The sequence below is a fragment of the Arthrobacter sp. CAN_A2 genome, from assembly GCF_015752045.1.
Classification (GTDB): domain Bacteria; phylum Actinomycetota; class Actinomycetes; order Actinomycetales; family Micrococcaceae; genus Arthrobacter_D.
Map to the genome: position 1 here is coordinate 56099 of NZ_JADOUS010000002.1, position 112865 is coordinate 168963.

The window sequence follows — 112865 nt, forward strand, 5'->3', positions numbered from 1 at the left end:
CGGACGATGCTTCCTTCTGTCCACGCTCGACCTCGCTGAGGTAGCCGAGGGAGACCCTCGCACTGTGCGATACCTCGCGCAGGGTGCGGCCTTGGCGCTGGCGGACGTCGCGCAGGACGTCGCCGATCTCATGGCGGAGAACCACCAGTTTGCGCTCCTTGGGCCTGCGTTGTGCATCATCCGCCAACCCCACATCACGCCAACGGACCACGCCGTTTACGGATACGGGCTGCTTTACCATCTGGATCGCCTTGCTCCCTCATAATGCGGCGGCGTCCGATGGACGTCCGCCCCGTGATGATGACCTGCCCGTTCTGCTTGAGCTTGAGTCGCCAACCCTATCAACGGCTGACAGTGTTTATAACTACCTCCGCGGACTGTTTGTTCCCCCGAGGAGAGCCTCGCGGAGCTCGACGAGCACCGCGTCACGGGAAGCGGCCCTGATCGCCGCGCGGTCCCCGGAGAAGTGATGCTCGCACGTCGTCGTACCCGACGAGGTCGAGATCGCCGTGAACACGGTCCCTACGGGCTTGCCCTCATGGGCGGAAGGGCCGGCGACACCGGTCGTGGCCACGCCGATGTCCGCGGAGAACGCGTTCCTGGCGCCATCGGCCATCGCGGCCGCGACCCGCGGATCGACGGCCCCCGCGCTCGAAAGAAGTTCCGCATCGACGTTCAGCAGGTTGTGCTTGACAGAAATCTGGTAGGCGACTATTCCGCCCTGAAGGACGGCCGAGGCGCCCGGGACGTCCGCGAGCGTGGCCGCGACCATGCCGGCCGTCAGGGACTCGGCCGTGGCCACCGTGAGGCCCCGCCGGACGGCCAGGCCGATGACGTCGGCGGCTGCTCCCGCGCCGGTCACGAGCGGGCGGCGGCCCGGAGCCGGATGGCCTGGACCACGTAGTCCACGCCGGTCACCACCGTGATGACGACGGCGGCCGCCATGACCGCGGCGGCCGGCCACCAGGCCCACGGCCCGGCGATGGCCTGCAGCGGGATGAGGAAGAGCAGGATGGCCACGGTCTGCACGACCGTCTTCAGCTTGCCCCCGCGCGAGGCCGGCATCACCCCGTACCGGATCACCGCGAACCGCAGGATCGTGATCCCGATCTCGCGAACGAGGATGACGATGGTGACCCACCACCAGAGTTCTCCCAGGACGGACAGCATCACGAGGGCGGAACCGATGAGCAGCTTGTCGGCGATCGGGTCCGCGATCTTGCCGAAGTCCGTGATGAGGCCCCTGCTGCGGGCCAGGTCGCCGTCGAGCTTGTCGGTGTAGATCGCCACCACGAACACGAGGACGGCGAGCCAGCGGAACAGCCCGTCGCGGCCGTCGTCGAGCAGGAGGAACCAGACGAAGAACGGCACCATCAGGATGCGCACGACCGTGAGGACGTTCGCGATGTTCAGGACCGGCACGGCCGGGCTCGGGGAGCTGCTCACTGTCTCAGGCTACCTGCCGGTGAGGTTCCAGGCGTCGGTATTCCCGTCGTCGTCGCCCCCGTCCGGGCTCCCGGACGCGTCGTCGCCGTCGTAGTAGTCGACCGCCTGTGCCCGGGAGGCGAGATCGTCGGCGACGAGGTCGATCGGCGCGTGGGGCTGGGCCTGGGCCGGCCGGGGAGCGGGCGGCTCGTCCCCGCGCATGGCGGCGAGCACGGGGGCGAGGTCGTCGGGCTTGACCAGCACGTCGCGCGCCTTGGACCCCTCGGACGGGCCGACCACGCCTCGCGACTCGAGGAGGTCCATGAGGCGCCCGGCCTTCGCGAACCCGACGCGGAGCTTGCGCTGCAGCATCGACGTCGACCCGAACTGGGTCGTGACCACGAGCTCGGTGGCCTGGAGCAGGACCTCGAGGTCGTCCCCGATGTCGTCGTCGATCTGCTTCTTCGGCGCTTCGACCGCGACGTCCTCGCGGTAGACGGCCTGCAGCTGCCCCTTCACGTGCTCCACGACGCGGTGGATCTCCGACTCGGTGACCCAGGCGCCCTGCACGCGCATGGGCTTGGACGCGCCCATGGGCAGGAACAGCGCATCACCCTGGCCGATCAGCTTCTCGGCGCCCGGCTGGTCCAGCACCACGCGCGAGTCGGTGACCGAGGACGTGGCGAACGCCATGCGGGAGGGGACGTTCGCCTTGATCAGGCCGGTGACGACGTCGACCGACGGCCGCTGCGTGGCCAGGACGAGGTGGATGCCGGCGGCACGCGCGAGCTGGGTGATGCGGACGATCGAATCCTCGACGTCGCGCGGGGCGACCATCATCAGGTCGGCGAGCTCGTCCACGATGACCAGCAGGTACGGGTAGGGGCGCACGACGCGCTTGGACCCCTCGGGCGGGATGATCTTCCCGTTCCGGACGGCCTTGTTGAAATCGTCGATGTGCTTGTAGCCGTAGTTCGCCAGGTCGTCGTAGCGCGTGTCCATCTCGCGGACCACCCACTGCAGCGCCTCGGCGGCCTTCTTGGGACTCGTGATGATGGGCGTGATCAGGTGGGGCACGCCCTCGTACGCCGTGAGCTCCACGCGCTTCGGGTCGACCATGACCATGCGCACCTCGTCCGGCGTCGAGCGCATGAGGATCGAGGTGATCATGGAGTTCACGAACGAGGACTTGCCTGCACCCGTGGCGCCGGCGACGAGCAGGTGGGGCATCTTCGCGAGGTTGGCGACGACGAACCCGCCCTCCACGTCCTTGCCCACCCCCATCACCATGGGGTGGTCCGTCTTGCGGGCGTTCCCGGAACGCAGGACGTCCCCGAGGGAGACCGTCTCGCGGTCCGTGTTCGGGATCTCGATGCCGATGGCCGACTTGCCGGGGATGGGCGAGAGGATGCGCACGTCCGAGCTGGCGACGGCGTAGGAGATGTTCTTCGACAGCGCGGTGACGCGTTCCACCTTGGTGCCCGGCGCCAGTTCGATCTCGTAGCGCGTGACGGTCGGACCGCGCGAGAATCCGGTCACCTTCGCGTCCACGTTGAACTGGTCCATCGTGTGCGTCAGGGCGGCGACGACGGCGTCGTTGGCTTCCGAGCGCTCCTTGGGCGGGGTGCCGGCGGGCAGGTAGTCCGACGGCGGCAGGGTGTACGCGACGTCGCCGGCGAGCTGCAGCTGCTCGGTGCGCTGCGGGATGGGCGTGGGCGGGACCTGCGGCGGCACCGGTGTCGACGGGACGATCAGTGCCTTCGCGGCGGGGACGACGTCGATGGCCTCCGTCGCGCCCTCGGGGGCACGCTCGGGGGCACGGTCCGGGGTGCCGATGCCCTGCGACCGCTTGAGTTCCTCGGCGGCCAGTTCCTGCCGCGTGGGGCGCCGGACCCCGGGACGGACGGCGGCCTCGGCCTCGCGGGCACGCCGCTCCTCGTCCTCGATGACGGCGCGCTCGAACGCCTCGTCGCCGACGTACCCCTCCTCGTCGGTGTCGTGCTGGTCGTGGTCGTTCCCGGATGCCCCGGGCTTGTCCTTGCCGAACAGGCGCCGGCGGCCCTTCGGCTCGGGCTTGGCGGTGGAGCCGTGTGTCTCGTAGAGGTAGCTCTGGTCGTGGCCGTCGTCGCGCCGGGCGTCGGCGTCGTTCAGGTCCTGGCCCATCAGGTGCTCGTACAGGGTGCGCAGGCGGGCCGGGATGTGGCGGAAGGGCGTGGCCGTGACGATCAGCAGGCCGAGGAAGACCGCCGCCGCGAGCAGGACGCCCACGGGCCAGACCGTGAGGACGCTGCTGAGCGGCCCGGCGACGAGGAACCCCGCGACGCCTCCCGCGCGCCAGAGCGCGTCGAGCCCGTCGGAGAGGCCGGGCCGGCCGCCGACGAGGTGGGCGATGCCGGAACCGGCGAAGAGGATGACGAGCTGGCCGATGGCGATGCGGTTGTTGGCGCGATGCTGCTCCGGGTAGCGGAACAGGCGGACGGCGCCGATGCCGAGCATGAACGGGACGAGCAGGGCCATCCAGCCGAAGGTGCCGCCGGCGCCCGCGTGCACGATGTCGGCGGCAGTGCCGCCGAGGGCCCACCACTCGACGGCGGCGACCGCGAGGGCCAGCAGGAGGAGGAAGAAGCCGGACCCGTCGCGGCGGAGCTCGCGGTCCGGGTCGACGTCGTGGCCGAAGGTGCGGACGCCGGAACCGACGACGCGCGCGGTGCCCATCCATACGGCCCTGACGGCGCGCAGGGGAAGGGCGAGCTGGTCCTCGTGCCGGGGTTCGGGGGTCACCGGGGCCTGCCGGGTCCTGGCCGGAGCGCGGCCGGCCCCCTTGGCCGGAGCCTTGGTCGGCGCCTTGGCCGGCGCCTTGCTCCGGGAGGATCCCGCGACGGCGGACGCTCCCTTGCTGCGGGTCTGGTGCTGGCCCCGCGGGGCAGGGGATGTTCGAGTGGCCATGCTCCTCACGGTACCGGACCCCGCCCCCGATGCGTCGGATTCCCGCGGGCCGACGGCCCCCGGGCTGCCCGGTGTCAGGCCTCCAGGACCACCGGGATGATCATCGGGCGCCGTCGGTAGCCCCGGTTGACCCAGGTGCCGACGATGCGCCGGACGACCTGCTGCAACTGGTACGTGGTGTGGTCCGGGGTGTTCGCCACGGCCTCTTCGAGGGCCCGTGCGATCCTGGGCTTGATCTCGTCGAACACGGCGTCGTCCTCGGCGAACCCCCGTGCGTGGATGTCCGGTCCCGAGACGATCGTCCCGGTGCTGCGGTTCACCACCGTGATGATCGAGATGAAGCCTTCCTCCCCGAGCGTCCGCCGGTCCTTGAGGTCGGCGTCGGTGATCTCCCCCACGCTGGAGCCGTCCACGTACACGTAGCCGCACTCGACGGCTCCCACCACGCGCGCCCTGCCGTCCACGAGGTCGACGACCGAGCCGTCCTCGGTGATCAGGACGTTCGACGCCGGGACGCCCGTCTGCTGCGCCAGCTTCCCGTTGGCGATGAGGTGCCGGATCTCGCCGTGCACGGGCATGACGTTCCGTGGCCGCAGGATGTTGTAGCAGTAGAGGAGCTCGCCGGCCGCGGCGTGGCCGGACACGTGCACCTTCGCGTTGCCCTTGTGGATGACGTCGGCGCCGAGCTTCATGAGCCCGTTGATGACGCGGTACACGGCGTTCTCGTTGCCGGGGATGAGCGAGGAGGCCAGGATCACGGTGTCGCCCTTGCCGACCGTGATGCGGTGGTCGCCGTTGGCCATGCGGGACAGCGCAGCCATGGGTTCGCCCTGCGAGCCGGTGGACATGAGGACCACGCGGTCGTCCGGCAGGTCGTCGACGTTCTTGATGTCCACCAGGATGCCGTCCGGCACCTTCAGGTAGCCGAGTTTCGCGGCGATCGCCATGTTGCGCACCATGGACCGCCCGGCGAAGCACACGAAGCGGCCGTGGGCGTGGGCGGCGTCGAGGACCTGCTGGACGCGGTGTACGTGGGAGGAGAAGGAGGCGACGATGATGCGCTTCCGGACCTGCCCGAAGAGGTTCTCGAGGACGGGACCGATCTCCCGTTCCGCCGTCGTGAAACCCGGGACGTCGGCGTTCGTGGAGTCGACCATGAACAGGTCGACGCCCTCTTCACCGAGGCGTGCGAAGGCCCGCAGGTCGGTGATCCGCCCGTCGAGCGGTAGCTGGTCCATCTTGAAGTCGCCCGTGTGCAGGACGTTGCCGGCCTCGGTCCGGATGAACACCGCGAGGGCGTCCGGGATGGAGTGGTTGACGGCGACGAACTCGCACTCGAACGGCCCGAGCTGCTCGATCTGCCCCTCGGACACGGTGAGGGTGGACGGGTGGATCCGGTGTTCCTGGAGCTTCGCCTCGATGAGGGCGAGGGTCAGCTGCGAGCCGATGAGGGGGATGTCGGCCCTCAGGCGGAGGAGGTACGGCACCGCTCCGATGTGGTCCTCGTGGCCGTGCGTGAGCACCAGGCCGACGACGTCGTCGAGCCGGTCCTCGAGATAGGAGAAGTCGGGCAGGATCAGGTCCACGCCGGGTTGGGTCTCCTCGGGGAACAGCACGCCGCAGTCGACGATCAGCAGCTTGCCGCCGATCTCGAACACCGCCATGTTCCGGCCGATCTCGCCCAGCCCGCCGAGCGGGACGATCCGCAGCGTGCCCGGCTCCAGCGTCGGCGGCAGGGCCCTCAGGGCAGGACCGACGCCGGCCGCGTCACTCATGGCCGGGCGATCCGGCGTGTCTCCGGGGACCCGATGTCCCATCCTGCCTCGGCCAGGTCGGCGAGGACCGGCTCCAGCTCGCTCTCGTCCGGTTCGACGAGGGGCAGGCGCACCACGGCGTTCGCGAGCACTCCCTGCAGGCGCAGGATCTGCTTGGCCGAGACCGCACCCGGGATGTGGGTCATCACGGCGCGCACCACGGGGTCGAGCTCGAAGTGGACCCGGCGGGCCTCCTCGAAGTCGCCTGCCGCGGCGGCGTCGACCAGCGCACGGAAGGCGATCGTGGCGACCTGGGCGCTGACGCTCACGACCCCGACGGCACCTGCGGCCATCCATGGCAGGGTGAGGCCGTCGTCGCCCGAGTAGACGTCCAGATCGGTGGAGGCGAGTACCCGCGTGACGGCGGCGAAGTCCGCCTTCGCGTCCTTCAGCGCTCCGATCCGGGGGTTGTCGGCCAGGCGGAGCATCGTCTCGGTGGTGATGGGGATGGAGGACCGGCCGGGGATGTCGTAGACCATGATCGGCAGGTCGCTCGCCTCGGAGACGGCCGTGAAGTGGGCCAGCACACCGGACTGCGTGGGCTTGTTGTAGTAGGGCGTCACGACGAGCTGCGCGTGGGCTCCGGCTCGCTCGGCGCGGCGTGCCATCTCCACCGAGTGCGAGGTGTGGTTCGTGCCCGTACCGGCGATCACGCGGGCGCGGTCCCCCACGGTCTCGACGACGACGCGGTAGAGGTCCTCCTTCTCGGAGTCCTCGAGCGTCGAGGTCTCCCCCGTCGTGCCGGAGACGACCAGGCCGTCACAGCCGTCGTCGACGAGCTTCGCGGCGAGGGCGGCGGTGGCATCGAAGTCGACGCTGCCGTCGGCGGTGAAGGGCGTGACCATGGCGGCCACGAGCGAACCGAACGGGAGGATGCGGGAGGGGGTTTCAGCCATGGGTAAAACGTTACCCGCTCGGGCGGGAGCCGGTGGGACCGGGCGCAGACTCCGCCGCCGCCCGGTCCCGCCGGGGAGGCGAAGGTGCCTGTGGGACCATGGCTGGATGCACACGAAGTCCGCGCCCCGCCGCCTGACCGGGATCGATGCGGCGCGCGGCGTGGCCCTCTTCGGCATGATGAGCACCCACATCCTGCCCCTCTACGCCCCGGGTACCACGGAGGCCACCTGGACCGCGCTGGTGTTCTCGGGCCGCGCGTCCGGCCTGTTCGCCGTCGTCGCGGGCATCGGCCTGGCCCTGCTGACGGGAGGACGCTTCCCCCACCGGGACCGGACGCTCTCCGCCGACCGCACGGGCATCGCGGTCCGCGCCGTCGTGATCGCCCTGATCGGGCTCGTCCTCGGCGGTGTCGAGACGAACATCGCGATCATCCTGGTCCACTACGGCGTGCTGTTCCTCCTGGCGCTGCCCTTCGTGGGGCTGCGGCTGCGGGCGCTCGCGGCGTGGACGGCCGGCTGGCTGCTGGTCGCTCCGGTGGCCGCCTATCTCCTGCGACCCTTGGTGGCCGCGGCCGTGGACCCGCCCTCTGTCGGGGGCAACCCCGTCTTCGAGCACATCCTCGAGCCGGGCACGCTCGCCGCGGACCTCTTCCTGACCGGGTACTACCCGGTGCTGCAGTGGCTCGGCTTCATCCTCGTGGGGCTCGTGATCGGGCGGCTGGACCTGTCCCGGCTCGGCGTGCAGCTGGGGCTCCTCGGCGCGGGCGTGCTCGCCGCGGTCGGGGCCAGGCTGCTCAGCGCGGAACTCCTCGGGCAGGGCGGCGGCCTCACCGCCCTCCTGGCGACCCCGGACGGTCGCCGCTACCCGCTGGAGGCGATGCTCGACGTCGGCCTTGCGGGCGTGGACCAGTCGGGCTCGTGGTGGTGGCTCGCGGTCAGCGCGCCCCACTCGGGGACGACACCCGACCTCGTGCACGTGGCGGGTTCCGCGGCCGCGGTCGTCGCGGCCTGCCTCCTGCTCACGCGCCGGTTCCCGCAGGCGCTCCTGCCGCTGTCGGCGCCGGGGGCCATGACGCTGACCCTGTACACCCTCCACATCTGCGTCATGAGCTGGGCGGACACGCTGGTCCCCCTGGCGGATCCGCTGCTGCTCCTCTGGCTGCAGGTCGTCGCCGCGATCGCCATCGGCATCCTGTTCCAGCGCGTGCGCTCCCGGGGGCCCCTGGAGCTGCTCGCCTCCGGTGCGGCGAACGCGGCGCGGGACGGGCGTGCCGAGGCCCGGCACTGACGGGGGCCGTGTCGGCGTCCGGCGTCAGTCCTGCCGGCGCGCGGTGCCCGCTCCGTGCCGGCGGTACAGTTTCGCGGCGTCGCGCATCGCCCGCCGGGCCCGCTTCCGATCGCCGGCGGCGTCGTAGGCGCAGGAGAGCCTGAACCAGCTCCGCCAGTTCTCCGGGTCGGCCTCCGCCTCGGCCTGGAAAGCGGGGAAGGCGGCGTCGGCCGCGGACCGCACGATCCGCCCGGCGGGAGTCCTCGGCAGGTCGTCGACGGGCAGGCCGCCCTCGGCGTCGAGCCGGCGGGCCATCTGCTCGGTCCGTGCGCCGAAGAGCAGTTCCCGGATCAGGGCCCACGCTCCGATGCACGGGAGCAGCAGGTACCCGACGCCCAGGGCCTTGGCCACGGGCTCGGGGTCGCCGAGGAGCAGGAAGCTGCGCTGGAAGGCGACCACCAGCCAGAAGACGAGGAGCGCCGTGACGAGCAGGACGCCGACCTTGGCCTTGTGCTGCCGGTAGAACCCGAGCACCGGATGCGTCGGCGGGGTCATGAACCGGTTCCGCCGATCTGCAGGTCCAGATAGCCGTCGAGTCCGACGGTCAGGCCGGGGTGCCGGGCCACCGAGCGGATCCCGAGCAGGACGCCGGGCATGAACGAGGCACGGTCGAAGGAATCGTGGCGGATGGTCAGCTGCTCGCCCGTGCTCCCGAACAGGACCTCCTGATGGGCCGTCAGACCGCGGAGCCGCACGGAGTGCACGGGGACGCCGTCCACGCTCGCACCGCGCGCCCCCTCGAGCTGGTCCCGCGTCGCGTCCGGCGCGTCCGGCACACCCGCGGCGGCCCGCGCCGCGGCCACGAGCTGGGCGGTCCGCACGGCGGTGCCGGAGGGGGCGTCCACCTTGTCCGGGTGGTGGAGCTCGACGATCTCGACGGAGTCGAAGTAGCGGGCCGCGGCGGCGGCGAAGGCCGTGGCGAGGACGGACCCGAGCGCGAAGTTCGGCGCGATCAGCACACCCGTGGCGGGCGTCTCCTCCAGCAGGACCTCCAGGCGGGCCAGGCGATCGGCGGTCCAGCCCGTCGTCCCGACGACGGCGTGCATGCCGTGCTCGACGGCGAAGCCGACGTTCCCGACCGTGGCGTCCGGGACGGTCAGGTCGACGACGACGCGCGCACCGGCGGAGACGAGCGATTCCAGGGGATCGCCGCTGCCGAGGGCGGCGACGAGCTCGAGGTCGTCCGCCGCCTGGACCGCACGGACGGCCTCGGCCCCCATGCGTCCCCTGGCACCCAGCACGGCCACGGGCAGTAGTTCAGTCATGCCCTCAAGCCTACTGTTCCGCTCCTGCCCCGACCCATTCCACGCTGCCGTCCGTGAAGAACTGCTCCTTCCAGATGGGGACGCGCTCCTTCACGAGGTCGACGAGGTCCGAGCAGGCCCGGAACGCCTCTCCGCGGTGTGCGGCCCCGACCGCGGCGACGAGCGCCTGGTCCCCGATAGCGAGGGGTCCCACGCGGTGCGCCACCCAGATCCGGATGCCTTCGTGGCGGGCGGCGATCTCCTCCGCGACCTCGCGGATCACGCGTTCGGCGCTCGGGTGCGCCGAATAGCTCAGCGAGCTGACGTCGCGGCCGCCGTCGTGGTCCCTCACGACGCCGCTGAAGCCGACCACGGCCCCGCAGTACGGGGAGTCGACGCCGGCGTGCGCCTCCTCGGGGGTGATCGGGGTGTCGGCGACGGCGGCGTGCACTACTTCACCGGTGGTCATTGTGGCCTTCCAGCTGGGAGCAGATGTGGTCGATGAGGGGCGCGAGGACCGCGAGGCCGTCACGGACGCCCCCGGGCGATCCGGGCAGGTTGATGACGAACGTCGAGCCCGCGGTCCCCGCCAGTCCGCGGCTGAGGGCGGCCGTCGGGACGGTGTCGGCTCCGGCGCGGCGGATGGCCTCCATGATGCCCGGCAGGCTGCGCGTCAGGTACGGCGCCGTCTGTTCGGGTGTGGCGTCGTCGGGGCTGAGCCCCGTCCCCCCGCTGGTGATGAGCACCGCCGGGCGGGCCTCCAGGGCGGCGCCGATCGCGGTGCCGACGGCGTCTCCGTCGGGGACCACGACGGCGTCAGCGACGGCGTAGCCGTGGTCGTAGAGCCAGTGGGCGATGGCCGGGCCGCACTCGTCCTCGTAGGTGCCGGCGGCGGCCCGGGTGGAGGCGATGACGACGGCGGCGGTGCGCAGCGGTGTCATACGGCCCAGTCCCCGCTCTTGCCGCCGGACTTCGAGAGCACGCGCGTGCCGGTGATGACCGCGTGCTTGTCCACGGCCTTGATCATGTCGTAGAGGGTCAGCGCGGCGACGGATGCGGCCGTCAGGGCCTCCATCTCGACGCCGGTGAGCGAGGTCGTCTTCACGAGCACGACGACCCGCACGCGGCCGCCGTCGGGCTCGAAGTCGACGGTCACCCTGGACAGCGGCAGCGGATGGCACAGCGGGATCAGGGTGGAGGTCTGCTTGGCCGCCATGATGCCGGCCACGCGGGCGACGGCGAGGGCGTCACCCTTCGGCAGGCTGCCGTCGGCGATGAGCGCGACGACGTCGGGCGTGGTCTCGAGGGTCGCCTCGGCGACGGCCTGGCGGACGGTCGCCTGCTTGCCGGAGACATCGACCATGTGGGCGGTGCCGTCGGATCGGACGTGGGACAGTCCCTCGGTGGGGGGTGGAGTACTCATGATGGAGTCCTTTCTGCGGAGTCCATTCCACCAGATCCGGCCCGGTCCGCGCGGACCGGGTCCTCGGTTGCCAGGAGATCCGACGGTATGGGCCCGATGAGCGTGACCTCGACCCGGTCACCGGCGGCGAGCGAGGCAACGCCCTCGGGCAGGTGGACGAGGCAGTTGGCGGCGGCCAGGGCGTGCAGCAGATGGGACCCGGGCCCGCCCACGAGCGCCACCCTGCCGTCGCGGTAGACGCCGCGGCGTACCTGGTGCTTGGCGGGAGGGCTGTCGACGCCCTCGGCGAGAACCGCCTCCAGCACGGGGCGGGGCGCCGGGACGCCGGTCATCCCATGGAGGGCGGGCCGCAGGAACATCTCGAAAGAGACCATCGCGCTCACCGGGTTGCCGGGGAACCCGAGGAACGGGACACCGGAGATGGTGCCGTGCGCCTGGGGTCCGCCCGGCTGCAGGGCCACCGAGGAGAACTCCACGCGGCTCGCCGCGAGCGCCTGCTTCACCACCTCGTAGGCGCCCTGGCTGATGCCCCCGGTACTGAGGACGAGGTCGGCGCTGTCCGCGGTGATGGCGGCGAACGCCTCCCGGAGCACCGCCGGATCGTCCCCGAGCAGACGGTGACAGGTGACGTCCACGCCCGCCTCCCGCAGCGCCGCCTCGAGGAGGGTCGTGTTGGCGTCGTAGATCCTTCCCGGGGCGAGGGCGGAGCCGGGCTCGGCCACCTCGTCGCCGGTCGACAGGAGCAGCACGCGGAAGCGCGGGACCACGCGGACCTCACCCACCCCGCAGGCGGCGAGGAGCCCGAGCTGGGCGGCGCCGAGCAGCGTGCCGGCCCGGAGTGCGATCCCACCCTCGGCGATGTCGCTGCCGGTCCGCCGCACGTACGATCCGGCGTCGATGCCGCCGGGGAGGCGCACGGTGGGGTTCCCCTCTGCCCGCTCCGCTGCGGAGTAGAACCGGGCGGGCTGTGCCCGCTCGATGGGCACGACGGCGGCCGCGCCGGCCGGCAACATGGCGCCGGTCATGATCGGGGCTGCCGTCCCCGGATCGAGAGGAGACGGCACGGAGCCTGCCGGGATGGGGTCGGCCACGACCAGCGGGGCCGTCCCCGCGAGGTCGGCGGCGTGGACCGCATACCCGTCCATCTGGGAGTTGTCGAAGGGCGGGAGGCTGACCGGCGCGTGCACGTCCTCCAGCAGCGCCCGGCCGAGGGCCTCGCGCAGCGGGAGGACGTCCGCTGCCGCGCGCCGGTACCCGGCGGCCGAGTGCAGGAGTCCGGCCACGGCGGCCTGGTGTTCGGCGACGGTTCGTCTCATGGGTTGCCTTCCGCGCGCTGGTGTCGGCGAGCCGGACCGCCCGGATGGCGTGGCCTAGGTCACCGTGAACGTTACCGTGTGCAGCCCTTCGGCGCCGTCCGGTGCCGGGGCGGCGGGGTCCGCGGACTGCACCCCGCCCTCACGGTCCAGCGCCCGCGCCTGGAGGGTGTGCGACCCGGCCGGCAGCCGCAGCGTGGCGGTGTACTGGCACCAGGTGTCGGCGGAGATCGGTCTTGCGAGCGTGGCACGCTGCCAGGCCCCGCCGTCGGCCCTCACCTCGACGGCCTCGACCCCCCTGTGCTGCGCCCAGGCCACACCGCCGACGACGACGTCGCCGGCGGGGACGCTCGCGTTCGCGCGGGGCACGTCGATCCTGGAGGACGTCTTGACCGGGCCGCGCTCGGACCAGCCGCGGGTGGACCAGTACGCCGTGTCGTCGGCGAAGCGGGTGACCTTCAGCTCGGTCACCCACTTCGTCGCGGACACGAAGCCGTACAGCCCCGGGACCACGAGCCGGACCGGGAAGCCGTGCTCCACGGGCAGCGGCTCGCCGTTCATGCCGACGGCGAGCAGCGAGTCCCTCGCGTCGGTCAGTGCCTCCAGGGGCGTGCCGGCGGTGAAGCCGTCGACGCTCCGTGAGAGCACCATGTCGGCCTCAGGCCGCACCCCGGCCCGGGCGAGGAGCTCGCGCACGGGCCACCCGAGCCAGCGGGCGTTGCCGGTCAGGTCTCCGCCGACGGTGTTCGACACGCAGGCCAGGGTCACGTGGCGCTCGATCAGGGGTAGCGCGAGCAGTTCCGCGAACGTGATCCTGATCTCCCGGTCCACGAGTCCCGTCACGGTGAGGGACCACTCCGCGGCGTCGAGGACCGGCACCACGAGCGCGGTGTCGATCCGGTAGAAGTCCGCCACCGGCGTCACGAGTTCGCTGATGCCCTCGATGCCGAGGTCCGCCCCCTCGGGGACGAAGGACCCCTCCGGAGGTGGGGCCGCCCCGGCGGGTGCGGGCAGCGTGATCGACGAGCGCTGCTGCGTCACGGCGGACTGGGAGGACCGCACCCCGGTGGCTGCCGCCCCGGTGGCGACGGCGACGGCGGCTGTGCCTCCGGCCGCCTGGAGGAACCGGCGGCGTGCCGGGAGCGGGCCTTCCGCGCCGTCGTCGCCCGCCCCGGCCCACGCCCTCAACGCCCGGATGAGTGCGGCCAGGACGAGGATCGCGACGAGCGTGGCGACCGCCGGCGCCACGAAGGAGACGGCGGAGGATTGCGGCCGCGAGCTGACGGCGAGCGCGCCGAGTACCCCGAAGCCGACGACGACCGCCCGGCCGGCGAAGGCCCGCCGGTATTCGAGCACTCCGGCGGCGAGGGCGATCCCGGTGATGACGGCGGCGATCGTCGCCAGGAGGACGGCCTTGTCCGCGGTCCCGAACCAGGCGATCGCCCAGTCCTTGACCGCCGGCGGCACGACGTCGATGACGGAGGAGCCCACCGCGGTGACCGGGGTGACGGAGGGGCTGAGCGCGGCTGCCGCGAGCTCGCCGGCGATGACCCCCAGCCCCACCGACAGGGCTCCGGAGACGGCGGCCCACGCCTGGGGTCTCATGCTCACTGGGGGGATCCCTGCCTCTCGTCACGTCCCGGCCGCTCTGCCGTCCGGCAGGGCAGGTCCGCCCGTTACACGACCGCGGGTGGGCGGAGGTTCCCCCGCGTTCTACAGGGCCGCGGCGCCGGGCGGAAGACCCGCCCTCGGCGACCCCGGGTAGGGCGGGGGCCCGCCGAGGGCGTAATCTCGTTCTTATGGGAATCCAACTGGGAATGCCGAGTGCTGCCCGCGGGGGCGCGACCACAGGCCTTCTGGACACCCACGGAAGGCAGGCCACGGACATGCGCCTGTCACTCACGGACAAGTGCAATCTGCGGTGCACGTACTGCATGCCGGCGGAGGGCCTGAACTGGCTCCAGAAGGACCAGGTCCTGTCCCGCCAGGAGATCGTCCGCCTCGTGCGCATCGGCGTCGACCGGCTCGGGATCCGGGAGCTGCGTCTGACGGGCGGGGAACCCCTGGTGCGGGCCGACCTGCTCGACATCATCCGGGACATCCGCGCCAACCACGCCGACCTGCCGATCTCCATGACGACCAACGCCCTCGGCCTCGACCGCCGTGCCGTGCAGCTGAAGGATGCCGGGCTCACGCGCATCAATGTCTCCATGGACTCGCTCCACCCCGAGACCTTCGCCCAGCTGACCCGCAGGCCGTTCCTGGATCGCGTGCTCCGGGGCATCGAGGCGGCCGCGGACGCCGGGCTGGGCCTCGTGAAGATCAACGCCGTGCTGATGCGCGGCATCAACGACCACGAGGCGCCCGACCTCGTGGAATGGGCCGTCGCCCGCGGCTTCGAACTGCGCTTCATCGAGCAGATGCCCCTCGACGCCGACCACGGCTGGACGAAGGAGGGCATGGTGACCGCCGCGGAGATGCGCGCGCTGGTCGAGACCCGCTTCGTCCTCACCCCGGACCCCCGGAACCGCGACGGCGCGCCCGCCGAGCGGTGGGAGGTCCGGGCGAGGACGGCTCCCGACGTCGTCCTCGGGACCGTCGGCATCATCGCGTCCGTCACGGAACCGTTCTGCGCGGACTGCCGACGGACGCGCGTCACGGCCGAGGGCAAGATCATGAGTTGCCTCTTCTCCCACGAGGAGACGGACCTGCGCGGTCTCCTGCGCTCCGACGCGGACGACGAGGCCGTGGCCCAGCGCTGGCGCGACGCCATGTGGCTCAAGCCGCGGGCGCACGGCATGAGCCATACCGGGCTCGGGGCCGATGACTTCGTCCAGCCCGACCGGTCGATGAGTGCCATCGGTGGCTGAGGTGCTCGTGAGGTATTTCGGGGCGGCGAAGGCCGCCACCGGCGTCGGTGAGGAGCGGCTGCCCGGCGGACGCACGCTGGCCGCCGTGCTCGACGAGTTGCGCGGGCGCCCTGCCTCGTCCGGCGCACCGTCGCTGGCGACGGTCCTCGACCGCAGCAGCTTCCTGCTGAACGAAGTCGCCCTGCGGGACACCTCGACCGTCCTCGCGGACGACGACGTGCTCGACGTCCTCCCACCCTTCGCCGGGGGCTAGGAGGCAGCGGAGCCCTCGACCAGGACCTGGTCGACGCCTTCGCCCGGGTCGCCTGCCAGGACCGCTGCGGCCGGCGGCTCACCGTGGATGGTGACGCGATACCAGTAGATGGCCTGGTGCTCGACGGTCAGGTCCACCGGATGCCCGTGGTGGTAGCTGATCCCGCAGGTCTCCTCACCCCAGACCTCGACGTGGACGACCCGCTCGTGGGCGGCGAGCGTGCTGTCCTCGACGGCCTTCTGCGCGTAGCGCATCAGGACGAGGCCCTCGATGTAGCTGGCACCCGCCGCTCGCAGGAAGCTGACGGTCTCGTACCGCGGGTAGATCGTCATCGCAGGAGGACCATCCTCTCCCCCGCTGGTGGAGCGGGTCCGGTTCGGGGAATTCCCGGAAGCCGCTATTTCGCGCGAAGCTCGGAGGGGAAGTGCTTCCACTCCCTGCGGAAACGGGCTTCGGCCCGCAGGGCTGCTACCTGCTCCAGGGCATGCAGCCGACCGTAGGTGAACCCGTTCTCACCCTGCTTGAAGGCTGCGCCGCCCAGGCGGCGCAGCAGGTTCCGGGTCACGACGCTGTCCTGGTGTTCGCCGAGGATCTTCTGGATCCCCAGGGCCGCGTCCCCGATGCGTGTGATCTTCTTCCGGCCGATCGGGGCCGCGGCCTCGGTTGCATACCGCAACCGCTTGCCGTCCTTGCGTGCCTGATGGAGGGCAGGCTGGTCGCCCAGCCCGGCGGGGTGATGCCTGGCCTCGTGGACGGCCGCGCGCAGGCGCTGGATGTCCCGGTTCAGGAGTTCCGGGATCACCCGGGCCGCCGGCTGGGCCGCCCGGGCGGTCGGTGCCGGGTCGGCCAGCAACGACTCGAGTGTGTCGAGCAGCAGGAAGTACCGACGCCCGCGCAGCGCCTTGAGTGCCCGGGCGTGGGCCTTCCTGTAGCCGGCCCCGAGCTCCAGGTCGACCCTGCGCTTGACCGGGCCCATCAGGAGTTCGGTCGGCTCGTCGGCCAGCATGTCCTTGAGCCGCGCGTGCATGACCTCCGCGTCCCGCGCCCTGCCGAGGACGCCTGCCAGCCACTTAAGTTCGTCACGCAGGAGCCGTACGGCATCGGCGTCGCCCAGCAGGGACCGATACGTGCCGAGGACCGATCGCATGCGTCGGGTGGCGACCCTCATGCGGTGGACCGCGTCGGGGGCGTCCTCCCGCACCTGGGGATCCTGCTGCTTGAGCACTGCCAGCTGCTCATGGAGGTAGGCGAGCAGGACGTCCCCGGCCGGACCGTCCGGCGTCGGCGTGGGTCTCCCGTCGGCGACGGAACGCAGCCGGGATCCCAGGGTCCGCGCCAGCTTGGAGCTGTGGGCGGCGGGGTGCGCACCGGCGTCCGTGACCCGCGACTGTGCGGCATCGAGCAGATCCCTCGACCCGTCGACGAGCTCGATCTCCCATTCACGCCAGTGCAGGCTGGATGGTTCGGGACGGAGCGCCTCCGCCTGCACGTGGTCGTCCATGAAGTCGGCCAGGACCTCACCCCCCTCCCCGTGGAGGCGGTGCACGATGCGGCGCGTCGTCACCCGGGCGACCGGCACCAGCGCCTTGCCCCGCACATGGACCCGGATCAGGTCCAGGAGTGCCTCGGGGATGCCGTCGGTCTTCTCGCCCAGCGGCTCATGGTATTCGTGGCGCTCGTCGGTCCCGGCGGGGATCTTCACATGCCACCCGGCATCCTCACCCCCGGTCCGTCGTCGTACCGTGATGCGCCGTGAGGCCAGCCGCAGGTCGTCGGTGTCGAAGTACTCGGCGTCGAGCCGGTACTCGACGGACGGGTCCACCGTCCCGATGCCCGGCAGGTCGTGCAACGGAGGAATCGCGGCGTCGTCGTCGACGTCGAACTTCCGCTCAATCTCAACCGCAGGATCCGAGCCCATAGGGCACTGTATATCGGGACACCGACCGGCGTCAGTAGCCTGCGGGCACACGGTCCCCCGACCCCGCCCGGTTCGGGACGAAAGTCCCTGACGGCTCTCGGTGCCCGGGTGACCGACTGGGCGTCAGGGTGCGTGGGGGCAGCCGGTGAGCCAGGCAAGGGCGTGGGCCCGATCCCGGAAGTACCGGGTCGGGTACGGCGGATCGTGGACCTCGGCGAAGAATGCCGCGAGGGCGTTGTCGACGGCGGTCGGTCCCACGATCGCCATCGCGGCGATGTTCAGGTCCCCCGCGAACCGGAGGAGGGCGCTGCGGCTGAGGGTCACCATGCCGTTGAGTTCGACCAGCATCGGCGGGCACACGTCCCTGCTGATCGCATCGGCCCGCTCGACGAGGGCGGAAGCATCGGCATCACCGACACTCATGCCGGCGAACCATTCGATCCACAGGACCCCGTCACGCATCGTCGCCGTGAAGGGCTCGATCGCCTGATGCGGTTCCTCGCTGGTCCTCATCCCCGCCCCTTCATCGGATCCGCCCGCCCGTCGTCCCGAAGGATCCGGCTCGCCCGCGCCCCTCCACGATGCCGGGCTACGAGGCGGGAAGGTGACTGGTCAGCCACGCGAGCGCCGCCTCCTCCTCGGTGAAGAACCGGACCTCGTGCACCGATTGCTGCACCGATGCTGCAATGACCCGGTCCACGGGGGTGAGCCCGAGCATCGCGGCGGCCAGGACCATCGTCTCGGAACCGTAGGCTGCCCGGGCGCCGGCATTGATCATCGTGATGTGGCGCATATCCACCAGGACCGCGTACGGAACGTGGTCGACCAGTTCCAGGCTCTGCCGGAGGACGTCCCGGGCGTCGGCTTCCTGGACCTCGGTCCCCGGCGCCCACGTCAGGCGGATCAGGGCAGGGCGGAGCAGGTTGAGCGTCGCCCGGCCCTCGGCCGCAGACACCCTCACCGTCCGGCCGTAGCCGGACGCCGGAACCGGCCCCCCGTCGGGCCGCACCGCTCGCTTGGTACTTCGCTCGTCGATACCTATCAGCTCCCCGCCACAGTGGTCAGTAGCTCCCTATCCTATGAACCGACGGGCATCCATCACATGCCGGGCACCCGCAACTTATCCGCAGATTGTTCGCAGAGGACGGATAACTGAAGGCGCGACCCCTGGGCACAGGGACGCAAGCGGTAGGCCGTCGGAGGGAGGACTACGGGACGGGGAGCCGGGTGGGGGTGACCCTGCCCGGGGTGTGGTCGGTGGCCCGCCGTCGTGCTCCGTGGCGTTCCACCATCTTGCTGGCCTCGGCGAGGAGGAAGATGAGCACCGCCACGGCGATGGTGTAGCCCCATTCGCGGAGGCCGATGGGCGCCGAGTGGAACCAGGGGTGCATGGACGGCCCGTACACGAAGACCAGCTGCAGGACGAGGAGCACGGCGCTGGAGATGTAGATCGCCCTGTTGCCTCGCAGCACCGCGGGCCGGAGACTCGAGGCCCTGAGGAACCTGCAGTTGAACAGGAACGCGAGCTGGCCGAGGACCAGCATCGTGACGGCCGTGGTCTGCGCCTCGGCGGTACTGGAGCCCTCGTTCACCTCGAAGAAGAACACGCCGATTGTCGCTGCGGTGATCAGTGCCGCCACCCAGACGATCCGCCCGACGTAGCTCCGATCGAGGATGCCCCGGCCTGGTCGCAGGGGGGGCCTGTCCATGCTGTCCGGATCGGCCGGCTCGGTCGCCAGGGCCAGCGACAGGGTGATCGCGGCGATGAGGTTGACCCAGAGGATCTGGGTGGCCTGGAGCGGGAGGGTGGACCCGAAGAGGACGGCCAGCAGCAGGACCAGCGCCTGGGCGGACGTCGTCGGCAGCAGGAACAGGATCGACTTCTGCAGGTTGTCGCGGATCCGGCGGCCTTCCTCGACGGCGTGGCCGATGGTCGCGAAGTTGTCGTCCGCGAGGACGATCTCGGCGGCCTCCTTGGTGGTCTCGGTCCCTTTGATGCCCATGGCGACACCGATGTCGGCCCGCCGCAGGGCCGGAGCGTCATTGACGCCGTCGCCCGTCATCGCGACGATCTCACCGTGCGACTGCAGCGCCGCGACGATCCGGAGTTTGTGTTCGGGGCTCGTCCGCGCGTAGACGTCGACGTCGGGCGCTGCGGCCGCGAGTTCCAGGTCGTCCATCCGCTCAATGGCGTCGCCGGTGAGCACCGTCGAGTCGACCGTGGCGATCCGCATCTCCCGGGCGATCGCCAGGGCCGTGCCCGGATGGTCCCCGGTGATCATCTTCACGCGGATGCCGGCACGGTGCATCGCCGCGATCGCCGCTATCGCCTCGGCCCGGGGTGGGTCGAGGATCCCGGCGATGCCGAGGAACACAATGCCGCCGGCGACCTCGTCCTCGCGGAGGTCCGTCGTCGGAGCGGTGGGGGCCGAATGGGCGCCGGCGAGGACCCGCAGGCCCTTGTCGCTGAACCGGGCGACGGTCCGGGTCCAGGCCGCGCGGTCGATCGGGCGCAGTGCCCCGTCAGCACCGATCTCGTGGCTGCAGCGCTCCAGCACGACTCCGGGCGCGCCCTTGAGGAGGATACGGGCCACACCGTCCGGCCCCCGATCCCGGGTCGCCATGTATTTCGCCTCGGCGGAGAACGGGATCACGGCCAACCGATCATGGTCGGAGCCGTCGAACGCGGTTTTCGCGGCGAGGGTGCGGAGCGCGCCCTCCGTCGGGTCTCCCACCACCTGCCAGTCCCCGTCATCGGAGACGAGGTGCGCGTCGTTGCAGCGCGCGAACACCTCGACGACCGCGCGAAGATCCGGACCACCGGCTTCCTCCTCGCCGGTCGCAGGAGAGGTGACCGATCCGGAGGGCGCGTAGCCCGTGCCGTCGATCGCGTATTCACCGACACCTGTGACGACCGTACGCACGGTCATCTCGTTGCGGGTCAGGGTGCCCGTCTTGTCGGTGCAGATGGTCGTGACCGAACCGAGGGTCTCCACGGCCGCGAGTTTCTCAGCGATCGCGTTGCGCGATGCCATCTGACGGACACCCAGCGCGAGCGTGATGGTGACCAGGGCGGGAAGCCCCTCGGGGATCGCCGCGACAGCGAAGGCGATGGTCGCCGGGACGAGCTGCGCGCTCTCCCGCTGGTGGACGAACCAGCCCACGAGCAACATGATGCCCGCGACGGCGACGATCACCAGGGAGATCCGTTTGCTGAATGCGTCGAGCTGTCGGGTCAGGGGGGTCCGGGTGCTTTTCGTCTCCGTGACCAGCGTGTTGATGCGGCCCAGTTCGGTGTCGGCCCCGGTGGCGAACACGACGGCCGTGGCGTCACCGGCGACGACGTGGGTCCCGGAGAACACGGTGTTGGAACGGTCACCGATGCTGCTGGCGGCGGGCACCGGCTCCGTGCCCTTGTCCGACGGCAGGGACTCCCCCGTCAGGGCCGACTCGTCGACCTGCAGGGTGCTGGCGCGGAGCAACCGTGCATCGGCGGGGACCTTGTCCCCCGGTTCCATCCGGACGATGTCCCCGACCACGAGATCCGCGGCGTCGACATTGATCCAGCCCCCCTCGCGTTTCGCCTTGGCGCTGAGGGAGAGCAGTGAGCGGATCCCGTCGAGTGCCTTCTGCGACCGGCCGTCCTGGATGACCCCGACCAGGGCGTTGATCAGGGTGACCGCCAGGATGACGACGGCGTCGATCCAGTCTCCGACGACGAGGGTGACGAGTGCGGAGGCCAGGAGGACGTAGATGAGGATGTCGTGGAACTGCTTCAGGAAGGTGACTATCGGATTGCGCCGGCGCTGCGGCGGTAGCGCATTGGGTCCCTGGGCGTCGAGCCTCAGGGCTGCCTCGGGGGCGTCCAGCCCCGCGGTGCCCGTCCCGAGGGCGGTGAGGACGTCAGCGGTGCTCCGCGCGTGGAACGGCACACCCTCTGCGGATGCCGGGTGGCTCGGCGGTCCCACGGCGCCGGGAGGCGGTGCCGCGCGGCGGTGTGCTCGCCGTGGTGGGGTCACGGTACGCGGCGGGAGAAGGTCGGCAGGTGTGGTCCTTCTCGTGCTTCGGGTCTCATGGCTTACCGGACGACGAGAACGTTGCCTCGGGCGTGGTGGAGGACGGCGTGGACCGTGGACCCCAGGCGGGCACCGAGCGTGTTGGTGCCCTTCGCTCCCAGGACGACGCAGACGGCGCGGTGGGCCTGATGGATGATGACCCCGGGTACGGACGGTTCCGCGAAGGAGTCCTCGATGACGGTGAGGTCCGTATCGTCGGGCAGGAGGTTCAGGGCCTGCTGGACCACGGGATCGTGCTCCGGGCCGGACAGCCTCGTCCAGGCGTGCCGGGTGTAGGGCCGCACATGGAGCACGCGGAGCGGCGCGTGCAGGGTCTTCGCCAGGAGCGCTGCCTCGGTGACCGCGCGATCGCTCTCCGGGGAGCCGTCGACGGCGACCAGGACGTCGCCCTCATCGGGCTGGTCGTCGCGGATGACGGCGATGGGGCAGGAGGAGGAAGCGGCGAGGTGGAGGCTGACCGACCCGATGAGCAGGCCGGCGAACCCACCCAGTCCGCGGGTCCCGGTGACGAGCAGGGAGGCTTCGGCGGAGAGCCTGGTGAGCACCTCGGAGGGGAAACCGGTGAGGAGCCGCATGCTGACATCGACGTCCGGTTCGGCCTGCCTGGCGAGATCGAGGCCTTCAGCGCCCGTCCGTTCGGCGGCCCGCTGGAGGCCGCTGTCCTTGACGTCGGCGACAGGGCCGAGGTCCTGGGTGAAGAACGGCCAGACCCAGCAGTGCACGACGACGAGGGGCAGTCCGGCGACGGCCGCGTGGTGGGCTGCCCAGAGGATGGCGCGGCGGGAGCCGTCCGAGCCGTCATAGCCGGCGATGACGGGTTTGACCGGCGCTTCGGCCGGGCTCATGCTGGTGCACCGGCGGGTGGCAGGGTGATGCCCCGGCCTACCGCGGGTCGAAGGGCGTCGTGGGACGGCGGTGCTGGATGCATGGTGAGTCCTTGCCTGAGAAGGGGTCCTGCTTGAGCATGACCGACTCCAGGCTGATTGGGTAGGACTTTCGGGGATACGCTCGCGGTCGAAGAGGACCAGTTGTTTTGAGTAACTCAAAATAAGCGATATGGTGGTGAGCATGCCGACCGCATCTGCTTCCATCCCCGACACCGACGTGCTGAAGCATACGATCCGGGCATCGGGACTGAAAGTGACGGCGCCCCGGGTCGCGGTGCTGCGCGCCTTGCAGCACCTGCCGCATTCGAGCGCCGAACGCGTCTTCGAGCGGGTGAAGGACGACCTGTCCGGTACCTCCCCGCAGGCCGTCTACGGGATCCTGGCGGCTTTCACGGGAGCAGGACTGGTCCGTCGATTCGATCCTCCGGGTTCGCCCGCCCTGTTCGAATGCAGGGTCGGGGACAACCATCACCACCTCGTCTGCGTCAGGTGCGGAACGATCAGGGACGTCGATTGCGTCATCGGGCAAGCACCATGCCTGGAGCCATCGGATGATTCCGGCTTCACCGTCTTCGCCGCCGAAGTGACGTTCAACGGCTTGTGCGAGCAATGCCGCGCCGCCGCATCGGCCGGCGACAACCAATAACCCCAAGAACCGGGTGATCACCGACCGACCAGCGGTCCGGTGACCCGTCGTTCGGGCAGCAGCCCTACCGTCCTGGTACGGTCACGCCCGAAATCAACCGAAAAGGAAGAAACCTTGACTCTCATCGCGCCTATCACCCGCCCTGATCTCCGCCCCGCTCCCCGCAGCAGCATGCCGGCGTCGCCCCTCGGGGGCAGCTACACCACCACGAGCCGCACGATGCCCGCGACCCATCGGACGCCCGGCACCTACGTCACGTCGAGCAGAGCTGTCCCGGGCACGCCCGGCCGCTACGTCACCACCGAGGTCCGCGGCCCGGTGTCCGGCGGCTTCTACACCTACACCGGTTGAGCTTTCCTGCCGGCCGGGCCCCGACGCCGTCGACCCCGGGACGGGAACGCGCCGGACCATGGGCCGACGGGCACCGGGTACCTCACGTGAACACGTGGACGAAGCGGAGGAACACGGAGGCTGCGACGGCGAGGTAGGCCAGCACGATGATCGGTCCCACCCATGCCGCGAGGCTGCTGGTGAGCCGTGCGGGTGCGGGGATGACGCCGTGGACCAGATTGCGGACGGTGGTCAGGATGACCAGTGGGATCATCGCCGCCCACACGATCATGCAGTAGAGGCAGAGGATGTAGATGTCGAACAGGGCCTGGCTCCACAGCCAGGCCGCGAACACCCCGCCGAGGGTGACGCCCACCTGCAGGCCGAACCAGTACCAGCGGCTGAACCGGGCCCCGGCGAGCAGCGCCATGCCGGTGGTGATGATGACGGTGAAGCCCACGAGCCCGATGAAAGGGTTGGGGAAACCGAAAAGCTCGGACTGCCAGGTCTCCATGACCCGCCCGCAGGACACCCACGGGTTGATGTCGCAGCTCGTGACGTAGTCCGGGTCCCGGTAGAGCTCGAGCTTCTCGAGGATCAGGATGCCGGCGGCAACCCACCCGACGACCCCGGTCGCCAAGAGCACGACAGCGAAAGGGATCCGGCGGGCGAATCCCGGCGAGGACGTCACGTCATCCCGACCCGTCTGCGGGGATGGTCCGAGGCCGCCGTCGGTGTGGGCCATGGTGCTCAGTCCGCGATGGCGGTTTCGATCAGGCTGCGGAATTCCTCCACCGTGGCCGGCTGGATCTTCCGGCCGTCGAGGAAGAAGGTCGGGGTCCCCTCGACCTCCAACGCCATGCCGTCCTTCTTGTCCGCGTTCACGCGCTCCATCGTCGCGGGATCGGCGATCGCCGCGTCGTAGGCGGCCATATCGAGCCCGAGGTCCTCGGCGTAGCCCCTGAAGACCGGCGACCTGTCCTCGGAGGTGTGGCTCCACTCGGTCTGCGTCTCGTACATGCGCGCGTGCATCTCCTTGAACCGGCCCTGCTGTGCGGCCGCCTCGACGGCAGCGGCTGCGGTCTCGGAGTTCGGATGGCCGGGCAGCGGGAAGTATCGGGACACGACGGTCAGGTTCTCCCCGTACTCCTCGGAGAGATCCTCCACGAGCGGGTACGCGGCAAGACAGGATTCGCATTCGAAGTCGAGGAACTCGACAAGGACGGCCTTCTCGTCGGGCGCCTGGGACAGGCGGTGGCTATCCTCACGGACGACCTCGGCCGCGGGCGTCGTGCCTGCCGCCTGGTCCCGGTCGTTCCCGAGCGCGTTGAACAGGATCACCAGACCGACGACGAGGGCTGCGGCGGCGAGCAGGCCGATCGCGACCAGGTTCGGCAGGCTCGGGCCCTTCTTCGCGTCAGGCGTCGTACTGGGGGCGGGGGTCGGCACGGTGGTGTCTCCTCGTCGTGGACAGGCAACGCCCCCGCTCCCCACCGAGTGCGGGGAACCGGCGTGCGTCCTTCATCCAATTATACACGCGCCCCTGTACTGAAGACGGGGGCGGCGACGCATCCGCGGGGCGGTCAGGCGCCCGGGCCGGCGAGATCGGCTTCCGAGTCGAAGGGCCCGACGACGACGGTGGTGCGGGGCGCCGCGGCGAGCTCCCGCGCCAGGGCCTGGACGTCCTCGGCGGTGACGGACCGGATGCGGTCGAGCGAGGTGTCCATGTCGACGAACTCGCCCGAGACGAGCTCCGAACGGCCGAGCCGTGACATCCGGGAACTGCTGTCCTCGAGGGCCATGACCAGTCCGCCCGAGAGCTGCCCGACGGCCTTGCGGAGCTCCTCGGCGTCGATGCCGTCGGCGGCGAGCCGGTCCAGCTCGGCGCCGAGCAGATCGATGACCTGGCCGGTCTTGGCCGGGGAGCACCCCGCGTACATGCCGAAGTAGCCCGCATCCGCATAGGCGGCCGAGAACGAGTACGTGGAGTAGACGAGCCCGCGCTTCTCGCGGATCTCCTGGAACAGCCGCGAGGACATGCCCCCGCCCAGGACGGCGTTGAGGACGCTCATCGCGAACCGGCGCTCATCGGTCGCCGTGAGGGAGGGGCATCCGATCAGGATGTTCGACTGCTCGACGGCGCGCCTGATCACGTGGACGCCCGTCGCCCCCTGGACAGGCACCTCGGTGGTCCGGCGGCGCGGGACGGGCAGTGCGCCCTCGTCCAGGGCCCACCCGGCCGATTCGAGCGCTTCCTGCACGAGGCGGCAGACGACGTCGTGGTCCAGCCCGCCCGCGGCGGTGACGACCAGTTCGGCAGGCGTGTAGTAGCGGCGGTAGTGGGCGAGCACGGAGTCGCGCGGCACCGCGCGGATCGCCTCGGGCGTCCCGCCGATCGGCCGGCCGAGGGGGTGCTCCCCCAGCACCAGTTCGACGAACCGCTCATGCGCGACGTCCGCGGGGTCGTCGCTGTCCATCGCGATCTCCTCGAGGATCACGTCGCGCTCCTGCTCGAGCTCCTCGGGGTCGAGCACGGCAGAGGTGACCATGTCCGCGATGACGTCGATGGCCATCGGCAGGTCGGAGTCGAGGACGCGCGCGTAGTAGCAGGTGTTCTCCTTCGCGGTGGCGGCATTGGATTCGCCGCCCACCTCGTCGAAGGCCGACGCGATGTCCATGGCGCTGCGGCGCGCGGTCCCCTTGAACAGCAGGTGTTCGAGGAAGTGGGTGGAGCCGTGCTGGCCGTCGGCCTCGTCGCGGGACCCCACGCCCACCCAGAAGCCGATCGTCGCCGACCGCTGGCCGGGCATCGCTTCGGTGAGCACGCGGACGCCGCCGGGCAGCACGCTGCGCCGCACCACGTTGCCGCCGGGATCACCGGCCACGAACGTGGCATCGGCTCCCTCCCCACCGGTGTGGGTGGTAGGCAGCAGGGGCAGGGACACTACGGAGGACAGGGACATCCTGGACTTTCTGGTCTGTCGGGAAACGGCAGACGGCCCCGGCGCCGATCGAATCGATCGGGACGCGCCGGGGCCGTACGGTGCTCAGGAAGAGCGGGGCAACAGGTCAGTCGTCGCCCTCGGTGGCCTCGGGCAGCTCGATGCCGGCGTCCTCGGAGAGATCCTCCGCGACGACGGGCGAGAGCGAGAGCTTTCCGCGATCGTCGACCTTGGTGATCTCGACCTGGATCTTCTGGCCCACGGAGACGACCTCGTCGACGTTGTCGACGCGCTTCCCACCGGCAAGCTTGCGCAGCTCGGAGATGTGCAGCAGCCCGTCCTTGCCGGGGGTCAGCGAGACGAAGGCGCCGAAGGTCGTGGTCTTCACGACCGTACCCAGGTAGCGCTCACCGATCTCGGGGACCTGCGGGTTGGCGATGGCGTTGACGGCGGCGCGGGCGGCTTCCGCCGACTCGCCGTTCGTCGCGCCGATCAGCACGGTGCCGTCGTCCTCGATCGAGATGTCCGCTCCGGTGTCCTCCTGGATCTGGTTGATCATCTTGCCCTTGGGGCCGATGACCTCGCCGATCTTGTCCACGGGGATCTTCACCGAGATGATCCGGGGCGCGAACTCGGAGAGCTCGTCCGGGGTGTCGATCGCGGCCTGCAGCACGCCGAGGATGTGCAGGCGCGCCTCGCGGGCCTGCTTCAGGGCGGCGGCGAGCACGGATGCGGGGATGCCGTCGAGCTTCGTGTCCAGCTGGATCGCCGTGACGAACTCGGCCGTTCCTGCGACCTTGAAGTCCATGTCGCCGAAGGCGTCCTCGGCTCCGAGGATGTCGGTGAGTGCCGCGTAGCGCGTCTGACCGTCGACGACGTCGGACACGAGGCCCATGGCGATGCCGGCGACCGGCGCGCGGAGGGGCACACCGGCGTTGAGCAGCGACAGCGTGGAGGCGCAGACCGAGCCCATCGACGTCGAGCCGTTGGAGCTCAGCGCCTCGGAGACCTGGCGGATCGCATACGGGAACTCCTCGCGGGTCGGCAGGACGGGCACGAGGGCGCGTTCTGCCAGTGCTCCATGGCCGATCTCGCGGCGCTTCGGCGAACCGACGCGGCCGGTCTCACCGGTGGAGTAGGGCGGGAAGTTGTAGTTGTGCATGTAGCGCTTGCGCGTGACGGGGGACAGCGAGTCGATCTGCTGCTCCATCTTGAGCATGTTGAGTGTGGTGACACCCAGGATCTGGGTCTCGCCGCGTTCGAAGATCGCGGAGCCGTGCACGCGCGGCAGGACCTCGACCTCGGCGGTGAGCTTGCGGATGTCGCTCAGGCCACGGCCGTCGATGCGGACCTGGTCCTTCAGGATGCGCTGGCGCACGACTGCCTTGGTCAGCGAACGGAACGCTGCGGACAGCTCCTTCTCGCGTCCCTCGAACTGGGCGCCGAGGGCGTCCATGAGCTCGGCCTTGAGGCCGTCGGACGCGCTCTCGCGCTCCTGCTTGTCGCCGATCTGGAAGACCTGTCCGAGCTTCTCGGCTCCGGCGGACTCCACAGCGGAGTAGACGTCGTCCTGGTAGTCGAGGAAGACGGGGAACTCGACGGTCGGCTTCGCAGCGCGGGCCGCGAGGTCGGCCTGCGCCTCGCACAGCGCGCGGATGAACGGCTTGGCGGCCTCGAGGCCGTCGGCGACGATCTCCTCGGTAGGGGCTGTCGCGCCCTGCTCCTTGATGAGGGTCCACGAGTTGTCGGTGGCTTCGGCCTCGACCATCATGATGGCGACGTCGTCACCGGCGATGCGTCCGGCGACGACCATGTCGAAGACGGAGTTCTCGAGCTCGGAGTGCTTCGGGAAGGCGATCCACTGGTCCTGGCCGCTGCCGTCGGAGACGAGGGCGACGCGGACGCCACCGATCGGACCCGAGAAGGGCAGGCCGGAGAGCTGCGTGGACATGGACGCCGCGTTGATCGCGACGACGTCGTAGCGGACGTCGGGGTTGATCGCGAGGATGGTCACGACGACCTGGACCTCGTTGCGCAGTCCCTTGACGAAGGCGGGACGCAGCGGGCGGTCCATGAGGCGGCAGGCCAGGATGGCCTCCGTCGAGGGGCGGCCTTCGCGGCGGAAGAACGAGCCCGGGATACGACCCGCGGCGTACATGCGCTCTTCGACGTCGACGGTCAGCGGGAAGAAGTCGAAGCCTTCACGCGGGTGCTTGCCGGCCGTGGTGGCCGAGAGCAGGGCGGTGTCCTCGTCGATGTATACCATGGCTGAGCCTGCGGCCTGCTGGGCGACGCGGCCGGTCTCGAACCGGACGGTGCGTGTTCCGAAGCGACCGTTGTCGATCACTGCTTCGGCGAACTGAATTTCGGGACCCTCCAAGAGAGTCACCTCCGTTTCCTGGTAGGCGGAGGCAATCGGCACCCGACGTGGCCCGTCCCTCGTGGACGGCCCACAGCACCGGTCTTCGATCGAGATCCACGGAGCTGCCGGACCGGCGTTCCGGAGATCACTACCGAGGACCGCGAATGCGTGGTGCCGGTTGACTCCTGTTATGCGTTGGGTACTTCGATGCTGTTGCCAGCAAGAAGGCGGCTCCCCCTCGGATGGAGAGGATGCCGCCTTCCGACGCTGGTTATCGACGCAGACCCAGGCGCTCGATGAGCGACCGGTAGCGCGTGATGTCGGTGTCCCGCAGGTAGTCCAGCAGGCGACGGCGGCGACCGACGAGAAGAAGCAGGCCACGACGCGTGTGGTGGTCGTGCTTGTGCATCTTCAGGTGCTCGGTCAGGTCGAGGATACGGCGGGAAAGCATCGCGATCTGTACCTCGGGTGACCCGGTGTCACCTTCGGCAAGGGCGTATTCCTTGATGATTTCCTGCTTGATGGCGGCGTCAAGGGCCACGAGTAACTCCTAGAGTTGTACCGTGAACATGTGCTGAGCATCGCTTGCACGACGACACAGAAAAATCCAGCCACCACGGACTGCAGCCGGATCTGGCCCAAGTCTAGCGTCTGGGCTGATGTTCTGTCGAAAGCAGGCCCCGTGCGCGGTCGACGTCGAGCCTCATCTGGTCGATCAGCGCCTCCGGCCCCGTGTAGGTCACCTGCCCGCGCAGCCGCTCGACGAATTCGACGATCACGGACTGCCCGTACAGGTCGAAGTCCTGCACGCGCTCCGGCGGACGGTTGATGACGTGTGCCTCGACCTGGCGGTCGACGCCGTGGAAGGTGGGGTTGGACCCGACGGAGACGGCGGCGGGCCAGCGCGTCCCGGCCTCGTCGATGAGCCAGCCTGCGTAGATGCCGTCGGCCGGGGTGAACCCCTGCGCGGAGGCACCGAGGTTCGCGGTCGGGTAGCCGAGCTCCCTGCCGCGCGCCGCCCCGTGCACCACCTCGCCGCGCATGCGGTGGAGCCGGCCGAGCACGCGCGCCGCGGTTCCCACGTCGCCGGCCTCCAGGGCCTCCCGGACCCACGTCGAGGAACAGCGTCGGTCGCCGTCGGCGTCGGTGGCCTCCGCGGGGTAGCTCGCGCCGAAGTCGTCGATGGTGATGACCTCGAAGCCGAGCGTGCGGCCAAGCTCGCGCATCGTGTCGAGGTCCCCGCTGTTGCCCCTGCCGAACCGGACGTCGTGACCGATGACCACGGCCCTGGCCCGGAGCGCCCGGACGAACACGCGTTCCACGAATTCCTCCGGCGAATTGGAGGCCAAGTCGAGCGTGTAGTGCATCATCAGCAGGGCGTCGATGCCGGTCTCGGCGAGGGTCTCCACGCGGTCGTCGAGCCCCATGATGAGTTCGGGTGCGGAGTCCGGCCGGTGGACCTGTGCGGGATGCGGGTCGAAGGACACGACGACGGCCGCGGCGGATCGTTGCCGTGCCGCCTCGACGACCTGCTGCAGGACACGCTGGTGGCCCCGGTGCACGCCGTCGAAGTTGCCGAGCGTCAGGACGGAGGGCCCGAAATCCTCGGGCACACTGTCCAGGTCTCTCCAGTAGTACACGCATCTCCTTCGCGGTTCGGCCGATCCCCGGGACCGCGGGTGTGGTCCGGCGGGTCGATCGCCGATCCCATTATGGCCGAAGGCGCCGTCGCGGACGGCATCGCGTCCGCCCGGAGGCGTCCGGCGCGGGTGCGCCGCCGGACCGTCGGTGGCGCGTCGCCCGCTAGCTGCGCTGGGCGAACTCCTTGCGGAGCTCGCTCGTCTTGGCGATGTACTTGTGCCACACGAGCAGGGCTGCCGGGAAGGCCAGTTCGATGACCATGAGGATGATCAGGAGGTAGTTGGGGGTGCCCGAGAACGCCCACGACAGGACGCGCCCGATCCCGCCGACGAACACCATGAGGCACACCAGCCAGAGCATGTTGGCCCACTGGAACTTGATCGCGATGGTGATGAATGCCGCGCCGACGCCCACCATCATGGCCGAGTAGAACCGGAACTGGCTCTCGAGGGTGGGGTTGACCGGGGTGCCCTCGGTGTCCGGCAGGCCCGCCGTGCCGAGGATCAGGTAGTAGACCCCGAAGGCGGCGAGGGCCAGGCCCACCAGGACGACGACGGTGCGGAAGACGTTCCAGTCACCGCCCGAGGATGCGGCCTTGCCGGCCTTCTTCCCCTTGGCCGCGGTGCCGGCCTGGGAGGTGCCGGCCCTGGTGCCCGACGTCCCGGGTGCGGTGGTCGAGGCCCGCGACGAGGAGGTGGCCGACGGGGTCACGGGACTGCCCTGCTCCTGGCGGGCAGCACCGGTGGTCGGCGATCCCGCGCCGTCGCGCCCGCGGGCGTCGGACCCCGTGGCCCGTCCGCCGGGCGCGGAGGAGTTGTCGTTCTCGGGGCTGTTGCTGGTCATGTCGCTCCCTGGAGGCAGGCTGGATGGTGCTCTTCCGCCATACTCTCACGGTGCGGTGTGCCTCCGGCCGCGGAGGAGGCCGGCACCCCCGGCCCGCGCGTTCGGATACAGTCGGCGGCCGGCCCGCCGTCGCGCGGAGGGACCGTACCGCCCCGTCAGGCCCGGCTCGGCCGGTTCCTGCGGAGCCAGAGGAGTCCGAGGATCGGCAGGATGAGCGGGACGAACCCGTAGCCGCGGCCGAAGGCCGACCACACCGTCTCACTGGGGAACGCCTGTGCGTCGAGGATGCTGAGGAGCCCCACCGTGACGACGCCCACCAGTTCGGTGGTCACGGCGACCACGGAGACCCGGTACGCCCGCGCGCCGGGCCGGGCGAGGGACACGGTCGCCACGATGTACACCACGGCTGCGACGGCCGACAGCAGGTACGCGACCGGGGCCTCACCGAACTTCGTCGCGATCTGGAACGCGGCCCTGGCCGTCGCCGCGAGGGCGAAGACGCCGTAGACCGCGATCAGGAGCCGCCCGGGCCCGCTTGCGCGGCCAGCCCCGTCCGCCGCGGTCCCGGCAGACGCCGCCCCGCCACCGGGTCGCGGCGCCGGCGTCGCACCGTTGTTCTGCCTGCTCACAGTCCAGCCACTCCATCCCAGATCTGCTCCATGCGGACGAGCATGACGAACACCGTCAGTCCCGCCGCCGCCAGCACGAAATTGCTCCAGCGCGTCTTCTCGAGGATCGCCCACCAGAACGCCCCGACGGGCACGAGGAGCGCGGTGAGCAGGTAGCCCCAGAACTCCCAGGCCTCACCGAGCACCGGCTCCCCGGCGAGCTGCCGGATCACGGCTCCGACGGTATAGGCGAGGAGGAAGAGCTCGACGGCGGCGATCGAGAGGATCGTGATGTCGTTGGGTGGCCGGCGGAGCACACCGGCCCCGAGGCACAGCACCGCGGAGACGACACACACGACCACCCCGACGAGGAAGAAGGGATCCACGCCTACTCCTTGCCCCCGGGTGCGAACACCAGGAGGGCGCGGGCCGCTCCCCCGCGGTTCTCGAGCAACGCCACGAGCGTGCCGTCCGGCGCGAAGGCCGCCACGGGCCCATCCGGGTCCGCGGTCGGCGCCACCTTCCGCCCGTGCGACACGTCGGCGGTCTCGATGTCCGAGAGTTCCCTCACCGGGAACAGTGCCCGGCCGGCGTCGTCGAGCGACAGCACCTCCAGCTCCTCGGCGAGCTGCTCGAGGGTGCGTGCCTGGTCGATGGTGTACGGACCCACCTGGGTCCGGCGGAGCGCCGTGAGGTGGCCGCCGACGCCGAGCGCGGCGCCGAGGTCACGGGCGAGCGCACGGATGTAGGTGCCGGAGCTGCACTCGACGGTCACATCGACGTCCTGGAGGCGGCCGTTGCTGACGCGCCGGATCGCATGGATGTCGAAGCGGTGGATGGTGACGGGACGCGCGGGGAGGTGGACCTCCTCGCCGGAGCGGACCCGCGCGTAGGATCGCTCACCCTTGACCTTGATGGCGCTCACGCTGCTCGGCACCTGCTGGATCTCCCCCGTCAGCGCGACGACGGCCGTGCGGATCTCCTCCTCCGTCACCGCCGCGGCGATACTCCCGCCGGTGACCTCACCCTCGGCGTCGTCGGTGAGGGTGGACTGGCCCAGCCGGATGGTGGCGGTGTAGGTCTTCGTGGTCCCCACGATGAAGGTCAGGAGCCGGGTTGCCCGGTTGATCCCGACGACGAGGACGCCGGTGGCCATCGGATCGAGCGTGCCGGCGTGGCCGACCTTCCGGGTCCCGGCGAGCCGGCGCAGGCGTCCGACGACGTCATGGCTGGTCCAGCCCTGCGGCTTGTCCACGATAATCAGCCCTGAGTGGACCTGCCCGGCATTCACGCCTCCCAGTATATGGTCCGCGTCAGGACGCCCTGTGCGCGATACCATCCTCCGTATGCCCTCCGCTCCAGCCCACGTGGTGAATGTCCCGGTCAACCAGATCCGCGAGATCACCCAGGCGGCCTGGGCCACCCCCGACGCGATCGTGCTCAGCATCGGCGAGCCGGCGTTCCCCGTGGCACGGCACGTCCTCGAGGCGGGGATGGACGCGCTGGACCGGGACGACACGAACTACACGCCCAACGCGGGGATCGCGCCGGCCAGGGCCGCCTTCGCGCAGCGGTTCTCGCAGCTGGCGGGGGTCGACGACGATCCGTCGCGCGTCTTCGTCGTGGCCGGCGCCCAGCAGGGGCTGCACCTGGCGCTCAGCACGCTCATCGGCGCGGGCGACGAGGTCCTCCTCCCGGATCCGGGGTACCCCACCTTCGCCATGACCGTCGGCCTCCTCGGCGCCACACCCGTGCCCTATCCCCTGGTGCCCGAGCACGATTTCCAGCCGCGGATCGAGGACCTGCGCGCCCTGGTCACCGGACGGACGAAGGTCCTCCTGCTCAACTCCCCCTCGAACCCCCTGGGCTCGGTGTTCGACCACGACCTCACGCGTGACCTCGTCCGGTTCGCGCACGAGCAGGACCTGTGGGTCATCTCGGACGAGTGCTATGAGGCCTTCACCTACGACGTCCCCCATGTCAGCCCGGCGCGCTTCGACGCCGGAGGACCGGAGGCCGTGCCGGAAGCCCGCGAACCCCGCGTGATCACGTCGCTGACGCTGTCCAAGACCTACGGCCTGACGGGGCTGCGGATCGGCGCGCTCGTCACGCCGCCGGGGATGGAGGCGCTGCTCAGCAACATCATGGAGGCCACGGTGTCGTGCGTCTCCGCGGCGTCGCAGCACGCCGCCGTCGCCGCCATCACCGGCCCCCAGGACTACGTGTCCACGGCGCTGCGCCACTACCGGTCGAACCGGGACGCGGCGACCGCCGTCCTCGACGGCCTGGGGATCAGTTACCTCGACGCCCGCGGCGCCTTCTACCTGTGGGCGGACCTGTCGCACGCGACCGGCGGCGACGTCCGCGCCTGGACCCGTTCGTTCCTCGCGGCCCGCGGGGTGGCGTTCGCCCCGGGGACGGCGTTCGGGGCCCGCGGCGAGGGATGGGTGAGGATCGCTCTCTGTGGCCGGACGGAGGACCTGGTCGAGGGACTCTCCCGGCTCCCTGCTCCTCCGGCGCCGAGCTGACGCTCTCCGGCGCCGGTCCATGCAGAAGGCAGCCGCCCCGTGGGGTCGGCTGCCTTCTGCGTCGGGCTCGAACGAGGCGGGACTAACGTGCCGCCTCGTCGTCCTCCGACGTGCGGTACGGATCCGCGTCGCCCGCGAAGTTGGCGCCCTGCGCGATGGCAGCCACTTCGGCGTCGCGCTCGCGCGCCTTCTGCAGGAGTTCCTCGAGGTGGTTGGCGTTGACCGGCACCTCGTCGGGGACGAACTCGAGGGTCGGCGTGAGTCGGGCGGTGATGTTCTTGCCGACCTCCGACCGCAGCACGCCGCGTGCGGACTCGAGCGCCATCCGCGTGGCCTGCTGCTCCTCCGGGTCGCCGAGCACGGTGTAGTACAGGGTCGCGTGCTGGAGGTCGTTCGTGACGCGGGAGTCGGTGATGGTCACGGCTTCGAGCCGGGGGTCCTTCACGCGGCGCCGCAGCGCCTCGGCGACGATGACTTTGATGCGCTGCGCGAGCCGCGCGGCGCGAGCCGGATCTGCCATTGCTGTTACTCCTACTGAAGCTGGTCTGATGAGGAACCCGCGGGGGGTTCCGGCGGTCCGACAGGTCGGGCGCCCTGGAGGACCAGGGCGCCCGGACTGTCCTACCTGCTAGGCGCGGGGCTTCTCCCGCATCTCGAAGGTCTCGATGGTGTCGCCTTCCTTGACATCGTTGAACGAGCCGAGGCCGATACCGCACTCGAAGTCGGTGCGGACTTCGGTGGCGTCGTCCTTGAAGCGCTTGAGCGAGTCCACGGAGAGGTTGTCCCCGATGACCTTGCCGTCGCGCAGGACACGGGCCCTGGTGTTGCGTCGGATGATGCCCGAACGGACGATCGACCCGGCGATGTTGCCGAACTTCGAGGAGCGGAACACCTCGCGGACCTCTGCGGTACCGAGCTGCACCTCCTCGTACTCCGGCTTGAGCATGCCCTTGAGGGCGAGCTCGATGTCGTCGATCGCGGCGTAGATGACCGAGTAGAAGCGCATGTCCACGCCTTCACGCTCGGCGAGGTCCGCCACGCGCTCCGCCGGCTTCACGTTGAAGCCGATGATGATCGCGTTGTCGACGGTGGCGAGGTTGACGTCGTTCTGCGTGATGGCACCGACGCCGCGGTGGATGACGCGCAGCTGCACGCCCTCTCCCACGTCGATCTTCAGCAGCGAGTCCTCCAGGGCCTCGACGGCACCCGACACGTCACCCTTGAGGATGAGGTTGAGGGTGTCGACCTTGCCCTCGGCGACGGCCTGGTCGAAGTCCTCGAGGCTGATGCGCTTGCGGCGCTTCGCGAGGGCCGCGTTGCGGTCCGCTGCTTCACGCTTCTCGGCGATCTGGCGGCCGGTGCGCTCGTCGTCGGTGACGAAGAACGTGTCACCTGCACGGGGGACGTTGGACAGACCCAGCACCTGCACCGGACGGGACGGTCCCGCCGTCGTGACGATGTCGCCGTTCTCGTCGAACATCGCACGCACACGGCCGTGGGCCGTACCGGCGACGATGGTGTCGCCGACGTGCAGCGTTCCGGACTGGACCAGGACGGTGGCAACTGCACCGCGGCCCTTGTCCAGGTTCGCCTCGATCGCGATACCGCGGGCGTCCTTGTTCGGGTTGGCCCGCATGTCCAGCGCGGCGTCTGCAGTGAGCAGGACGGCCTCGAGGAGCTCGTCGATTCCCATGCCCTGCAGTGCGGAGACGTGCACGAACATCGTGTCGCCGCCGTACTCCTCGGGTACGAGTCCGTACTCGGTGAGCTGGCCCTTGACCTTGTCCGGGTTCGCGCCTTCCTTGTCCATCTTGTTGACGGCCACGACGATCGGCACGTTGGCCGCCTGCGCGTGGTTCAGCGCCTCTACGGTCTGCGGCATGACGCCGTCATCGGCCGCGACGACGAGCACCGCGATGTCCGTGACCTTCGCGCCACGGGCACGCATGGCGGTGAACGCCTCGTGGCCCGGGGTGTCGATGAAAGTGATGGCGCGGGTCGTGTCCTCGTGGACGTGCTGGATCTGGTAGGCACCGATGTGCTGGGTGATGCCACCGTGCTCGCCCTCGACGACCTTGGTGTTGCGGACGGCGTCGAGCAGTCGCGTCTTACCGTGGTCGACGTGGCCCATGACCGTGACGACCGGCGGACGTGCCTCGAGCTGCTCGTCGCCCTCTGCTTCCAGCTCCGCGTCGAAGTCGATGTCGAAGCTGCTGAGGAGCTCGCGCTCCTCGTCCTCGGGGGAGACGACCTGGATCAGGTAGCCCAGCTCCGTGCCGAGCACCTGGAAGGTGTCCTCGTCGAGGGATTGCGTCGCCGTCGCCATCTCACCGAGGTGGAACAGCACGGTGACCAGTGCGGCGGGGTTCGCCTCGATCTTGTCGGCGAAGTCCGTGATGGACGAACCGCGGCGCAAGCGGACGATGGTGTTGCCGTCTCCGCGGGGTACGCTCACGCCGCCCAGCGAAGGAGCGGACATCTGCTCCAGTTCCTGCCGCTTCGCACGCTTCGACTTGCGCTGCTTGCCACGACCGGCTCCGCCCTTGCCGAAGGCGCCGGCGGTGCCGCCGCGTCCGCGGCCGCCCTTGCCGAAGCCGCCGCCGGCGGGTGCTCCGCTGGGGCTGTTCGGTGCTCCACCGGGTCCGCGACGCGGTCCGGCACCCGCACCGGGTGCTCCGCGGCCGGGGGCAGCGGGACGCTCGGTGCGGTTCGGCATCATGCCGGGAGTGGGGCGCGAGCCCGGGGCTCCGGCGGGACGGGGTGCTCCGGGGCGCGGTGCGCCCGGACGCGGTCCACCAGCACCGGCGGCCGGACGGGGTCCACCGGCACCGGCTGCGGGGCGGGGTCCACCGGCACCGGCGGCGGGACGCTGCTGCGCATCGTCACGACGACCGGGCCGGGGCATGCCCTGCGACGGTGCGAATGGGTTGTTGCCCGGACGCGGGGGACGATCCGAACCGCGCTCGGCACCGCGATCGGTGTCGCCGCGGCGCGAGCCCATGCCCTGTGAGGGTGCGAACGGGTTGTTGCCGGGGCGGGGGGCGCCACCGGGACGGGCGCCCGACGGGCGCGTCGTTCCTGCCGACGGTGCAGCGGGGGGCGTCGCCGGGCGGGGCGCGGGGCGTGTGCCCTCGCCAGAGCCCTCGGCCGGGGTGTCCTGTGCTGCCGGAGCCGGGGTGTCCAGTGCTGCCGGGGCCGGCGTGCTCGGGGCAGCCGGTGCCGGCGTGTCCTGGGCGGGGACGGAGCCGTTGGAGAACGGCGATTCCTGCTGCGCGGCCGGGGCGGCCGGAGCTGCGGGCGCGGCCGGGGCGGGTGCCTCAGGTGCTGCCTGGGCTGCACCCGGCTTCGGGCCCGGCGAGGGTGCCGAGGGTGCCGAGGGACGTGATGGTGCGGGGGCTGCGGCCGCCTGCGGGGCGACGGCATTCGGGAAGGCGCCGCGAAGCTTCTTCACGACGGGGGCTTCGATGGTGGATGACGCCGAACGGACGAATTCGCCCAATTCCTGCAGTTTCGCAACTGCGTCTTTCGAGGTTATACCGAGCTCTTTCGCGAGCTCGTGTACGCGGACCTTGGCCACATTTCTCCTGTCTCGGTCCGCACCGAGTCAGGCACGAACCGTCTATTTCCTACTGCTGATCCCAGTCGCAAGCGCGCCTGGCAGATCGAATGCAGAACGCAACGGATTGGTCATCGTTGCGCACTCATCGCTGGGTGCTCATCGGGTTTCCATGAGGGTACTGACCCGCTTTCAGGGGGGACGGTGGTGAGTCGGAGCGTTCATCTCGACGCTCCAGGTGTGCCTGGAAGGATGCTGCCAACTGCGCAGTGTCCACCGGCCCGCGGAAGGCCCTGTTGAAGGATTTCCGCTTGACGGCTGTTTCCATGCATGCCGGGTCGGGGTGCAGCCAAGCACCCCGTCCGGATAGCCGGCGCCGCTCATCGATGACGGCGGTAACCTGCCCGTCGATCGGTCGTGCAACAATCCGCATCACGTGTGACTGGCGGTCCCGCCGGCGGCATCCCACGCAGGTGCGTATCGGATGTGCGTCCACCGGCCGGTGCCCGGAATCGTTTCGGCGTACAGCGTCTTCCGGGCACGACTCGACAGCAGTCCCTTCCATTCTACCCCTTCCGATGCCGCCGCCCGACCCGCAGCGTCAGGCCTTCGCCGTGGAGGCCTGCTGCGCGGCGTCGGACACGATGTCGATCCGCCAGCCCGTGAGCTTGGCGGCGAGGCGTGCGTTCTGGCCTTCCTTGCCGATCGCGAGGGAGAGCTGGTAGTCCGGGACGACCACGCGCGCGGACCGGGTGGCCTCGTCGGTGATGATCACGGACGTGACCCGCGACGGCGAGAGCGAGCTGGCGATGAAGGCGGCGGCGTCGTCGTTGTAGTCCACGATGTCGATCTTCTCGTCGTTGAGCTCGTTCATGACCGCGCGGACGCGGCTGCCCATCTCGCCGATACAGGCACCCTTGGCGTTGACGCCCGGGACGTTCGCCTTCACCGCGATCTTGGTGCGGTGCCCGGCTTCACGGGCGAGGGCGACGATCTCGACCGTCTTGTCGGCGATCTCCGGCACCTCCAGTTCGAAGAGCTTACGGACGAGGCCGGGGTGGGAGCGGGACAGGGTGATGGAGGGTCCCTTCATGCCGCGGTGCACGTCGACCACGAACGCGCGCAGCCGGGTACCGTGCAGGTACTTCTCCCCCGGCACCTGCTCCGGCGGCGGCAGGACGGCCTCCACGGAGCCGAGGTTGACCTGGATCATGTGCGGGTTGTTGCCCTGCTGGATCATGCCGGCGACGAGCTCGCCTTCCTTGCCGCGGAACTCGCCGAGGATGTTGTCGTCCTCGGCATCGCGCAGCCGCTGGAGGATGACCTGGCGCGCGGTGCTCGCGGCGATGCGTCCGAAGCCGGTCGGCGTGTCGTCGAATTCGCCGACGGGGACGCCGTCCTCGTCCTTCTCGGTGGCCCAGATCGTCACGTGTCCGGTACGGCGGTCGAGTTCCGCGCGGGCCGTCTCGTGCGAGCCCGGCGACCGATGGTAGGCGATGAGCAGTGCCTGCTCGATCGTGGGAACCAGCTTGTCGAGGGGGATCTCGCGCTCATGCTCGAGGAGCCTCAGCGCGCTCATATCAATATCCATGTGGGTCTCCTTACGCGTGGTGCACGGCGCCGGAGATCTCCGGATCGGCCCCATCGCTGTCATCGTGGTGTTCATCCTCGAGATGCGCGAATTCGACCTGGACGGTCCCCTTGCGGATCTTGGAAAACTCGAGGGCGAGCGGATCGCCCTGCTTCGGCTTCATGCCCTTCTTGACCGGCAACTGCGGGAGCAGCCGGATCCCGGTGTCCGACACTTCCTGCAGGCGGCCGAGGATCGCGTCGCCGGTCAGCGGCTTCACCTCGACCATGCGCCCCACGTTGCGGCGCCAGTGCCGCGGTTCGGTGAGGGGACGGGAGACCCCGGGTGACGAGACTTCGAGGTTGTACGGACGATCATCGTCCTCGAGGCTGTCCATCGCCGTGGAGAGGTCCGTGGAGATGGCGGAGATCACATCGAAGCCGACGCTTCCTGTCGCATCCTCGGGCAGGTCGACGACGATGTGGACCGTGCGGTGGGAACCCGCGACCTTGACTTCGACGTCCTCCAGGTAGAGGTTGTGCTGGTCGACGACCGGCATCAGTCTGGTCCTGAGGTGCTGCGCTTCGGCCTGCAGCTCGACCTCCGAGGCCGACTTGCGGGTCGAGGCATGATTTTCGTTCCCGGACCGGACCGCCATGACTGCCTCCCACTCGATGATGTTGTGCTCCAAGAGTACCGACATTCCGCGGCACCGGCGGTATCGGCGGGGGAAACGGGAAGCGCCATGGCATCATCGGGAACTGTGACGAAGCGGGCGGAGACGGACAGGCAGCAGGCAGGCGGACGGCGCAGCGGATCCCGCGCCTGGCGCCTGGTGCGGCGGTCCGTGGGCCTCATCGGCCTCTTCGCCGTGATGCTCCTCGCGGTCGGCATCGGATGGGGCATCCGCTCCCCCGCACCGCAGGAGCGCGCCTACTCCACGTCCGAGCAGGCACAGCTCGACGCCGAGCACCGCTACCGTTCCGCGGCCGACCGGGCGCGGACCACGGCGGCGGACCCCGCGCTGGCCCCGGAGGCCGCGGCGGAACTCGCAGCGGCCGCCGCCGACCTCGACGAGCAGGCGGACGCCGTGGCCCTGCCGCGGTCCCCCGGGCCGACGGCGGACCCTGGCGCGGACGCCACTGCCACCAGCAGCAGCACCAGCACCGACGCCGCTGCCGCTGCCGGAGCGGCACCGGCCGACGCGCCGGACCTGCTGGCGATCCTGCGCGACAGCGCGCTGCTGAGCCTCCGCGACGCGGCCCGTGCGGAGCCGGGCCCGAGCAGGGTGCTCGCTGCCGCCGGCGTGAACCAGTGGCGTCACGTTCTTCAGCTCGGTGACGCCCTCGGCGTGGATCCTGGACTGCCCTCACCCGACGCGCTGTCCGCCGTCGACCTGGCCGCCGGCACCGGCCCGTTCGCAGCACCGGCACCTCCGGCCCCTGCCGCTCCTGCCGCCGATGCCGACGCTGCCGGCACGGCGGACGCCCCGGGGTCCCCCGCCGACGCCGGATCCTCGACACCCGACGGCACGACCGGGTCCACCGGACCCGACGGACCCACCAGCCCCACGGCGCCGAACCTGCCCGCGGAGTGTGCCGGGACCCCGCTCGGTCCCGATTCCGACCGCCAGGCCCTCCTCACCGCGAGGACCGCCGAGGACCAGGCCCGGTACGCCTATGAGGTCGCTGCCGCACTGCTCCCGGAGCCCACGCGGGCCATGGACCTGGCCTCCACCCACCGGAAGGCGGCGGAAGCCGCGGCCGATCACCTCACCGCCCTGTGCGTTCCCCCGGGTCCGGGTCCGGCCGGCTATGCGATCGGGCCCGACTTCCGCGCCGATCCCCTCGCCGCGGCACGGGAGATCGAACAGGATCACACCGAGCTCTACGCGGGCCTCATCGCGACGGTCGGTCCGGAGGCCCGGGCCTGGGCCATCACCTCCTTCAGTGCCGCCGCCCTGCGCAGCCTCGACGCCGGCACACCGCTGGAGGCCCTTCCCGGCCTGGCCGGCAGCGCTCCGACGCCGGGCAGCAGCGCGACCCCGGAGGCCACCCCCGCCCCCGAGGCCCCGCACCGGACGGAGCAGCCCGGTGGCTAGCGACCATGGACGGGTGCAGGACGCGGTGCCCGGCAGACGCCTGGACGGTGCTGCACGCAGCACGGATGGATCCGGTGACAGCACGAGGGGACGGGCATCGGCCACCGGTCCACGCGCGGCATTCCCGGATCTCCCTCCGTCCCTCGTCCGGTCCGCCAGGATGATCGACGGAGGAGCCCGGTGGACGCGGACCTGGCATGACCTGCTTGCCGACCGGCTTGAGGCCTGGGACCTGGACCTCGATCTCCGGCCCGGGCAGCCGGCGTGGGCCGGGCGCTGCGCCGTCGTCGTGCCGGTGCTGCGGCGCGGCAGCGCGGCGCCCGAAGCCGTCCTCAAACTGGGCATCCCCCACGACGAGGCCCTGCCCGAGCCCGACGCGCTGATGCTGTGGGACGGCACGGGCGCTGTCCGCCTGCTGGCGTCGTCGCGCACCGATTCCGCCCTGCTGCTGCAGCGTCTCGACGGGGACCACTCGCTGCGGGACGTGCCGCTCGACGAGACCCCCGCGGCGTGGGGTCCGGTGCTGCGGCAACTCTGCATCCCCGCGGGCGACAGCGCGCCCTGGGCGGCCTTCCCCCATCTGGCGTCGGAGGCCGAGCAGTGGACGGACACGCTCCCCGCGCACTGGGACGACCTCGGCGAACCGTTCCCCCGCTGGCTCATGGAGGCCGCGCTGGAGGTCTGCCAGTCGCGCGGGGTCCTCGGCCGACGATCGGAGCGCGATGTCCTCGTGCACGCGGACCTGCACTACGACAACCTCCTGCCGGCCTCGCCCGACCGGCTCGGGGACTTCCTCGCGATCGACCCGAAGCCCGTGCTGGGTGACGCGGAGTACGCGGTGGCCCCCATGCTGTGGAACCGGCTCGGAGAGCTCGATCCCGCCGACCCCGCCGGTCACGTGCAGGCGCACTGCCGGGCCCTGGCCGCAGCCGCGGGACTCGACGCGGAGGTGGCCCGGGACTGGACCGTGGTCCGTGAGGTCCGCAACGCGCTGTCCGCCCTGGCGATCGGCTCGACGGGCGAGGCCGACCGGTCGCTGTGGGTGGCGAGTTCGATGCTCGGTCGGACCCTGGACGGACTGCCGCCGGTCCGGGACCTCCCCGTCGCGTAGCCGCGCCGTCGCACCGCGGCTCAGGGGGCGGGCGCCACCAGCGGGCGGATGTTCTCGACCCACACGTCGTAGCCGAGCTTGACGATCAGGGCACCGACCACGAGGAGGAACACGATCCTGATGAAGCGGCTGCCCTGACTGATGGCCATGCGTGACCCGGTGTAGCCGCCGGCCATGTTCGCGACGCCGAGCAGCAGTCCGAGGCCCCACAGGAGGGACCCGTTGGGCAGGAAGAACATGAGGGCCCCGAAGTTGGTCGCCATGTTGACGATCTTGGCCTTGGCACTGGCGCCGAGGAAGTTGTAGCCCAGCAGCGTGACCATCGCGATGATGAGGAAGGACCCGGTGCCGGGGCCGATCAGTCCGTCGTAGAAACCGATGACGAGCCCGATCGCGCACGCCGTCCCGTAGTGGCGGGCGCCCTCGTACCGGAGCGTCGTGAGCGTCCCGACGGAGGGCTTCAGCGCGGTGAACACCGCGACGCCGATCAGCGCCACCACGATGATCGGCTTGAAGACCGACGACGGCAGGGACGACGCGAGGACGGCCCCGCCGAAGCCGCCGACGAGGGCGACTCCCGCCATCGGCAGCGCCGTCCGCAGGTCCGGGTGGGCACGCCGGTAGTAGGTGATGGCACTCGTCGTCGTCCCGAAGATGGATCCCATCTTGTTGGTGGCCAGGGCCTCCACGGGTGCGATGCCGGGCACGAGGAGCAGGGCCGGCAGCTGCAGCAGGCCGCCGCCGCCGACGACGGCGTCCACCCAGCCGGCGGCGAATCCGGCGACGAGCACCAGCAGGATCGTGGCGAGGTGCAGCTCCTCGAGTCCCGAGCCTCCCAAGGTCAGTGCGCGGTGAGTTCGCGCAGCAGCGCGGCAACCTCGTCGACGGCCACGTTCTGTGCCTCGCCCGTGCGCCGGTCCTTGACCTCGAGCACGCCGTCCGCGAGCCCGCGCCCGACGACGACGATGGTGGGCACGCCGATGAGCTCGGCGTCGCCGAACTTCACCCCCGGGGAGACCTTGGGGCGGTCGTCATACAGCACGGTCAGGCCGGAGGACTCGAGCTCGGCCGCGAGCTTCTCGGCGGCCTCGAACACCTCGGCCCCCTTGCCCGTGGCGACGATGTGCACGTCGGCGGGGGCGACGTTGCGGGGCCAGATGATGCCGCGGTCGTCATGGTTCGCTTCGGCGAGGGCCGCGAGGGCGCGCGTCACGCCGACGCCGTAGGAGCCCATGGTCACCGTGGCGAGCTTGCCGTTGTGGTCGAGGACCTTCAGCCCCAGTGCTTCGGCGTACTTCCGCCCGAGCTGGAAGATGTGGCCCATCTCGATGCCGCGGGCCGCGACCAGCGGTCCCGAGCCGTCGGGTGCCTCGTCGCCCTCGCGCACCTCGACGGCCTCGACGACGCCGTCCCAGGTGAAGTCGCGGCCGGCGATGAGGCCGAAGACGTGCTTCCCGTGCTTGTTGGCGCCGGTGATCCACGGGGTGCCGCTGACCACGCGGGGGTCCACGAGGTAGCGCAGGCCCGTGGCGGACTCGGCGCCGAGCACGGCCGCGTCCAGCGTCAGGCCCGGGCCGATGTAGCCCTTCACGAGGCCCGGGTGCTTCTTGAGGTCGTCCTCGGTAGCGGCCTCGACGGCCACCTCACCGCCGGTCTCCAGGTGGCCCGCGATATTCGCCTCGATGCGCTTGAGGTCCACGGTGCGGTCACCGGGCACCCCGACGACGACGATCTCGCGCTCCCCGGTGGGCAGGACGGCAGCGAGCACGACGTTCTTCAGGGTGTCCGCGGCCACCCATTCCCTGTCGCCGCGCGCCGCTGCGGCGTTCGCGTGGTCGACGAGGGTGTCGATGGTCGGTGTGTCAGGGGTGTCCCGCACCTCGGCTGCCGGGGCGTCGGAATAGTCGACGGCGTCGGGGACCACGGTGGTGACGGCCTCCACGTTCGCGGTGTAGCCGCCGGCCGAGCGGACGAAGGTGTCCTCGCCGATGGGCGTGGGGTGCAGGAACTCCTCGCTCTTCGAGCCGCCCATCGCGCCGGCGGTCGCCGTCACGGGGATGACCTCGAGTCCGAGCCGCTCGAAGATGCGCAGGTAGGCCGCCCGGTGCAGCTGGTAGCTGGCCTCGAGGCCTTCGTCGTCGATGTCGAAGGAGTAGGAGTCCTTCATGATGAACTCGCGGCCGCGGAGGAGTCCGGCACGCGGACGTGCCTCGTCGCGGTACTTGGTCTGGATCTGGAACAGGCTCAGCGGCAGGTCCTTGTACGAGCTGTACAGGTCCTTCACGAGGAGGGTGAACATCTCCTCGTGCGTCGGCGCCAGGAGGTAGTCCGCCCCCTTGCGGTCCTGGAGCCGGAAGAGGCCTTCGCCGTACTCGGTCCAGCGGTTCGTCGCCTCGTAGGGCTCCCTGGGCAGCAGCGCCGGGAAGTGGACCTCCTGGGCGCCCATGGCTTCCATCTCCTCGCGGATGATGGCCTCGACCCGCGCGAGGACCTTCAGGCCCAGGGGCAGCCAGCTGTAGATGCCCGGGGCGGCACGCCGGATGTAACCGGCCCGGACCAGGAGGCGGTGGCTGGCGACCTCGGCGTCGGCAGGGTCCTCACGCAGGGTGCGCAGGAAAAGGGTCGAGAGTCGTAAGACCACGCGGATGTCCGTTCGTATTCATCGGGCGCTGCTGGATCGAGCACTGCCATTCACTCTCCCGCCGTCCGGCGGGAAACAACAGGTACCAATCTAGCCGGTCCATCCGGCGCGGCGGTGAGCACCGCGGCGCACCGGCCTCAGAAGAGGATCGTCGCGAAGGTGTCCACCTGCTCGAAGCCCACGCGCTTGTACGCCGCGATGGCGCGCGCATTGTAGGAGTTCACGTAGAGGCTCACGGTGGGGGCGAGGGAGCGGGCGGCGACGACGACGCCGGCCATGTAGGCGGCGCTGAGCCCCCTCCCGCGGTGGTCGGGGTTCACCCAGACCCCCTGCACCTGGACCGCCTGCGAGGACACGGTGCCGAGCTCGGCCTTGAAGATCACGGTGCCGTCGTCGTCGAACGCCGCGAGCGAGTGCCGGCGGCCGATCAGGGAGGCGACGCGCCGGCGGTAGTGGTCGGACCCGCCGATGAAGGGCGAGTAGCCCACTTCCTCCTCGAACATCGCGGCGCAGGCGGGCAGCAGGCGGTCGAGTTCGTCGGGTCGCGTGAAGCGCAGATCGGACGCCGGGGCGATGAGCGGGTCCGTGTCGATGGCCATGAGGGGCTGGTTGGGCCGCACGTCGAACGGCTCGGCACTGTAGTCCTCGAGGGTGGACCAGAGGTCCATCACGCCCTCGGACAGGCCGAAGATCGAGGAGAAGGTACGGCCCGAGCGTCCGAGGTGGTCGCCGAAGATGGCACCGGTCTCGTCCGTCACGCCGACCGGGACGAGGTTGACCCCGGCCCAGCACGCGGCCCGCAGCTCATGGTGGCGGAACATCCCGATGACCTCGCCGCCGGCGAACGACGGCGCGGCGCTGGTGGTGACTTCGAGGTGCGAGGCGACGAAGACATTGGCCACGGGGTCTTCGTTGACGAGGGCCCAGAGATCCGGCGTGTCGGCTGCGCCGAGCACCCGGAAGGACCACGGCCCTTCCGGGTCGGGCTGGGGCCTAGCTAACGGTAACCATGGGGCCACCCTGGCCAGCAGTTTCGCCATCAGCCTCCCCCATCTCCTCCGCGAGCCGCATGGCTTCCTCGATCAGCGTCTCCACGATCTGGTCCTCGGGCACGGTCTTGATGACCTCGCCCCTGACGAAGATCTGTCCCTTGCCGTTGCCCGACGCGACGCCGAGGTCGGCCTCGCGGGCTTCACCGGGTCCGTTGACGACGCACCCCATCACGGCCACGCGCAGGGGGACCTCCATGCCTTCGAGGCCGGCGGTCACTTCCTCCGCGAGGGTGTAGACGTCGACCTGCGCCCTGCCGCACGAGGGGCAGGACACGATCTCGAGCTTGCGGGGGCGCAGGTTGAGGGACTGGAGGATCTGGTTGGCCACCTTGATCTCCTCGACCGGCGGTGCGGAGAGGGAGACGCGGATGGTGTCGCCGATGCCCTTGGCCAGGAGCGCGCCGAATGCGGTGGCGGACTTGATGGTGCCCTGGAAGGCAGGCCCTGCCTCGGTCACGCCGAGGTGCAGGGGCCAGTCGCCGCGCTCGGCGAGGAGCTCGTACGCCCGCACCATGATCACGGGGTCGTTGTGCTTCACGGAGATCTTGAAGTCGTGGAAGTCGTGCTCCTCGAACAGCGACGCCTCCCAGACGGCCGACTCGACGAGAGCCTCCGGGGTGGCTTTCCCGTATTTCTCCATGAGTCGCGGGTCGAGCGATCCCGCGTTGACGCCGATGCGGATCGAGGTGCCGGCGGCCTTCGCGGCGTCCGCGATCTGCTTGACCTGGTCGTCGAACTTGCGGATGTTGCCCGGGTTCACGCGGACCGCAGCGCAGCCGGCGTCGATCGCGGCGAAGACGTACTTCGGCTGGAAGTGGATGTCGGCGATGACCGGGATCTGCGACTTCTTCGCGATGATCGGCAGTGCCGCGGCGTCGTCCGGCGAGGGGCAGGCGACGCGGACGATGTCGCAGCCGGTGGCGGTCAGTTCGGCGATCTGCTGGAGGGTCGCGTTGATGTCCGTGGTCGGCGTCGTGGTCATCGACTGGATGCTGATGGGGAAATCGGATCCGACGCCCACCGAGCCGACCTTGATCTGGCGGGTCTTGCGCCGGGGGGCGAGGACGGGCGGCGGTGCTGCTGGCATTCCTAGGTTGACCGAGGTCAAAACATCCTCCATGCTGGCGGCCCTGGCCGCACGTGTGACGACATACTTGATTTCATTATCCACCCGGCCCGGGCCTGCGTCGTCCTGCCGGGACACAGGTCACACGAGGTCGCGGAACGCTCCGATGACGGGATTCCATGCGGTGGTCTTGACGGCGGAGATCGCCCCGGCCCGCGCGAACGGGTCTTCGCTCACGAGCTGGTTGAGGTCGGCCTCGGTCGCCGATGCGAAAAGCAGGAGCGCCCCCGTGCCGTCGGCGAACGGGCCCGAGGCGAGGACGCGGCCGTCGCCGACGAGTCCTTCGAGCCACTGGCGGTGCGCGGGACGGTGCTCGGCGCGGAGGTGGTCGTGGTCGGGGTTGTATACGTACTCGACGGCGAAGATGCTCATGGGTTTCACCCTACGTGACTCCGAGCAGGTAGACCTTGACGATCGTCGCGACACCGGCGGCCCACAGCAGGGAAGTCAGCGTGCCGATGATGAACCGCTCCGCCGCGGCGGGGGTCTCCTTCAGCTCGGCATAGCGCCCGAGCGCCTTGACCGCCACGACGTAGGCGATGGCGACCGGCTCGCCGCCGAGGATCGCGACGGTCACGGCCAGGCGCTCGAGCACGCCGATGACCAGCCCGCCGCGGAGCACCCCCGGGGGCAGGGCATCGATCGGCGCGTGGGGCGGGCGGGCCGGGGGCTCCGGGAGTTCGAGCTGCGGCTGGTCCGCGGGTTCGGGGAGTTCCCTGCGCCGTTCCGCGGTGTCCACCGATCGCGCCAGGCGCAGCACGAGCTTGGTGACGGGCGAGCCCAGGCCGCCCGCTGCGATGAGGGCCACCGCGATCCACAGTGCGTCCACCGATACCTCCTCCAGCGTCGTCGACCGTGCCGCTCACCGTCTCCCGTCATGTCTACAGCACGTCACCCCCAGGCCGGGCTACGCCGCGGGAGGCCTGGGGAGTCGGCGCCGGGGCGTGAGTCAGGCGGGCTGGTCGGCCCAGGCCAGGAGGCGGGCGGCCGCGTGCCGCACCGCGCGCTCCTCGTGCCAGGCCGCGCGCGCGGCCGCCTTGCTCACGGCCTGCGGACTGATGCCGAGGCTCCGCGCCACCACGGTCTGCGTGCCACGCTCGCCGGGCTGCAGGAGATCGAGGATGCGCCACTCCGCCTCGGATCGCCCCATGACATGCCGACCGAGCAGCGCGAGCACCCCCTCGGCCTCCGCTGCCAGGTCGGAACGACCGTCCGGCCCCTCGACGGCCAGCGGTGCGCGATCACCAGTCTTCTTGGCCCTGTCCACGGCCGTGCGGGCGGCGACGAACGCCGACCCCCGGCCCTCCCGCGGCGAGGACGGGAAGGGTTCGTCGACCACGCCGACGCCGATCCCCACGTACCAGCCGCCCGCACGGAGGGACAGCAGGACGGCGTCGACAACGTCGGCCGGATCGGCCAGGACGCCCTGGGCCTCGTCCCCGACCGAGCGCTCCCAGGGCAGGACGGCCTGGAAGGGCCGAAGGAGGTCCAACAGTTCGGGGATGCGGTCCGGAGAGGTGCGGCTGGCCGCCTGGTCGATCGTGAGGACGAACATTCGTCAACCGTATGGGGTTGAATTTTGATTTACAACCGGTCAGCCGAAGAGATCGACCGGCTTCACGATGTCGGCGTAGATCAGCAGGACGCCCATGCCCATCAGCAGGATCGCGACGGCGTAGGTGAGGGGCAGGAGCTTGGCCATGTCGAACGGTCCCGGATCCGGACGCTTGAACAGGCGTGCGATGCTGCGGCGGAGCCCTTCCCAGAGCGCTCCGGCCACGTGCCCGCCGTCGAGCGGCAGGAGCGGGATCAGGTTGAACACGAACAGGGCGAGGTTGACACCGGCGACGAGCCCGATGAGGGTTGCCGCGCGGGAGGCCACGGGGACCTCCTCCATCGCGGAGATCTCCCCGGCGATCCGGCCGACGCCGACCACGCTGATGGGCCCCTCGGGGTCACGCGGGGCGTCCGAGAACGCCGCCTGGCCGACCTCCACCACGCGCTGCGGCAGGTTCAGCACCACGCCGGCCACGCTCGCGAGGGAGTCGCCGACGGCGGGTAGCACCTCGGTGGCCGGCTGGGGCACGAGCTCCTGCGTGGAGCCGACGCCGATGAAGCCGACCTCCTGGGTGACCGCGGTGCCGTCGTCGTCGACCGCCGCCGTGCCGTCCTCCGCGGCGACGGGCCGTTCCGTGAGCAGGGGCGTGATCCTGGAGTCGATGGTCTCGCCGTCGCGGACGTAGGAGATGGCGACCTCGCGCCCGGCGGCGTCCCTGATCCAGCCGGACAGCTCGTCCCACCCGGTGACCTCACGGCCGTCGAAGGCGACCACGCGGTCGCCGGGCTGCAGGCCCGCCTCGAACGCCGGCGCGGCAGGGTCGTCCGGCCCGCAGTCGGTCTGGCCGGTGGCCGCCTGCTGGCTGGCGGGCACCACGCAGCGGTATACCTCGGAGACCGTGGTGGTGGCCTGCGCGGACCCGAATCCCATAATGAGGATCGCGAACAGGACGGTCCCGATCAGGAGGTTCATGAGCGGCCCGCCGAGCATGATGACGATGCGCTTCCAGATGGGCAGTTTGTAGAACACGCGGTTCTCGTCGCCGGGCTGGAGCTGCTCGGCGGCGGCCCGCCGAGCGTCGTCGGACAGCTGCTGGAAGACACCCGTGCTGGATTGGCGGACGGCGCCGGCCTGCGTGGTCGCGGGCGGGAACATGCCCACCATGGCGACGTAGCCCCCGGCCGGGATCGCCTTGAGCCCGTACTCGGTCTCGCCGCGGCGCCTCGACCAGATCGTGGGGCCGAAGCCGACCATGTACTGGGTGACGCGGACCCGGAAGAGCTTCGCGGGCACCAGGTGGCCCACTTCGTGCAGCGCGATCGACGCGGCGATCCCGACGACGACGACGAGCACTCCGGCGATGAACAGCAGAACAGTCACGACGTTTCCTTCTGGCCTTGCACATCCCCTGCACCGTCCGGCAGGGGCGACTCCTCGAGCCCACAACGGACACGGGCGCTTCTGCGTGCCCATCGTTCCGCTGTGAGCACGGCCTCCAGGGTGAGCTCGCCGTCGGGAGCGCCCGAGTCCTGGGCTCGCTGCTCGTCGACGACCGCGGAGACCAGGTCCACGATGTCAGTGAAACCTATGACTCCGCTGTGAAATGCGTCCACGGCTTCCTCGTTCGCAGCATTGAAGACCGCCATGCGGGTGCCGCCCTCCGCTGCTGCCCGCTTGGCCAGGGCGACGGCGGGAAAGGCGTCGTCGTCGAGCGGTTCGAAGGTCCACTCCTCGGGTCGGCTCCAGTCGCAGGCCCTCGCCGACCCGGGCACGCGGAACGGCCAGCCCATGCCGAGGGCGATCGGGAGGCGCATGTCGGGCGGCGATGCCTGCGCCAGGGTGGACCCGTCGACGAACTGGACCATCGAGTGGATCACGGACTGCGCGTGCACGACGACGTCGATGCGCTCCAGGGGGATGTCGAAGAGGAGATGCGCCTCCACCAGTTCGAGGGCCTTGTTGACCATGGACGCCGAGTTGGTACTGACCACGCGGCCCATGTCCCAGGTGGGGTGGGCAAGGGCCTGGCTGGGGGTCACATGCTGCAGCTGCGCGCGGGTCATGCCGCGGAACGGACCGCCCGAGGCAGTGAGGATGAGCCGGTCCACCTCGTCCGCCGTCCCCCCGCGGAGAGCCTGGGCGATCGCCGAGTGTTCGGAATCGACCGGGACGAGCTGCCCCGGGGCGGCGGCCGCACGCACGAGGGCTCCCCCGGCGATCAGCGACTCCTTGTTCGCGAGCGCGAGGAGGTGTCCGGCGCCGAGCGCGGCGAGGGTCGGCTCCAGCCCGATCGACCCGGTGATCCCGTTGAGGACGACGTCGGCGTCCGGCCAGGCGGCGACGTCCGACGCGGCCCGGTCACCGGCGAACAGGTGCGGGGCGTACCCGGTGACGCCGGCGTCGTCGGCGGCCCGGGCGATGGCGTGCTCGAGGTCGGCTTCGGTAGCCGACGCGACGCCGACGGCGGGGGCCCGGACGGCGACGGCCTGGCGCGCGAGGATTTCGAGGTTCCGTCCGCCCGCGGTGAGGCCCGCGACGCTGAAGCGGTCCGGGGCGGCCGCGATGACATCGAGCGCCTGCGTGCCGATCGAGCCGGTGGAGCCGAGGATGGTGACGCGCCGGTGCCCGCGGGTGGGGTTGCTGAAATCCATGGCCCCAGTATCCCGCAGACTCCCGGTACTGGCTCTCCGGGGTGCACGGTGAGTGATCTGTCGGGTCCGCGGCAGGCAAGCTTCGTGCTCCTTGGCCAGCGGTTGTCCGGGCCCGCGGCGGGCGGCCCTTCCGCTGCGCGAAGCGTGTCGTTTCGGTGCGCCGGGGGCGGCGATTTCGCTCCGTCTCGGGCGGTCGATAGGTCGACGGATCCGCACTTTTCCTGGTCCCCGATAGACGCCTGTTTTGTCGGTGCCGGGTGATTGGCTGTAGCCATGACCACCGAGGCGGTGCTGATGACTCTCGAGGACGCGTACAGCGAGGCGCTCGAGGGTTGGCCCGCGGATGCGTTCGACGAGCTTCTCGGCTCGGACGGGGAGTTCAACGACGACGGGGTCGACGAACACGCCCGTGCACGCATCGAGGACGCATCGCCCTACGGCCTCGTCGGCCACCTGCAGGGAGCGGCGTCCGGCGCAATCGATCCGTCCAGCCTCCCGGCCACCCTCGATCTGCTGCGGGCGGCGGACCGGCTCACGTCATGGGCCGCCGCGCAGCGGGCCCGCCTGGTCGCCCGGGTCCACACCTTCAGCAATCCGGACCACCACTCCTGGTCGGGATCGGCTTCGTCCCTGGCCCTGACCGAGACGGTCGCCGAGACCGCAGCGCTCCTGAAGCTGTCCGAGGGATCCGCCGCGCGGCTCGTCTCGGAGTCCCTGACCCTGACGGGTGAACTGACGAACACGCTGGCGGCCCTGGAGCAAGGCGAGATCTGCCCCGGACGGGCGTCGGTCATCGTGGAGCAGTCCCGCACCCTCCCCGACGAGGCCGTGGGCCCCTTCGAGACCGAGATCTTGAGGGTTGCAGGGACCCTGAACCGCCCGAGGCTCACGGCACGGTGCCGCCGGCTGCGGGAGAGACTCCACCCGGAGACCCTGACTGCGCGCCGGGTGAGAGCGGCGGCCGATCGGTGCGTCGTCTTCGAGCCGGACCGGGACGGGATGGCCTGGTTGAGCGCGTATCTGCCGGCGGAGCAGGCCCTGGCCGTTCACACCACGGTGGACGCGGCGGCCCGTGCCCTGCGGAGCGGCGACGATCCGCGGACGCTGCCACAACTGCGGGCCGATGTCCTGGCGGACATTCTGCTCGGAGCAGGCGGGCCTGCCGGCGCGGCCCCTTCTACCGCCGGGAGCTGCCGCTGTGGAAACCTCGAAGGGGGCGGCGCCGAGGGTAGCCACACCGGAGGCGGCCGGACCGGCGAGGGCCTGCGTGCTTCGTCGGCGAAGATCGTGGTCACCGTCCCGGTGTTCTCGTTGATGGGGCTCACCGATGAGCCGGCCGAACTCGAGGGCTACGGTCCCATCCCGGCTGACGCCGCTCGCCGCCTGGCCGCGGACGCCACCTCGTGGATGCGCCTGCTCACCCACCCGTACACGGGTGCCGTGCTCGGCCTGGACCGGACCCGGTACCGTCCGAGTGAGGACCTGCGGACCTGGGTCCAGCTCCGGGAGGAGACCTGCAGCTTCTACGGGTGTTGCCGTCCTGCCAGTCGCTGCGACCTCGACCACGTGATGTCGTGGGCCGACGACGGCTGCACGAGCGCGGGCAACCTCTATCCCGCCTGCAAACGGCACCACATGCTGAAGCACCAGACGGACTGGACGCCGAGTCCTCATCCCGACGGCGGCCTCACCTGGCTGTCGCCGGGAGGCCGGACCTATACGACGCCACCGGAACCACCGCCCGGCGACCCAAGTTCGTCAGCGAGCGCCCACATCCTGCACGACCTGGAGACAGCGATGCGTACCGAACGTGTGCCCGACGCGGACGCCCTGCCGCCCTTCTGATGGCCGGGGCAGGCTCGCCACACCGCCTCGGCAGGTCCGGCGAGCGCAGCACCGTCCGCTCATGGCGGTAGGAACAGGCCCGTTCGACGCGGCAGGATCAAGCGGCTATCGCCGCGGCTCGTATCGCAGGGCTACCGCGCCGGAGCCGAACTCCTGCCGGTCCACCAGCTGGAGGTCCAGGTGCCGTGAGAGACCGGCGAAGAGCGCAGGGCCATGGCCTACGATCCGTGGGTGCACCACGAACTCGTACTCGTCGATCAGGCCCAGGTCCGCCAGAGCAAGAGGGAGCGTCACTCCACCGGTGAACAGTCCCCTGCCCGGCGCGTGCTTGAGCTCCAGCACCGCCTCTGCCAGATCACCGTGCAGCAGCTCGGCGTTCCAGTCGACACTCCGAAGGGTGCTGGACACCACGTACTTCTTCGCCGCATCGATCGTCCGCGCGAAGGGCTCCGTCCAAGCAGGCCCTGCATCTGTTGGGACCGGCCCGCGGAACGCCCCCTCCATCATCCTGTACGTCACCCGGCCGAACAGGAGGGCATCGGCCCGCTCGAGATTCTCCACAGCATGCCGATGCAGCTCCTCGTCCGCCTCGCCGACACGATGGTCGCAGCACCCATCCAGGGTGATGTTGATGGAGTACCGCAGCGGCTGCATCGCCCCAGCGTACAAAGATCGACGTGGAGCACAACCCCTCAGCGGCCCGACGCCCTCCCCAGGACACTGCGGGCGTGGCGGAGGATCGGCTCATCGACCATGCGCCCCTCGAAGGCGAAGACACCTCGCTCGTTCTCGGCCGCAGCGAGGAGCGCCCGCGCCCGCTCCAGCTCGGCCTCGGCCGGCGCGAAGGCGGCACGGACCGCGGCGACCTGCCCGGGATGGATGCAGGCCTTCGCCGCGAACCCCGAGGCGACGGCATCGTCGGCCTCCACCGCGAGGCCCTCGAGGTCGGCGATGTCCACGTACACCGCGTCGATGGCCAGCCGGTCGGCCGCCCCGGACGCGAGCAGCACCTGCGAGCGCGCATGGAGCGCCACCGCACGGTAGGAGCCGCCTCGCCGCCGGCTCGAGGTACCGCCGAGGGAGGCCACGAGATCCTCGGCGCCCCACATCAGAGCGACGACGCCGTCGGCGCGAGCGATCTCCCCGGCATTCACGACACCGCGCGCGGTCTCACACAGGGCGATGACGTCCACGGCGCCGAGGGCCGCACGCACGGCGGCGACGTCGTCGGGTGACTCCGTCTTGGCGAGCATGACCGTGCGGTACGGGGTGCGGCGGACGGCGTCGACGTCGAGTGCGAAGTCCGCGGTCCCGACGGCGTTGAGGCGCACCACGGTGCGCTCCGGGTCGAGAGCGGACGCGACGAGCGCCTTCCGCGCGGTTTCCTTGGCCGCCGGCGCGACGGCGTCCTCGAGGTCGAGGATGACGGTGTCGGAGCGGGCTGCCGCCTTCGCATAGCGTTCCGGGCGATCCGCCGGACAGAACATCAGGGCCGGGCCGAGGGCGATGGCGCTCATGCCAGTCCGTCCCGGGGCCCCGTCGAGGACCACATGAGCACGCTGCGCGTCGCCGTCGCCACGATGTCGCCGTGCTGGTTGCGGCCCGTGTGGGTCATCGACACGATGCCCTGCCCGGGGCGGGACGACGACGGCCGGATGCCCGTGATCTCGGTCTCGGTATACAGCGTGTCGCCGTGGAAGAGCGGCTTCGGGAACGCGACATCCGTGAGGCCGAGCTGCGCCACGATGGTGCCCTGCGTCAGCTGGGACACCGACTGCCCGACGAGCGTCGCCAGGGTCAGCATCGAGTTCACGAGCCGCTGCCCGAACGGCTGTCCCGCCGACCATGCCGCATCCAGGTGCAGCGCCTGCGTGTTCATGGTGAGCGTGGTGAACAGGACGTTGTCGGCCTCGGTGAGCGTGCGGCCAGGACGGTGCGCATACACCGACCCGACCTCGAGCTCGTCGAAGTACAGCCCGCGCTGCTCGATGACGTGGTGCCCCGACGGTGCGGCACCGCTGCGAGCGCCGGCCGCGTCGGCGCGCGAACCGGGGCCCACTCCGTCGACGCCGCGATGCCCACCCCCGCTCTCGGGATCGCTCACGCCGCGGCTCCCCCGAGCTCCACGCGCAGCGTCGCGCCGGTGGCCGCGACGACGTCGTCGGTGCTGACGCCGGGCGCCGTCTCACGCAGCACCAGGCCGTCCGGTTCGACGTCGATCACGGCGAGGTCGGTGATGATCCTGTCCACGCAGCCCTTGCCGGTCAGCGGCAGGGAACAGGACTCGACGATCTTCGGCCGCCCGGCGCGGTCCACATGCTCCATCATGACGATCACGCGCTTGGCCCCGAACACGAGGTCCATGGCTCCGCCCATGCCCTTGACCATCTTGCCGGGCACCATCCAGTTCGCGAGGTCGCCGTTCCGGGCCACCTCCATGGCTCCGAGCACCGCGACATCGACGTGCCCGCCGCGGATCATGCCGAAGGAGGACGCCGAATCGAAGAAGGCGGCCCCGGCATTGGCGGTCACGGTCTCCTTGCCGGCGTTGATGAGGTCGGGATCGACGGCGTCCTCCGCCGGGTACGGCCCGACGCCGAGGATGCCGTTCTCCGAGTGCAGCACCACCTCGACGCCCTCGGGGATGTAGTTGGGGATGAGGGTGGGCATGCCGATACCGAGGTTCACGTACTGGCCGTTCTCGAGCTCCTGCGCGACCCTGGCCGCGAGTTCGTTGCGTGTCAGTGCCATGGTCATGCTCCTTCGGATGCGGCGGGTGCAGCGGGTGCGGCCAGCGAGACCGTCCGCTTCTCGACCCGCTTCTCGGTGTCCGGCGCGACGACGACGCGCTGGACGAAGATGCCGGGCGTGTGGACCTGGCCGGGGTCGAGCTCACCGGGTTCCACGAGCTCCTCCACCTCGGCGATGGTGATGCGGCCGGCCTGGGCGCACAGCGGATTGAAGTTCATCGCGGTCGCGTGGAAGACGAGGTTGCCGTGGCGGTCGCCCTTCCACGCGTGGACGAGCGCGTAGTCGGGGCGCAGGGACTCCTCGAGCACGTAGTCGACGCCCTCGAAGGACCGCACCTCCTTGGGCGTCGAGGCGACGGCGACGTTCCCCTCGGCGTCGTAGCGCTGCGGCAGGCCGCCCTCGCTGACCTGGGTGCCGACGCCCGCCGTCGTGTAGAACGCCGGGATGCCGGCACCCCCGGCACGCAGCTTCTCGGCGAGGGTGCCCTGCGGCGTGAGCTCCACCTCGAGCTCACCGGCGAGGTACTGGCGGGCGAACTCCTTGTTCTCCCCGACGTAGGAGCTGATGGTCCGACGGATGCGGTGGTCGGAGAGCAGGATCCCGAGCCCCCAGTCGTCCACTCCGCAGTTGTTGCTCACCGTCTCGAGCTCCGCCGTCCCCTGGGCGTGCAGGGCATCGATCAGGGTCGCCGGGATGCCGCAGAGGCCGAACCCGCCGACCGCGAGCGATGCGCCGTCGGGAATGTCCGCCACGGCCTCCGCCGCGCTGCCAACCACCTTGTTGATCACTGCTTCTCCTTCGTGTCGCCGCTGCCGAAGCCGGCTGGATGTACCTAGAGGCCGAGTTCCCTCGCGATGAGCATGAGCTGCACCTCCGTGGTCCCCTCGCCGATCTCGAGGATCTTCGAGTCACGGTAGTGCCTGGACACCACGAACTCGTTGATGAAACCGTAGCCGCCGAAGATCTGTGTCGCGTCGCGGGCGTTGTCCATGGCGGCCTCGCCGGCCACGAGCTTCGCGATGGACGCCTGCGTCTTGAACGGCTTGCCGGCGAGCATGCGGGACGCGGCGTCGTAGTAGGCGAGGCGCGCGGTATGGGCGCGGACCTGCATACGGGCGATCTTGAACTGGATCGACTGGTAGGCGCCGATGGTGTTGCCGAACGCCATCCGCTCCCCGGCGTAGCGGATGGACTGCTCCACGCACCCCTGGGCCGCACCGGTGGCGAGTGCCGCGATGGCGATCCGGCCCTCGTCGAGGATCTGCAGGAAGTTCGCGTAGCCGCGGCCACGGGTGCCGAGCAGGTTCGCCTCCGGGACGCGGACGTCCTTCAGGGTCAGGGGGTGCGTGTCCGAGGCGTTCCAGCCCACCTTGTTGTAGGCCTTCTCCGCGGTGAACCCGGGCGTATCCGTGGGCACGAGGATGGTGGAGATCTCCTTCTTCACCGAGCCGTCGGGCCGCTCGGAGGTGCCCGTGACGGCGGTGACGGTCACGAGGGAGGTGATGTCGGTGCCCGAGTTGGTGATGAACTCCTTCGTGCCGTTGACCACCCACTCGGAGCCGTTCACCCCGTCCTCGAGCTTCGCCGTCGTCTTCGTGCCGGACGCGTCCGAACCGGCCTCGGACTCGGTGAGGCCGAAGCCGCCCAGGGCCGAGCCGGAGGCGAGGGAGGGCAGCCACTGCTGCTTCTGCTCCTCGGTGCCGAACCGGTAGACCGGCATGGCGCCGAGGGAGACACCGGCTTCGAGCGTGATGGCGACCGACTGGTCCACGCGGGCCAGCTGCTCGAGGGCCAGGCAGAGCGCGAAGTAGTCACCGCCCATGCCACCGTACTGTTCGGGGAACGGGAGCCCGAAGAGGCCCATGTCGCCCATCTGCTTGACGACCTCGTACGGGAAGCTGTGCTCGGCGTCGTGCTTGGCCGAGACCGGAGCCACCACCTCGTCGGCGAATTCGCGGACGGTATCGACGAGGTCCTGGTATTCCTCGCTCAGTTCGAAATTCATGGTGCGTTCCCTTCCATGGAACCTGATGTGGAACCGGGTGTGGTGGTGGAGCCGGATACGGGGGCGGCCTCGATGGTCGCGACGATCTGCTGCGCCTTCACGAGGTCCCCCGGCTTGAGGGACAGGCGGACGACGCCGGACAGGCCGGCGGTGAGCTGGTGTTCCATCTTCATGGCCTCGACGGCGACGAGGACATCGCCGGCCTCGACCGTCGCTCCGTCCACGACCGCGACGGACACGACCGTGCCGGGCATGGGGCTGCGGACCAGCGGGTCCGCGGCGCCCTCCTCGCGCGTGATGCGGGACCGGGCGGCGTCGACGAGTTCGCGGCGGCCGGGCCGCCGGATGCGTGTGGACCAGCCGGCCTCGCCGATCCAGACGGTGTCGCCCTCGACCGCGTGCGGGCGGCGCGACCGGACGCCGTCGATGGTCGCCCCCGGCACGCCGGCCTCGACGGAGACGGAGCAGGAGACGTCGTCGACCGTCGCGGTCCATCCCGCGCCGGACCGTAGCAGGCGGACGGTCCCACTCCCGCCGTCGTACTCGAGCGGCACGGTGCGCGGGCGGCCCGTGCCGAGGCGGAAACCGTCGCCCCGGTGCCAGGGAGAGCCGCCGGGCACGGCCGCGTCGGCCTCGACGAGGAGGACGGCGGCGAGCGCCAGGTCCTGCGCCGTGACGTGACGGAAGGCCAGCTCGGGGAGCTTCCGCTCGATCAGCGTGGTGTCGAGGCGCCCGGCCCGGACGTCGTCGTCCCCGATCAGCAGGCGCAGGTACTCGATGTTCGTGTCCACGCCGAGCACCACGGTGCCGGCGAGCGCCGCGTCGAGGCGGTCGAGCGCCTGGCCGCGGTCGGTCCCCCAGGCGATCACCTTGGCGAGCATCGGATCGTACGACGACGAGACGCTTCCGCCGGGCAGCAGTGAACTGTCCACGCGGATGCCGTCCCCGGTCGGTTCGGTGAGCGCCAGGATGCTGCCCGTGGACGGCAGGAAGCCCGCCTCCGGATTCTCGGCATACACGCGCGCCTCGACCGCGTGCCCGGTGAGGACGACGTCGTCCTGTGTGAGCGGCAGGCGCTCCCCCGCGGCGACGCGGATCTGCCATTCGACGAGGTCCACTCCCGTGACGAGTTCCGTGACGGGGTGCTCGACCTGCAGGCGCGTGTTCATCTCCATGAAGAAGAACTCGTCCGGTGCGGCATCGGAGACGAGGAACTCGACCGTCCCGGCACCCGTGTAGTCCACACTGCGGGCGGCGTTGCACGCGGCCTCGCCGATCCGGCGGCGCGTGGCCTCGTCGAGCAGGGCCGACGGCGCCTCCTCGATCACCTTCTGGTGCCGGCGCTGCAGCGAGCACTCGCGCTCGCCGAGGTGGATCACGGTGCCGTGGGAGTCGGCGAGGACCTGCACCTCGATGTGGCGGGGCCTCTCGATGAGGCGTTCCAGGAACAGGGTGTCGTCGCCGAAGGCGCGGGCGGCCACGCGGCGGGCGGTCGTGAGCACCTCGGGCAGGTCTTCGGCGCGGTGCACGGCGTGCATCCCCTTGCCGCCGCCTCCCGCGGAGGGCTTGATGAGCAGCGGGAAGCCGACGTCGACGGCCGCGCGGACGAGGTCCCCGTCCGTCAGTCCGGGCTCGGCGATGCCCGGCACCACCGGCACCCCGAAGCCCGCCACGTGGTTCTTGGACCGGATCTTGTCCCCCATGACGTCCAGGGAGTGGACGCTCGGGCCGATGAAGACGATGCCCGCCTCCTGCAGCGCGTCGGCGAAGGCGGCGTTCTCGCTGAGGAACCCGTACCCGGGGTGTACCGCCCCGGCTCCCGTGCGGCGGCAGGCGTCGAGGACGGCGGGGATGGAGAGGTAGCTCTCCGACGGCGCGGCGGCGCCGAGGCGGACGGCGACGTCCGCCTCGAGGACGTGTCGGGCACCCGCGTCGGCGTCGCTGTACACGGCGACCGAGCGCAGGCCCAGCGCGCGGACGGAGCGGATGACGCGGCCGGCGATCTCGCCGCGGTTGGCCACGAGGACGGTGTCGAAGGGCCACGCGGCGGTCGAGGTGGGGTCGGGCATCGTGTCGGGGGTCGGGCTGGAGGTCGGGCTGGAAATCATCTGGTCACATCCGGAAGAGGCCGAAGGAGGTATCGGGCAGGGGCGCGTTGGCGCAGACGTCGAGGGCGAGACCGAGGACGGTCCGGGTGTCGGCCGGGTCGATCACGCCGTCGTCCCAGAGCCGCGCCGTCGAGTAGTAGGGGTTCCCCTGCGCCTCGTACTGGTCGCGGATGGGCGCGCGGAACGCCTCCTCGTCCTCGAGCGCCCACTCCTCGCCGCGGGCTTCGAGCTGGTCGCGGCGGACGGTGGCGAGGACCGACGACGCCTGGTTGCCGCCCATGACGGAGATGCGGCTGGCGGGCCACATCCACAGGAACCGCGGCGAGAACGCCCTGCCGCACATGGAGTAGTTCCCGGCACCGAAGGACCCCCCGACGACGACGGTGAGCTTCGGCACCCGCGCGGTCGCGACGGCGGTGACCATCTTGGCCCCGTTCTTCGCTATGCCACCGGCCTCGTAGTCCTTGCCGACCATGAAGCCCGAGAGGTTCTGCAGGAAGACCAGGGGCACCCCCCGCTGGTCGCAGAGCTCGATGAAGTGAGCGCCCTTGAGTGCGGATTCGCTGAACAGGACACCGTTGTTGGCGACGATGCCCACCCGGTGGCCGTGGATCGTCGCGAAGCCCGTGACGAGCGTGGTCCCGTACTCCCGCTTGAACTCGTGGAAGAGCGACCCGTCGACGATGCGCGCGATGATCTCGCGGGCGTCGTAGGAGGCGTTGACGTCCGTCGGCACGGCCCCGTAGAGCTCGTCCTCGGCGACGGCCGGTGCCGGCGCCTCGAGGGCCCCGGAGGCGCCGGGGACTGCGGCCGGCGCGAACGGCGCGGTCGTGGCGGGCGGCAGGGTGGCGATGATGTCGCGGACGATCTCGAGCGCGTGGTGGTCGTTGTCGGCCAGGTGGTCCGTGACGCCGGAGATCCGGGAGTGCACCTCGCCGCCGCCGAGCTCCTCGGCCGTCACCACCTCGCCGATCGCGGCCTTCACGAGCGGCGGCCCGCCCAGGAAGATGGTGCCCTGGTTGCGGACGATCACGGTCTCGTCGCTCATGGCGGGGACGTAGGCGCCGCCGGCGGTGCAGCTTCCGAGCACCGCGGCGATCTGCGGGATCTTGCGCGCCGACATGGTGGCCTGGTTGTAGAAGATGCGGCCGAAGTGGTTGCGGTCCGGGAAGACGTCGTCCTGGCGGGGAAGGAACGCCCCGCCGGAGTCCACGAGGTACACGCACGGCAGGTTGTTCTCGAGGGCGATCTCCTGCGCACGGAGGTGCTTCTTCACCGTCATCGGGTAGTAGGTGCCACCCTTGACGGTCGCGTCGTTCGAGATCACGAGGACGTGGCGCCCGTGCACCAGGCCGATCCCGGCGATCACGCCCGCACCCGGGCACTCGTCGTCGTACATGCCGTTCGCCGCCAGCGGCGCGATCTCGAGGAACGGGCTGCCGTCGTCGAGCAGCTGGTCGATGCGCTCGCGCGGCAGGAGCTTGCCGCGTGCCACGTGCCGCTCCCGCGACCGCTCGGGTCCGCCCAGGGCGGCGGTGGCGAGGCGCGAGCGGAGGTCCTCGGCCAGCGTGGACTGGGCGGCACGGTTCGCGGTGAACGCCGGTGAGAGCGGATCGACCTTCGACGTCAGGGTCTCCATCGACTACTTCCTCGAGCACGATTCAGTTAGCATGCGCTAACCGGTTTCAGGTTAGTGGTCATTAACCAGGAAGTCCATCAGAATGAGGGAACCGATCCCTGAGGGACGACACCACGACGACGCGAACGACACCCGGACGACGAGGACCAGCATGGAGGCATCGCCCACCGAAGAGCGCGTGACCGGCCGGAGCATCGCCAAGGCCACACGGCGTGCCGCACTGCTCGAAGCCGCCGCCACGCTGTTCGCCGAGCGGGGCTACAACGGCGTGTCCATCGAAGACCTCGGTGCGGCGGCCGGCGTGAGCGGGCCTGCCGTCTACCGGCATTTCGCGGGCAAGCCCTCCGTGCTCTCCGCCCTGCTCACCGGGGTCAGCGAGGACCTGCTCGACGGCGGACGGGTGGTGGCCGGCGCGGCCGCGTCGCCGGACGAGGCCCTGAAGGGACTCATCCGGTTCCAGGTGGAGTTCGCCGTGAGCCATGCCGATGTGATCCGCGTCCAGGACCGCGACCTCGGTGCGCTGGCGGCCGATGACCAGCGCGGCGTGCGGTCCCTGCAGCGCAGCTACGTGCAGGTGTGGGTCGACGAGCTGGCCGCCTACCGCCCGGACACGGACCCCTCGCTGCTGCGGCGCAAGGTGCACGCCGTGTTCGGACTGATCAATTCGACCCCGCACACCACCCACCGCCCCAGCTCCGCGCGTGAGCTGGCCCTGTTCCGGGACCTCCTGGAGGAGATGGCGTGGGCGGCGCTGACGGTGTGAGGGGCCGCACCCGCCCGGTGCGCACTCCACCGCCCTAGTACGCTGAAGCACGAGAAGTCCCCGCCGCGCCCACCGCCCGGCCACTCCGCCGACTGAAAGAACCGCCGTGATCACGCTACGTCCCGTTGAAGCCACCGACCTCGACGAGTTCTTCTCGCACCAGTTGGACCCGAGCGCCAACCACATGGCCGCCTTCGGTGCCAAGAACCCGTCCGACCGCGGGGTGTTCGACAACCACTGGCAGGACATCCTGAACGACCCCCGGATCACGGTGCGGACCATCCTCTCCGGCGGAGACGTCGTGGGCAGCATCCTCGCCTATCACGACGACGAGATACCCGAGATCAGCTACTGGATAGACCGTTCGCGCTGGGGGCAGGGCATCACCACCGCCGCCGTCGGCCAGTTCCTGAACGAGGTGACCCAGCGGCCCATCCGGGCCCGCGCGGTCGCCGACAACGTCAGTTCCATCCGCATCCTCGAGCGCTGGGGCTTCCGTCAGGTCGGCGAGACGCAGGGCTTCGCGCCGGCCCGCGGCGCCGTGGTCAGGGAACTCATCCTCGAACTGCCGTAGGTCGGCCCACGCGGGTCGGGCGGGCCGGGCCCGTCAGACCATGGTCAGGATCATCGCCGGATTCCTGAGGATGGTACCGACGTCCGCGAGGAAGCGTGAGCCCTGCTCGCCGTCCACGAGCCGGTGGTCGAAGGACAGGCTGAGTGTCATCACGGACCGGAGGGCGATCTCACCCCGGTACTCCCACGGCATGCTGCGGACGGCGCCCATCGCGAGGATCGCCGCCTCCCCCGGATTGAGGATCGGCGTGCCGGCGTCGATGCCGAAGACACCGACGTTCGTGATGGAGATCGTGCCGCCGGCGAGATCGGCCGGCGGCGTCCTGCCTGCCCGGGCGGTCTCGGCCAGCGTGCCCAGCGCCTGCGCGAGGTCCTTCAGGGTGAGCGCCTGCGCGGCCTTGATGTTCGGCACGAGCAGTCCGCGCGGTGTCGCGGCGGCGATCCCCAGGTTGACGTCCGCGTACTGCACGATCTCCTGCGCCGGCTCGTCCCACGACGAGTTGAGGGTCGGGTTGCGGGCGATCGCGATGCACACCGCCTTCGACACGACGGTCAGCGGTGTGACCCGGGTGCCCTCGAAGGCGCGGCTCGCCTTGAGCTCCGCGAGCAGCTCCATGGTCGGCGTGACGTCGATGGTCAGGAACTCGGTCGCGTGCGGGGCCGAGAACGCACTGGCCACCATGGCCGCGGCCGTGTGCTTCCGCATGCCGCGGATCGGCGTGCGGGTCTCCCCTGCCGCCGACCGCACCGCCTGGGGGAGAGGCTCCGGCGAGGCCGTCGACGCGCCCCCCGGGCGTCCCGTGGTGCCCGCGAGCGCGGCCAGCACGTCCGCCCGGGTGATGAGAGCGCCGGGACCGGTACCCGTGAGGCTGTCGAGGGTGATGCCGAGGTCGCGTGCCAGCTTGCGCACGGGCGGTGTCGAGCGGGGTCGCTCACCATGCGGCTGGGCTGCCACCGGCGCTGGGGGCGCTGCTGCGGGCTGCCGTGTTGCCGGAGCGCCTGCCGCCGGGAGCACGCGGCTGCGCCGCTGCGGTCGCCCGCCCTTCTCGACGGCGGCTCCGTACCCCACGAGGTTCGGCTCCCGTTTGGCGGGCACCGGCTCGTCGGCGGCCGACGGCGTGGCCGGGGCGTCGGCGTCGGACCCCGGGGGGCCCGCCACCTCGAACGAGACGATCGGCGCGCCGACGTCGACGACGGTCCCGACCGCCTCGTGCAGTCGCACCACCACGCCGGCGTAGGGCGACGGCAGTTCGACGACCGCCTTCGCGGTCTCGACGTCGGCGATGATCTGGTTCAGTTCCACGGTGTCGCCCTCGGCGATGTGCCACTGGACGATCTCCGACTCCGTCAGCCCCTCCCCCAGGTCCGGCAGGCGGAACTCGCGGATCCTGGTGTTCGTCCTCGATACGGTCACGGTCACTGTCCTGCTCCCTGGCTGCTGTCCGGGCGGTCGAGTCCGCTGAGGGAGTTCGGCCGGCGCAGGACGCGGTCCACCCCGTCGAGGATCCGGTCGAGGTCCGGCAGATAGTGGAACTCGAGTTTCGAGGAGGGGTACGGGATGTCGAAACCCGTGACGCGCACCGGGGCGTGCTCCAGGAAGTCGAAGCACCGCTCCGTGATGCTCGCGGCGATCTCCGCCCCGAGTCCGCCGGACTGCGCGGCCTCGTGCGTGACCACGAGCCGGCCCGTCTTGCGTACCGAGGCCTCGACCGTGGCGAAGTCGATCGGCGCGAGCGAGCGCAGGTCGATCACCTCGATCGAGATGCCGTCGTCGGACGCCGCGACGGCGGCATCGCGGGCGGTCGGGACCAGCGGCCCGTAGGTCACGAGCGTGACGTCGGTACCCTCCGTGACCACACGCGCGGCACCCATGTCCGAGGCCGCCGGGTCGACGCCCTCGTCCACCTCGCCCTTGACGTGGTAGCGCCGCTTCGGCTCGAAGTACAGGACGGGATCGTCGCTGGCGATGGCCTGCTGGATCATCGTGTAGGCGTCCTGCGGGTTGGAGACGCTGACGACCCGCAGGCCGGACGTGTGCGTGAAGTAGGCCTCGGGGGACTCCGAGTGGTGCTCCGGGGACCCGATGCCGCCACCGAAGGGCACGCGGACGGTGATCGGCATCGTCACGGCGCCCTGCGTGCGGTAGTGCAGCTTGGCCACCTGGCACACGATCTGGTCGAACGCCGGGTAGATGAAGCCGTCGAACTGGATCTCGACGACCGGCCGGTACCCGCGGTACGCCATGCCGACGGCCGTGCCCATGATGCCGGCCTCGGCGAGCGGGCTGTCCATGACGCGGTGCGGACCGAAGTCCTTCTGCAGCCCGTCGGTGATCCGGAAGACTCCCCCGAGCTTGCCGATGTCCTCCCCCATGAGGATCACCTTGGGATCGTCGTCCATGGCGCGGCGGAGACCGGCGGTGATCGCGCGGCCGAAGGTCATGGTGGACATCAGCGGGGTCCTTCCTGGGGTGCCTGCGTGAAGGAGGCGAGGTAGCGCTCGTAGTGGTCCTGCTGGCGGTCCAGCCAGGAGTTCGGCGTGCTGTACACGTGCCTGAACACGTCCGACGGCGCGGGCTCGGGCATCGACAGGCAGCCCTCCCGCAGTTCGGCGGCCACGGCGTCGGCCGTGGCCTTCACGGAGTCCGTGTACCCGGCGTCCAGCAGGCCGAGGGAATCGAGCTGGGTTGCGAGCCGGGCCAGCGGATCGCGCGCCGCCCAGTCCTCGAGCTCGTTGGCGTCCCGGTAGCGCGTGGGATCGTCCGCCGTCGTGTGCGGGCCCATGCGGTAGGTGACCGCCTCGATGAAGGTGGGTCCGCCGCCGGAGCGGGCGCGGGCGAGGGCCTCCCGGGTGACCGCGAGGCACGCCAGGACGTCGTTGCCGTCCACGCGCACCGAGGGGATGCCGAAGCCGGGCGCCCTGCGCGCGATGGGCACGTGCGCCTGCAGCCCCACGGGCTCGGAGATGGCCCAGTGGTTGTTCTGGCAGAAGAAGATGACCGGCGCCTGGTAGCTGGCGGCGAAGACCATCGCCTCGTTGACGTCGCCCTGGCTCGTGGCGCCGTCGCCGAAGTAGGCGACGGCCACGGAGTCGGCGCCGTCGTTGATGATGCCCATCGCGTACCCGGTGGCATGGAGGGTCTGCGCCCCGATGATCACCTGCGGGGTGGCCATGTTGATCGTGTAGGGATCCCAGCCCGAGGACGCGTTGCCCCGCCAGACCCGCAGGATGTCGGTGAGGTCCACTCCCCGGCAGTAGGCGACGGCGTTCTCCCGGTAGCTGGAGAACACGAAGTCGTCGGAGCGCAGGGCGCGCCCGGAACCGATCTGCGCCGCTTCCTGTCCCAGCAGCGGCGGCCAGAGGGCGAGCTCGCCCTGGCGCTGGAGCGCGGTGGCCTCGGCGTCGATGCGCCGTACCACCACCATGTCCTCGTAGAGCTTCTGCAGCGCGGCGCCGTCGACGTCGGCGACGAGCGCATCGTAGTGCGCGTGCGGGTGCCGGACGCCGTGATGGTCGATGAGCTGGACGAGGTCGTCCGCCCCCGCACGGGCGGGGCCGGGAAGCACCGTCCCGCTCGCTGGTCCGGCGTCGTCGATCTCGCCGGTGGATCCCGGTCCTGGCCGGGTGCCGTCCTGGGCCATTGCACGCAACCTTCGCATTCGCAGAGGACCCTCCGCCGGCGGTCCGCACGGCTGGAAGGGCTCCGGGCGCCTTTGCCGGGAGTGGTTGTGACCCTACTCACACCGCACAGGCGGCACAACCGTAATGCGTTCCACTGAGCAGAGTGCCCGGTCGGGGCCCCGGGGGCCGTGTTAGCGTTGCGCACTATGCAACCCCTCGACCTCACCGACACACGCCTGCTGCAGGCCCTGGCGAAGGACCCTCGGCGCACCGTCGTCGCCCTCGCCCAGAAGCTCGGCCTCTCCCGGAACACGGTCCAGGCGAGGATGGCGCAGCTCGAGAAGAAGGGGGTCTTCCTCTCCTTCGAACGGCGCATCAGCACCGCGTCCCTGGGCTACCCGCTGACCGCCTTCATCCACGTCCATGTGCAGCAGCAGAAACTGGCGGCGATCACGCACAGCATCGCCGCGGTGCCCGAGGTCATCGAGGCCTTCGGCCTGACCGGGCAGGCCGATATCCTGGTGCGCGTGGTCGCCGTCGACGCCGAGGACCTCTTCCGGATCAACGGCAAGATCCTCAGCTGCGACGGCGTGGAGCGCTGCGACACCTCCCTGGCCATGGGCGAGCTCATCCCCTTCCGGGTCGAGCCGCTGCTGGACCGCGGCCCGCGACCCGCCTCCTGACCGTCACCCCCGGAACGGACGAGGCCGCCCCACCATGCGGTGGGGCGGCCTCGTCCGTGCTCGGGTGGACGGGTCAGTGGTCGGTGGCCTTCTCGGCACCGACACCGGTCAGCGAGCGCACCTCCATCTCGGCCTGCTTCATCGGGTCCTCCGGGGTGCGGGAGAGCGTGGTGCCCAGCCAGCCCAGGAAGAACGCCAGCGGGATCGAGACGATGCCGGGGTTGCTGAGCGGGAACACCGAGAAGTCGGCACCCTGGATCATCGACTTCTCGCCGCCGGAGACGACCGGCGAGAGCGCGATCAGCAGGATCGCCGAGCCGAGGCCGCCGTACATGCTCCAGACCGCGCCCTGGGTGTTGAACTTCTTCCAGAACAGCGAGTAGAGGATGGTCGGCAGGTTGGCGCTGGCCGCCACGGCGAAGGCGAGCGCCACGAGGAACGCCACGTTCTGCCCCTGCGCGCCGATGCCGCCCAGGATGGACAGCAGGCCGATCACGACGACGGTGCGGCGGGCCACCTTGACCTCGCCGTCCGGGTTGACCTTGCCCTTGCGGATGACGCTCGCGTAGATGTCGTGGGCGAAGGAGGCCGCTGCCGTGATCGTCAGGCCCGCGACGACCGCGAGGATCGTGGCGAAGGCGACGGCGGAGATGAGGCCCAGGAGGATCGACCCTCCGAGTTCGTAGGCCAGCAGCGGGGCCGCCGAGTTCACGCCGCCCGGGGCGGCGATGATGCGCTCCGAACCGATCAGCGCGCTGGCACCGTAGCCGAGCACGAGCGTGAAGAGGTAGAAGGCGCCGATGAGCCAGATGGCCCAGACCACGGACCGGCGGGCCTCCTTCGCCGTCGGGACGGTGTAGAAGCGCATGAGCACGTGCGGCAGGGCCGCGGTGCCGAGCACGAGCGCGAGCGCCAGCGAGAGGAAGTCGAGACGCGTGAGGGCACTGATGCCGTACTGCAGGCCGGGGCTCGTGATCGCCGCGTTGCCGGAGGTCTCGATCGCCGCGCCCAGCAGCGTGGAGAGGTTGAAGTTGTGCAGGGCCAGGACCCAGATGGTCATGATGAACGCGCCGGCGATCAGCAGGCAGGCCTTGATGATCTGCACCCAGGTGGTGCCCTTCATGCCGCCGATCAGCACGTACATGATCATGAGCACGCCGACGACGGTGATGACCAGGGACTGGCCGAGGCGGTCGTCGATGCCGAGCAGGAGCGAGACGAGCCCGCCGGCGCCCGCCATCTGCGCGAGGAGGTAGAAGAAGCAGACGGCCAGCGTGGTGATGGCCGCCGCGATGCGGACGGGACGCTGCTTCAGGCGGAAGGACAGCACGTCCGCCATCGTGAACTTGCCCGTGTTGCGGAGCAGTTCCGCGACCAGGAGCAGCGCTACGAGCCACGCGACGAGGAACCCGATCGAGTACAGGAACCCGTCGTAGCCGTTGATGGCGATCGCGCCGACGATGCCGAGGAACGACGCCGCCGAGAGGTAGTCGCCCGCGATGGCGGTGCCGTTCTGCCCGCCGGTGAACGACCGTCCGGCCGCGTAGTAGTCGGCCGCCGTCTTGTTGTTGCGGCTCGCCCTGAGCACGATCACCAGGGTGATCGCGACGAACAGGCCGAAGATGCTGATGTTGAGCAGCGGCGAGCCGACCGTCGTCGTCTCGGCGGTCTGGAGCGGCACGCGCACGCCCGCACTCATGAGAGGGATCATTTCTTTCCGCCTGACGGGTCGATGAACGCTTCGGGCGCCGCTTCCTCGAGCTCATGCCGCAGCTTCGCGGCGATCGGGTCGAGGCGCCGGTTGGCGTAGCTGACGTACCACATGGTGATGACGAAGGTGCTGACGAACTGCAGCAGCCCGAGGATGATGCCGATGTTGATGTTGCCGGCCACCGGCGTGGCCATGAAGTCGTGCGCGTAGGCGGCCAGCAGCACGTAGGCGAAGTACCAGAGCAGGAAGAACACTGCCATGGGGAAGACGAAACTGCGGTGGCGCTTGCGCAGTTCCCTGAACTGCTCGGTCTGCTGGACTTCGGTGAAGTCGACGGCAGGACCGGAGCCGGGATCCGGCTCTCCTGGGTGCGAGCCCATGGTTCCTCCTTCTTGGTCGGGAGTCACTCCAGCCGCGAGGGCGGCACCGTCGCAACGCAGGAAGGCACGTCGGTGTGACTCCCATCACTGTGCTGGACGGTGGCGGAGCGCACCAGCCGGACACGGGCGTCCGTCGCCGAGCGCGCCGGTAGGTGCGGTGAACGGTCACCGGACGCGGTGAACGGGAGGTCCGGGCGGCTAGTCTGGAGCAATGTTCAGCGCCGCCGTCGACACCGCCCTGGTGTGCGCCGTCGTCGTCATCACCCTCGCGGTCGTCGCCTCGCTCGGCTTCCGCCTGTCGCGCTCGTACCGGGACCTCGGGTCCGACGCCGACCGCGCCACCTACGCCACGCTCCACACCGCATCCCTCGCCTCCGAGCACCTGCGCGAGGGCCTCACGCCGTCGGGGGCCTCGAAGGCGAGCCGGTACCTGCACGGACTCCTGCGGTGCGACGTGCTCATGATCAGCGACGACGCCGGGGTGCTCGCCTGGGACGGCGGGCGCGGGACGCCGCCGGACGTGATGCCCCTGGTCCGGCAGGTCCTCGAGAGCGGCCGCACCCAGATCTTCCGCCGCCAGCGCCTCGACGCCGCGGGACTGGCGGAGCCCGGCGAGCTGGTGCTCTCCCCCATCCGTGTGGACGACCGCGTGGTCGGCACGGTCGGGGCCGTGGCGGGCGACGTCAACGCCGGCCTCGTCCGGGCCACGAACGAGCTCGCGGGGTGGGTGTCCACGCAGGTGGAACTCGCCGAGCTGGACTACTCGCGCCGGCTCCTCGCGGAGGCCGAGGTGCGTGCCCTCCGGGCGCAGATCAGCCCGCATTTCATCTACAACTCGCTGAATGCGATCGCGTCCTTCATCAACACCGACCCGCAGCGCGCCCGCGACCTCGTGGTCGAGTTCGCGGACTTCACGCGCTACTCGTTCCGCCGCCACGGCGACTTCACGACCGTGGCGGAGGAACTGCGCAGCATCGACCGCTACCTCCTGCTGGAACGCGCCCGGTTCGGCGACCGGCTCAAGGTCAGCCTCGAGATCGGCCCCGAGGTCCTCAGTACCGTCATCCCGTTCCTCAGCCTCCAGCCGCTCGTCGAGAACGCGGTGCGCCACGGCCTCGATTCGAAGGACGGCATCGGGAACATCACGATCACCGCGCACGACGTCGGCCCCTTCGCCGAGGTGACCATCGAGGACGACGGCGTGGGGATCGAGCCCGAGCACCTCCGGTCCGTGCTGGCCGGGCACACGGAGGACGTGCACGTGGGCCTGCGCAACGTCGACTCCCGCCTGCGCCAGGTGTACGGCGACGACCACGGCCTGATCATCGATACCGCGCCCGGCGCCGGCACGCTCATCACGATGCGCGTGCCCAAGTCGCAGCCCGACCACCGGGCGTGAGGCGCGTAATCTAGGACGCATGCTCACTGTGGTCGTCGTCGACGATGAACTCCCCGCTGTCGAGGAACTGGCGTTCCTGCTCGGGCAGGACGCACGCGTCGGGACCATCCACCGCGCCTCGAGCGGTGCGGAGGCCCTGAGTGCCCTCGAACAGTACAGCGTCGACGCCCTGTTCCTCGACATCCACATGCCGTCCCTCTCCGGGCTGGACATCGCCCGGGTGATCTCCCGCTTCAGCCGTCCGCCCGCCGTCGTGTTCGTCACCGCCGACGAGGACCGCGCCCTGGAGGCCTTCGAACTGCGCGCGATCGACTACCTCCTGAAGCCGGTGCGCACCGAACGCCTCGCGGAGTCCGTCCGCCGGGTGTGCGAGCTGATGGAGGGCTCGACGCCGGCGCCGGAGGTCATCACCGTGGACCAGGGCGGCGTCAGCCGCATGATCAGGCGCGACGACGTGCGCTACGTCCAGGCGCAGGGCGATTACGCGCGCCTGCACACGTCCGAGGCGAGCTACCTCATCCGGATCCCGCTCAACGACCTCGAGCGCCAGTGGGCCGAGGCGGGGTTCCTGCGGACGCACCGCTCCTACCTCGTGGCGATGGACCAGGTCCGCAAGGTCCGGATCAGCGCAGGCCGCGCGAGCCTGTTCGTCGGCGACGCCGAGCTGCCGGTCAGCCGCCGGCACCTCCCCGACGTCCGCGAGAAGCTCGAGGCCACCCGACTCCGGCCGGGCCAGTGATCCCCGTAGGCCCCCGATGACCCAGGAGCAGTCCGGGCCACCCCGCCGCGTCCGGGTGACCGCCCCGAGGACGGCCGCCCGCGCGACGGGTGCCTCCTTCCCCGTGGCCCGCGAGATGGCCGAGCAGTCCGAGCTGGGCCAGCTGTTCGTCGCCTCCCTGATCCGGTCGCAGCTGCGCCTCGCCCTCGTGGTGGCGGGCGGCTTCCTGGTGATCCTGATGGGCATCCCGGTGCTGCTCGCGGTGTTCCCGAACATCGATGCCGTGACCGTCCTGACAGTCCCTGTCCCCTGGCTGATCCTCGGGCTCGGGGTCTACCCGCTCGTCATCGGCTGCGCGGTCCTCTATGTGCGCAGCGCCTCCCGCAACGAGCGGCGCTTCCAGGACCTCGTCGACGATGACTGACGCGCTCGACGCCGGCAGCCTGCACCTGAGCCCTGCGGTCGGCTACACGGCGCTGCTCCTCGTGGCCCTCAGCACCCTGCTCATCGGCATCTACGGCCTGCGGATCTCCCGGACCACGCGGGATTTCTACGTCGCGTCCCGGACGGTCCGCCCCTGGTGGAACGCATCCGCGATCGGCGGCGAATACCTGTCCGCCGCGAGCTTCCTCGGCGTCGCCGGGCTCATCCTCATCTCCGGGGTGGACGCCCTCTGGTTCCCGATCGGGTACACCGCCGGCTACCTGATGCTGCTGCTGTTCGTCGCCGCTCCCCTGCGCCGCTCGGGCGCCTACACCATCCCCGACTTCGCGCAGGCGCGGCTGGACTCGCTGATGGTGCGCCGCGTGACGAGCATGCTCGTCATCGTGGTCGGCTGGCTGTACATCGTCCCGCAGCTCCACGGCGCCGCCCTGACGGTGCAGATCACCACGGGCCTGCCGTCATGGGTGGGGCCGCTCGCGGTCGTCGTGGTGGTGTGCCTGAGCGTGGTCACGGGTGGCATGCGCTCCATCACGTTCGTCCAGGCCTTCCAGTACTGGTTGAAACTGACGGCCCTCGCCGTCCCGGCGGCCTTCATCCTGTTCCGCCTGGGCGCCGACGGGGCCTCCGTCACGGCGGGCGGCAGCGCGTTCACCGCGGACCTGAACACGACGGCGCACGCGTCCCTGTACGGCACGATCTCGCTCGTCATCGCGCTCCTGTTCGGCACCCTCGGGCTCCCGCACGTGCTGGTGCGCTTCTACACGAACCCGGACGGGGCGTCCGCGCGACGGACTACCGTGCTCGTGCTCGGGCTGCTCTCGGTCTTCTACCTGTTCCCTACCGTGTACGGGATCCTCGGGCGCATCCACACCCCGGAGCTCGCGGCGGGAGGCGCCGCGGACGCGACGGTCCTGCTGCTCCCGGGGCGCATCTTCGACGGCGCGACCGGCGACCTGCTCTCCGCCCTGGTGACCGCGGGCGCCTTCGCCGCGTTCCTGTCCACGACGAGCGGCCTCGTGGTGTCGCTCGCCGGGGTGATCAGCCAGGAGTTCTTCCAGGGCAGCGTGACGGGCTTCCGTCGGGCCGCCCTGCTGTCCACGATCGTCCCCCTGGTGATCGCCCTCCTGACGGACACCCTCGCGCTGGCCGGCAGCGTAGGGTCCGTGTTCGCGTTCACCGCGTCCACCATCTGCCCGCTGCTGCTGCTGGGGATCTGGTGGCGGGGGCTCACGGACGCCGGAGCGATCGCTGGGATGCTCGTCGGCGCGATCCTGTGCGGCGGGGCGATCGCCGCCACGGCGGTGCTGGGACCCGGGACGGAGGACCGCTGGATATGGCTCGGCCAGCCGGCCCTGTGGACCGTGCCGGCAGCGTTCCTCACCATGGTGCTCGTGTCGCGGGCGACGGCGGGACGGCGGCCGGCGACGGCGTCGCGGGTCCTCGCGCGCCTCCACACGCCCGAGGCGCGCTAGGTCAGTCGATCCCCGCCATCAGTTCGATGACGCGGTCCAGGAAGGCGTCCACCTGGTTCTCCTCGTAGCCGTCCGCTCCCCTGGCCTCGCGGAACACGGCACGGCGGACGACATCGACGCTCATCGGGGCGTGGTTCTCGAGGTACTCGAGGAGTTCGTCGCACAAGCGGTCGACGTCCTCGATGTTGTAGCTCGGGCTGCCCTGTTTCGTGGGCCTGCGGAACCGCTCGCCTGCCGGCCGGTGCAGCCTGCGGCGGAGCACGGCGGCGGCGCGGCCGATCTTCCGCAGCCAGGCGTCCTCCCCCTCGGTCCTGATCAGGTGTTCCCGTTCCCGCTGCGCGAACACGTCCTCCAGCCGGTCCAGCGCGGCGTCGACGGTCTGCGGCTCGTAGCCGCCGCGGGCCGGGTCGAAGGCCATGGCCCGGACGTCGCTGCTCGTGATGGCGTCCGTGTCCGGGTCCTCGGCGTCGTAGGAGCCGCGCGCCCTGGTCAGGAAGCGGTCGACCTGGCGGGTGTTGTAGCCGAGCTCCCGGCGTCCGACGCGTGCGAACGGGGTGCTGCCCGGGCGAGCGAGGTCCATGGGTGATCCTTCCGCCTAGACCATCGAGTGACAGTTCAGGAGCCCGCGGGCCCCGGGATTCCGCCGCAGATCTGCGGTCAGAGCAATCCCGGTACCAATGTAGCGGACAGCAGATACGCCACCGGGGACGCCAGGACGATCGAATCGAGGCGGTCCATCACGCCGCCGTGGCCGGGGAGGATGGTGCCCATGTCCTTGACGCCGAGTTCCCGCTTGATCATCGATTCGGCGAAGTCTCCGGCGGTGGCCGAGGCGACGACGGCGATGGCGAGGGCCAGGCCGATCCACAGCGGCTGGCCGAGCAGGAGTACCGCGCAGAACCCGCCGATGATCAGCGCCCCACCGATCGAGCCGCCGAAGCCCTCCCATGATTTCTTGGGGCTGATCTTCGGAGCCATGGGGTGCTTCCCGAAGAACGCGCCGATCAGGTACCCGAAGGTGTCGTTCGCGACCACGAGCAGCAGGAGCGTGGCGATGATGAGGTAGCCTCCCTCGACGCGCATCAGCAGCATCGCGAAGCTCATCATGAACGGCACCCAGAGCAGCGTGAACGTGCCGGCCATGAGGCTCTTCGCGGCATCCGGTGCGGGGTCGAGCGAGCGCCAGAGGAAGATGCCGACGACGGCGGCGACGGTCGCCGCCGCGAGGCCCTCGGGTCCGCCGAAGTAGGCGGAGAACGGGAGCACGAGCGTGCCCGCCATGGTGGGCACGATCGGCACGCGGATACGGCGCAGGCCCAGCGCCCGGGAGATCTCCCAGACGCCGACCGCGGCGAACAGCGTGACGATGCCCCCGAAGACGACCGGGAAGAAGAGCAGGCCCACCAGGACCGGGATGAGGAGGCCGGCCCCGACGCCGATCGCGGCGGGGAGGTTGCGGCCGGCACGCGACGGGGCACCCGGTTCCCGCGCGGGACGTCGCCGCTTCGGCATCCGGAACCCCGACGTCCCTTCCGCGCGCCGTGACCGGCGGGACCCGGGGGCGGCGACGCCGGAGGTGGCACCTGCGCCGGTCGCTGTCCCGGTGTCGGGCTTCGGGACACGCCCGAGGCCCGCACCGGGGGGATTGTGATCTGCCATCAGACCTCGAGCAGCTCCGTTTCCTTGCGCTTCAGGAGCTCGTCGATGAGGTCCACGCGTGCCTTGGTCATCGCGTCGAGTTCCTTCTCCGCGCGCGACCCCTCGTCCTCACCGGCGTCGCCGTCCTTGACGGCCTTGTCGATGCCGTCCTTCGCCTTGCGGCGGACGTTGCGGATGGAGATCTTGGCGTCCTCGGCCTTGGTCTTCACCAGCTTCACGTACTCCTTGCGGCGCTCCTGCGTCAGCTCGGGCAGGACCACCCGGATCACGTTGCCGTCGTTGGACGGGTTCGCGCCGAGGTCGGAGTCGCGCAGCGCACGCTCGATGTCGTTGAGGGAGGCGCGGTCGAACGGGGTGATGAGCAGGGTGCGCGCCTCCGGGTTCTGGAAGGACGCCAGCTGCTGCAGCGGGGTGGGGGCGCCGTAGTACATGACCACCACCTTGGAGAACAGGGAGGCGTTCGCGCGGCCGGTGCGGACCGTCGCGAAGTCCTCCTTTGCGACCTCCACGGCCTTGTCCATCTTGTCGGTGGCTTCCAGCAAGGTCTCTTCGATCACAATGTCTCCTTCGCTCTGCAGTCGGCTGCACGGCAACCGTTCCAGTGGTCAATCCTAGTTCAACGGCGCGCCGCACCCGGGCGCGGTCCCGCGGGGTCGCCTTCCCCGCCCCGGAGGCTAGGTGGTGACGAGGGTGCCGAGCTTCTCGCCCCGGATGGCGCGCGTGACGTTGCCCTCCCCCTGCATCCCGAAGACCACCATCGTCAGGTCGTTGTCCTTGCACATGGTCATGGCCGTCTGGTCCATCACGCGGATGTCCCGGCGCAGGGCCTCGTCGTAGGACAGCGTGTCGAGCTTCTCCGCCGTGGGATCCTTGTGCGGATCGGCGGTGTAGACGCCGTCCACGCCGCTCTTCGCCATGAGGACCTCGTCCGCGTGCACTTCGAGGGCGCGCTGCGCTGCGACGGTGTCGGTGGAGAAGTAGGGCAGGCCGGCGCCCGCACCGAAGATGACCACGCGGCCCTTCTCGAGGTGGCGGATGGCGCGCCGGGGGATGTACGCCTCGGCCACCTGGCCCATGGTGATGGCACTCTGTACGCGCGTCTCGACGCCGGCCTGCTCGAGGAAGTCCTGCAGGGCGAGGCAGTTCATGACCGTGCCGAGCATGCCCATGTAGTCGGCGCGGGAGCGGTCCATGCCGCTCTGTGACAGTTCGGCGCCGCGGAAGAAGTTGCCGCCGCCGACCACGATCGCCACCTCGACGTCGCCGACGGTGGCGGCGATCTGCTCGGCGATGGAGCGGACGGTATCGGGGTCGACGCCCAGCTTGCCGCCGCCGAAGACCTCACCGGAGAGTTTGAGCAGGACCCGGCGCCGCCCCGAGGGACCACCCGTCGGAGCAGTGGAAGTGGTGTCCATGAAATGCCTCCCGGGCATAGTGCTGGGCCGGTCCTGGTCGGACGGCCGATGATGCGGATGGGATGTTGCCGGACCCGTTACAGGATACGGCGCGCGTCCCGGGCGCAGGAAAGGGCGGCCACCTCGAGGGGTGGCCGCCCTTCACCTTCGTGCTGTCGACCGGGCCGGAGGGATCAGGCTCCGACGCGGAACCGTGCGAAGGCCGTGGCCTTGGCGTCGGCCTCGGTGAGGACCGCGGCGACGGACTTCTTCGCATCCTTGGCGAATGCCTGGTCGACCAGGACACCCTCCTTGAAGAAGCCGGTGAGGCGCCCTTCGACGATCTTCGTGAGGGCCTGCTCGGGCTTGCCCTCGGCGCGGGCCGTCTCGTCGGCGATGCGGCGCTCCGACTCGACGAGCTCGGCAGGGACGTCCTCGCGCGTCAGGTAGGTGGGCGCATACGCGGCGATGTGGACCGCCACGTCGTGCGCTGTCGTGACGGCGGCGTCGCCCGAGCCCTCGACGGCGAAGAGCACGCCGACCTGGGCGGGGAGGTCCTTGGACGTCTTGTGCAGGTAGGCATCGACGATCTGGCCTTCGACGCGGGCCATGCGGCGGATGTCGACCTTCTCGCCGAGCAGCGCACCGGCTTCGATGACGTGCTCGGAGACGGGCTTGCCGTCCAGCTCGAACGCGAGGAGGGTCTCGACGTCGGCGGCACCGGACTCGATGGCCGCACCGAGCACCTTGTTGGAGAAGTCGATGAAGGGGCCGGCCTTGGCGACGAAGTCGGTCTCGCAGTTGACCTCGACCATGACGCCGACGTTGCCCTCGACGCGAGCGGCGACGAGGCCCTCGGCGGTCGAACGGCCTTCGCGCTTCGTCGCGCCCTTGAGGCCCTTGATGCGGATCAGTTCCATGGCCTTGTCGGCGTCGCCGTTGGCTTCGTCGAGGGCCTTCTTGACGTCCATCATGCCTGCGCCCGTGCGCTCGCGCAGGGCCTTGATGTCAGCGGCAGTGAAATTTGCCATATGAACTCCTAAGTTGGGGTGGATCTAGGGAGAGCTTCCGTGGGCCGCGGCCCGCGGTGCGAGGGGTTCCGTCGGTGAACACCTGTGGAACATGCGTAAGGGGCGTGGTTTGACCCACACCCCTTAAGCATCGAGGACTACTTGTTGTCGCTGGCGGCTTCCGTGGCGGGAGCTACCGCTTCGGGGACTTCCTCGGCGATGGGAGCCTGCAGACCTGCGGGCGCCTCCTCGGCGGCGGGGACCTCGGCGGCTGCCTCGGGCGCGGCAACCTCGGCTGCAGCAGCTTCGGTCACCTCGGGGGCTGCGGCTTCGGTCGCCTCAGGCGCGGCAGCGGCGGCGTCCGAGTTGCCCTGGAGCAGTTCACGCTCCCACTCGGCCATGGGCTCGTCAGCAGCGGCTTCGTTGTTGCCCGAGCGGTTGTGGCGGGCCATGAGGCCTTCGGCCACGGCGTCGGCGACGACGCGCGTCAGCAGGTTGACGGCGCGGATGGCGTCGTCGTTGCCCGGGATCGGGAAGTCGACCTCGTCGGGATCGCAGTTGGTGTCGAGGATAGCGACGACGGGGATGTTGAGCTTCTTCGCCTCGTCGATGGCGAGGTGCTCCTTCTTGGTGTCGACGACCCACACGACCGAGGGCGCCTTGGTCAGGTTGCGGATACCACCGAGGTTGCTCTGGAGCTTGGTGAGCTCGCGCTTGAGGAGCAGGAGCTCCTTCTTGGTGTGGCCCGAACCGGCGACGTCGTCGAAGTCGATCTCTTCGAGTTCCTTCATGCGCTGGATGCGCTTGGAGACCGTCTGGAAGTTGGTGAGCATGCCGCCGAGCCAACGCTGGTTGACGTAGGGCTGGCCGACGCGCGTCGCCTGGTCGGCGATCGCTTCCTGTGCCTGCTTCTTGGTACCGACGAAGAGGACGGTTCCGCCGTGGGCGACGGTGGCCTTGACGAACTCGTAGGCACGGTCGATGTAGCCCAGCGACTGCTGGAGATCGATGATGTAGATGCCGTTGCGCTCGGTGAAGATGAAGCGCTTCATCTTCGGGTTCCAACGGCGGGTCTGGTGACCGAAGTGGACGCCGCTGTCGAGCAGCTGGCGCATGGTTACTACTGGCATGTCATGCCTTTCTTCAGCTTCGGCTCGGGCGCGGGGCGCCGCCTGAAGCTTGTTGACGGTTGTCTCAGTGCCGGCCGGGGTGGCCGGTACGTCCTGGTACCCGGTCGTCGGATGGACATGCCCTCCCTCACCGGACTGGTCCGGACCGCAGGGTGGGCACTTCGGCGCCATTCGTAGGCGCAGAATCACAGGCACGCGTAGTCAGCCTGAGGATTCCACGACCCATCGATGCCATGGGCAAACGGATGTGGGAGCAGCAGACTGCTGAAGCCAGTGTACTACAGCAGCGGTGTCGGATCAGGCCGACGACCGCCGTCGGGCGGCGCTCCCGGCGTCCGTCCAGGGGGTATACGCACCCCTCAGGACCACGCACCTCGGCTCCGGATGGACCCGGCTCACCGATGGACGATGTCCACATACGGACTTCGCGGCGTGCCGAGGACGGACAGGAGATCCACGCTGGGGCATGGCCAGTCTCCCTGATCCTCCAGTGCCCCGGTCCGGTCGCCGTCACGGGCAGTATCCCGGTCCCTGGCCGTACCCCGGTCGCTGGCGGCGTCCCGGTCCCTGGCCGTACCCCGGTCGCTGGCGGCGTCCCGGTCCCTGGCCGTACCCCGGGCGCAGGCGGCGTCCCGGTCCCGGGCGTCCTCCCGGTGCTCCTGACCGTGCCGCCCGCGCCCTGGCCGCAGCCCTCCTCGCAGGGCCGCTGTGGGTGGTGCCCGGAGGCGCTGCAGGCTTCCTGCCGGGAGGCGTACCGGGCACCGCCGCGATTGCCGCACCAGTCTCCGATCTCGCCCGTATCGCCCGTATCGCCGATGTCGCCGATGTCACCGATGTCACCGATGTCACCGATGTCACCGTCCGGCTCCCGCCCGGAGCCGGCCCCTTTCCGGGTCCCTCTGCTCGCGAGCGGCAAGGACACCGCGGTGTCCGCGAACGGTCGGCGCCGGCGCCGTTCGTGCCGGAGTGGTCCTGGCCTCTGGACCCGACGCCTCGGGTCCTGCGTCCGTTCGAGAAACCGGCGCAGGAATGGAGACGCGGGCACCGTGGCGTCGACCTGTCCGCCGGTGCCGGCGGGCCCGTCCAGGTGGTGAGTCCAGCGGACGGCGTCGTGTCCTTCGCCGGAACGGTGGTGGACCGAGGCGTCCTGTCGATCGATCACGGCGATGGTCGGATCAGCAGCTTCGAACCTGTCTCGACCGGTCTGTCCCGGGGCGAGGCCGTCGACAGAGGCCAGGTGGTGGCCGTGCTCGACGCCATCGGGGCCGGCCGATCCGCCGACGGGCCGGTTCGGGAGCACTGCGGTCAACCGTGCCTGCACTGGGGTGTCCGGGAGGATGGCGAGTATGTGGATCCGCTGTCGTTCGTGACGGATCGACGTCCGTCGGTGCTGCTTCCGCTCGGTGACCGCCTGCGGGACAGATGAGCCGGGCGCGCGAGCGGGCCGGGAGATCCGGACCGCCTGCGGGACAGAGGAGCCGGGCACAGGATCCGGGCGCCCGTCCGACCGCGGTCGGCCGACGTGCCTGGATACCGTGCCCGGCTCAGGGGTCCGGTTGCCGCGACCTAGACGAACGCGGCGATGCCCGTGATGGACCGGCCGACGACGAGGGTATTAATCTCCTGCGTGCCCTCGTAGGAGTAGATCGCCTCCGCGTCTGAGAAGATCTTCGCCATCTCGTAATCGACGACGATCCCGTTGCCTCCGAGGATGTTGCGTCCCGCTGCGACGCTCTCGCGCATGCGGGCCGTGGTGAACGCCTTGGCGAGGGCTGACTGCTCGTCCTTCGCCTTGCCGGCGTCCTCGAGCTGGGACAGGCGCACCATCATGCCCATGGAGCTCATCGCGTTGCCCAGGATCTGCACGAGCTGCTGCTGGACGAGCTGGAAGCTCGCGATCGGCCGCCCGAACTGCTCGCGCTCCACGGCGTACCGGCGGGCGACGTCGAAGGCGGCGAGCTGCTGGCCGACGGCCTGCCAGCCGACGGCGAGACGGGTGACCTTGAGGACCTTGTTCGTGTCGCGGAAGCTGTTGGCGCCTTTCAGGTGGAAGTCGTCGGAGACGACCACGTTGTCGAGGACGATGTCCGCGTTCTCGACGGTGCGGAGGGCGATCTTGTTCTCGATCTTCGTCGAGGTGAAGCCCGGGAGCGTGGTGTCCACCATGAAGCCCTTGACCTGGTTGTCCTCCAGGTCCCGGGCGTAGATGACCACCCAGTCGGAGAACGTGGCATTGCCGATCCACCGCTTGGCGCCGTTGAGTACCCACGACCCGCCGTCGCGGCGCGCCGTCGTGCGGGTGCCGCCGGCGACGTCGGAGCCGCCGAGAGGTTCGGTGAGGCCGAAGGCGCCGATCTTCTTCATCGCGTAGATGTCCGGCAGCCATTCCTCCTGCTGCTCCTTGGAGGCAAGGGCCTCGATGGAGCCGGTGAAGAGCCCGTCATGGACGCCCATGAAGGTGGCGAAGGAGGTGTCGGCACGAGTGAACTCGGCATGCATGATCCCCGCGAAGAGGTTGGAGTAGCCCTGGCGGTAGACCGGGCTCACCGCGTCCAGTTCGGCGATCCTCGGGATGAGGTCCTGGGGGAAGGCGCCCTTGTTCCACCAGTCGATGGCATTCGGGCGGACCTCGCGGGTGAGCCAGGTCCGGATCTCCTGCAGCCGGGCGCGCTCCTTGTCGGAGAGCAGCTCCTCGAAGGCGTAGAAGTCGCCGTCGGCGTACGGAAGGTTGTCGACGTCGATCGTTGTCTTGCTCATGGGATTCCTCTCACTCTGGTCATCGGCGACCAGCACTGTTCCTCGACCACGTGGAGTCATGTGCGGGCACAGTACGCGCCCACGCCTTTATGTTACCCGCCGGTAACTTAGGGCACCAGTGGAGCGGCGGGAGATTGCTGAAGGACCGGAGAGCGACGAATGCGCCACCCCTGCAGGGGCGGCGCATTCGTAGGGGTCGTCGTCGACCGGGTGCGTAGGGCTGCTGGGGCTTGAACCCAGGACAAACGGATTATGAGTCCGCTGCTCTAACCAGCTGAGCTACAGCCCCCAGGAGCACGGGGCCCTGGTGCGCCGCCGGCCGGGACAGTCGTCCCGGCACCGGACGCAGCCTTCATTGTATGCGGACGGCGAGATCCACTTCACGGGGGGTGGGTGCCTGTGAGGAGAGGGTCCCGTAGTACAGGCGCTCGAACGTCTCCAGCGTCGCATTGATGTCGTGCCTGCCGACCATCGACCGGCTCGCGGCGCCCATCTTCTGCTGCTCCTCCCGGGACAGGCTGAGGATCTCCGTGATGCGCCGGCCCAGCTCGTCGGCATCCCCGGGCTCGAACAGGTAGCCGTTCTCGCCGTCGGACACCAGATGCGGCAGCGCCATGGCGTTGGCGAGCAGCACGGGCGTCGACGCGGACATGGCCTCGAGGGTGACGAGCGACTGCAGTTCGGCAGTGCCCGGCTGGCAGAACAGGGAAGCCCGGATGTAGCTCCGGCGCAGCTCGTCGTCGTCGATCAGGCCGCGGAAGGAGACACGGTCGCGGATCCCGAGGCGGGAGGCCTGGGCCTGCAGGGCCGGCTTCACCTCACCGCCGCCGACGATCTCGAGGTGCACGTCCAGATGCTCGGGGGTCCAGGCGACGGCATCGATCAGCACGTCGATGTGCTTCTCCTCGGCGAGCCGGCCCACGAAGAGGACGGTCGGGTGGTCGTGGGGTTCGATCACCTCGCCCGGCTGGATCTCGTAGGCCGCGGCATCGATGCCGTTGGAGACGGGCAGCACCTCCCGCAGGAAGGCATGGTCGTGCATGGCCTTGGCGGCCAACGGCGTGGGGGTCGTGACGGCGGCGGCCTTGCCCATCACCCTGCCCATGTCCCTCCACGAGTTCTTCGCCACGATCTTCTTGAACCACTCGGGGAAGGGCAGGAAGGGACTGATGTTCTCCGGCATGAGATGGTTCGTGGCTACCACGCGGATGCCGCGCTTCACGGCTTCGTACAACGCGTACTGCCCCACCATGTAGTGGCACTGGATGTGGACGACGTCGGGCTGGACCTGATCGAAGAGCAGGCTGATGTCCCGCTTGATCTCCCAGGGGTAGCAGATCCGCCAGTAGTCGTGTGTGGGGACGCTGTGCGAGCGCAGGCGGTGGACCGACCAGTCGCCGCCCGGCTCGGTGAAGCTCCGACCGTTGGCTGCGCCCGGCGCGAGGACGTGGACCGCGTGGCCGCGTGCTGACATCCCCTTCGCCAGCCGGTAGCCGAACTGGGCCGCACCGTTCACGTTGGGCGGGTACGTGTCCGCGGCGATCAGGATGGTCAGGGGCTTGACATCAGCCGGGTAACTCACGGGGGGATCCCTACGTCGGTGTGGTGGACAGTACTTCGATGGCTCGGATCAGCGCTGCCGCTTCACGACGTCGGGGTGGTGTCGGGCCAGGGCAACGACCCCAACAATAGCAACGAGGGCGGCCGCGCCCATGCCCAACGCGATCACCGTCCGGACATCCGGCTGGAGCTCCTCGAGGATGATGATGCCCACGGCGATGCCCACGATCGGGTCGATCACGGTGAGGCCCGCGATCACGAGGTCGGGTGGTCCCGTCGCGTAGGCGCTCTGGACGAACCAGATCCCCAGTGCCGCAGCGGCGGCAAGTCCCAGCAGGGTCGGGATCGGGACGTTGAGCAGGAAGCGGCCGTTCGGGTCGAGCAGGTGGCCCGCGACGATCTTGGTCAGCACGGCGACGAAGCCGAAGAGGATGCCGGCCCCGAGGATGTACGCGAACGCGTTGAGCCGATGCCGGCCCACCACAGCCAGCGAGCCGAAGAGCAGGACGGCGGCACCCAGCAGGAGCACCACCGACAGTTCCTGCGCGGGTTCGATCGCGTGGTTCTCACGGGTGACGTTCAGGGCGAGGATGACGAAGAGGGCGCTGCCCGTCACGCACGCGGTGATCGCGGCGACGGTGGGGCGGTTGAGGCGGATGCCCTGGTCGCGGGAGTTGACGATCGTGGTGATCACGAGCGCGATGGCGCCGATGGGTTGCACCACCGTGAGGCTGGCGAGCGACAGGGCGATCACGTTCAGCGCGGTCCCCGTGACGAGCAGGAGGAGCCCGATCAGCCAGCGCGGATTGGTGAGGAGACGGGTGAACCCGGACGAGCTGAGGTTCAGTCCGCCCGTGTTCGCCCGCACGGCACTACCCTGGCGCTGCGCTCCGAACGCGAGGAAGACCGCGCCGAGCAGCGCCAGCGCGATGGCTAGGACGGGCACGACTGCTGCTCGGCCCGCTCCAGCCGGTACTTGCGGTGCGCTGCGATGAAGTAGGCCTGGAAGGCGACGAGATGCAGCACGCATCCAGCGGCGAGCAGGACCTGGGCGACCACGAAGATCCAGTCCTGTCCAAAACCCTCGACCTCGTGCAGCAGGAGCAGCGGCGCTCCTACCAGCAGCAGGGCCGTCCGGATCTTTCCGACCGTGATCACCGGGAGGTGCAGCGGCCCGCGGAAGAGGACGAGGGCGTTGATGATGAGGATGAGGTCCGGGATGACGATGGTCCAGACGAGCCAGGCGGGGGCGATGCCGTCGATGACGAAGGTCACGGCGACCACGATCAGGGCGGTGCGGTCTGCCACCGGATCGAGCCATTTCCCGACCACGGACACCTGGTTGAGCCGCCGTGCGAGGTAGCCGTCGACCCAGTCGGTGGAACCGACCACCACGAGCGTGATCACGGCGGCCCCGTAACGCTGCTGCGTGATGAACCAGACGAACAGCGGGACGCCGAGGAACCGGACGATGGTGATGAGGTTGGGCAGGGTCCAGGCCGTCGTGAGCACCGGGCCCTCGTTACCCGGCCGTGCTCCAGCCCCGATCAGTCTCATCACCCGTGCCTCCCCGTCCCATTATGCAGGCAGACGGCCGGTCCCCCGTCCCCCGCTCGTGGGCGGGGATCGGGCGAACGGCCGTCTGTCGGACGGGCTTCCTGCTACTTGCTGAGGAGGCGTCGCAGCATGACGAGCATCGCCGCGACGGATGCTGCGAGGACACTCAGCGGCTTCCAGCGGTCGGCGACAGTCGTGTTGAGGGGGACGTCGCGCCGGACGGCGACCGCGGAGGTCCTGCCGTTCGCGGTCGAACCACCGGTCGTCGTCGTGCCCCGGGGCGAGCGGTGCTGGGCCTTGTCGAGGCGTGACTTGACGTCCACGCGTGCGCCGAGCGAGTCGCGTGCGTCGGCGATGTGCGTCCGGCGCTCGCCGGTGCGGCCGCGCAGCTCCTCGTAGGAGGGCGTCGGTTCCTTCGGCTGGGTGTCCTTGTCGGCGTCCTTGGGCTTCTTCTCCTCCTTGGGCTTCTTGACGTCCAGCGTTGCTGGGTCGAAGCTGCGGCCCTCCCTGAGCACGCCGAGGTCGTAGCGGATGCCCCGGATCGCGTCCTCGGGGAGCAGCGGGAGCTGCTTCTTGAGGCGGGAGACCCCGATCAGCGCGAGAAGGCCGCCGATGACGAGGAAGAACAGCGCGACCAGCAGGGCGGCCAGCCATGCGGGCATGATCTCGGCGAGACCCATGATCGCCGCGACGACGAGCGCGACGGCGAAGAACAGCACGAAGACCAGGGCGACGACGAGGAAGGCGGCGGCGATGCCGGCCTTGGTGCCCTTCTGCTTCATCTGCTCGAGGGCTATCGAGAACTCGTCACTGACCTGCCTCGGCGTCAGGCGCGCGAGCAGCCTGACGAGTCCGAAGAGCGAGAGTGAGCCTGTGGACCGCTTGCCGCGCGTACTAGCCGAGCTGTTCATAGGCCCTGCCTCCATTCGTGTGTGTCTTGCTGGACATTCGCTGAACCAAAATTACCATCGGGCCGGGGCTCGTCGGCCGCGGGAGGGCCCGGGCGCCGTCGGGAGCGCCATGCTCCGTGATGCGGTACTGCCGCTCGCCATCGGGCCGCCCCGACGCCCACCTGCTCCTCACCCGCTCCTCACCGTGCCGAGGCCAGCTCGGCGTTGTCCTCGAGGTCCTTGCCGGCGAACTCGGGGAGCCTGGACCGGACGAAGACGAAGGACACGACGGCGAAGACCGTGAAGGCCGCGTACATGACCCACAGGCCGAGATTCGCGCTGACCCACGGGAAGGTGAGGGTCACGATGAAGTTGAAGACCCAGTTGACCATCGTGGCGACCCCGAGGGCGATCGAGCGGATGCGGTTGGGGAACATCTCGCCGAGCGTGACCCACATGACGGGGCCCCAGGTGGCGGCGAAGAAGATGACGAAGAGGTTCGCGCCCACGAGGGCGACCGGACCCCAGATCCCGGGCAGGGCGACGTCCTCGCCGGTCCCCTCCGCCTGCAGGAACGCGAGGGTCGCTGCGAGCAACCCGACGGTCATGCCGATCGACCCGGCGAGGAGCAGCTTGCGGCGTCCGATGCGGTCCACGAAGAAGATGGCCACGAACGTCATGGTCACGTTGATGATCGAGGTGATCACCGACGTCGTGAAGGAATCGCTCTCGCTGAAGCCCACGGACTTCCACAGCGTCGTGGAGTAGTAGAAGATCGCGTTGATACCGACGAGCTGCTGGAGCGCCGCGATGGCCATGCCGACCCACAGGATGGGCTGCAGCCCGAGGGCGGGGCCGCGCAGGTCACGGTAGCCGGCCCGGTCCTCGCGCTCGAAGCTCTCGCGGATCTGGCGGATCTTGCCCTCGGTGTCCCTGACGCCGGAGACCCGCGACAGGATCCGGGCGGCGTCCCTGTCCCGGTTCGCCCGGATGAGGAACTGCGGCGATTCGGGGATGATCAGCGCGAGGACACCGTAGACGACGGCCGGGAGCACGCCGACGAGGAGCATCCAGCGCCAGGCCGACAGACCCCACCAGAACTCGTTCGCGGCGCCGCCGGCAGCGTTCGCGAACGAGGCGTCGGAGAGGAGGGCGACGAAGATGCCGATCGTGATGGCGAGTTGCTGCACCGACGCGAGTCCCCCGCGCCATTTCGACGGTGCGATCTCCGCGATGTACCCGGGCACGATGACGGAGGCGATACCGATGGCAAGACCTCCGACGAGGCGCCAGGCCATGAGGTCCCATTCCGAGAAGGCGAAGGCCGATCCGACGGAGTTGATCGCGAACAGGAAGGCTGCTGCGACCATCACCTTCTTGCGGCCCCAACGATCGGCGAGTCCGCCGGCGAACCATGCACCCGCAGCACAACCGAGCAGCGTGATGGCGACGGTGAAACCGAGGACGCTCGCGCTCAGCCCGAAATCGGCCTGGATCGAATCGACCGCCCCGTTGATGACGGCGGTGTCGAAACCGAACAAAAGCCCTCCGACGGCGGCGGCCATCGAGATCCCGATGACTCGTGCGAGGTGCTGCGGTGGATCCGCGGTCTCCCTGTCGACGTCGTGCTCGCTCATGCCCGGCTCTCCCTGCTCGTTTCGGTCCTCCAACACCCTACGTCAACCCGAAGCATGCTTAGCAGCGCGTCCGCCGCCCGGGCCGTGCCCGAGGAGCGGCCCAGGCTTGACGGGGGTCGTAAGATGAACACGTCGTTGATTCGCCGCAGCAACCAAATTTCCCACGGGAATGGTCTGCCGCAGGTCGTGAGCCGCTCCGCCGTCGTCGCCGGGCCGCCGCCGCAGTCGACGCCGTCCACTGCTCCACCCCATCCGTGTCCCCGGCAGCATCCCCGTTCCGTTAGGCAGCATCTTGAGCACCAGCTTGAGCACCATCATCCATCCCGGCGACGCCCTCTCCCGCCGCGAGAAGCTCATCTACGTCGTCATCCTCGGCACCCTGACCGCGCTCGGTCCGTTCACGATCGACCTGTACCTGCCTGCGTTCCCCGCGCTGCGGTCCGATTTCGGGGTCTCCGAGGCGGCCATCCAGCTCACGCTGACGGGGACGATCATCGGGTTCGCGGGCGGACAGCTCCTCGTGGGACCCCTCAGCGACAAGATCGGCCGTCGCCTGCCCCTGATCTTCGCGACCACGCTGCACGTGGGTGCCTCCATCGGCGCGGCGTCCTCCGAGGACATCAACATGCTCATGCTGTTCCGGGTGCTGCAGGGCATCGGCGCCGCGGGCGGCGGCGTGGTCGCGATGGCCATGGTGCGCGACCTGTTCGGCGGCTACACCCTCGTACGCATGCTGTCCTACATGGCGCTCGTCAATGGCATGGCGCCCATCTTCGCCCCGGTGATCGGCTCCCAGCTGCTGCTGCTCTTCCCCTGGCCCGGCATCTTCTGGTTCCTCGCCTGCTACGGCGTGCTGGTGATCACCGCGGTGTCGCTGTTCATCGTCGAGACCCTCCCCAGGGAGAACCGCCGCCAGTCCGGTCTGACCGTCGCCCAGCGCTACCGGGCAGTCCTCAGCGACCGCATCTTCATCGGCATCCTGCTGGTCGGCGGCATGAACTTCTCCGGGCTCTTCTCCTACCTCTCCGCGTCGCCCTTCCTGTTCCAGGGCCCGTACGGACTGAACGAGCAGCAGTACGGGCTGCTGTTCGCCGTCAATTCGCTGGGCATCGTCGCGGGCGTGCAGATCAGTGCCCGGGTCCTCCGGCGCGTGGGCCCGCAGTGGGTCATCGCGACGGCGACGATCGTGCAGTTCACCATGGCGATGCTGATCATCGCCTTCGACCAGCTGGGCCTCGGCTTCTGGGGAACGGCCGTCCCGCTGTGGTTCTACATCATGGCCACGGGCTTCGTCTTCCCGTGCGTGCAGGTGCTGGCGCTCATCAACAACGGGGCGCAGGCCGGCACCGCGGCGTCCCTCCTCGGCGCCGTGACCTTCGGGACGGCAGGCCTGATCTCGCCGCTCGTCGGCCTGCTGGGTGAGGGCATCGAATCAGCCACGCCCATGGCACTCGTCATGGCCGCGTGCATCGCCCTGGGCGTGGTCTTCCTCTGGACGGTCGTCCGGCCCCGGACCGTGCCCGCCCTGCAGTAGCGCTCCGCCGCCTGCACGGCAGGGCCGGGCGCCGTCGTCGCACACACCGGCCGGTAGCGCCCGCTGGCGCGCTGTCGCGGGGAGCCCTACTTCAGGCGGCCGTGGTCTCTGACTCAGACCCCGATGCCGAGGGCAGGGCCTCCGCCGTCGTGGCGATGTTGCGGGCCATGGACTTGAAGATGAAGCCGTGGAACGGCAGCACGGCCAGCCAGTACAGGCGGCCGGAGAGCCCCTGCGGGAAGAAGACCGCCCGCTGGTAGAAGGAACTGCCGGAGCCGTCCGGCTCGACCCTGAATTCGAGCCATGCCCTGCCGGGGACCTTCATCTCGGCGCGGAGCCTCAGGCGCTTGCCGCGGACGATCTCCTCCACCCGCCAGAAGTCGAGGGCCTCGCCCGTGAGCAGTTCCTTGGCGTCCCGCCGTCCGCGCCGGAGGCCAACGCCACCGGCGAGCTTGTCCATCCAGCCGCGGGCCGCCCAGCCGACGGGCCAGGAGTACCAGCCGTTCTCGCCGCCGATCCCCTCGACCACGGTCCACAGCTTCTCGGGGGACGCGCTCGAACTGTAGGTCTGGACGTCGGTGAAGACCGTGTGGCCGGCCCACTGCGGATCCGACGGGAGCGGATCGGCTTCGGCGTCCACCTGTGTCGCGCCGGCCCAGCTCGTCTCCACCTCTCCCCCACGCATCTTGCCGAGCGCCAGGTCCACCGCGCGGCGGTAGCCCGTGAGCCCGCCCTCGGGCACCGCGATGTACTGGTCGATGTCGTGTTCGGAGGTGACGGCGTCGTGCTGCAGTGATTCGATCAGCGGCATGGCCATGGCCCGCGGGATGGGAGTGACGAGATTGACCCAGTGCCCGGCGAGGCGCGGCGTCAGGACGGGCAGCGCCAGGATCTTGCGGCGCGGCAGCCCGGCGGCCTCGGCATACTGGTTCATCATCTCGGCATAGGTGAGGACCTCGCGGGACCCGAGGTCGAACGTCCGGTTCAGGCCCTCGGGGAGGTCGAGCGCGCCGATGAGGTAGTGGATGACGTCGCGGACCGCGATCGGCTCGATGTGGTTCAGGACCCACTTGGGTGCGGGCATGACGGGCAGGACGTCGGAGAGGTGCCGGATCATCTCGAACGAGGCCGATCCCGACCCGATGACGACGCCGGCCTGGAAGGCGATGGTCGGGGTGCCGGACTCGAGGAGGATCGCGCCCACCTGGGTGCGTGAGCGCATATGGGTGGAGAGCTCCACGCCCTCGGGGTGGAGGCCGCCCAGGTACACGATGCGGCGCACCCCTGCTTCGCCGGCGGCCTCGGAGACGACGGTCGCGATGTCCGCCTCGCGCTTGTCGAAGTCCCGTCCGGACCCCATCGAGTGGACGAGATAGTAGAGCGTGTCGACGCCCTGGGTGACCTTGAGCATGGCCTCGCGGTCCTGCAGGTCGCCCTCCACGATCTCGACGGACCCGGCCCAGGGGACGTCCTTGAGCTTCTGCGGGGACCGGACGATGACGCGGACCCGGCGGCCCTCGGCGACCAGTTTCGTCACGAGCCGACCGCCGATGTACCCCGTGGCTCCGGTTACCAGGATGAGCTTGCCGTCAGTGCCTTCAGTGTCCATGGCCAAAGCCTACGCCCGCCCTCTGACACGTTCCCGGGCCGAGGGGGCCTCCGCGCGGCAGGGCAGCAATCCCGGACCCCGGATGAGGTGACACTCCGGGGAGAGCCACGTGACACATGCCGCGAAAGGCCGACCTCCTCCCTTCAGGGCAAAGGAAAAGGGTCGGTGACCAGGGGTTCACCCCGGTCACCGACCCTTCGTTGCTCCTCCGACTGGACTTGAACCAGTAACCCTTCGATTAACAGTCGAATGCTCTGCCAATTGAGCTACGGAGGAAAGCGCGGTTTCTACTTTACATACCCTGACGGGCGAAGTGAAATCGGTCCCGGCTCAATCCTCGCGGAGCTGACGCCGCTGCATCTCGAGCTCCATCAGGTCCCTCTGCAGCTGGTTGTAGAGCAACGGATCCGCCGCGGGATCCATCCGCTGGAGCTGCCCGAGCTTCTCCGCCTTCTGCTGCGTGATCCGCAGTTCGGTGAGCCGATTCAGGATGTCCCGGCAGTAGCTCACCATCGCCTCGGCATCCTTGGCCGGCAGCGGCCGGACGGCCAGTTCGCTCACGAGGGGCCGCAGCACGTCCGGGACGCCGTCGCGCACCGATTCCACCCAGCGGGACAGCTCAGTACCTGCCGCACCCGCTGCGAGGACGGCATTGTGGAGCGCCTCGTAGACCGGGACGGTGAAGTGCATCGTCGAGAAGCTCTCCCACTGGGGCGCCGTAAGGAGCGTGGGCTGCTGCAGGACCACCTCGAGCGCCTCCCGCTCCATGCGTGCGATCGGATCCCGCGGGTCGGGCCGCTCGAAGAACGGTTCCTCCGAGGTGCCGGCCCCCGGACCGGCCGACGCCGCGTTCCCCGCCTGGCCCTGGCCTCCCTGCTGGCCCTGCTGGCCCTGGCCTCCCTGCTGGCCCTGCTGGCGATTGCCCGCCGCGCCTGAGGACGAGTTCTCGCGGCGCGCGGCCGCTGACACCGCCCGTGCCACCTGGTCCTCCCCCACGTACTGCATCCCGAGCCAGCGGGAGAGCTCCCTCGTGTACGTGGACCGCAGCGACACGTCGCGGATCTGCGCGACGATCGGCGCGGCATGGCGCAGCGCCTTCACCTGACCCTCGCCGGACGAGAGGTCGAAGTTGGCGAACGACGCCTTGATCGCGAACTCGAACAGGGGCCGCCGGTCGGCGATGAGTTCCCGCACGGCGTCGTCGCCCTTGGTCTGGCGCACTTCGCACGGGTCCGCACCGGAGGCCTCGACGGCGACATAGGTCTGCGAGTTGAACCGCTGGTCCTCCTCGAAGGCGCGCAATGCGGCTTTCTGGCCGGCGGCGTCGCCGTCGAACGTGAAGATCACCTCGCCGCCGGTGCCGTCGTCGGACAGGAGCCTGCGGGCGATCTTGATGTGGTCCGTGCCGAACGCCGTCCCGCACGTGGCGACGGCGGTCCCGACGCCTGCGAGGTGGCAGGCCATGACGTCCGTGTACCCCTCGACGACGACGAGCTGCCGGTTCTTCGCGATCTCCCGCTTGGCGAGGTCGATGCCGTACAGCACCTGGGACTTCTTGTAGAGCGAGGTCTCCGGGGTGTTGAGGTACTTCGGTCCCTGGTCGTCCTCGAAGAGCTTGCGCGCACCGAAGCCCACGGTGTCGCCCGTGATGTCGCGGATGGGCCAGATCAGGCGTCCCCGGAACCGGTCGTAGAAGCGCCCTGCGTTGCTCGAGGAGGCGCTGACCATGCCGGTGAGCTTCAGTTCGTCGAGCGTGAACCCGCGCCCGGTGAGGTGGTTGAGCAGGCTGTCCCAGCCCTGGGGTGCGTAGCCGACGCCGAAGTGCGCCGCCGCCTCCCGGTCGAAGCCGCGATCCTGCAGGAACTGGCGGGCGGTACCGGCGCCCGGCGTGAGGAGCTGGTCGCGGAAGAACTCCGCCGCGATCTTGTGCGCATCCAGGAGCCGCTGCCGCCGCCCGACGTCCTCGCGGCGCGGCCCGGTCCCGCCGTCCTCGTAGTGCAGCTCGAAGCCGATGCGCGCCGCGAGCTTCTCGACGGTCTCGCTGAAGGAGGTGTGGTCCAGCTTCTGCACGAAGCTGATGACGTCCCCGCCCTCGCCGCAGCCGAAGCAGTGGTAGGAGCCCATCTGCGGCCGCACATGGAAGGACGGCGACCGCTCGTCGTGGAACGGGCACAGGCCCTTCCACGAGCCGATCCCCGCGGACTTCAGGGTGACGTAGGCCTCGACGACCTCCTTGATGTCCGTGCGCTGGCGTACCTCATCGATGTCTTCGCGTTTGATGAGTCCGGCCATGACCCCAGTTTAGGCCCGCCCCACCGACACTCCGACCGTCCGCCGGGCGGAGGTGAACACGGCGGACCCGGTGCCCGGCCGGGCGTGGGAACGGCCTACCAGAGGGCCGGGACGGGTCCGACGATGCGCTCATGGAGGCCGAGGGCGGACACGTCGGTGAGCGACGCCACCTGGTCGACGACCACGCGCAGGCGGGCGTCGTCGTTCCCCGCCTCCCGCCAGTCGGCGGCGAACATCGGCTCGAGGTGCCGGTCCCCGTCGGCATGGATCCGCGCCACGAGGGATGCGAGGATCTCGCGCTGGCGCTCGTAGAGGGGCTGGCGGTGGTCCGTGGTCATCACATACGTGGTGGCCAGGCCCTTCATGACGGCGATCTCCATGACCGTCTCCTCCGGGACCACGATCTCCGCGTTGTAGCGGGTCAGCGGATCGGACCCGTAGATCGACCGCGTGGACTGCATGGCGCTCAGGCAGAACCGGCCGATCAGCTGGCTCGTCATGTTCTTCAGCGCCGCCATGGACCGTCGCGTGCCATCCGCCTCGCGCACCCAGACCGGCGTCTTCTCCAGCCTGGAGAGCGCGGCATCGACGGCGGCCGGGTCGCTGCCCGGGAGGTACCACTGCTGGGTGTAGCCGACCACGCGGGCGCGGGCATCGGCACTGTCCATCCACCGGAGCTGCAGGTGCCCGGCGACGATCGCGTCCTCGACGTCGTGCACCGAATACGAGATGTCGTCCGCCAGGTCCATCACCTGCGCCTCGAGGCACGAGCGGCCCTCGGGGGCGCCGTCGCGCAGCCACGAGAAGACCGGGAGGTCGTCGTCGTACGCACCGAACTTCGTGGTGCGCTGACCGCTGATGACGGGCGCCGCCGCCGCCGCCCACGGGTACTTGCAGGCGGCGTCCAGGCTGGCCCGCGTGAGGTTCAGCCCGGCGGGTCCGCCGTTCGGCGCGAGGACCTTCGGCTCCAGCCGCGTGAGGAGTCGCAGGGTCTGGGCGTTGCCCTCGAAACCGCCGATGCCGTGGGCGAGATCGTTGAGCGCGGATTCGCCGTTGTGTCCGAAGGGCGGGTGCCCGAGGTCGTGGGCCAGGCACGCGGTGTCCACGATGTCCGGATCGCAGCCGAGGGTCCTGCCCAGTTCGCGGCCCACCTGGGCGACCTCCAGCGAGTGGGTGAGGCGCGTGCGCACGAAGTCGTCGGTGTCGGGTGCCACGACCTGGGTCTTCGCGCCGAGGCGGCGCAGCGCGGAGGAGTGCAGCACCCGCGCGCGGTCGCGTTCGAAATCGGTCCGGTGCGAGCTCTTGGGCGGCTCCTCCACCCACCGCTCGGTGTCCGCGGCACTGTAGCCGGGGGTGACGGTCGGATCGCGGAAACTCATGGTGCCTTTCTAGCGCAACGGGGAAGGGGAAGCGTGCGGGCCGGTGCCGATGTGGACTGCGGGGCGGACCCCGGGGTCGCGCGGCGGGGCACCAGCGTCATCCGCCGGATACGTCCACCTCGGCCGCGGCGATGTCCGCCTGCTGCGCCGCGTTGAGGACGCGTCCGTCGAGCCAGTGCTCGGGCAGCGCGGTCTTCTTCGGCGAGCCGGCGCGGCCCCGGGGACCCTCGGCGTCCTGGCCGGGGTACGGCGAGTCCTTGTCGAGCTCGTCCAGGAGCCCGCGCAGCACCTCGAGGGTGGGCACGCTGGCCAGCTTCGCGCGCAGTTCCCCGCCGACGACGTAGCCCTTGAAGTACCAGGCCATGTGCTTGCGGATGTCGCGCAGCCCCATCATCTCGCTGCCGAAGGTCTCCACGAGCAGCTCGGCGTGCCGGTACACGGTGTCGGCGACCTGGCCCAAGCCGGGCCGGTGCCGGGACGAGCTGCCCTCGAAGGCGTTCACCAGGTCCCCGAAGAGCCACGGCCGGCCCTGGCACCCGCGGCCGATGACCACGCCGTCGACACCGGTCTGCTGCACCATCCGGACGGCGTCCTCCGCACTCCAGATGTCGCCGTTGCCGAGGACGGGGATGTCCGGCAGGGCCTCGCGCAGTTCCGCGATGGCGTTCCAGTCGGCCTGCCCCGAGTAGAACTGCGCCGCGGTGCGTCCGTGCAGGGCGACGGCGGCGACCCCGCTGTCGCGTGCGATCTTGCCTGCCTCGCGGAAGGTGAGGTGGTCCTCGTCGATGCCCTTGCGCATCTTGATGGTCAGCGGGACGTTCCCCTTCGATGCCTCGCGCACGGCGGTCTGCACGATCCCCGTGAAGAGGTCGAGCTTCCAGGGCAGGGCCGCGCCGCCGCCCTTGCGGGTGACCTTCGGGACGGGGCAACCGAAGTTCAGGTCGATGTGGTCCGCGCGGTCCTCCTCGACGAGGAGGCGGACGGCGGCGCCGACGGTTTTGGGATCGACGCCGTACAGCTGCACCGAGCGGACCGCCTCGTCGTCGTCGTGCGAGATGATCCGCATCGATTCCGGGCTGCGCTCGACGAGCGCGCGGGAGGTGACCATCTCGGACACGTACAGGCCGCCGCCGTACTCGCGGCAGAGCCGGCGGAACGCCCTGTTGGTGATCCCGGCCATGGGGGCGAGGATCACCGGTGTGTCCACGGTGATGGGGCCGAGGGTGAGCGGCGGGAGATCGAGCTTGAGCGCGCTGCCGGGTGCATCGGGGAGGGCATCCGCGGGGTCGCCGTAGCCGGGATCGCCGGAGAGGACGGGGAGGGTCGATACTGCAGTCACCCCTCCATTGTCGCAAGCACCCGCAAATCCGCCGGCGCTGTCCGCCGCCCGTCCCCTCTCCGCCCTGGCTGCCTTGGCCGCCTTGCGCCATGCGTTCGTCATGCGCCCGGCTCCGCGGTGCGCCGGGCCCGCTGTTCGCCGAGCGCCACCAGCCGCTCCCCCGGGGCGAGCATCCCCGCGCCCTCGGCAGCGAGGACCGCAGGCGTCGCATCGACGGCCGGGACGTCGTCGTGCCTGCCGCGCGGGGTCCCCGGGCCCACGGCCTTGACCACCAGCACCGCGACGAGGGTGGTGAGCGGGATGGCCAGGACGAGGCCGATCGAGCCCACGAGGGTCCGCACCACCTCCTCGGCCAGTTCGCCGCTCGTGAGCGTGTCCAGGAGGCTCCGGTCGTAGAGGGAGACGAGGATCAGCACGGGCAGCGCCGCCCCGGCGTAGGCGAAGGCGATGGTGTAGACGGTGGAGGCGATGTGGTCGCGGCCGATCCTCATCGCGGATCCGAAGAGGCGGCGCCCGGAGGTGTTCGGGGCGAGCTCGTACAGCTCCCACACCGCCGAGGACTGCGTGATCGTCACGTCGTTGAGGACGCCGAGCCCGGAGATGATCAGGCCGCACAGGATGATCGAGGAGATCGACAGCTCGTCCGAGGCGTTCACGAGCGTGTAGGCGTTCTCGTCGCCCACCCCGGTCAGGTGGGCGGCGTCGGTGGCCCAGGCCGCGAGCACCGCCGTGATGCCGAGGCCGACGACCGTCCCGAGCAGCGCCGTCGAGGTGCGCGCCGAGAAGCCGTGCGCGAAGTAGAGGACGCCGTACATGATCGCGATCGAGCCGACGAGTCCCAGCAGCAGGGGCGGCGCGCCCTCGACGAGGCCGGGCAGGATGAACTGGGCCAGGACCACGAGGGCGCCGACGAGGCCGATCATGGCACGCAGGCCGCGCCAGCGGGCCACGGCGATGACGACGACGGCGTACAGGACGGCGAGCGCGACGATGGGGACGGAGCGGACGAAGTCGACGAACACGTAGAGCGCCGCCCCGCCCTGCATGACGGTCGCCAGGTTGAGGTAGCGGATCTCGTCGCCCGTTTCGACGGCGTCGGTCTTCACGAGCTCCGGCGTCACCTCGACGGCCACGAGGCCGCCCCCGAGCGCCGGCTGCGTGTAGGCGATGGTGCACGTGAGCGCCGTCCCCCCGGCGTCGACCGTGGGTCGTGACGACGGGCAGTCGGCCTCCCCGACCTCGCGGACCGTCCCGCGGTCGAAGCTGACGCCCTCCGCCGTCGCATACGGATTGGCGACGGTGAGCGAGCTGCGGTCCCCGCTCGGCCAGAGAAGCACCATGGCGATGAGGGTCACCACCCCGAGGGGGACGAGAATGGCCGAGAGCAGCAGGTTCGCCCGGCGCCGCGCGGCAATCGCGGGGACGGACGGCTCCGAACTCCCGCTGGTGTGCTGGTGGCTGTGGCCCACGGGCATTCCTCGATGGTCGGGCTGGCAGGACAGTACGGTGACAGGTGCGCCGGGCACCGTCTGCGATTCTACGCAGGGAGCCCGTTAGGGCAGAGGCAGCCCCGTTCGGGGCGGAGAGAGATGGTACGTGGCAGCGAAGGCATCACCCCCGGCACGGGACAGGGACCCCGTGCTCTCCATCAGCGGCGCGGCGTCGGAGGTTCGCGGCGTCGCACTCGTACTGCACGGCGGCCGGGCGGACAGCTACGACGCCGTGCAGCCCGGGCACCTCAGCCCCCTCCGGATGCGCCCCTTCGCCGCGCGCCTCGCGGCCGGCGGCGGTGGGCAGGGGCTCGCGGTCTGGACCCTGCGCAACCGGGTCCGCGGATGGAACGGGGCCGACCAGTCGGCCCTCCAGGACGCCCGCTGGGCACTCGAGCGGATCACCGCGGAGCATCCCGACGTGCCCGCCTACCTCCTCGGCCACTCGATGGGCGGGCTGACGGCGCTCGCGGCCGCCGGCCACCCACGGGTCAGCGCCGTCGCGGCCCTCGCCCCGTGGCTGGAGCCCTCGAGCCCCGTCGAGCCGGTCCGCGGGCGGAGCCTCCTGATCATGCACGGGGACACCGACCGGTGGACGAGCCCGACGGCGTCGCTCTCCTTCGCCCGCCGGGCCCGGGGCGTCGCGGCGGACGTGCACTACGTGCGGATGCTCGGCGCCGGCCATTTCATGTTCCGCACGGTCCCGGTCTGGCACGGCATGAGTACGTCCTTCCTCCTGGGCCGCTTCGCCGAGGACACCGGTGCGGTGATCGACCGGCGCGTCCTCGAGCGGTCCGCTCCGCTCTTCCGGGCCCCTGATCCGCTCGACATCACCGCATGAGCACGCCCGTCTCCCCGTCCCCCGACCCGCGAACCCGCCGAAGGTGCCCATGACCGCGTTCCCCCTGTCCTCCTTCCTCGGGGGCCTCGGCCTCTCGATCATCGCCGTCGCCTTCCTGATGGCGATCACCTTCGCCGTCGCGACCCGGCAGGGTCGCCATTCCGTCATCGACGTCGCGTGGGGGCTCGGGTTCGTCGCGATCGCCGTCGTCGTGTTCCTGGCCTCGGAGGGCGAGGGCGACGACGGACGACGGATCCTCATGCTGGTCCTCGTGGCGGCCTGGGGCCTCCGGCTCGCCGCGTTCATCGGCTGGCGGGGCCGCGGCGGCGAGGAGGACCCCCGGTACGAGGAGATGCTCCCCGACGGCTCGCCCGCCGCCCTCGCGCTCCGGAAGGTCTACCTCCCCCAGGCCGGCGTCATGCTCTTCGTCTCGCTGCCCATCCAGGTCGCGATGTTCAGCACCGGGGGCCTCGGCGTCCTCGCCTGGCTGGGCGTGCTCGCCTGGACTGCGGGCCTGTTCTTCGAGGCCGTGGGCGACCAGCAGCTCGCCTCCTTCAAGAACGACCCGTCGCGCCGCGGGACGGTGCTCGACACCGGCCTCTGGCGGTACACGCGGCACCCGAACTACTTCGGCGACGCCCTGGTCTGGGCGGGGCTGTTCCTCGTGGCCGCGGACTCCTGGCCCGGGGTGCTGACCGTCCTCTCCCCCGCCCTCATGTGCTGGGCCCTCGCCGCCAAGACCGGAAAACCCCTGACCGAGCAGCGCATGGCGGCCCGGCCGGGGTACAAAGAGTACATAGACAGCACCAGCGGGTTCTTCCCGCGTCCGCCGAAGGCAGGAAGAGGGATCTGAGCATGGGATGGAAGCCGCGGCAGAGCGACCGCATGTACCGGTTCGTCGTGTACGCCGGCAAGACCGCGTTCGCGGCGCTACGGCTGCCGGTCACGGTCACCGGGACGCAGAACCTGCCCGCCTCGGACCCCCTGAACGGGCGCTCGCGCCGCGCCGTGCCCGGACACGGCGCCGTCGTGGCCATCACGCACTTCGGCTACCTGGACTTCGCCTTCGCGGAACTGGTCCTGTGGAACCACGCCCGCATCCAGGCGCGCTACATGATCTCCAAGCGCGCGGCGGAGCACTGGTTCGTCAGTCCGTTCGTCTTCGGCCTCGGCCACGTCATCACGGACCGGAAGGCGGGCGCGGAGGCGTACGACGACGCCCTCGCGAAACTGCGGGCCGGCGAGTACGTGGCGATCCTCCCCGAAGCCGGCGTGTCCCGCAGCTACACCGTCCGCGCGTTGAAGACCGGCGCGGTACGGCTCGCCGCGGAGGCCGGCGTCCCCGTGATCCCCGTCTCCGTCTGGGGTTCCCACCGGCTGCTGACCCGCGGCCACGGGTTCTCCGTCCGGCGCGCCTGGAAGTCCCCCGTCCGCGTCCACATCAGCCCCGCGATCCACCACGCCCCCGGTCTCGACGTCGCCGAGGAGACGGAGAAGCTCCGGCAGGAACTGCAGGACGGCATCGAGACGTGCATCGCCGACTTCCCGGTGACCCCGGAGCCCGGAGCCTGGTGGATGCCCGCGCACCGCGGCGGCAGCGCCATGACCGTGACCGAGCGGGAAGCCGCGGACCTCGCGGACCAGCGGGCCGGACGGCACGACCGTGGCTGAGCGCTACGGGAGGCAGGCGGACCGGCTGCCTCCCGTACACGAGCCTCCGGATCGGGGCGCGCGTCAGTCCGTCGCGACGACGAGCGTCTCCGGTCCGGCCGGCCGTGCAGCCCCCGTGGCCAGCAGGGGGTCGACGACGGCGACCAGCGCCTCCATCGCGTCGTCCACCTCGAGCTGGATGGGGTACTGGTGCACGAGCATCGCGATCAGGGTGGCGACGGCGGCCTGCTGCTCCTGCGGCGGCAGCGTCGTGTCGTAGCCGAGCAGCACGTCCGCCGGGTCGTCGGTCCGTGCCTGCGTGTAGCTGACGGCGAACGCCGCGATGGCCCCGCCGTCGGCCTTCGGCCGGTCCCGGAGCACGATCGCTCCCCCGGCGCCGCTGGCGTCCCCGAGGAACAGCTGCTGGGCACGCCCCAGGCTGATGTCCGCCCGGTCCCAGGAATGGACGGATTCGTAGAACGCCATGAGGGCACGCGTGAGTTCCACGGACCCGGTGGCCGCTTCCTCCAGCTGCGGCCCGGCGGCGTCGTCGAACGACGGCGCCGCAAGGGCGCCGGGACCGACGACGACGAGCCGCGAACGCTGCAGGCTGCCGAATCCGGTGGCCCCGGCGAAGGCCGCACCGGTGGTCCCCGGCGTCACCTTCGACCGCAGGGCCGTGACGCCCGACGGGGACGCCGCGGCCTCGTGCCGGAGCATCGTGAGCAGCGTCGAGCCGACGCCGGCGCGCCGGTGGTCCTCGGCGACCTCGATGTAGCACCAGAGGCGGTCCGGGTGGAGCGCCGCCCCGTACACGCAGCCGGCCGCCACGGGGACGCCCTGGTCCACCACCGTGATGCAGCGGTTCCAGGGGTTGTCCGACGGCGGGCGGAACGATCCGCGGAACTGCTCGGCGGTCGCCGACTCGGGGCCTCCCCAGAGCTGGATGAGCTCGAGGTCGTCGCCGTCCTGCCAGGCACGGTACTCGAGGGCCATCAGGCTCCGATCAGGCGCTCGGCGAGGTACCCCTGCACCTTGTCGAGGGACACGCGCTCCTGCGCCATGCTGTCGCGCTCGCGGATGGTCACGGCCTGGTCCTCGAGGGTCTCGAAGTCCACCGTGATGCAGAACGGCGTACCGATCTCGTCCTGGCGGCGGTAGCGGCGGCCGATGGCGCCGGCGTCGTCGAACTCGATGTTCCAGTTCCTGCGCAACTGGGCGGCGAGGTCCTTCGCCTTCGGGGAGAGGTCCTCGTTGCGGCTGAGCGGCAGGACGGCGGCCTTCACCGGCGCGAGGCGCGGATCCAGCTTCAGCACGGTGCGCTTGTCCACGCCGCCCTTGGCGTTCGGGGCCTCGTCCTCGGTGTACGAGTCGACGAGGAACGCCATGAAGGAGCGGGTCAGGCCGGCGGCGGGCTCGATCACGTACGGCGTGTAGCGCTCGTTGGTGGCCTGGTTGAAGTAGCCGAGATCGGTGCCCGAGTGCTTCGAATGCGTGGACAGGTCGAAGTCGGTGCGGTTCGCGATGCCCTCGAGCTCGCCCCACTCGGAACCGGAGAACCCGAAGCGGTACTCGATGTCCGTGGTGCCCTTGGAATAGTGGCTCAGCTTCTCCAGCGGGTGCTCGAAGAGGCGCAGGTTGTCCGGGTTGATGCCGAGGTCGGTGTACCAGGAGAACCGCTGGTCGATCCAGTAGCGGTGCCATTCCTCGTCGGTGCCCGGCTCGACGAAGAACTCCATCTCCATCTGCTCGAACTCCCGCGTGCGGAAGATGAAGTTGCCCGGCGTGATCTCGTTCCTGAAGCTCTTGCCGATCTGGCCGATGCCGAACGGCGGCTTCTTGCGCGCCGTGGTCAGGACGTTATTGAAGTTCACGAAGATGCCCTGCGCGGTCTCCGGGCGGAGGTAGTGCATGCCCTCCTCGGAGGCGACGGGGCCGAGGAAGGTCTTCAGGAGCCCGGAGAACTCCTGCGGCTCGGTCCACTGGCCCTTGGTACCGCAGTTCACGCAGGTGACGTCCTTCAGCCCGTTCTCCGGGGCGCGGCCCTTCTTCTCCTCGTACTCCTCCTCGAGGTGGTCGGCACGGTACCGCTTGTGGCAGGAGAGGCACTCGACCAGCGGATCGCTGAAGACCTCGACGTGGCCGGAGGCCTCCCAGACCTGGCGGGGGAGGATGACGGCGGAATCGAGCCCGACGACGTCCTCGCGGCCGCGCACCATCGTCTGCCACCACTGCCGCTTGATGTTCTCCTTGAACTCCGCACCGAGGGGCCCGTAATCCCAGGCAGACCGTGAACCGCCGTAGATCTCCCCCGACTGGAACACGAAGCCGCGCCTCTTGGCGAGCGAGATGATGGGGTCGAGTGCTGACTTGGCTGCTGCCATGGTGTGTCTCCAGTTCTGGGCAGGCCGCTGGGTGCGGTCCGCTGGTGGGGGTCGCGTGCATCGGGTGATCCGGCCCGGAAGGACGGGCGCGGAAGCTACCCGCCAGCCTACCGGGTCCGCCCCGCGCGCCAGGGGCCCGTCCGGCCCGGCGGCCCGGCGGCCCGCACGCCGGACGGTGCCGGACGGTGCCGGACCTTGACGCCGCACCCGAAGTGTTCCTAGGTTGAAGCCATTGCGACGTGTGATCCACGTCACTGCAGTCCGGACCGACCGGGCGCTCGCACCCCAGAGGAATCCCATGACCCTATCCCTACCGCCGCGCGCCCGCCTCGGGCGCTCGGCCCTGGCCCTCGCCGGCAGTGTTGCCCTCGTGGCCAGTGGCGGCTTCGCGGCCAACGCCGCCCCGACCTACGACAACAGCAACAACAACTCCTCGAAGAAGCTCCGGACCGCCGTCACGGTGGAGAAGGTGGTGGGGCATCTCACCGCCCTGGACGCCATCGCCGAGGCCAACGGTGACACCCGGTCCTCCGGCACCGAGGGCTACTCCGAGTCGGTCGACTACATCGTGGGCAAGCTGACCGCAGCGGGCTACAAGCCCACCGTCCAGCCCTTCACCTTCCCGTTCTTCGCCGAACTCAGCCCCGCCGTGCTGGAACAGTCCACGCCCGACGACGTCACCTACGGCCCCGACGACGTGGCCACGATGACCTACTCGGGCGCCGGCGAGGCCTCGGGGGCGATCGAGACCGTCGACACGACCGGCACGGCGAGCGCCGCCGGCACCAGCGGCTGCGAGGCGGCAGACTTCGCAGGCTTCACGGCCGGCTCCATCGCGCTGATCCAGCGCGGCGGGTGCACCTTCGCGACCAAGGCCGCCAACGCCGAGACGGCAGGCGCCACCGCCGTCGTGATCTTCAACACCGGGGTCGGGGCGAACACCGGCGCCGTGGCGGGGACGCTCGGAGCTCCGGACCTCGTGGGCATCCCGGTGGTCGGGGCGAGCTTCGCCGCGGGGACCGGCCTGATCGGCGACGACGTGACCGGCAAGGTCGTGGTGGACACCATCTCGGAGAACCGCGAGACGTACAACGTGATCGCCGAGACGGCCACCGGGAACCCCGACAACGTCGTCATGGTCGGCGCGCACCTGGACAGCGTCCTCGCGGGCCCCGGCATCAACGACAACGGGACCGGCAGCGCGGGCATCCTCGCCGTGGCCGAGGGCATGAGCAAGGTCAAGACCACGAACAAGGTCCGCTTCGCCTGGTGGGGCGCCGAGGAGGAAGGCCTGCTCGGCTCCGAGTACTACGTGGCCGACCTCGTCGCGAAGGACCAGCTGGACTCGGTGGGGCTCTACCTCAACTTCGACATGATCGGCTCGCCGAACTTCGGGCGCTTCGTGTACGACGGCGACAACTCGGCCTTCCCGGTCGGTCCGGGCGCCGCACCGGGGCCTGCCGGCTCCGGGCAGATCGAGCAGGACTTCCACGACTACTTCGCCTCGGCCGGCCTCGCATCCGGTGAGACCGCGTTCAGCGGGCGGAGCGACTACGGACCCTTCATCGCCGAGGGCATCCCGGCGGGCGGCCTGTTCACGGGCGCCGAGGGCATCAAGACCGCCGAGCAGGCAGCACTCTTCGGCGGCATGGCGGGCGCTCCCTACGACGCCTGCTACCACGCGGCGTGCGACGACACCGACAACCTCAGCATCGAAGCCCTCGACCAGCTGAGCGACGCCGTCGCCCACCTCACGGTGACCTACGCCATGAGCACGTTCGATGTGAACGGCGCCGGCGCCCCGGCGAAGGGCAAGGGCACCAAGGACCGCTTCGAGGGCAACCCCCTCGGCGGCGGCACCGAGAGTGGCGGCGGCCTCCACCCGGAGCACGACCACGACCACGAGGTCGCGGACCGCTGATCCCGGACCGACGCTGCAGGGGCTGGTCCTCCGGGACCAGCCCCTGCTGCGCGCAGACCCTTCACCCCGTGCGCCGGACCCCGGCGCGCCGTGGCCAGGGCAGCGTGGTGAGGATGATCGCCGCCAGGGTCAGGAGCGTCCCGGCGACCGTGGCGAACACCACGATGGTTCCGGGCGCGGGAACCACGAGATCCAGGAGGAGCGAGCCCACGAGCTGGCCGCCGATCATGCACAGTCCCGTGAGCAGGACGCCGAGGCTGCGCACCAGCAGCGCCCCCAGGGCGATGAAGACGCAGCCCATGGGCCCGCCCAGGTAGTACCACCACTCCGCCGGCAGCGGATTGCCGGGCCCGGCGACCGCGACCTTGACCAGCCACGCCGACAGCAGGACCGCCGTGCCGGCGATGAAGTTCATGAGGGTGGCCGCGAGCGGCGTGCCGTAGTGGAGGGCCGCCGTCCCGTTCATGGCCTGCTGGAAGCTCATGAGCACACCGGCCACGACGGGCAGCAGGACCGGGACCAGCCAGGCCGAGACGTCGCCCGCCGCCCCGAACCGCGGGGACACCGCCCAGACCACGGACAGGACCGTCAGGACGACGCCGATCACCCGCATGGGCGTCGCGGCGCGCCTGCCGCCGGGGCCGATCCCGGCCTTGTCGACGAGGAGCCCGCTGAGCGACTGCCCCATGACGGTCGCGACGGTGAAGAGGGCCACCCCGAGGATCCCGATGGTCAGCGACTGGGAGAACACGAAGAACGCCCCGATGGCACCGGCCATGATGTAGAAGGGCGGGAACCGCCGCTCCCGGACAGACGGGATGATCTGCAGGGCACCCGCCCGCGCGCTCGGCACCACGAGCGTCAGGGCGATCATGACGACAAGTCCCGTGCCGAAGCTGATCAGCGCCGCGGCGATGCCGTCGTCGAGCACTGTGCCGAGGGCACCGTTGATCCTGCCCTGGACGGGAATCGCGAGCCCGGCGGCGAGGGCGAGGGGCAGACCGAGGGCAGGGGGCAGCGCGGGGGCATCAGACACCCGTACAGCCTAGTGCGGAGCATCCGGCATGATGGGATGCATGACCGACGACGCAGGCATCGCCGAACTGCCCATCCGCGACGACATGATCCGGCTCGGGCAGGCGCTGAAACTCGCCTCGCTCGCGGAGGACGGCGCCGAGGCCAAGACACTGATCGACAACGGACTCGTCCAGGTGAACGGCGAGATCGAGGAGCGCCGCGGCCGGCAGCTGCACGCCGGGGACACCGTCAGCGTCAACGGGCAGACGATCCGGATCAGCCGCACGGAAGCATGACCCGGCGGCCGCCGCGACTCAGCGGCGGCCGAGGACCGTCATGGTGAGGAACTCCCGGACATGGGCGAGTTCCCGCTGGTTGATGCTGTGGAACATGTTCGGGTAGAGGATCTTGGTCAGCGTGGTGTGCTTCACCAGCCAGCCGTGGGTGACCTCGATCATCCCGGGTGTGATGACCTGGTCCTCCTGGTCGCGCCCCCAGAAGAACTGCGCGGGTGCCGCCGCCGCCTCGTCGTCGCGGAAGAACGCATGGCCCTCCGACGGGACGGTGAACCCCGAGAGCCCGACGACGCACGCGAAGTCCGTGGGCCGGTGGCGCAGGAGCGACGTCGCGACCGCCATCCCCTGGGAGAAGCCGAGGAGGCTGACACTGGAGTGGTTCCCGCGGACGGTGTCGAGCCAGCCGGACACCGCGGTGACACTCTCGACGACGCGCGCCACCGAGTAGTCGGCCTCGCGGGAGAGCGGTAACCAGGAGTAGCCGGGCCCGGCCTGCAGGGGTGCGCGCACGGACGCGACGGTGAATTCGGCGGGCAGGTGGTCGGCGAGGCCCATGAGGTCCCGCTCGTCGGCCATGTAGCCGTGGAACAGGACGAGCAGGGGCGTGCCGCCGCGCTCGGCTTCAGGCTTCGACCACAGGACCACCGGGGCCGGGGAGTCGGTGGAGCGCGCAGCGGTGCCGAGGGCGGATTCAGTCATGGCTCCTATCCTTCCATGTCCCCCGCACCCCCCCCGTGGAGGAGGTGCCGCTGGCGCGGGGGCAGTGCCCGTTGCAGAATGGCCCGGTGAACCCTTCCAGCGCCGAGACCCCGTTGCCCCGCGACGCCGACCCCGTCCCGGACGGTCCGGTAGCGGACCCCGGCCTCAACCCCGACCCGCATCCGTGGCACCGGTACGTGGCGCTGGGAGACTCCTTCACCGAAGGCATCGGCGACCCCAACCCGGAGAGCATCGGGGGCAATCGGGGCTGGGCGGACAGGACCGCGGAGGAGCTGGCGCGGGGCCAGGCGGACTTCGCCTACGCGAACCTGGCGGTGCGCGGGCGCCTGCTGCAGCAGATCATCGACCAGCAGGTGGAAGCAGGCCTGGCCCTCCACCCCGACCTCGTCACCATCTCGGCCGGAGGCAACGACCTCCTGCGCCGTGGCGGCGACCCGGACCTGCTCGCCGAGAAGCTCGACCCGGTGGTCGGGACCCTTGCCGCATCGGGCGCGACCGTCGTCCTGCTCACGGGCCCGGACGTCCGCGAGACCGTCCTCGGCGGCGTCCGGGCGAAGACGGCCATCTACAACGAGAACCTCCGTACGATCGCCGCGCGGCACGAAGCGGTCATCGGCGACATGTGGGCCCTGCGCCAGCTCACGAACCCGCAGATGTGGGATGCGGACCGGCTGCACTTCTCCCCCCTCGGGCACCACACCATCGCCGCCATGGTGCTCGACACGCTCGCCGTCCGGCATACGCTGCTGCCGCTGCAGCCCAAGGACCTGCCCGCACGGAAATGGCGGACGGCGCGGGCCGAGGACCTCGTGTGGGCGCGCCAGCACCTCGTCCCCTGGGTCCTGCGGCGGCTCCGCCACCAGTCCTCGGGCGACGACGTGACCGCGAAGCGCCTCGAGCCCGGGCCCATCTTCGGCCCGGGCATGCCGCCGGGGACCGCGGAGTAGCTCAGCCCCGGGTAGCGCGGACCAGCTCAGCCGTCCAGGGAGACCTCGCCGTTGGCCACGGCGTCAGCGCAGGCGCTGAGGTCCGGCCCGGGCTTGAAGTCGACGAACTGCGGCTGCAGCTTCTGGAAGAGGAACTCGTAGACCTCGTCGCGGGACTTCCCGTCCATCGTCTCCGCGGCCTCCCGGACCGCTCCCTGCAGTGCGCGGTCCGCGTCGAGCAGGATCTTGTCGCGGGCTTCCTGGTTCCAGCCGATGGTGCTCAGTTCCATGAACAGCTCCTCTTCATCGCAGATCGTTCCGGCCGGGGTGTTCACCCCGGCCGTACCCGCCACCACTTCCTAAGCAGGCTTACTTCCACCCTAGGGGCTCGCCGGGGTCATCGGCTACCGGCACCTGCTACCGCCCGTAGAAGGTTGACCGGAGCTGGTCGTCGAGCTGGTGGATCTGGGTGAGGAAGGCGTCGTGGCCCATCGGCGAGGAGATCATGTGGACGGGGACGTCGCCGGGCAGGCCGGCCGCGAGCCGCCGGGACTGCCAGGGGAAGTACAGCCGGTCGGTGTCCACGGCGGCGATGAAGAACTCCGACGTCGCCGCCTGCAGGACGTCCTCCAGGCTCCCGCGGTCGCGTGCGGCGTCGTGGCTCATGAGCGCCTCCGTGAGGATCACGTAGCTGTTGGCGTCGAAGCGGTCCACGAGCTTGTCGGCCTGGCGGTCGAGGTAGCTCTCCACCCGGTAGCGGCCCCGATCGGCGGGCAGGACGGCTCCGAGGGGCCGCTCGGCGTCCTGTTCCGCGCGGCCGAAGCGTGCCTCCAGTTCCTGCTCCGCGCGGTACGTGATGTGCGCGATCCGGCGGGCGACGCCGAGTCCCGCTTCCGGAGGCGGGCCGTCGTAGTAGTCGCCGCCGCGGTAGGCGGGGTCGAGCCGGATGGCCTGCAGCTGTGCCTGGGCGAACGCTATCTGTTCGGCCGAGCTGGCGGCAGTGCAGGCGATGACGGCGCACCGCTCCACCCGCTGCGGGAACATCAGTGCCCACTCGAGGGCCCGGGCGCCGCCCATCGACCCGCCGAGCACGGAGTGCCAGCGCTCGATGCCGAGCCGATCGGCGAGCAGGCTCTCCGCGCGGACGGAGTCGCGGATGGTGACGAAGGGGAACCTCGCACCCCACGGCTCGCCGTCGGGTGCGAGGCCGGCCGGCCCCGTCGAGCCGTAGCAGCCTCCGAGCATGTTGACGGACACCACGAAGTAGCGGTCGGTGTCCACCGTGCGGCCGGGACCCACGAGCGAATCCCACCAGCCCTCCTCGTCCGAGGCGCCCCGCGCCACGTGCGAGCTGCCGGTCAGGGCATGCTGCACGAGGACGGCGTTGGAGCCCTCCCGGTTCAGCCGGCCCCAGGTCTCGAACGCCAGCTGGACGTCGGGCAGCTCACCCCCGGTCTCGAGGACCAGCGGCCCGATCGACGCGAAACGGAGCAGCCCGTCCCCGTGGGGTGGTGCGTCGCCGGTCCAGGAGGGCAGCGGGGCAGGAGGGTACGTGGTCACGAACGGTCAGGCTCCCTTGGCGGCGCGGAAACCCGCATCCAGATCGGCGAGGATATCGGCGATGTTCTCGAGGCCGACGGACAGCCGCACCAGGCCGGGGCGGACGCCCGCGGTGAGCTGCGCCTCCGCCCCGAGCTGGCTGTGCGTCGTCGAGGCGGGGTGGATGACGAGCGAACGGACGTCGCCCACGTTCGCGACGTGCGAGTGCAGCTCGAGCCCGTCGACGAAGCGCTTCCCCGCCTCCAGCCCCCCGACGATGTCGAAGCTCACGATCGCCCCCGTGCCGTGCGGCCCGTACTTCTTCCCGCGCTCGTACCAGGGACTCGAGGAGAGCCCCGCGTAGGTGACGCGCTCGACGTCGTCGTGCCCTTCCAGCCACTCGGCGACCGCCTGCGCGTTCTCCACGTGGCGCTCCATGCGCAGGCTGAGGGTCTCCAGCCCCTGTGCGATGAGGAAGGCGTTGAACGGGGAGACGGCAGCCCCCAGGTCGCGGAGCAGTTGCACGCGGGCCTTGAGGATGAAGGCGAGATTCGCACCGAGGGCGCTGCCCACCCCGAGGTCCCGGGCGTACACGAGCCCCTGGTAGCTCTCGTCCGGCGTGTTGAAGCCCGGGAACCGTTCGGGGTACCGGGCGAAGTCGAAGTTCCCGGAGTCGACGATGACCCCGGCGATGGCGTTGCCGTGCCCGCCGAGGTACTTGGTGGCCGAATGCACCACGATGTCCGCCCCCCACTCGATGGGCCGGATGAGGTACGGCGTGGACAGCGTGTTGTCGACGATCAGGGGGATGCCGTGCTCGTGGGCGACGGCGCTGATGCCTTCGACGTCGAGGACGTCCTGCCGCGGGTTGGAGACCACCTCGCCGAAGAAGAGCTTGGTGTTCGGCCGGACCGCCGCGCGCCACTGCTCGAGGTCGTCGGGGTCCTCCACGAACGTGGTCTCGATCCCGAACTTCTTCAGCGTGTGCTTGAAGAGGTTGTAGGTGCCCCCGTAGAGGCTGGGGCTGGCCACGATGTGGTCCCCGGCCTCCGCGACGTTCAGCACCGCGAAGGTGTCCGCGGCCTGGCCGGAGGCCAGCAGCAGGGCGCCGACACCGCCTTCGAGGCTCGCGATGCGGGTCTCCACGACCTCCTGGGTCGGGTTGCCGATCCGCGTGTAGATGGGCGCCAGTTCCGTCAGGGCGAACCGGTTCGCGGCGCTCTCCGCACTCGGGAAGACGAACGACGACGTCTGGTAGATGGGCAGCGCACGCGCCCCCGTGGCGGCATCCGGCACCTGGCCGGCGTGGATCTGGCGTGTCTCGAAGGACCAATCGTCGGACATGGTGCTCCCTCTGGTCAGGGGCTCCGCGTGTCCGGTGCTCCGGCCGGTGGACGCCGCTCCAGGAGACCGGACCCCGCAGGAGCCCGCGCTTGAACGGCGCCGGAAAGACGCCGGACCTGGTCTTCACCCGGGGCACCCCACCGCGGTTGGAGGGTTGCCGGCCAGCAAGCCGGGGCTGTGTGCTGGCACTCATGACCTGCATTCATGAAAGCCGATCCGGGCGGATCCGGCAACCGTGTGACCCTCCATGAAGCCGCCCGCGGGTGCTCCGCCGGTGGGCTCCGCGGCTCGCACCCGGGACGCACCCGACACGCTCCCACCACGCTCCTGGCCGGCTCCCGACACGCCCGCCTGAAGGTAAGGCAAGCCTTAGTCGAGACCCAGATCACTTAGTGCCAAGATAGCCGCATGCGCCTGGACCATGTATCTTATGCCTGCGAACCTGACGGACTTGCCGCGACGGCCGATCGAATCTCGGCCAGGCTCGGCATGGAGCCGGTGAAGGGTGGTGTGCACCCCCGCTTCGGCACCCGCAACATGATCTTCCCCCTGGTCAACGGCCAGTACCTGGAGGTCGTCGAGGTCCTGAACCACCCGGCGTCGGACAAGGCTCCGTTCGGCCAGGCCGTCCGTGCCCGCTCCGAGGCCGGCGGAGGCTGGATGGGCTGGTGCGTGGCCGTCGAGGATCTCGCACCGTTCGAGGAGCGCCTCGGACGCAGCGCCGTGCCCGGCAACCGGAAGTTCCCGGACGGCCAGGAACTCACCTGGCAGCAGATCGGCATCAAGGGGCTCATCGCTGACCCGCAGGTCCCCTATCTGCTCCGCTGGGACGAGGGCACGGAGGACCTCCACCCCTCGAAGGCCCGCCCCGCCTCTGTGAAGCTGGACTGCCTCACCATCGCCGGCTCGTCCGAGCGGGTGACCGACTGGCTCGGGACGGATGTCGAGAAGACGCTCGACGGCGTGCAGGTCCAGTGGATCGCACCCAACGGGACCCCCGGCGTCATGTCGGTGACGTTCGAGACCGACAACGGACGCGTGGAGATCTAGCGTCACCCGTCACACCCATCGACTCGGAGACGGAGGGACCGGACGATCGTCCGGTCCCTCCGTCCTGCATCGGCAGGGGACGCCCGCTCACGCACCGATCCCCAGCGCCGGCCCGAGCAGCGCGTACCCGACGAATCCCGTGATGTCGATGAGCGCGTGCGCGATCACGAGCGGCATGACCCGCCGCGTCCGCGTGTAGAACCAAGCGAACAGCACGCCCATCAGGACGTTCCCGATGAACGGGCCGAACCCCTGGTAGAGGTGGTAGCTGCCCCGGATCAGGGCACTCGTGATGATGATCGCGGGGGTGGACCAGCCGAGCTCCCGCAGGCGGATGACCAGGTAGCCCACCACGATGACCTCCTCGAGCACCGCGTGCCGGAGCGCGGAGAGGACGAGCACCGGGATGGTCCACCAGTAGTCGTCGAGCGCGGCCGGTACGAGCGCCGTCGTGATCCCGAGTGCGCGGCCCCCCGTGTACACCCCGAGCGTGCCGACGGCGATGATCGCGGCCAGGCCCACCCCGAAGCCGATCGTGCGCAGCGGCTGCTCGAAGGTGAAGCCCAGGCGCCGGACGGCCGAGACGCCGGGCCCGCTGAGCAGGAACAGGACCAGGGCCACGGGCATCAGCGCGAAGAAGATGTCCAGGAGCTGGTAGGCGAGGTCGAAGTACTCGCGGTCGTTCAGCACCGGGTTCAGGGTGGTGGTCTGGCCGGCGAGGGGTCCCCGCGACAGTTTCTCCGCCAGGCTCACGGCCGCGTACACGCCGGACTGCCCGAGCGAGAGCCCGAACACGATCAGCAGTTCGGCGGTGATCCGTCGCCTCGACGGCGGGCCCGTGGGGCCGTCCGCTGCGGGCGGGGCGGTGGAGGACGAGGACTCGGCAGTCATGACGCTATCCTGCCAGCGGATGCCGGGTCCCCCTAGCCCTCCTACCGGACGCGCACGCCCGCGCGCCAGACGGCGTGCACGAGCGGCATCCCGGGCCGGTACGCCAGGTGCGCGGCCGACGGCGCGTTCAGCAGCTGCAAGTCCGCGCGGTGCCCGACGGCGAGGGAACCCACGGTGCGCAGGCCGTCGGCGTCGCGTCCCGTGTGGCGACCCAGCGCCAGGGCTCCACCGTGGGTGGCGGCGCGGACCGCCTCGTGGACCGTCAGCCCCATCTGCAGGACGGCGGTGGCGACGCAGAAGGCCATGGAGCTCGTGTAGGACGTCCCGGGGTTGCAGTTGCTCGCCAGGGCGATCCGGGCGCCGGCGTCGAGCAGCCGCCGCGCGGGCGGGAACGGCTGGCGCGTCGAGAGGTCGCAGGCGGGCAGGCACGTGGCCACGGTGCCCGGCATCCCCTGGGCGTCGTCCGTGCCGGATCCCGACCAGGTCCCTGCGAGCGCGTCGACGTCGGCGTCGGACAGGTGGTTCACGTGGTCGACGCTGGCGGCGCCGACCTCGACGGCGAGCGCCACGCCGGCACCCGGGCCCAGCTGGTTGCCGTGCACGCGCAGGCCCAGGCCCGCCGCGGCGCAGGCGGCGAGGACGCGGCGGGACTGGTCCGGGGTGAAGGCCCCGGTCTCGCAGAAGACGTCGGCCCAGCGCACGTGCGGCAGGACGGCGTCGAGCATCGGCCCGCACACGAGATCCGTGTAGTCCTCGGCGTCCCACCCGGGCGGCACGAGGTGCGCGCCGAGGAAGGTGACCTCGTCCACCACGCCTGCCGCGATGCGCGCCCCGCGCGCCTCCTGGGCGACGTCGAGCCCGTACCCCGTCTTCGTCTCGAGATAGGTGGTGCCGCCCGCGGTGGCCTCCGCGACGCGGGCCAGCAGCAGCCGCGTGAGGTCGTAGTCCCCCGCGGCACGCGTGGCCTCCACGGTGACCGCGATACCGCCTGCCGCGTACGCCTCCCCCGCCATCCGGGCTTCGAACTCGGCCGTCCGGTCACCGGCGAACACCAGGTGCGTGTGGCTGTCGACCCACCCCGGCAGTCCCGCCCGGCCGCCGGCGACGTACGCCTCGTCCGCGGCCGGGGCGCCCGCGGCCGGACCGATCCAGCTGATCCGCTCCCCCTCGAGGACCAGCGCGGCATCCCGCAGGACCGCGCCGTCGGCGTCCTGCGTCATGAGTTCGCCGATGTTGGTGACGAGGACGGACATCAGTGCCGGTCCCATGGGTGTGCAGC

Annotated in this window: 108 protein-coding genes, 2 tRNA genes and 1 riboswitch (2 of these 111 running past the window's edge); of the genes, 25 read left to right on the forward strand and 85 right to left on the reverse strand. The window is 70.3% G+C overall.

The annotated features are described in order from the left end of the window. From IWX63_RS02495 to dapA, 6 genes are all read right to left on the reverse strand, one after another. Nucleotides 1-241: the 5' portion of a helix-turn-helix domain-containing protein gene (locus IWX63_RS02495; RefSeq protein ID WP_043447546.1), read on the reverse strand. The gene continues 200 nt to the left of window position 1, outside the view; only the first 241 of its 441 coding nucleotides appear in the window; it begins with the start codon at nucleotides 239-241; its stop codon lies off the left edge, out of view. A gap of 123 nt (nucleotides 242-364) precedes the next feature. After that, the gene (locus IWX63_RS02500) at nucleotides 365-862 is read right to left on the reverse strand and encodes a CinA family protein (RefSeq protein WP_199276584.1); all 498 of its coding nucleotides are present in this window, start codon (nucleotides 860-862) and stop codon (nucleotides 365-367) included. Further along, the gene (pgsA, locus tag IWX63_RS02505; RefSeq protein WP_199276585.1) at nucleotides 859-1446 is read right to left on the reverse strand and encodes a CDP-diacylglycerol--glycerol-3-phosphate 3-phosphatidyltransferase; all 588 of its coding nucleotides are present in this window, start codon (nucleotides 1444-1446) and stop codon (nucleotides 859-861) included. The genes IWX63_RS02500 and pgsA overlap by 4 nt, the downstream gene beginning before the upstream one ends. Before the next feature lie 9 nt (nucleotides 1447-1455). Then, entirely contained in the window at nucleotides 1456-4371 is a 2916-nt protein-coding gene (locus IWX63_RS02510; protein WP_199276586.1) for an FtsK/SpoIIIE family DNA translocase, read from the reverse strand. A 74-nt stretch (nucleotides 4372-4445) separates the two neighbouring features. Then, on the reverse strand, nucleotides 4446-6146 hold the full coding sequence (locus tag IWX63_RS02515; RefSeq protein WP_199276587.1) for a ribonuclease J: 1701 nt from the start codon (nucleotides 6144-6146) through the stop codon (nucleotides 4446-4448). Beyond that, nucleotides 6143-7081, reverse strand: coding sequence for a 4-hydroxy-tetrahydrodipicolinate synthase (gene dapA / locus IWX63_RS02520; RefSeq protein WP_199276588.1), 939 nt, complete (start codon nucleotides 7079-7081; stop codon nucleotides 6143-6145). The genes IWX63_RS02515 and dapA overlap by 4 nt, the downstream gene beginning before the upstream one ends. 106 nt (nucleotides 7082-7187) lie before the next feature. On the opposite strand from dapA, the gene IWX63_RS02525 reads away from it, so the two are divergent. Then, nucleotides 7188-8369, forward strand: a complete 1182-nt coding sequence (locus IWX63_RS02525) for a heparan-alpha-glucosaminide N-acetyltransferase domain-containing protein (RefSeq protein WP_199276589.1) — start codon at nucleotides 7188-7190, stop codon at nucleotides 8367-8369. A 24-nt stretch (nucleotides 8370-8393) separates the two neighbouring features. On the opposite strand, the gene IWX63_RS02530 is transcribed toward IWX63_RS02525, so the two are convergent. Genes IWX63_RS02530 through IWX63_RS02560 form a run of 7 tightly spaced genes read right to left on the reverse strand, consistent with a single transcriptional unit; the run spans nucleotide 8394 to nucleotide 13993 of the window. Continuing rightward, entirely contained in the window at nucleotides 8394-8903 is a 510-nt protein-coding gene (locus IWX63_RS02530) for a hypothetical protein (RefSeq protein WP_199276590.1), read from the reverse strand. Further along, nucleotides 8900-9673, reverse strand: coding sequence for a 4-hydroxy-tetrahydrodipicolinate reductase (gene dapB, locus IWX63_RS02535; RefSeq protein ID WP_199276591.1), 774 nt, complete (start codon nucleotides 9671-9673; stop codon nucleotides 8900-8902). The genes IWX63_RS02530 and dapB overlap by 4 nt, the downstream gene beginning before the upstream one ends. Nucleotides 9674-9683: 10 nt before the next feature. Continuing rightward, nucleotides 9684-10121, reverse strand: coding sequence for a molybdenum cofactor biosynthesis protein MoaE (locus IWX63_RS02540; RefSeq protein WP_199276592.1), 438 nt, complete (start codon nucleotides 10119-10121; stop codon nucleotides 9684-9686). After that, nucleotides 10108-10593: a MogA/MoaB family molybdenum cofactor biosynthesis protein gene (locus IWX63_RS02545; RefSeq protein WP_199276593.1), complete on the reverse strand. Its 486-nt coding sequence runs from the start codon at nucleotides 10591-10593 to the stop codon at nucleotides 10108-10110. The genes IWX63_RS02540 and IWX63_RS02545 overlap by 14 nt, the downstream gene beginning before the upstream one ends. Further along, nucleotides 10590-11075: a cyclic pyranopterin monophosphate synthase MoaC gene (gene moaC, locus IWX63_RS02550; RefSeq protein ID WP_199276594.1), complete on the reverse strand. Its 486-nt coding sequence runs from the start codon at nucleotides 11073-11075 to the stop codon at nucleotides 10590-10592. Before moaC ends, IWX63_RS02545 begins: the two co-directional genes overlap by 4 nt. After that, the gene (locus IWX63_RS02555; protein WP_199276595.1) at nucleotides 11072-12391 is read right to left on the reverse strand and encodes a molybdopterin molybdotransferase MoeA; all 1320 of its coding nucleotides are present in this window, start codon (nucleotides 12389-12391) and stop codon (nucleotides 11072-11074) included. Before IWX63_RS02555 ends, moaC begins: the two co-directional genes overlap by 4 nt. A 54-nt stretch (nucleotides 12392-12445) precedes the next feature. Next, nucleotides 12446-13993 (reverse strand): molybdopterin-dependent oxidoreductase, encoded by a 1548-nt coding sequence (locus IWX63_RS02560; protein ID WP_199276910.1) that lies wholly within the window; start codon nucleotides 13991-13993, stop codon nucleotides 12446-12448. A 194-nt stretch (nucleotides 13994-14187) separates the two neighbouring features. Here IWX63_RS02560 and moaA point away from each other — a divergent pair, with 194 nt between their 5' ends. Both moaA and IWX63_RS02570 read left to right on the forward strand, forming a co-directional pair. Further along, complete coding sequence (gene moaA, locus IWX63_RS02565; RefSeq protein ID WP_199276596.1) at nucleotides 14188-15258, forward strand: GTP 3',8-cyclase MoaA; 1071 nt, start codon at nucleotides 14188-14190, stop codon at nucleotides 15256-15258. A 1-nt stretch (nucleotide 15259) separates the two neighbouring features. Continuing rightward, nucleotides 15260-15511: a MoaD/ThiS family protein gene (locus IWX63_RS02570; RefSeq protein WP_199276911.1), complete on the forward strand. Its 252-nt coding sequence runs from the start codon at nucleotides 15260-15262 to the stop codon at nucleotides 15509-15511. Here IWX63_RS02570 and IWX63_RS02575 read toward each other — a convergent pair. The 6 genes from IWX63_RS02575 to IWX63_RS02600 form a co-directional block, all read right to left on the reverse strand. After that, nucleotides 15508-15843, reverse strand: coding sequence for a hypothetical protein (locus IWX63_RS02575; protein ID WP_199276597.1), 336 nt, complete (start codon nucleotides 15841-15843; stop codon nucleotides 15508-15510). The two genes, IWX63_RS02570 and IWX63_RS02575, sit on opposite strands and share 4 nt — an antisense overlap. A 65-nt stretch (nucleotides 15844-15908) precedes the next feature. Next, nucleotides 15909-17429 (reverse strand): CYTH and CHAD domain-containing protein, encoded by a 1521-nt coding sequence (locus IWX63_RS02580; protein ID WP_199276598.1) that lies wholly within the window; start codon nucleotides 17427-17429, stop codon nucleotides 15909-15911. Nucleotides 17430-17552: 123 nt separating this feature from the next. Continuing rightward, nucleotides 17553-17942 carry a DUF7793 family protein gene (locus IWX63_RS02585; RefSeq protein WP_199276599.1) on the reverse strand — a complete coding sequence of 130 codons (390 nt, stop codon included), beginning with the start codon at nucleotides 17940-17942 and terminating at the stop codon, nucleotides 17553-17555. A gap of 76 nt (nucleotides 17943-18018) precedes the next feature. Then, the gene (locus tag IWX63_RS02590; protein WP_199276600.1) at nucleotides 18019-18390 is read right to left on the reverse strand and encodes a DUF7793 family protein; all 372 of its coding nucleotides are present in this window, start codon (nucleotides 18388-18390) and stop codon (nucleotides 18019-18021) included. A gap of 247 nt (nucleotides 18391-18637) precedes the next feature. Further along, on the reverse strand, nucleotides 18638-21361 hold the full coding sequence (locus tag IWX63_RS02595; RefSeq protein ID WP_199276601.1) for a cation-translocating P-type ATPase: 2724 nt from the start codon (nucleotides 21359-21361) through the stop codon (nucleotides 18638-18640). A gap of 146 nt (nucleotides 21362-21507) precedes the next feature. Then, nucleotides 21508-22350 (reverse strand): universal stress protein, encoded by an 843-nt coding sequence (locus IWX63_RS02600; RefSeq protein ID WP_199276602.1) that lies wholly within the window; start codon nucleotides 22348-22350, stop codon nucleotides 21508-21510. Between the two features lie 223 nt (nucleotides 22351-22573). Between IWX63_RS02600 and IWX63_RS02605 the strand changes: the two genes are divergently transcribed. Both IWX63_RS02605 and IWX63_RS02610 read left to right on the forward strand, forming a co-directional pair. Then, a complete protein-coding gene (locus IWX63_RS02605; RefSeq protein WP_199276603.1) occupies nucleotides 22574-23038 on the forward strand; it encodes a Fur family transcriptional regulator in 465 nt (154 codons plus the stop codon). 114 nt (nucleotides 23039-23152) lie between these two features. Then, complete coding sequence (locus IWX63_RS02610; RefSeq protein WP_199276604.1) at nucleotides 23153-23389, forward strand: hypothetical protein; 237 nt, start codon at nucleotides 23153-23155, stop codon at nucleotides 23387-23389. Between the two features lie 82 nt (nucleotides 23390-23471). Here IWX63_RS02610 and IWX63_RS02615 read toward each other — a convergent pair whose 3' ends face one another. The 10 genes from IWX63_RS02615 to truB form a co-directional block, all read right to left on the reverse strand. After that, nucleotides 23472-24113: a vitamin K epoxide reductase family protein gene (locus IWX63_RS02615; protein ID WP_199276605.1), complete on the reverse strand. Its 642-nt coding sequence runs from the start codon at nucleotides 24111-24113 to the stop codon at nucleotides 23472-23474. Between the two features lie 5 nt (nucleotides 24114-24118). After that, entirely contained in the window at nucleotides 24119-24817 is a 699-nt protein-coding gene (locus tag IWX63_RS02620; RefSeq protein WP_334685577.1) for a DsbA family protein, read from the reverse strand. Between the two features lie 134 nt (nucleotides 24818-24951). Beyond that, a complete protein-coding gene (locus IWX63_RS02625) occupies nucleotides 24952-26331 on the reverse strand; it encodes a M16 family metallopeptidase (RefSeq protein WP_199276606.1) in 1380 nt (459 codons plus the stop codon). A gap of 106 nt (nucleotides 26332-26437) precedes the next feature. After that, complete coding sequence (locus IWX63_RS02630; RefSeq protein ID WP_199276913.1) at nucleotides 26438-28690, reverse strand: polyribonucleotide nucleotidyltransferase; 2253 nt, start codon at nucleotides 28688-28690, stop codon at nucleotides 26438-26440. 253 nt (nucleotides 28691-28943) lie between these two features. Further along, nucleotides 28944-29213: a 30S ribosomal protein S15 gene (gene rpsO, locus IWX63_RS02635; protein WP_087072138.1), complete on the reverse strand. Its 270-nt coding sequence runs from the start codon at nucleotides 29211-29213 to the stop codon at nucleotides 28944-28946. Nucleotides 29214-29316: 103 nt separating this feature from the next. Further along, nucleotides 29317-30312 carry a bifunctional riboflavin kinase/FAD synthetase gene (locus IWX63_RS02640; protein ID WP_199276607.1) on the reverse strand — a complete coding sequence of 332 codons (996 nt, stop codon included), beginning with the start codon at nucleotides 30310-30312 and terminating at the stop codon, nucleotides 29317-29319. 163 nt (nucleotides 30313-30475) lie between these two features. Then, entirely contained in the window at nucleotides 30476-31156 is a 681-nt protein-coding gene (locus IWX63_RS02645) for a DUF4345 domain-containing protein (RefSeq protein WP_199276608.1), read from the reverse strand. A gap of 155 nt (nucleotides 31157-31311) precedes the next feature. Continuing rightward, entirely contained in the window at nucleotides 31312-31785 is a 474-nt protein-coding gene (locus tag IWX63_RS02650; protein ID WP_442859084.1) for a hypothetical protein, read from the reverse strand. Then, a complete protein-coding gene (locus IWX63_RS02655; protein ID WP_199276609.1) occupies nucleotides 31782-32150 on the reverse strand; it encodes a hypothetical protein in 369 nt (122 codons plus the stop codon). The genes IWX63_RS02650 and IWX63_RS02655 overlap by 4 nt, the downstream gene beginning before the upstream one ends. Before the next feature lie 2 nt (nucleotides 32151-32152). Then, nucleotides 32153-33055, reverse strand: a complete 903-nt coding sequence (gene truB, locus IWX63_RS02660; protein ID WP_334685578.1) for a tRNA pseudouridine(55) synthase TruB — start codon at nucleotides 33053-33055, stop codon at nucleotides 32153-32155. A 55-nt stretch (nucleotides 33056-33110) separates the two neighbouring features. Between truB and IWX63_RS02665 the strand changes: the two genes are divergently transcribed. Beyond that, on the forward strand, nucleotides 33111-34292 hold the full coding sequence (locus tag IWX63_RS02665) for a pyridoxal phosphate-dependent aminotransferase (RefSeq protein WP_199276611.1): 1182 nt from the start codon (nucleotides 33111-33113) through the stop codon (nucleotides 34290-34292). A gap of 82 nt (nucleotides 34293-34374) precedes the next feature. On the opposite strand, the gene rbfA is transcribed toward IWX63_RS02665, so the two are convergent. From rbfA to rimP, 5 genes are all read right to left on the reverse strand, one after another. Then, complete coding sequence (gene rbfA / locus IWX63_RS02670) at nucleotides 34375-34812, reverse strand: 30S ribosome-binding factor RbfA (protein WP_199276612.1); 438 nt, start codon at nucleotides 34810-34812, stop codon at nucleotides 34375-34377. 108 nt (nucleotides 34813-34920) lie between these two features. Next, nucleotides 34921-37869 (reverse strand): translation initiation factor IF-2, encoded by a 2949-nt coding sequence (infB, locus tag IWX63_RS02675; protein WP_199276613.1) that lies wholly within the window; start codon nucleotides 37867-37869, stop codon nucleotides 34921-34923. 124 nt (nucleotides 37870-37993) lie between these two features. After that, a complete protein-coding gene (locus IWX63_RS02680; protein ID WP_199276614.1) occupies nucleotides 37994-38413 on the reverse strand; it encodes a YlxR family protein in 420 nt (139 codons plus the stop codon). Between the two features lie 36 nt (nucleotides 38414-38449). Then, nucleotides 38450-39439, reverse strand: coding sequence for a transcription termination factor NusA (nusA, locus tag IWX63_RS02685; protein ID WP_199276615.1), 990 nt, complete (start codon nucleotides 39437-39439; stop codon nucleotides 38450-38452). 10 nt (nucleotides 39440-39449) lie between these two features. Then, complete coding sequence (gene rimP / locus IWX63_RS02690; protein WP_199276915.1) at nucleotides 39450-40076, reverse strand: ribosome maturation factor RimP; 627 nt, start codon at nucleotides 40074-40076, stop codon at nucleotides 39450-39452. Nucleotides 40077-40163: 87 nt separating this feature from the next. Here rimP and IWX63_RS02695 point away from each other — a divergent pair, with 87 nt between their 5' ends. Then, nucleotides 40164-41519 carry a DUF4439 domain-containing protein gene (locus tag IWX63_RS02695; RefSeq protein WP_199276616.1) on the forward strand — a complete coding sequence of 452 codons (1356 nt, stop codon included), beginning with the start codon at nucleotides 40164-40166 and terminating at the stop codon, nucleotides 41517-41519. A gap of 160 nt (nucleotides 41520-41679) precedes the next feature. Continuing rightward, complete coding sequence (locus IWX63_RS02700; protein ID WP_199276617.1) at nucleotides 41680-42630, forward strand: aminoglycoside phosphotransferase family protein; 951 nt, start codon at nucleotides 41680-41682, stop codon at nucleotides 42628-42630. 20 nt (nucleotides 42631-42650) lie between these two features. On the opposite strand, the gene IWX63_RS02705 is transcribed toward IWX63_RS02700, so the two are convergent. The 9 genes from IWX63_RS02705 to dxr all read right to left on the reverse strand — a co-directional run bounded on the left by IWX63_RS02705 (nucleotide 42651) and on the right by dxr (nucleotide 51658). After that, entirely contained in the window at nucleotides 42651-43469 is an 819-nt protein-coding gene (locus IWX63_RS02705) for a sulfite exporter TauE/SafE family protein (RefSeq protein WP_199276618.1), read from the reverse strand. A 2-nt stretch (nucleotides 43470-43471) separates the two neighbouring features. Further along, entirely contained in the window at nucleotides 43472-45271 is a 1800-nt protein-coding gene (locus IWX63_RS02710) for a proline--tRNA ligase (RefSeq protein WP_199276619.1), read from the reverse strand. A gap of 137 nt (nucleotides 45272-45408) precedes the next feature. Continuing rightward, the gene (locus IWX63_RS02715) at nucleotides 45409-46227 is read right to left on the reverse strand and encodes a GNAT family N-acetyltransferase (protein WP_334685580.1); all 819 of its coding nucleotides are present in this window, start codon (nucleotides 46225-46227) and stop codon (nucleotides 45409-45411) included. A gap of 37 nt (nucleotides 46228-46264) precedes the next feature. Beyond that, entirely contained in the window at nucleotides 46265-47431 is a 1167-nt protein-coding gene (gene ispG, locus IWX63_RS02720; RefSeq protein ID WP_199276621.1) for a flavodoxin-dependent (E)-4-hydroxy-3-methylbut-2-enyl-diphosphate synthase, read from the reverse strand. 99 nt (nucleotides 47432-47530) lie between these two features. Then, on the reverse strand, nucleotides 47531-47821 hold the full coding sequence (locus tag IWX63_RS02725; protein ID WP_199276622.1) for a YciI family protein: 291 nt from the start codon (nucleotides 47819-47821) through the stop codon (nucleotides 47531-47533). A 10-nt stretch (nucleotides 47822-47831) separates the two neighbouring features. Next, nucleotides 47832-48278, reverse strand: a complete 447-nt coding sequence (locus tag IWX63_RS02730) for a hypothetical protein (RefSeq protein WP_199276623.1) — start codon at nucleotides 48276-48278, stop codon at nucleotides 47832-47834. 120 nt (nucleotides 48279-48398) lie between these two features. After that, nucleotides 48399-49004, reverse strand: a complete 606-nt coding sequence (locus IWX63_RS02735; RefSeq protein ID WP_199276624.1) for a MarR family transcriptional regulator — start codon at nucleotides 49002-49004, stop codon at nucleotides 48399-48401. Between the two features lie 39 nt (nucleotides 49005-49043). After that, on the reverse strand, nucleotides 49044-50387 hold the full coding sequence (locus tag IWX63_RS02740; RefSeq protein WP_334685581.1) for a M50 family metallopeptidase: 1344 nt from the start codon (nucleotides 50385-50387) through the stop codon (nucleotides 49044-49046). Further along, the gene (dxr, locus tag IWX63_RS02745) at nucleotides 50384-51658 is read right to left on the reverse strand and encodes a 1-deoxy-D-xylulose-5-phosphate reductoisomerase (protein WP_199276626.1); all 1275 of its coding nucleotides are present in this window, start codon (nucleotides 51656-51658) and stop codon (nucleotides 50384-50386) included. Before dxr ends, IWX63_RS02740 begins: the two co-directional genes overlap by 4 nt. Before the next feature lie 273 nt (nucleotides 51659-51931). On the opposite strand from dxr, the gene IWX63_RS02750 reads away from it, so the two are divergent. Next, nucleotides 51932-53503 carry an HNH endonuclease signature motif containing protein gene (locus tag IWX63_RS02750; RefSeq protein WP_199276627.1) on the forward strand — a complete coding sequence of 524 codons (1572 nt, stop codon included), beginning with the start codon at nucleotides 51932-51934 and terminating at the stop codon, nucleotides 53501-53503. 105 nt (nucleotides 53504-53608) lie between these two features. Here the strand turns inward: IWX63_RS02750 and IWX63_RS02755 are convergent, their stop codons facing one another. The 8 genes from IWX63_RS02755 to IWX63_RS02790 form a co-directional block, all read right to left on the reverse strand. Next, nucleotides 53609-54157 carry a dihydrofolate reductase family protein gene (locus IWX63_RS02755; RefSeq protein ID WP_199276628.1) on the reverse strand — a complete coding sequence of 183 codons (549 nt, stop codon included), beginning with the start codon at nucleotides 54155-54157 and terminating at the stop codon, nucleotides 53609-53611. Nucleotides 54158-54195: 38 nt separating this feature from the next. After that, complete coding sequence (locus tag IWX63_RS02760) at nucleotides 54196-55020, reverse strand: HpcH/HpaI aldolase/citrate lyase family protein (protein ID WP_199276629.1); 825 nt, start codon at nucleotides 55018-55020, stop codon at nucleotides 54196-54198. Continuing rightward, complete coding sequence (locus IWX63_RS02765; RefSeq protein WP_334685628.1) at nucleotides 55017-55493, reverse strand: MaoC family dehydratase; 477 nt, start codon at nucleotides 55491-55493, stop codon at nucleotides 55017-55019. Before IWX63_RS02765 ends, IWX63_RS02760 begins: the two co-directional genes overlap by 4 nt. Before the next feature lie 110 nt (nucleotides 55494-55603). Then, nucleotides 55604-56254, reverse strand: coding sequence for a CoA transferase subunit B (locus IWX63_RS02770; RefSeq protein WP_199276630.1), 651 nt, complete (start codon nucleotides 56252-56254; stop codon nucleotides 55604-55606). A 2-nt stretch (nucleotides 56255-56256) separates the two neighbouring features. Beyond that, complete coding sequence (locus IWX63_RS02775; protein ID WP_199276631.1) at nucleotides 56257-57042, reverse strand: CoA transferase subunit A; 786 nt, start codon at nucleotides 57040-57042, stop codon at nucleotides 56257-56259. Nucleotides 57043-57086: 44 nt separating this feature from the next. After that, nucleotides 57087-58259, reverse strand: a complete 1173-nt coding sequence (locus IWX63_RS02780) for an acyl-CoA dehydrogenase family protein (RefSeq protein ID WP_199276632.1) — start codon at nucleotides 58257-58259, stop codon at nucleotides 57087-57089. Next, nucleotides 58256-60367 carry an ATP-binding protein gene (locus IWX63_RS02785; protein ID WP_199276633.1) on the reverse strand — a complete coding sequence of 704 codons (2112 nt, stop codon included), beginning with the start codon at nucleotides 60365-60367 and terminating at the stop codon, nucleotides 58256-58258. The genes IWX63_RS02780 and IWX63_RS02785 overlap by 4 nt, the downstream gene beginning before the upstream one ends. A 4-nt stretch (nucleotides 60368-60371) precedes the next feature. Then, the gene (locus IWX63_RS02790) at nucleotides 60372-62006 is read right to left on the reverse strand and encodes a carboxyl transferase domain-containing protein (protein WP_199276634.1); all 1635 of its coding nucleotides are present in this window, start codon (nucleotides 62004-62006) and stop codon (nucleotides 60372-60374) included. A gap of 82 nt (nucleotides 62007-62088) precedes the next feature. On the opposite strand from IWX63_RS02790, the gene IWX63_RS02795 reads away from it, so the two are divergent. Together IWX63_RS02795 and IWX63_RS02800 are read left to right on the forward strand one after the other, a co-directional pair. Continuing rightward, the gene (locus tag IWX63_RS02795; protein WP_442859085.1) at nucleotides 62089-62769 is read left to right on the forward strand and encodes a TetR/AcrR family transcriptional regulator; all 681 of its coding nucleotides are present in this window, start codon (nucleotides 62089-62091) and stop codon (nucleotides 62767-62769) included. 106 nt (nucleotides 62770-62875) lie between these two features. Then, the gene (locus IWX63_RS02800) at nucleotides 62876-63343 is read left to right on the forward strand and encodes a GNAT family N-acetyltransferase (RefSeq protein WP_199276635.1); all 468 of its coding nucleotides are present in this window, start codon (nucleotides 62876-62878) and stop codon (nucleotides 63341-63343) included. Nucleotides 63344-63376: 33 nt separating this feature from the next. On the opposite strand, the gene IWX63_RS02805 is transcribed toward IWX63_RS02800, so the two are convergent. Genes IWX63_RS02805 through pdhA form a run of 3 tightly spaced genes read right to left on the reverse strand, consistent with a single transcriptional unit; the run spans nucleotide 63377 to nucleotide 66983 of the window. Beyond that, entirely contained in the window at nucleotides 63377-64756 is a 1380-nt protein-coding gene (locus IWX63_RS02805) for a dihydrolipoamide acetyltransferase family protein (protein WP_334685582.1), read from the reverse strand. Between the two features lie 2 nt (nucleotides 64757-64758). Beyond that, a complete protein-coding gene (locus IWX63_RS02810) occupies nucleotides 64759-65793 on the reverse strand; it encodes an alpha-ketoacid dehydrogenase subunit beta (protein ID WP_199276636.1) in 1035 nt (344 codons plus the stop codon). Further along, a complete protein-coding gene (gene pdhA / locus IWX63_RS02815; protein ID WP_334685583.1) occupies nucleotides 65793-66983 on the reverse strand; it encodes a pyruvate dehydrogenase (acetyl-transferring) E1 component subunit alpha in 1191 nt (396 codons plus the stop codon). The genes IWX63_RS02810 and pdhA overlap by 1 nt, the downstream gene beginning before the upstream one ends. A gap of 186 nt (nucleotides 66984-67169) precedes the next feature. Between pdhA and IWX63_RS02820 the strand changes: the two genes are divergently transcribed. Next, on the forward strand, nucleotides 67170-67646 hold the full coding sequence (locus IWX63_RS02820) for an Lrp/AsnC family transcriptional regulator (RefSeq protein WP_199276637.1): 477 nt from the start codon (nucleotides 67170-67172) through the stop codon (nucleotides 67644-67646). A 73-nt stretch (nucleotides 67647-67719) separates the two neighbouring features. On the opposite strand, the gene IWX63_RS02825 is transcribed toward IWX63_RS02820, so the two are convergent. Both IWX63_RS02825 and IWX63_RS02830 read right to left on the reverse strand, forming a co-directional pair. Beyond that, nucleotides 67720-69345 carry a solute symporter family protein gene (locus IWX63_RS02825; protein ID WP_334685584.1) on the reverse strand — a complete coding sequence of 542 codons (1626 nt, stop codon included), beginning with the start codon at nucleotides 69343-69345 and terminating at the stop codon, nucleotides 67720-67722. Nucleotides 69346-69353: 8 nt separating this feature from the next. Continuing rightward, nucleotides 69354-69737: a DUF485 domain-containing protein gene (locus IWX63_RS02830; RefSeq protein WP_199276639.1), complete on the reverse strand. Its 384-nt coding sequence runs from the start codon at nucleotides 69735-69737 to the stop codon at nucleotides 69354-69356. A 211-nt stretch (nucleotides 69738-69948) separates the two neighbouring features. On the opposite strand from IWX63_RS02830, the gene IWX63_RS02835 reads away from it, so the two are divergent. From IWX63_RS02835 to IWX63_RS02850, 4 genes are read left to right on the forward strand one after another with little or no spacing between them, the layout of a single operon-like run. Further along, nucleotides 69949-71136, forward strand: a complete 1188-nt coding sequence (locus IWX63_RS02835; protein WP_199276640.1) for a histidine kinase — start codon at nucleotides 69949-69951, stop codon at nucleotides 71134-71136. 19 nt (nucleotides 71137-71155) lie between these two features. Then, nucleotides 71156-71875: a LytR/AlgR family response regulator transcription factor gene (locus IWX63_RS02840; RefSeq protein WP_199276641.1), complete on the forward strand. Its 720-nt coding sequence runs from the start codon at nucleotides 71156-71158 to the stop codon at nucleotides 71873-71875. A gap of 16 nt (nucleotides 71876-71891) precedes the next feature. Next, nucleotides 71892-72278: a hypothetical protein gene (locus IWX63_RS02845; RefSeq protein WP_199276642.1), complete on the forward strand. Its 387-nt coding sequence runs from the start codon at nucleotides 71892-71894 to the stop codon at nucleotides 72276-72278. 25 nt (nucleotides 72279-72303) lie between these two features. Next, nucleotides 72304-73770: a sodium/solute symporter gene (locus IWX63_RS02850; protein WP_199276920.1), complete on the forward strand. Its 1467-nt coding sequence runs from the start codon at nucleotides 72304-72306 to the stop codon at nucleotides 73768-73770. Between the two features lies 1 nt (nucleotide 73771). On the opposite strand, the gene IWX63_RS02855 is transcribed toward IWX63_RS02850, so the two are convergent. The 6 genes from IWX63_RS02855 to rpsB all read right to left on the reverse strand — a co-directional run bounded on the left by IWX63_RS02855 (nucleotide 73772) and on the right by rpsB (nucleotide 78963). Continuing rightward, on the reverse strand, nucleotides 73772-74350 hold the full coding sequence (locus IWX63_RS02855; RefSeq protein ID WP_199276643.1) for a DivIVA domain-containing protein: 579 nt from the start codon (nucleotides 74348-74350) through the stop codon (nucleotides 73772-73774). 77 nt (nucleotides 74351-74427) lie between these two features. Next, complete coding sequence (locus IWX63_RS02860; RefSeq protein WP_199276921.1) at nucleotides 74428-75282, reverse strand: phosphatidate cytidylyltransferase; 855 nt, start codon at nucleotides 75280-75282, stop codon at nucleotides 74428-74430. Nucleotides 75283-75428: 146 nt separating this feature from the next. Continuing rightward, entirely contained in the window at nucleotides 75429-75986 is a 558-nt protein-coding gene (gene frr, locus IWX63_RS02865) for a ribosome recycling factor (RefSeq protein WP_043447395.1), read from the reverse strand. Nucleotides 75987-76103: 117 nt separating this feature from the next. Further along, complete coding sequence (pyrH, locus tag IWX63_RS02870) at nucleotides 76104-76844, reverse strand: UMP kinase (RefSeq protein WP_199276644.1); 741 nt, start codon at nucleotides 76842-76844, stop codon at nucleotides 76104-76106. 173 nt (nucleotides 76845-77017) lie between these two features. Continuing rightward, a complete protein-coding gene (gene tsf, locus IWX63_RS02875; RefSeq protein WP_199276645.1) occupies nucleotides 77018-77854 on the reverse strand; it encodes a translation elongation factor Ts in 837 nt (278 codons plus the stop codon). A gap of 137 nt (nucleotides 77855-77991) precedes the next feature. Continuing rightward, nucleotides 77992-78963: a 30S ribosomal protein S2 gene (rpsB, locus tag IWX63_RS02880; protein ID WP_199276646.1), complete on the reverse strand. Its 972-nt coding sequence runs from the start codon at nucleotides 78961-78963 to the stop codon at nucleotides 77992-77994. Between the two features lie 466 nt (nucleotides 78964-79429). Between rpsB and IWX63_RS02885 the strand changes: the two genes are divergently transcribed. Then, nucleotides 79430-80389, forward strand: a complete 960-nt coding sequence (locus IWX63_RS02885) for a M23 family metallopeptidase (protein WP_199276647.1) — start codon at nucleotides 79430-79432, stop codon at nucleotides 80387-80389. 140 nt (nucleotides 80390-80529) lie between these two features. Here the strand turns inward: IWX63_RS02885 and IWX63_RS02890 are convergent, their stop codons facing one another. From IWX63_RS02890 to IWX63_RS02920, 7 genes are all read right to left on the reverse strand, one after another. After that, nucleotides 80530-81720 (reverse strand): acyl-CoA dehydrogenase family protein, encoded by a 1191-nt coding sequence (locus IWX63_RS02890; RefSeq protein ID WP_199276648.1) that lies wholly within the window; start codon nucleotides 81718-81720, stop codon nucleotides 80530-80532. Nucleotides 81721-81935: 215 nt separating this feature from the next. After that, nucleotides 81936-82009 (reverse strand) — tRNA-Ile (locus IWX63_RS02895). Nucleotides 82010-82072: 63 nt separating this feature from the next. Further along, complete coding sequence (locus tag IWX63_RS02900) at nucleotides 82073-83302, reverse strand: glycosyltransferase (protein WP_199276649.1); 1230 nt, start codon at nucleotides 83300-83302, stop codon at nucleotides 82073-82075. A gap of 48 nt (nucleotides 83303-83350) precedes the next feature. Further along, nucleotides 83351-84226: a DMT family transporter gene (locus IWX63_RS02905; RefSeq protein WP_199276650.1), complete on the reverse strand. Its 876-nt coding sequence runs from the start codon at nucleotides 84224-84226 to the stop codon at nucleotides 83351-83353. Next, nucleotides 84214-84837: a CDP-alcohol phosphatidyltransferase family protein gene (locus IWX63_RS02910; RefSeq protein ID WP_199276651.1), complete on the reverse strand. Its 624-nt coding sequence runs from the start codon at nucleotides 84835-84837 to the stop codon at nucleotides 84214-84216. The genes IWX63_RS02905 and IWX63_RS02910 overlap by 13 nt, the downstream gene beginning before the upstream one ends. A gap of 104 nt (nucleotides 84838-84941) precedes the next feature. Then, on the reverse strand, nucleotides 84942-85748 hold the full coding sequence (locus IWX63_RS02915; protein WP_199276652.1) for a phage holin family protein: 807 nt from the start codon (nucleotides 85746-85748) through the stop codon (nucleotides 84942-84944). 179 nt (nucleotides 85749-85927) lie between these two features. Next, nucleotides 85928-87364 (reverse strand): sugar porter family MFS transporter, encoded by a 1437-nt coding sequence (locus tag IWX63_RS02920; protein ID WP_199276653.1) that lies wholly within the window; start codon nucleotides 87362-87364, stop codon nucleotides 85928-85930. Nucleotides 87365-87656: 292 nt separating this feature from the next. Here IWX63_RS02920 and IWX63_RS02925 point away from each other — a divergent pair, with 292 nt between their 5' ends. After that, nucleotides 87657-88898 (forward strand): multidrug effflux MFS transporter, encoded by a 1242-nt coding sequence (locus IWX63_RS02925; RefSeq protein WP_442859086.1) that lies wholly within the window; start codon nucleotides 87657-87659, stop codon nucleotides 88896-88898. A 91-nt stretch (nucleotides 88899-88989) separates the two neighbouring features. On the opposite strand, the gene IWX63_RS02930 is transcribed toward IWX63_RS02925, so the two are convergent. The 6 genes from IWX63_RS02930 to IWX63_RS02955 all read right to left on the reverse strand — a co-directional run bounded on the left by IWX63_RS02930 (nucleotide 88990) and on the right by IWX63_RS02955 (nucleotide 96992). Then, nucleotides 88990-90507 (reverse strand): SDR family oxidoreductase, encoded by a 1518-nt coding sequence (locus tag IWX63_RS02930; protein ID WP_199276654.1) that lies wholly within the window; start codon nucleotides 90505-90507, stop codon nucleotides 88990-88992. A gap of 203 nt (nucleotides 90508-90710) precedes the next feature. Then, nucleotides 90711-90783, reverse strand: a tRNA-Asn gene (locus tag IWX63_RS02935). Nucleotides 90784-90837: 54 nt separating this feature from the next. Continuing rightward, nucleotides 90838-92799 (reverse strand): DNA primase, encoded by a 1962-nt coding sequence (gene dnaG / locus IWX63_RS02940; protein ID WP_199276655.1) that lies wholly within the window; start codon nucleotides 92797-92799, stop codon nucleotides 90838-90840. 95 nt (nucleotides 92800-92894) lie between these two features. Beyond that, entirely contained in the window at nucleotides 92895-94178 is a 1284-nt protein-coding gene (locus IWX63_RS02945; RefSeq protein ID WP_199276656.1) for a deoxyguanosinetriphosphate triphosphohydrolase, read from the reverse strand. A 97-nt stretch (nucleotides 94179-94275) separates the two neighbouring features. Next, entirely contained in the window at nucleotides 94276-95619 is a 1344-nt protein-coding gene (gene dusB, locus IWX63_RS02950; RefSeq protein WP_442859087.1) for a tRNA dihydrouridine synthase DusB, read from the reverse strand. Beyond that, entirely contained in the window at nucleotides 95616-96992 is a 1377-nt protein-coding gene (locus tag IWX63_RS02955; RefSeq protein ID WP_199276923.1) for a YibE/F family protein, read from the reverse strand. The genes dusB and IWX63_RS02955 overlap by 4 nt, the downstream gene beginning before the upstream one ends. A 121-nt stretch (nucleotides 96993-97113) precedes the next feature. Between IWX63_RS02955 and IWX63_RS02960 the strand changes: the two genes are divergently transcribed. The 3 genes from IWX63_RS02960 to IWX63_RS02970 are packed head-to-tail and all read left to right on the forward strand — an operon-like array spanning nucleotide 97114 to nucleotide 99519. Next, nucleotides 97114-97848 carry an alpha/beta hydrolase gene (locus tag IWX63_RS02960; protein WP_199276658.1) on the forward strand — a complete coding sequence of 245 codons (735 nt, stop codon included), beginning with the start codon at nucleotides 97114-97116 and terminating at the stop codon, nucleotides 97846-97848. A gap of 49 nt (nucleotides 97849-97897) precedes the next feature. Continuing rightward, complete coding sequence (locus IWX63_RS02965; RefSeq protein ID WP_199276659.1) at nucleotides 97898-98701, forward strand: DUF1295 domain-containing protein; 804 nt, start codon at nucleotides 97898-97900, stop codon at nucleotides 98699-98701. A gap of 2 nt (nucleotides 98702-98703) precedes the next feature. Further along, nucleotides 98704-99519, forward strand: coding sequence for a lysophospholipid acyltransferase family protein (locus IWX63_RS02970; RefSeq protein WP_199276660.1), 816 nt, complete (start codon nucleotides 98704-98706; stop codon nucleotides 99517-99519). Between the two features lie 63 nt (nucleotides 99520-99582). On the opposite strand, the gene IWX63_RS02975 is transcribed toward IWX63_RS02970, so the two are convergent. Beyond that, a complete protein-coding gene (locus IWX63_RS02975; RefSeq protein ID WP_199276661.1) occupies nucleotides 99583-100494 on the reverse strand; it encodes a GNAT family N-acetyltransferase in 912 nt (303 codons plus the stop codon). After that, on the reverse strand, nucleotides 100494-101882 hold the full coding sequence (locus IWX63_RS02980) for a glycine--tRNA ligase (RefSeq protein WP_199276662.1): 1389 nt from the start codon (nucleotides 101880-101882) through the stop codon (nucleotides 100494-100496). Before IWX63_RS02980 ends, IWX63_RS02975 begins: the two co-directional genes overlap by 1 nt. A gap of 298 nt (nucleotides 101883-102180) precedes the next feature. Between IWX63_RS02980 and IWX63_RS02985 the strand changes: the two genes are divergently transcribed. Next, entirely contained in the window at nucleotides 102181-103803 is a 1623-nt protein-coding gene (locus IWX63_RS02985; protein WP_199276663.1) for a M28 family peptidase, read from the forward strand. 61 nt (nucleotides 103804-103864) lie between these two features. On the opposite strand, the gene IWX63_RS02990 is transcribed toward IWX63_RS02985, so the two are convergent. Beyond that, nucleotides 103865-104839: a DMT family transporter gene (locus IWX63_RS02990; RefSeq protein WP_199276664.1), complete on the reverse strand. Its 975-nt coding sequence runs from the start codon at nucleotides 104837-104839 to the stop codon at nucleotides 103865-103867. Between the two features lie 40 nt (nucleotides 104840-104879). Here IWX63_RS02990 and IWX63_RS02995 point away from each other — a divergent pair, with 40 nt between their 5' ends. Continuing rightward, nucleotides 104880-105116, forward strand: a complete 237-nt coding sequence (locus IWX63_RS02995) for an RNA-binding S4 domain-containing protein (protein WP_199276665.1) — start codon at nucleotides 104880-104882, stop codon at nucleotides 105114-105116. Between the two features lie 18 nt (nucleotides 105117-105134). Here the strand turns inward: IWX63_RS02995 and IWX63_RS03000 are convergent, their stop codons facing one another. Further along, on the reverse strand, nucleotides 105135-105815 hold the full coding sequence (locus IWX63_RS03000) for an alpha/beta hydrolase (RefSeq protein WP_199276666.1): 681 nt from the start codon (nucleotides 105813-105815) through the stop codon (nucleotides 105135-105137). Nucleotides 105816-105928: 113 nt separating this feature from the next. On the opposite strand from IWX63_RS03000, the gene IWX63_RS03005 reads away from it, so the two are divergent. Then, nucleotides 105929-106783 (forward strand): SGNH/GDSL hydrolase family protein, encoded by an 855-nt coding sequence (locus IWX63_RS03005; protein WP_199276924.1) that lies wholly within the window; start codon nucleotides 105929-105931, stop codon nucleotides 106781-106783. A 26-nt stretch (nucleotides 106784-106809) separates the two neighbouring features. On the opposite strand, the gene IWX63_RS03010 is transcribed toward IWX63_RS03005, so the two are convergent. The 3 genes from IWX63_RS03010 to IWX63_RS03020 form a co-directional block, all read right to left on the reverse strand. Beyond that, the gene (locus tag IWX63_RS03010; protein ID WP_104168794.1) at nucleotides 106810-107052 is read right to left on the reverse strand and encodes a hypothetical protein; all 243 of its coding nucleotides are present in this window, start codon (nucleotides 107050-107052) and stop codon (nucleotides 106810-106812) included. 127 nt (nucleotides 107053-107179) lie between these two features. Beyond that, nucleotides 107180-108322, reverse strand: a complete 1143-nt coding sequence (metX, locus tag IWX63_RS03015) for a homoserine O-acetyltransferase MetX (RefSeq protein WP_334685585.1) — start codon at nucleotides 108320-108322, stop codon at nucleotides 107180-107182. Nucleotides 108323-108328: 6 nt separating this feature from the next. Next, nucleotides 108329-109645: a bifunctional o-acetylhomoserine/o-acetylserine sulfhydrylase gene (locus IWX63_RS03020; protein ID WP_199276667.1), complete on the reverse strand. Its 1317-nt coding sequence runs from the start codon at nucleotides 109643-109645 to the stop codon at nucleotides 108329-108331. A gap of 80 nt (nucleotides 109646-109725) precedes the next feature. After that, nucleotides 109726-109842: riboswitch (SAM riboswitch) on the reverse strand. A 211-nt stretch (nucleotides 109843-110053) separates the two neighbouring features. Here IWX63_RS03020 and IWX63_RS03025 point away from each other — a divergent pair. Further along, nucleotides 110054-110695 (forward strand): VOC family protein, encoded by a 642-nt coding sequence (locus IWX63_RS03025; RefSeq protein ID WP_199276668.1) that lies wholly within the window; start codon nucleotides 110054-110056, stop codon nucleotides 110693-110695. Nucleotides 110696-110782: 87 nt separating this feature from the next. Here the strand turns inward: IWX63_RS03025 and IWX63_RS03030 are convergent, their stop codons facing one another. The 3 genes in view from IWX63_RS03030 to IWX63_RS03040 are tightly spaced (at most 41 nt apart) and all read right to left on the reverse strand, a layout consistent with a single transcriptional unit that may run on beyond the window. After that, entirely contained in the window at nucleotides 110783-111586 is an 804-nt protein-coding gene (locus IWX63_RS03030; protein WP_199276669.1) for a CPBP family intramembrane glutamic endopeptidase, read from the reverse strand. Between the two features lie 41 nt (nucleotides 111587-111627). Beyond that, entirely contained in the window at nucleotides 111628-112839 is a 1212-nt protein-coding gene (gene hutI / locus IWX63_RS03035) for an imidazolonepropionase (RefSeq protein WP_199276926.1), read from the reverse strand. Then, nucleotides 112839-112865 carry the end of a formimidoylglutamate deiminase gene (locus IWX63_RS03040; protein ID WP_199276670.1) on the reverse strand. Its footprint extends 1398 nt past the window's final position, so 27 of the gene's 1425 nt are visible here — the last part of the coding sequence; its start codon lies off the right edge, out of view; it ends in the stop codon at nucleotides 112839-112841. Before IWX63_RS03040 ends, hutI begins: the two co-directional genes overlap by 1 nt.

Excerpts from the sequence above, each read along its gene's own strand:
- IWX63_RS02510 (WP_199276586.1), bottom strand. The coding sequence starts at position 4,371 with ATGGCCACTCGAACATCCCCTGCCCCGCGGGGCCAGCACCAGACCCGC.
- IWX63_RS02515 (WP_199276587.1), bottom strand. The coding sequence starts at position 6,146 with ATGAGTGACGCGGCCGGCGTCGGTCCTGCCCTGAGGGCCCTGCCGCCG.
- dapA (WP_199276588.1), bottom strand. The coding sequence starts at position 7,081 with ATGGCTGAAACCCCCTCCCGCATCCTCCCGTTCGGTTCGCTCGTGGCC.
- IWX63_RS02525 (WP_199276589.1), top strand. The coding sequence starts at position 7,188 with ATGCACACGAAGTCCGCGCCCCGCCGCCTGACCGGGATCGATGCGGCG.
- IWX63_RS02530 (WP_199276590.1), bottom strand. The coding sequence starts at position 8,903 with ATGACCCCGCCGACGCATCCGGTGCTCGGGTTCTACCGGCAGCACAAG.
- dapB (WP_199276591.1), bottom strand. The coding sequence starts at position 9,673 with ATGACTGAACTACTGCCCGTGGCCGTGCTGGGTGCCAGGGGACGCATG.
- IWX63_RS02540 (WP_199276592.1), bottom strand. The coding sequence starts at position 10,121 with ATGACCACCGGTGAAGTAGTGCACGCCGCCGTCGCCGACACCCCGATC.
- IWX63_RS02545 (WP_199276593.1), bottom strand. The coding sequence starts at position 10,593 with ATGACACCGCTGCGCACCGCCGCCGTCGTCATCGCCTCCACCCGGGCC.
- moaC (WP_199276594.1), bottom strand. The coding sequence starts at position 11,075 with ATGAGTACTCCACCCCCCACCGAGGGACTGTCCCACGTCCGATCCGAC.
- IWX63_RS02555 (WP_199276595.1), bottom strand. The coding sequence starts at position 12,391 with ATGAGACGAACCGTCGCCGAACACCAGGCCGCCGTGGCCGGACTCCTG.
- IWX63_RS02560 (WP_199276910.1), bottom strand. The coding sequence starts at position 13,993 with ATGAGACCCCAGGCGTGGGCCGCCGTCTCCGGAGCCCTGTCGGTGGGG.
- moaA (WP_199276596.1), top strand. The coding sequence starts at position 14,188 with ATGGGAATCCAACTGGGAATGCCGAGTGCTGCCCGCGGGGGCGCGACC.
- IWX63_RS02575 (WP_199276597.1), bottom strand. The coding sequence starts at position 15,843 with ATGACGATCTACCCGCGGTACGAGACCGTCAGCTTCCTGCGAGCGGCG.
- IWX63_RS02580 (WP_199276598.1), bottom strand. The coding sequence starts at position 17,429 with ATGGGCTCGGATCCTGCGGTTGAGATTGAGCGGAAGTTCGACGTCGAC.
- IWX63_RS02585 (WP_199276599.1), bottom strand. The coding sequence starts at position 17,942 with ATGAGGACCAGCGAGGAACCGCATCAGGCGATCGAGCCCTTCACGGCG.
- IWX63_RS02600 (WP_199276602.1), bottom strand. The coding sequence starts at position 22,350 with ATGAGCCCGGCCGAAGCGCCGGTCAAACCCGTCATCGCCGGCTATGAC.
- IWX63_RS02605 (WP_199276603.1), top strand. The coding sequence starts at position 22,574 with ATGCCGACCGCATCTGCTTCCATCCCCGACACCGACGTGCTGAAGCAT.
- IWX63_RS02615 (WP_199276605.1), bottom strand. The coding sequence starts at position 24,113 with ATGGCCCACACCGACGGCGGCCTCGGACCATCCCCGCAGACGGGTCGG.
- IWX63_RS02625 (WP_199276606.1), bottom strand. The coding sequence starts at position 26,331 with ATGTCCCTGTCCTCCGTAGTGTCCCTGCCCCTGCTGCCTACCACCCAC.
- IWX63_RS02645 (WP_199276608.1), bottom strand. The coding sequence starts at position 31,156 with ATGACCAGCAACAGCCCCGAGAACGACAACTCCTCCGCGCCCGGCGGA.
- IWX63_RS02665 (WP_199276611.1), top strand. The coding sequence starts at position 33,111 with ATGCCCTCCGCTCCAGCCCACGTGGTGAATGTCCCGGTCAACCAGATC.
- rbfA (WP_199276612.1), bottom strand. The coding sequence starts at position 34,812 with ATGGCAGATCCGGCTCGCGCCGCGCGGCTCGCGCAGCGCATCAAAGTC.
- IWX63_RS02680 (WP_199276614.1), bottom strand. The coding sequence starts at position 38,413 with ATGGAAGGGACTGCTGTCGAGTCGTGCCCGGAAGACGCTGTACGCCGA.
- nusA (WP_199276615.1), bottom strand. The coding sequence starts at position 39,439 with ATGGATATTGATATGAGCGCGCTGAGGCTCCTCGAGCATGAGCGCGAG.
- rimP (WP_199276915.1), bottom strand. The coding sequence starts at position 40,076 with ATGGCGGTCCGGTCCGGGAACGAAAATCATGCCTCGACCCGCAAGTCG.
- IWX63_RS02695 (WP_199276616.1), top strand. The coding sequence starts at position 40,164 with ATGGCATCATCGGGAACTGTGACGAAGCGGGCGGAGACGGACAGGCAG.
- IWX63_RS02700 (WP_199276617.1), top strand. The coding sequence starts at position 41,680 with ATGATCGACGGAGGAGCCCGGTGGACGCGGACCTGGCATGACCTGCTT.
- IWX63_RS02725 (WP_199276622.1), bottom strand. The coding sequence starts at position 47,821 with ATGAGCATCTTCGCCGTCGAGTACGTATACAACCCCGACCACGACCAC.
- IWX63_RS02735 (WP_199276624.1), bottom strand. The coding sequence starts at position 49,004 with ATGTTCGTCCTCACGATCGACCAGGCGGCCAGCCGCACCTCTCCGGAC.
- dxr (WP_199276626.1), bottom strand. The coding sequence starts at position 51,658 with ATGGATTTCAGCAACCCCACCCGCGGGCACCGGCGCGTCACCATCCTC.
- IWX63_RS02750 (WP_199276627.1), top strand. The coding sequence starts at position 51,932 with ATGACCACCGAGGCGGTGCTGATGACTCTCGAGGACGCGTACAGCGAG.
- IWX63_RS02755 (WP_199276628.1), bottom strand. The coding sequence starts at position 54,157 with ATGCAGCCGCTGCGGTACTCCATCAACATCACCCTGGATGGGTGCTGC.
- IWX63_RS02760 (WP_199276629.1), bottom strand. The coding sequence starts at position 55,020 with ATGAGCGCCATCGCCCTCGGCCCGGCCCTGATGTTCTGTCCGGCGGAT.
- IWX63_RS02770 (WP_199276630.1), bottom strand. The coding sequence starts at position 56,254 with ATGGCACTGACACGCAACGAACTCGCGGCCAGGGTCGCGCAGGAGCTC.
- IWX63_RS02780 (WP_199276632.1), bottom strand. The coding sequence starts at position 58,259 with ATGAATTTCGAACTGAGCGAGGAATACCAGGACCTCGTCGATACCGTC.
- IWX63_RS02785 (WP_199276633.1), bottom strand. The coding sequence starts at position 60,367 with ATGATTTCCAGCCCGACCTCCAGCCCGACCCCCGACACGATGCCCGAC.
- IWX63_RS02790 (WP_199276634.1), bottom strand. The coding sequence starts at position 62,006 with ATGGAGACCCTGACGTCGAAGGTCGATCCGCTCTCACCGGCGTTCACC.
- IWX63_RS02795 (WP_442859085.1), top strand. The coding sequence starts at position 62,089 with ATGAGGGAACCGATCCCTGAGGGACGACACCACGACGACGCGAACGAC.
- IWX63_RS02810 (WP_199276636.1), bottom strand. The coding sequence starts at position 65,793 with ATGTCCACCATGACCTTCGGCCGCGCGATCACCGCCGGTCTCCGCCGC.
- pdhA (WP_334685583.1), bottom strand. The coding sequence starts at position 66,983 with ATGGCCCAGGACGGCACCCGGCCAGGACCGGGATCCACCGGCGAGATC.
- IWX63_RS02820 (WP_199276637.1), top strand. The coding sequence starts at position 67,170 with ATGCAACCCCTCGACCTCACCGACACACGCCTGCTGCAGGCCCTGGCG.
- IWX63_RS02825 (WP_334685584.1), bottom strand. The coding sequence starts at position 69,345 with ATGAGTGCGGGCGTGCGCGTGCCGCTCCAGACCGCCGAGACGACGACG.
- IWX63_RS02830 (WP_199276639.1), bottom strand. The coding sequence starts at position 69,737 with ATGGGCTCGCACCCAGGAGAGCCGGATCCCGGCTCCGGTCCTGCCGTC.
- IWX63_RS02835 (WP_199276640.1), top strand. The coding sequence starts at position 69,949 with ATGTTCAGCGCCGCCGTCGACACCGCCCTGGTGTGCGCCGTCGTCGTC.
- IWX63_RS02840 (WP_199276641.1), top strand. The coding sequence starts at position 71,156 with ATGCTCACTGTGGTCGTCGTCGACGATGAACTCCCCGCTGTCGAGGAA.
- IWX63_RS02845 (WP_199276642.1), top strand. The coding sequence starts at position 71,892 with ATGACCCAGGAGCAGTCCGGGCCACCCCGCCGCGTCCGGGTGACCGCC.
- IWX63_RS02855 (WP_199276643.1), bottom strand. The coding sequence starts at position 74,350 with ATGGACCTCGCTCGCCCGGGCAGCACCCCGTTCGCACGCGTCGGACGC.
- IWX63_RS02860 (WP_199276921.1), bottom strand. The coding sequence starts at position 75,282 with ATGCCGAAGCGGCGACGTCCCGCGCGGGAACCGGGTGCCCCGTCGCGT.
- pyrH (WP_199276644.1), bottom strand. The coding sequence starts at position 76,844 with ATGGACACCACTTCCACTGCTCCGACGGGTGGTCCCTCGGGGCGGCGC.
- tsf (WP_199276645.1), bottom strand. The coding sequence starts at position 77,854 with ATGGCAAATTTCACTGCCGCTGACATCAAGGCCCTGCGCGAGCGCACG.
- rpsB (WP_199276646.1), bottom strand. The coding sequence starts at position 78,963 with ATGCCAGTAGTAACCATGCGCCAGCTGCTCGACAGCGGCGTCCACTTC.
- IWX63_RS02885 (WP_199276647.1), top strand. The coding sequence starts at position 79,430 with ATGGCCAGTCTCCCTGATCCTCCAGTGCCCCGGTCCGGTCGCCGTCAC.
- IWX63_RS02890 (WP_199276648.1), bottom strand. The coding sequence starts at position 81,720 with ATGAGCAAGACAACGATCGACGTCGACAACCTTCCGTACGCCGACGGC.
- IWX63_RS02910 (WP_199276651.1), bottom strand. The coding sequence starts at position 84,837 with ATGAGACTGATCGGGGCTGGAGCACGGCCGGGTAACGAGGGCCCGGTG.
- IWX63_RS02915 (WP_199276652.1), bottom strand. The coding sequence starts at position 85,748 with ATGAACAGCTCGGCTAGTACGCGCGGCAAGCGGTCCACAGGCTCACTC.
- IWX63_RS02920 (WP_199276653.1), bottom strand. The coding sequence starts at position 87,364 with ATGAGCGAGCACGACGTCGACAGGGAGACCGCGGATCCACCGCAGCAC.
- IWX63_RS02930 (WP_199276654.1), bottom strand. The coding sequence starts at position 90,507 with ATGGACACTGAAGGCACTGACGGCAAGCTCATCCTGGTAACCGGAGCC.
- dnaG (WP_199276655.1), bottom strand. The coding sequence starts at position 92,799 with ATGGCCGGACTCATCAAACGCGAAGACATCGATGAGGTACGCCAGCGC.
- IWX63_RS02945 (WP_199276656.1), bottom strand. The coding sequence starts at position 94,178 with ATGAGTTTCCGCGATCCGACCGTCACCCCCGGCTACAGTGCCGCGGAC.
- dusB (WP_442859087.1), bottom strand. The coding sequence starts at position 95,619 with ATGACGAACGCATGGCGCAAGGCGGCCAAGGCAGCCAGGGCGGAGAGG.
- IWX63_RS02955 (WP_199276923.1), bottom strand. The coding sequence starts at position 96,992 with ATGCCCGTGGGCCACAGCCACCAGCACACCAGCGGGAGTTCGGAGCCG.
- IWX63_RS02965 (WP_199276659.1), top strand. The coding sequence starts at position 97,898 with ATGACCGCGTTCCCCCTGTCCTCCTTCCTCGGGGGCCTCGGCCTCTCG.
- IWX63_RS02970 (WP_199276660.1), top strand. The coding sequence starts at position 98,704 with ATGGGATGGAAGCCGCGGCAGAGCGACCGCATGTACCGGTTCGTCGTG.
- IWX63_RS02975 (WP_199276661.1), bottom strand. The coding sequence starts at position 100,494 with ATGGCCCTCGAGTACCGTGCCTGGCAGGACGGCGACGACCTCGAGCTC.
- IWX63_RS02980 (WP_199276662.1), bottom strand. The coding sequence starts at position 101,882 with ATGGCAGCAGCCAAGTCAGCACTCGACCCCATCATCTCGCTCGCCAAG.
- IWX63_RS02985 (WP_199276663.1), top strand. The coding sequence starts at position 102,181 with ATGACCCTATCCCTACCGCCGCGCGCCCGCCTCGGGCGCTCGGCCCTG.
- IWX63_RS02995 (WP_199276665.1), top strand. The coding sequence starts at position 104,880 with ATGACCGACGACGCAGGCATCGCCGAACTGCCCATCCGCGACGACATG.
- IWX63_RS03000 (WP_199276666.1), bottom strand. The coding sequence starts at position 105,815 with ATGACTGAATCCGCCCTCGGCACCGCTGCGCGCTCCACCGACTCCCCG.
- IWX63_RS03010 (WP_104168794.1), bottom strand. The coding sequence starts at position 107,052 with ATGGAACTGAGCACCATCGGCTGGAACCAGGAAGCCCGCGACAAGATC.
- IWX63_RS03020 (WP_199276667.1), bottom strand. The coding sequence starts at position 109,645 with ATGTCCGACGATTGGTCCTTCGAGACACGCCAGATCCACGCCGGCCAG.
- IWX63_RS03025 (WP_199276668.1), top strand. The coding sequence starts at position 110,054 with ATGCGCCTGGACCATGTATCTTATGCCTGCGAACCTGACGGACTTGCC.
- IWX63_RS03030 (WP_199276669.1), bottom strand. The coding sequence starts at position 111,586 with ATGACTGCCGAGTCCTCGTCCTCCACCGCCCCGCCCGCAGCGGACGGC.
- hutI (WP_199276926.1), bottom strand. The coding sequence starts at position 112,839 with ATGTCCGTCCTCGTCACCAACATCGGCGAACTCATGACGCAGGACGCC.